Origin of the sequence: Burkholderia sp. Bp9142 (assembly GCF_003853415.1) — a bacterium.
GTDB lineage: Bacteria > Pseudomonadota > Gammaproteobacteria > Burkholderiales > Burkholderiaceae > Burkholderia.
In genome coordinates this window covers 456087-570248 of the sequence record NZ_QTPP01000001.1, presented here as the reverse complement: position 1 = coordinate 570248, position 114162 = coordinate 456087, and the positions used below count along the sequence as shown (strand labels likewise).

The 114162-nt window shown below is 66.4% G+C and carries 106 protein-coding genes and 5 pseudogenes (2 of these 111 running past the window's edge); 72 read left to right on the top strand and 39 right to left on the bottom strand.

Going from position 1 to position 114162, the window contains the following annotated elements:
• From DIE22_RS02650 to DIE22_RS02635, 4 genes are all read right to left on the bottom strand, one after another.
• Positions 1-406, bottom strand: the 5' portion of a protein-coding gene (locus tag DIE22_RS02650) for an efflux RND transporter permease subunit (protein ID WP_124604415.1). The gene continues 2801 nt to the left of window position 1, outside the view; 406 of the gene's 3207 nt are visible here — the first part of the coding sequence; its start codon is at positions 404-406; the stop codon falls past the left edge of the window.
• Complete coding sequence (locus tag DIE22_RS02645; RefSeq protein WP_124604413.1) at positions 403-1926, bottom strand: efflux RND transporter periplasmic adaptor subunit; 1524 nt, start codon at positions 1924-1926, stop codon at positions 403-405. Before DIE22_RS02645 ends, DIE22_RS02650 begins: the two co-directional genes overlap by 4 nt.
• Before the next feature lie 11 nt (positions 1927-1937).
• Positions 1938-3230, bottom strand: a complete 1293-nt coding sequence (locus DIE22_RS02640) for a TolC family protein (RefSeq protein WP_124604411.1) — start codon at positions 3228-3230, stop codon at positions 1938-1940.
• A 91-nt stretch (positions 3231-3321) separates the two neighbouring features.
• Positions 3322-3690, bottom strand: a complete 369-nt coding sequence (locus DIE22_RS02635) for a hypothetical protein (protein ID WP_124604409.1) — start codon at positions 3688-3690, stop codon at positions 3322-3324.
• Between the two features lie 396 nt (positions 3691-4086).
• Here DIE22_RS02635 and DIE22_RS38615 point away from each other — a divergent pair.
• Positions 4087-4215, top strand: a pseudogene (locus DIE22_RS38615) (ATP-binding protein); the annotation flags it as partial.
• 83 nt (positions 4216-4298) lie between these two features.
• Here the strand turns inward: DIE22_RS38615 and DIE22_RS02625 are convergent.
• The 4 genes from DIE22_RS02625 to DIE22_RS02610 all read right to left on the bottom strand — a co-directional run bounded on the left by DIE22_RS02625 (position 4299) and on the right by DIE22_RS02610 (position 6037).
• Entirely contained in the window at positions 4299-4565 is a 267-nt protein-coding gene (locus tag DIE22_RS02625) for a DUF5676 family membrane protein (protein WP_124604407.1), read from the bottom strand.
• Between the two features lie 127 nt (positions 4566-4692).
• Positions 4693-5349, bottom strand: coding sequence for an isoprenylcysteine carboxylmethyltransferase family protein (locus DIE22_RS02620; RefSeq protein ID WP_124604405.1), 657 nt, complete (start codon positions 5347-5349; stop codon positions 4693-4695).
• Entirely contained in the window at positions 5333-5587 is a 255-nt protein-coding gene (locus DIE22_RS02615) for a DUF2933 domain-containing protein (RefSeq protein WP_124604403.1), read from the bottom strand. Before DIE22_RS02615 ends, DIE22_RS02620 begins: the two co-directional genes overlap by 17 nt.
• A gap of 24 nt (positions 5588-5611) precedes the next feature.
• Positions 5612-6037: a hypothetical protein gene (locus tag DIE22_RS02610; protein WP_124604401.1), complete on the bottom strand. Its 426-nt coding sequence runs from the start codon at positions 6035-6037 to the stop codon at positions 5612-5614.
• Between the two features lie 284 nt (positions 6038-6321).
• Here DIE22_RS02610 and DIE22_RS02605 point away from each other — a divergent pair, with 284 nt between their 5' ends.
• The 4 genes from DIE22_RS02605 to DIE22_RS02590 all read left to right on the top strand — a co-directional run bounded on the left by DIE22_RS02605 (position 6322) and on the right by DIE22_RS02590 (position 8651).
• Positions 6322-6984, top strand: a complete 663-nt coding sequence (locus DIE22_RS02605) for a LemA family protein (RefSeq protein ID WP_124604399.1) — start codon at positions 6322-6324, stop codon at positions 6982-6984.
• Between the two features lie 17 nt (positions 6985-7001).
• A complete protein-coding gene (locus DIE22_RS02600) occupies positions 7002-7835 on the top strand; it encodes a YgcG family protein (RefSeq protein ID WP_124604397.1) in 834 nt (277 codons plus the stop codon).
• 2 nt (positions 7836-7837) lie between these two features.
• Positions 7838-8335, top strand: coding sequence for a TPM domain-containing protein (locus DIE22_RS02595; protein ID WP_124604395.1), 498 nt, complete (start codon positions 7838-7840; stop codon positions 8333-8335).
• Between the two features lie 118 nt (positions 8336-8453).
• Positions 8454-8651, top strand: coding sequence for a hypothetical protein (locus tag DIE22_RS02590; RefSeq protein ID WP_124604393.1), 198 nt, complete (start codon positions 8454-8456; stop codon positions 8649-8651).
• A 245-nt stretch (positions 8652-8896) separates the two neighbouring features.
• Here DIE22_RS02590 and glmS read toward each other — a convergent pair whose 3' ends face one another.
• Positions 8897-10726, bottom strand: coding sequence for a glutamine--fructose-6-phosphate transaminase (isomerizing) (glmS, locus tag DIE22_RS02585; RefSeq protein ID WP_124604390.1), 1830 nt, complete (start codon positions 10724-10726; stop codon positions 8897-8899).
• A gap of 156 nt (positions 10727-10882) precedes the next feature.
• Between glmS and DIE22_RS02580 the strand changes: the two genes are divergently transcribed.
• Positions 10883-11380 carry an Lrp/AsnC family transcriptional regulator gene (locus DIE22_RS02580; RefSeq protein WP_124604388.1) on the top strand — a complete coding sequence of 166 codons (498 nt, stop codon included), beginning with the start codon at positions 10883-10885 and terminating at the stop codon, positions 11378-11380.
• A 37-nt stretch (positions 11381-11417) separates the two neighbouring features.
• Here DIE22_RS02580 and DIE22_RS02575 read toward each other — a convergent pair whose 3' ends face one another.
• Both DIE22_RS02575 and DIE22_RS02570 read right to left on the bottom strand, forming a co-directional pair.
• Positions 11418-11957 (bottom strand): methylated-DNA--[protein]-cysteine S-methyltransferase, encoded by a 540-nt coding sequence (locus DIE22_RS02575; protein WP_124604386.1) that lies wholly within the window; start codon positions 11955-11957, stop codon positions 11418-11420.
• Positions 11954-13408, bottom strand: coding sequence for a DNA-3-methyladenine glycosylase 2 family protein (locus tag DIE22_RS02570; RefSeq protein ID WP_260426587.1), 1455 nt, complete (start codon positions 13406-13408; stop codon positions 11954-11956). The genes DIE22_RS02575 and DIE22_RS02570 overlap by 4 nt, the downstream gene beginning before the upstream one ends.
• A gap of 359 nt (positions 13409-13767) precedes the next feature.
• On the opposite strand from DIE22_RS02570, the gene DIE22_RS02565 reads away from it, so the two are divergent.
• Positions 13768-15060, top strand: coding sequence for an MFS transporter (locus DIE22_RS02565; protein ID WP_124499469.1), 1293 nt, complete (start codon positions 13768-13770; stop codon positions 15058-15060).
• Between the two features lie 91 nt (positions 15061-15151).
• Here the strand turns inward: DIE22_RS02565 and DIE22_RS02560 are convergent.
• A pseudogene (locus tag DIE22_RS02560) lies at positions 15152-16255 on the bottom strand (LacI family DNA-binding transcriptional regulator).
• A 113-nt stretch (positions 16256-16368) separates the two neighbouring features.
• Here DIE22_RS02560 and DIE22_RS02555 point away from each other — a divergent pair.
• A complete protein-coding gene (locus tag DIE22_RS02555) occupies positions 16369-17205 on the top strand; it encodes an NAD(P)-dependent oxidoreductase (RefSeq protein ID WP_124499468.1) in 837 nt (278 codons plus the stop codon).
• A gap of 28 nt (positions 17206-17233) precedes the next feature.
• On the opposite strand, the gene DIE22_RS02550 is transcribed toward DIE22_RS02555, so the two are convergent.
• Positions 17234-17554, bottom strand: a complete 321-nt coding sequence (locus DIE22_RS02550) for a DUF1330 domain-containing protein (protein WP_124499467.1) — start codon at positions 17552-17554, stop codon at positions 17234-17236.
• A 145-nt stretch (positions 17555-17699) separates the two neighbouring features.
• Positions 17700-18167 carry a MerR family transcriptional regulator gene (locus tag DIE22_RS02545; RefSeq protein WP_124499466.1) on the bottom strand — a complete coding sequence of 156 codons (468 nt, stop codon included), beginning with the start codon at positions 18165-18167 and terminating at the stop codon, positions 17700-17702.
• Between the two features lie 75 nt (positions 18168-18242).
• Here DIE22_RS02545 and DIE22_RS02540 point away from each other — a divergent pair, with 75 nt between their 5' ends.
• On the top strand, positions 18243-19484 hold the full coding sequence (locus DIE22_RS02540) for an NADH:flavin oxidoreductase/NADH oxidase family protein (RefSeq protein WP_124499465.1): 1242 nt from the start codon (positions 18243-18245) through the stop codon (positions 19482-19484).
• A gap of 114 nt (positions 19485-19598) precedes the next feature.
• Here the strand turns inward: DIE22_RS02540 and DIE22_RS02535 are convergent, their stop codons facing one another.
• Positions 19599-19922: a hypothetical protein gene (locus DIE22_RS02535; RefSeq protein ID WP_057925940.1), complete on the bottom strand. Its 324-nt coding sequence runs from the start codon at positions 19920-19922 to the stop codon at positions 19599-19601.
• A 93-nt stretch (positions 19923-20015) separates the two neighbouring features.
• On the bottom strand, positions 20016-20558 hold the full coding sequence (locus tag DIE22_RS02530) for a hypothetical protein (RefSeq protein ID WP_124604384.1): 543 nt from the start codon (positions 20556-20558) through the stop codon (positions 20016-20018).
• Between DIE22_RS02530 and DIE22_RS02525 the strand changes: the two genes are divergently transcribed.
• Positions 20547-21179, top strand: a complete 633-nt coding sequence (locus tag DIE22_RS02525) for a LysE family translocator (protein WP_124499463.1) — start codon at positions 20547-20549, stop codon at positions 21177-21179. The two genes, DIE22_RS02530 and DIE22_RS02525, sit on opposite strands and share 12 nt — an antisense overlap.
• A gap of 194 nt (positions 21180-21373) precedes the next feature.
• Here DIE22_RS02525 and DIE22_RS02520 read toward each other — a convergent pair whose 3' ends face one another.
• Both DIE22_RS02520 and DIE22_RS02515 read right to left on the bottom strand, forming a co-directional pair.
• Positions 21374-23002, bottom strand: a complete 1629-nt coding sequence (locus DIE22_RS02520) for an NADP-dependent glyceraldehyde-3-phosphate dehydrogenase (protein WP_124604382.1) — start codon at positions 23000-23002, stop codon at positions 21374-21376.
• A 461-nt stretch (positions 23003-23463) separates the two neighbouring features.
• The gene (locus tag DIE22_RS02515; RefSeq protein WP_124604380.1) at positions 23464-24417 is read right to left on the bottom strand and encodes a LysR family transcriptional regulator; all 954 of its coding nucleotides are present in this window, start codon (positions 24415-24417) and stop codon (positions 23464-23466) included.
• 226 nt (positions 24418-24643) lie between these two features.
• Between DIE22_RS02515 and DIE22_RS02510 the strand changes: the two genes are divergently transcribed.
• Positions 24644-25672, top strand: coding sequence for a DUF1338 domain-containing protein (locus DIE22_RS02510; RefSeq protein WP_124499460.1), 1029 nt, complete (start codon positions 24644-24646; stop codon positions 25670-25672).
• A gap of 232 nt (positions 25673-25904) precedes the next feature.
• Here DIE22_RS02510 and DIE22_RS02505 read toward each other — a convergent pair whose 3' ends face one another.
• Positions 25905-26102, bottom strand: coding sequence for a CsbD family protein (locus tag DIE22_RS02505; protein ID WP_124499459.1), 198 nt, complete (start codon positions 26100-26102; stop codon positions 25905-25907).
• A 54-nt stretch (positions 26103-26156) separates the two neighbouring features.
• Positions 26157-26546 carry a BON domain-containing protein gene (locus DIE22_RS02500; RefSeq protein ID WP_409410181.1) on the bottom strand — a complete coding sequence of 130 codons (390 nt, stop codon included), beginning with the start codon at positions 26544-26546 and terminating at the stop codon, positions 26157-26159.
• Here DIE22_RS02500 and DIE22_RS38610 point away from each other — a divergent pair.
• From DIE22_RS38610 to DIE22_RS02485, 3 genes are all read left to right on the top strand, one after another.
• Positions 26524-26724: a hypothetical protein gene (locus DIE22_RS38610; protein ID WP_185640529.1), complete on the top strand. Its 201-nt coding sequence runs from the start codon at positions 26524-26526 to the stop codon at positions 26722-26724. The two genes, DIE22_RS02500 and DIE22_RS38610, sit on opposite strands and share 23 nt — an antisense overlap.
• 422 nt (positions 26725-27146) lie before the next feature.
• On the top strand, positions 27147-28298 hold the full coding sequence (locus DIE22_RS02490; RefSeq protein ID WP_124604378.1) for a branched-chain amino acid ABC transporter substrate-binding protein: 1152 nt from the start codon (positions 27147-27149) through the stop codon (positions 28296-28298).
• Positions 28299-28492: 194 nt separating this feature from the next.
• Positions 28493-29665: an NAD(P)/FAD-dependent oxidoreductase gene (locus tag DIE22_RS02485; RefSeq protein WP_124604376.1), complete on the top strand. Its 1173-nt coding sequence runs from the start codon at positions 28493-28495 to the stop codon at positions 29663-29665.
• 191 nt (positions 29666-29856) lie between these two features.
• On the opposite strand, the gene DIE22_RS02480 is transcribed toward DIE22_RS02485, so the two are convergent.
• Entirely contained in the window at positions 29857-31377 is a 1521-nt protein-coding gene (locus DIE22_RS02480; RefSeq protein WP_124604374.1) for a class I adenylate-forming enzyme family protein, read from the bottom strand.
• A 157-nt stretch (positions 31378-31534) separates the two neighbouring features.
• Here DIE22_RS02480 and DIE22_RS02475 point away from each other — a divergent pair, with 157 nt between their 5' ends.
• Both DIE22_RS02475 and DIE22_RS02470 read left to right on the top strand, forming a co-directional pair.
• On the top strand, positions 31535-32218 hold the full coding sequence (locus tag DIE22_RS02475) for a Crp/Fnr family transcriptional regulator (RefSeq protein WP_124499454.1): 684 nt from the start codon (positions 31535-31537) through the stop codon (positions 32216-32218).
• Between the two features lie 585 nt (positions 32219-32803).
• Entirely contained in the window at positions 32804-33220 is a 417-nt protein-coding gene (locus DIE22_RS02470; RefSeq protein ID WP_124499453.1) for a cupredoxin domain-containing protein, read from the top strand.
• Between the two features lie 262 nt (positions 33221-33482).
• Here the strand turns inward: DIE22_RS02470 and DIE22_RS02465 are convergent, their stop codons facing one another.
• The 4 genes from DIE22_RS02465 to DIE22_RS02450 form a co-directional block, all read right to left on the bottom strand.
• Positions 33483-34055, bottom strand: a complete 573-nt coding sequence (locus tag DIE22_RS02465; RefSeq protein ID WP_124604372.1) for a PAS and helix-turn-helix domain-containing protein — start codon at positions 34053-34055, stop codon at positions 33483-33485.
• 92 nt (positions 34056-34147) lie between these two features.
• Entirely contained in the window at positions 34148-34672 is a 525-nt protein-coding gene (locus DIE22_RS02460; RefSeq protein ID WP_124604369.1) for a DUF5943 domain-containing protein, read from the bottom strand.
• Between the two features lie 28 nt (positions 34673-34700).
• Positions 34701-35672: a dipeptidase gene (locus DIE22_RS02455; RefSeq protein WP_124604367.1), complete on the bottom strand. Its 972-nt coding sequence runs from the start codon at positions 35670-35672 to the stop codon at positions 34701-34703.
• A 40-nt stretch (positions 35673-35712) separates the two neighbouring features.
• Positions 35713-37059, bottom strand: coding sequence for an MFS transporter (locus tag DIE22_RS02450; protein WP_124604365.1), 1347 nt, complete (start codon positions 37057-37059; stop codon positions 35713-35715).
• 192 nt (positions 37060-37251) lie between these two features.
• Here DIE22_RS02450 and DIE22_RS38605 point away from each other — a divergent pair.
• Positions 37252-37392, top strand: a pseudogene (locus DIE22_RS38605) (ATP-dependent helicase); the annotation flags it as partial.
• A 144-nt stretch (positions 37393-37536) separates the two neighbouring features.
• Here DIE22_RS38605 and DIE22_RS02440 read toward each other — a convergent pair.
• Complete coding sequence (locus DIE22_RS02440) at positions 37537-38250, bottom strand: LuxR family transcriptional regulator (RefSeq protein ID WP_124604363.1); 714 nt, start codon at positions 38248-38250, stop codon at positions 37537-37539.
• 429 nt (positions 38251-38679) lie between these two features.
• On the opposite strand from DIE22_RS02440, the gene DIE22_RS02435 reads away from it, so the two are divergent.
• From DIE22_RS02435 to DIE22_RS02335, 21 genes are all read left to right on the top strand, one after another.
• The gene (locus DIE22_RS02435; RefSeq protein ID WP_124604361.1) at positions 38680-39063 is read left to right on the top strand and encodes a DUF4902 domain-containing protein; all 384 of its coding nucleotides are present in this window, start codon (positions 38680-38682) and stop codon (positions 39061-39063) included.
• Between the two features lie 402 nt (positions 39064-39465).
• Complete coding sequence (locus DIE22_RS02430) at positions 39466-40119, top strand: acyl-homoserine-lactone synthase (protein WP_124499446.1); 654 nt, start codon at positions 39466-39468, stop codon at positions 40117-40119.
• Positions 40120-40273: 154 nt separating this feature from the next.
• A complete protein-coding gene (gene fabF / locus DIE22_RS02425) occupies positions 40274-41566 on the top strand; it encodes a beta-ketoacyl-ACP synthase II (protein WP_124499445.1) in 1293 nt (430 codons plus the stop codon).
• A 163-nt stretch (positions 41567-41729) separates the two neighbouring features.
• Complete coding sequence (locus DIE22_RS02420) at positions 41730-43115, top strand: NAD(P)/FAD-dependent oxidoreductase (protein ID WP_124499444.1); 1386 nt, start codon at positions 41730-41732, stop codon at positions 43113-43115.
• Between the two features lie 108 nt (positions 43116-43223).
• Positions 43224-44306, top strand: coding sequence for a fatty acid desaturase family protein (locus DIE22_RS02415; RefSeq protein WP_124499443.1), 1083 nt, complete (start codon positions 43224-43226; stop codon positions 44304-44306).
• An 80-nt stretch (positions 44307-44386) separates the two neighbouring features.
• Positions 44387-45391, top strand: coding sequence for an aromatic ring-hydroxylating dioxygenase subunit alpha (locus DIE22_RS02410; RefSeq protein WP_124499442.1), 1005 nt, complete (start codon positions 44387-44389; stop codon positions 45389-45391).
• Positions 45392-45459: 68 nt separating this feature from the next.
• The gene (locus tag DIE22_RS02405) at positions 45460-46287 is read left to right on the top strand and encodes a hypothetical protein (protein WP_260426586.1); all 828 of its coding nucleotides are present in this window, start codon (positions 45460-45462) and stop codon (positions 46285-46287) included.
• A 4-nt stretch (positions 46288-46291) separates the two neighbouring features.
• Positions 46292-47710, top strand: coding sequence for a DHA2 family efflux MFS transporter permease subunit (locus DIE22_RS02400; protein WP_124499440.1), 1419 nt, complete (start codon positions 46292-46294; stop codon positions 47708-47710).
• 24 nt (positions 47711-47734) lie between these two features.
• Positions 47735-49606 (top strand): fatty acyl-AMP ligase, encoded by a 1872-nt coding sequence (locus DIE22_RS02395; RefSeq protein ID WP_260426585.1) that lies wholly within the window; start codon positions 47735-47737, stop codon positions 49604-49606.
• A 60-nt stretch (positions 49607-49666) separates the two neighbouring features.
• Positions 49667-50626 carry an acyl-CoA desaturase gene (locus DIE22_RS02390; protein ID WP_124499439.1) on the top strand — a complete coding sequence of 320 codons (960 nt, stop codon included), beginning with the start codon at positions 49667-49669 and terminating at the stop codon, positions 50624-50626.
• Positions 50627-50652: 26 nt separating this feature from the next.
• On the top strand, positions 50653-51636 hold the full coding sequence (locus DIE22_RS02385) for an acyl-CoA desaturase (RefSeq protein WP_124499438.1): 984 nt from the start codon (positions 50653-50655) through the stop codon (positions 51634-51636).
• A gap of 55 nt (positions 51637-51691) precedes the next feature.
• The gene (locus DIE22_RS02380) at positions 51692-52012 is read left to right on the top strand and encodes an acyl carrier protein (RefSeq protein ID WP_124499437.1); all 321 of its coding nucleotides are present in this window, start codon (positions 51692-51694) and stop codon (positions 52010-52012) included.
• A gap of 13 nt (positions 52013-52025) precedes the next feature.
• The gene (locus DIE22_RS02375) at positions 52026-53123 is read left to right on the top strand and encodes a fatty acid desaturase (RefSeq protein WP_124604359.1); all 1098 of its coding nucleotides are present in this window, start codon (positions 52026-52028) and stop codon (positions 53121-53123) included.
• The gene (locus tag DIE22_RS02370; protein WP_124604357.1) at positions 53123-54046 is read left to right on the top strand and encodes an alpha/beta hydrolase; all 924 of its coding nucleotides are present in this window, start codon (positions 53123-53125) and stop codon (positions 54044-54046) included. The genes DIE22_RS02375 and DIE22_RS02370 overlap by 1 nt, the downstream gene beginning before the upstream one ends.
• On the top strand, positions 54043-54228 hold the full coding sequence (locus tag DIE22_RS02365; protein WP_124499434.1) for a rubredoxin: 186 nt from the start codon (positions 54043-54045) through the stop codon (positions 54226-54228). Before DIE22_RS02370 ends, DIE22_RS02365 begins: the two co-directional genes overlap by 4 nt.
• Before the next feature lie 168 nt (positions 54229-54396).
• Entirely contained in the window at positions 54397-55581 is a 1185-nt protein-coding gene (locus DIE22_RS02360; protein WP_124604442.1) for a thiolase family protein, read from the top strand.
• A gap of 61 nt (positions 55582-55642) precedes the next feature.
• Complete coding sequence (locus tag DIE22_RS02355; RefSeq protein WP_124499433.1) at positions 55643-55831, top strand: hypothetical protein; 189 nt, start codon at positions 55643-55645, stop codon at positions 55829-55831.
• Positions 55832-56201: 370 nt separating this feature from the next.
• Positions 56202-57401, top strand: coding sequence for a PLP-dependent aminotransferase family protein (locus DIE22_RS02350; protein WP_124604356.1), 1200 nt, complete (start codon positions 56202-56204; stop codon positions 57399-57401).
• Between the two features lie 10 nt (positions 57402-57411).
• Entirely contained in the window at positions 57412-57600 is a 189-nt protein-coding gene (locus tag DIE22_RS02345) for a hypothetical protein (protein ID WP_124499431.1), read from the top strand.
• 102 nt (positions 57601-57702) lie between these two features.
• On the top strand, positions 57703-58299 hold the full coding sequence (locus tag DIE22_RS02340; RefSeq protein ID WP_124604354.1) for a pyridoxamine 5'-phosphate oxidase family protein: 597 nt from the start codon (positions 57703-57705) through the stop codon (positions 58297-58299).
• A 170-nt stretch (positions 58300-58469) separates the two neighbouring features.
• Positions 58470-59747: an epoxide hydrolase family protein gene (locus DIE22_RS02335; RefSeq protein ID WP_124604353.1), complete on the top strand. Its 1278-nt coding sequence runs from the start codon at positions 58470-58472 to the stop codon at positions 59745-59747.
• A 53-nt stretch (positions 59748-59800) separates the two neighbouring features.
• On the opposite strand, the gene DIE22_RS02330 is transcribed toward DIE22_RS02335, so the two are convergent.
• On the bottom strand, positions 59801-61186 hold the full coding sequence (locus tag DIE22_RS02330) for a PLP-dependent aminotransferase family protein (RefSeq protein WP_124604351.1): 1386 nt from the start codon (positions 61184-61186) through the stop codon (positions 59801-59803).
• Between the two features lie 161 nt (positions 61187-61347).
• Between DIE22_RS02330 and DIE22_RS02325 the strand changes: the two genes are divergently transcribed.
• The 13 genes from DIE22_RS02325 to DIE22_RS02260 all read left to right on the top strand — a co-directional run bounded on the left by DIE22_RS02325 (position 61348) and on the right by DIE22_RS02260 (position 74596).
• Positions 61348-62634 carry a hydroxymethylglutaryl-CoA reductase, degradative gene (locus tag DIE22_RS02325; RefSeq protein WP_124499427.1) on the top strand — a complete coding sequence of 429 codons (1287 nt, stop codon included), beginning with the start codon at positions 61348-61350 and terminating at the stop codon, positions 62632-62634.
• 76 nt (positions 62635-62710) lie between these two features.
• Entirely contained in the window at positions 62711-63205 is a 495-nt protein-coding gene (locus tag DIE22_RS02320) for a hypothetical protein (protein WP_124604350.1), read from the top strand.
• Positions 63205-64584 (top strand): tripartite tricarboxylate transporter permease, encoded by a 1380-nt coding sequence (locus DIE22_RS02315; protein WP_124499425.1) that lies wholly within the window; start codon positions 63205-63207, stop codon positions 64582-64584. Before DIE22_RS02320 ends, DIE22_RS02315 begins: the two co-directional genes overlap by 1 nt.
• 256 nt (positions 64585-64840) lie before the next feature.
• Positions 64841-65884, top strand: a complete 1044-nt coding sequence (locus tag DIE22_RS02305; RefSeq protein WP_124604348.1) for an alpha/beta fold hydrolase — start codon at positions 64841-64843, stop codon at positions 65882-65884.
• Positions 65884-66420, top strand: a complete 537-nt coding sequence (locus DIE22_RS02300) for a cytochrome P460 family protein (RefSeq protein WP_124604346.1) — start codon at positions 65884-65886, stop codon at positions 66418-66420. Before DIE22_RS02305 ends, DIE22_RS02300 begins: the two co-directional genes overlap by 1 nt.
• Before the next feature lie 278 nt (positions 66421-66698).
• Positions 66699-67073, top strand: a complete 375-nt coding sequence (locus DIE22_RS02295) for a DUF4148 domain-containing protein (protein ID WP_124499421.1) — start codon at positions 66699-66701, stop codon at positions 67071-67073.
• An 82-nt stretch (positions 67074-67155) separates the two neighbouring features.
• Positions 67156-67947, top strand: a complete 792-nt coding sequence (locus tag DIE22_RS02290) for an alpha/beta fold hydrolase (RefSeq protein ID WP_124499490.1) — start codon at positions 67156-67158, stop codon at positions 67945-67947.
• 73 nt (positions 67948-68020) lie between these two features.
• Positions 68021-69424 carry an amidase family protein gene (locus tag DIE22_RS02285; RefSeq protein WP_124499420.1) on the top strand — a complete coding sequence of 468 codons (1404 nt, stop codon included), beginning with the start codon at positions 68021-68023 and terminating at the stop codon, positions 69422-69424.
• Between the two features lie 440 nt (positions 69425-69864).
• Complete coding sequence (locus tag DIE22_RS02280; RefSeq protein WP_124604344.1) at positions 69865-70335, top strand: rhodanese-like domain-containing protein; 471 nt, start codon at positions 69865-69867, stop codon at positions 70333-70335.
• Positions 70336-70363: 28 nt separating this feature from the next.
• Positions 70364-71323 (top strand): serine O-acetyltransferase EpsC, encoded by a 960-nt coding sequence (epsC, locus tag DIE22_RS02275; RefSeq protein ID WP_124499418.1) that lies wholly within the window; start codon positions 70364-70366, stop codon positions 71321-71323.
• On the top strand, positions 71320-71541 hold the full coding sequence (locus DIE22_RS02270) for a helix-turn-helix domain-containing protein (protein WP_044849007.1): 222 nt from the start codon (positions 71320-71322) through the stop codon (positions 71539-71541). The genes epsC and DIE22_RS02270 overlap by 4 nt, the downstream gene beginning before the upstream one ends.
• A gap of 135 nt (positions 71542-71676) precedes the next feature.
• Positions 71677-72609, top strand: coding sequence for a family 2A encapsulin nanocompartment shell protein (locus tag DIE22_RS02265; protein WP_124499417.1), 933 nt, complete (start codon positions 71677-71679; stop codon positions 72607-72609).
• Positions 72584-74596: a family 2A encapsulin nanocompartment cargo protein cysteine desulfurase gene (locus tag DIE22_RS02260; protein WP_124604342.1), complete on the top strand. Its 2013-nt coding sequence runs from the start codon at positions 72584-72586 to the stop codon at positions 74594-74596. Before DIE22_RS02265 ends, DIE22_RS02260 begins: the two co-directional genes overlap by 26 nt.
• Before the next feature lie 94 nt (positions 74597-74690).
• On the opposite strand, the gene DIE22_RS02255 is transcribed toward DIE22_RS02260, so the two are convergent.
• Complete coding sequence (locus DIE22_RS02255) at positions 74691-75305, bottom strand: LysE family translocator (protein ID WP_124499415.1); 615 nt, start codon at positions 75303-75305, stop codon at positions 74691-74693.
• A gap of 230 nt (positions 75306-75535) precedes the next feature.
• Here DIE22_RS02255 and DIE22_RS02250 point away from each other — a divergent pair, with 230 nt between their 5' ends.
• The gene (locus DIE22_RS02250; protein WP_124499414.1) at positions 75536-76684 is read left to right on the top strand and encodes a porin; all 1149 of its coding nucleotides are present in this window, start codon (positions 75536-75538) and stop codon (positions 76682-76684) included.
• 109 nt (positions 76685-76793) lie between these two features.
• On the opposite strand, the gene groL is transcribed toward DIE22_RS02250, so the two are convergent.
• Positions 76794-78434, bottom strand: coding sequence for a chaperonin GroEL (gene groL, locus DIE22_RS02245; RefSeq protein WP_124499413.1), 1641 nt, complete (start codon positions 78432-78434; stop codon positions 76794-76796).
• Between the two features lie 12 nt (positions 78435-78446).
• Complete coding sequence (locus DIE22_RS02240) at positions 78447-78737, bottom strand: co-chaperone GroES (protein WP_034188396.1); 291 nt, start codon at positions 78735-78737, stop codon at positions 78447-78449.
• Between the two features lie 137 nt (positions 78738-78874).
• On the opposite strand from DIE22_RS02240, the gene DIE22_RS38030 reads away from it, so the two are divergent.
• The 6 genes from DIE22_RS38030 (at position 78875) to DIE22_RS02215 (ending at position 84379) form a co-directional block, all read left to right on the top strand.
• Positions 78875-79045, top strand: a complete 171-nt coding sequence (locus DIE22_RS38030) for a hypothetical protein (RefSeq protein ID WP_185640524.1) — start codon at positions 78875-78877, stop codon at positions 79043-79045.
• Positions 79046-79182: 137 nt separating this feature from the next.
• The gene (locus DIE22_RS02235) at positions 79183-81132 is read left to right on the top strand and encodes an arylsulfatase (protein WP_124499412.1); all 1950 of its coding nucleotides are present in this window, start codon (positions 79183-79185) and stop codon (positions 81130-81132) included.
• A gap of 10 nt (positions 81133-81142) precedes the next feature.
• Positions 81143-82192 (top strand): SUMF1/EgtB/PvdO family nonheme iron enzyme, encoded by a 1050-nt coding sequence (locus DIE22_RS02230; RefSeq protein WP_124499411.1) that lies wholly within the window; start codon positions 81143-81145, stop codon positions 82190-82192.
• 5 nt (positions 82193-82197) lie between these two features.
• Positions 82198-82998, top strand: coding sequence for a MetQ/NlpA family lipoprotein (locus DIE22_RS02225; RefSeq protein WP_260426593.1), 801 nt, complete (start codon positions 82198-82200; stop codon positions 82996-82998).
• The gene (locus DIE22_RS02220; RefSeq protein WP_124499409.1) at positions 82992-83987 is read left to right on the top strand and encodes a YkgJ family cysteine cluster protein; all 996 of its coding nucleotides are present in this window, start codon (positions 82992-82994) and stop codon (positions 83985-83987) included. The genes DIE22_RS02225 and DIE22_RS02220 overlap by 7 nt, the downstream gene beginning before the upstream one ends.
• Positions 83988-84052: 65 nt before the next feature.
• On the top strand, positions 84053-84379 hold the full coding sequence (locus tag DIE22_RS02215; protein WP_124499408.1) for an antibiotic biosynthesis monooxygenase: 327 nt from the start codon (positions 84053-84055) through the stop codon (positions 84377-84379).
• 61 nt (positions 84380-84440) lie between these two features.
• Here the strand turns inward: DIE22_RS02215 and DIE22_RS02210 are convergent, their stop codons facing one another.
• Positions 84441-85373, bottom strand: a complete 933-nt coding sequence (locus DIE22_RS02210; protein ID WP_124499407.1) for a LysR family transcriptional regulator — start codon at positions 85371-85373, stop codon at positions 84441-84443.
• Between the two features lie 205 nt (positions 85374-85578).
• On the opposite strand from DIE22_RS02210, the gene DIE22_RS02200 reads away from it, so the two are divergent.
• The 4 genes from DIE22_RS02200 (at position 85579) to pdeR (ending at position 94282) form a co-directional block, all read left to right on the top strand.
• Complete coding sequence (locus tag DIE22_RS02200) at positions 85579-86352, top strand: putative hydro-lyase (protein WP_124499405.1); 774 nt, start codon at positions 85579-85581, stop codon at positions 86350-86352.
• A gap of 190 nt (positions 86353-86542) precedes the next feature.
• Positions 86543-87847 (top strand): MFS transporter, encoded by a 1305-nt coding sequence (locus tag DIE22_RS02195; protein ID WP_124499404.1) that lies wholly within the window; start codon positions 86543-86545, stop codon positions 87845-87847.
• A gap of 119 nt (positions 87848-87966) precedes the next feature.
• Positions 87967-91605: a hydantoinase B/oxoprolinase family protein gene (locus DIE22_RS02190; RefSeq protein WP_124604340.1), complete on the top strand. Its 3639-nt coding sequence runs from the start codon at positions 87967-87969 to the stop codon at positions 91603-91605.
• A gap of 673 nt (positions 91606-92278) precedes the next feature.
• On the top strand, positions 92279-94282 hold the full coding sequence (pdeR, locus tag DIE22_RS02180) for a cyclic di-GMP phosphodiesterase (protein ID WP_124604337.1): 2004 nt from the start codon (positions 92279-92281) through the stop codon (positions 94280-94282).
• Positions 94283-94334: 52 nt separating this feature from the next.
• On the opposite strand, the gene DIE22_RS02175 is transcribed toward pdeR, so the two are convergent.
• Complete coding sequence (locus tag DIE22_RS02175; RefSeq protein WP_124499401.1) at positions 94335-95198, bottom strand: crotonase/enoyl-CoA hydratase family protein; 864 nt, start codon at positions 95196-95198, stop codon at positions 94335-94337.
• 507 nt (positions 95199-95705) lie between these two features.
• Between DIE22_RS02175 and DIE22_RS02170 the strand changes: the two genes are divergently transcribed.
• Both DIE22_RS02170 and DIE22_RS02165 read left to right on the top strand, forming a co-directional pair.
• Entirely contained in the window at positions 95706-96185 is a 480-nt protein-coding gene (locus DIE22_RS02170) for a hypothetical protein (RefSeq protein WP_260426584.1), read from the top strand.
• A gap of 92 nt (positions 96186-96277) precedes the next feature.
• Positions 96278-96595 (top strand): annotated as a pseudogene (locus DIE22_RS02165) (DUF1840 domain-containing protein); the annotation flags it as partial.
• A 107-nt stretch (positions 96596-96702) separates the two neighbouring features.
• On the opposite strand, the gene DIE22_RS38025 reads toward DIE22_RS02165, so the two are convergent.
• Positions 96703-96861, bottom strand: coding sequence for a hypothetical protein (locus DIE22_RS38025; protein ID WP_185640523.1), 159 nt, complete (start codon positions 96859-96861; stop codon positions 96703-96705).
• A gap of 370 nt (positions 96862-97231) precedes the next feature.
• Complete coding sequence (locus DIE22_RS02155) at positions 97232-97423, bottom strand: hypothetical protein (protein ID WP_124604335.1); 192 nt, start codon at positions 97421-97423, stop codon at positions 97232-97234.
• A 229-nt stretch (positions 97424-97652) separates the two neighbouring features.
• Here DIE22_RS02155 and DIE22_RS02150 point away from each other — a divergent pair, with 229 nt between their 5' ends.
• The gene (locus DIE22_RS02150; protein ID WP_124604333.1) at positions 97653-99557 is read left to right on the top strand and encodes a DUF3857 domain-containing transglutaminase family protein; all 1905 of its coding nucleotides are present in this window, start codon (positions 97653-97655) and stop codon (positions 99555-99557) included.
• Positions 99558-99613: 56 nt separating this feature from the next.
• Positions 99614-99781, top strand: a complete 168-nt coding sequence (locus tag DIE22_RS38020; RefSeq protein WP_185640522.1) for a hypothetical protein — start codon at positions 99614-99616, stop codon at positions 99779-99781.
• A gap of 89 nt (positions 99782-99870) precedes the next feature.
• Here DIE22_RS38020 and DIE22_RS02145 read toward each other — a convergent pair whose 3' ends face one another.
• Positions 99871-100905: an AraC family transcriptional regulator gene (locus DIE22_RS02145; protein ID WP_124499398.1), complete on the bottom strand. Its 1035-nt coding sequence runs from the start codon at positions 100903-100905 to the stop codon at positions 99871-99873.
• 70 nt (positions 100906-100975) lie between these two features.
• On the opposite strand from DIE22_RS02145, the gene DIE22_RS02140 reads away from it, so the two are divergent.
• On the top strand, positions 100976-102187 hold the full coding sequence (locus DIE22_RS02140) for an MFS transporter (protein ID WP_124604331.1): 1212 nt from the start codon (positions 100976-100978) through the stop codon (positions 102185-102187).
• 72 nt (positions 102188-102259) lie between these two features.
• Here the strand turns inward: DIE22_RS02140 and DIE22_RS38600 are convergent.
• The 3 genes and pseudogenes from DIE22_RS38600 to DIE22_RS02125 form a co-directional block, all read right to left on the bottom strand.
• Positions 102260-102445 (bottom strand): annotated as a pseudogene (locus DIE22_RS38600) (transcriptional regulator); the annotation flags it as partial.
• 45 nt (positions 102446-102490) lie between these two features.
• The gene (locus DIE22_RS02130) at positions 102491-103258 is read right to left on the bottom strand and encodes an isocitrate lyase/phosphoenolpyruvate mutase family protein (protein ID WP_124604329.1); all 768 of its coding nucleotides are present in this window, start codon (positions 103256-103258) and stop codon (positions 102491-102493) included.
• Entirely contained in the window at positions 103245-104300 is a 1056-nt protein-coding gene (locus DIE22_RS02125; protein WP_124499395.1) for a trans-acting enoyl reductase family protein, read from the bottom strand. Before DIE22_RS02125 ends, DIE22_RS02130 begins: the two co-directional genes overlap by 14 nt.
• Before the next feature lie 120 nt (positions 104301-104420).
• Here DIE22_RS02125 and DIE22_RS02120 point away from each other — a divergent pair, with 120 nt between their 5' ends.
• A complete protein-coding gene (locus DIE22_RS02120; protein WP_124604327.1) occupies positions 104421-105014 on the top strand; it encodes a TetR/AcrR family transcriptional regulator in 594 nt (197 codons plus the stop codon).
• A gap of 18 nt (positions 105015-105032) precedes the next feature.
• Here DIE22_RS02120 and DIE22_RS02115 read toward each other — a convergent pair whose 3' ends face one another.
• Positions 105033-105500 carry a MarR family winged helix-turn-helix transcriptional regulator gene (locus DIE22_RS02115; RefSeq protein ID WP_124604325.1) on the bottom strand — a complete coding sequence of 156 codons (468 nt, stop codon included), beginning with the start codon at positions 105498-105500 and terminating at the stop codon, positions 105033-105035.
• An 81-nt stretch (positions 105501-105581) separates the two neighbouring features.
• Between DIE22_RS02115 and DIE22_RS02110 the strand changes: the two genes are divergently transcribed.
• The 4 genes from DIE22_RS02110 to DIE22_RS02095 all read left to right on the top strand — a co-directional run.
• The gene (locus tag DIE22_RS02110) at positions 105582-105950 is read left to right on the top strand and encodes a hypothetical protein (RefSeq protein WP_124499392.1); all 369 of its coding nucleotides are present in this window, start codon (positions 105582-105584) and stop codon (positions 105948-105950) included.
• 95 nt (positions 105951-106045) lie between these two features.
• Positions 106046-106663, top strand: coding sequence for a glutathione S-transferase family protein (locus tag DIE22_RS02105; RefSeq protein WP_124499391.1), 618 nt, complete (start codon positions 106046-106048; stop codon positions 106661-106663).
• 136 nt (positions 106664-106799) lie between these two features.
• On the top strand, positions 106800-109598 hold the full coding sequence (locus DIE22_RS02100; RefSeq protein ID WP_124604324.1) for a type VI secretion system Vgr family protein: 2799 nt from the start codon (positions 106800-106802) through the stop codon (positions 109596-109598).
• A gap of 45 nt (positions 109599-109643) precedes the next feature.
• Positions 109644-114162, top strand: the 5' portion of a protein-coding gene (locus tag DIE22_RS02095) for an RHS repeat-associated core domain-containing protein (RefSeq protein WP_124604322.1). 344 nt of this gene lie beyond the right edge of the window; the window shows 4519 of its 4863 coding nt (coding positions 1-4519); it begins with the start codon at positions 109644-109646; the stop codon falls past the right edge of the window.

The following is a 114162-nucleotide window of genomic DNA, read 5'->3' as shown; positions in this document are numbered from 1 at the left end:
CGCCCGTCGCATCGGGGCCAAGCGAGACGGTCGCGCCCTGTGGCAGACGGCTCTGTACCTGATTCAGGTACTCCAGCACACGCGAGCGCGCCCAATACTGGTCCGTCTTGTCGTCGAACAGCACGTAGACGAATGCGTCCCCGAACGACGAGTAGGCGCGGATGGTTTTGGCGCCGGGAACGCCAAGCAGCGTTGTCGTCAGCGGGTACGTGACCTGGTCCTCAATGATTTGGGGTGCCTTGCCGGGATACGATGCCTTGATGATGACCTGCGTATCAGACAGGTCCGGCAGTGCATCGAGCGGTGTTTCCTTCAGCGAGTAAACGCCCCATGCGGCGACCAGCACGGTCGCGAGCAGCACGAGGAAGCGGTTGTGAATCGACCATCGTATGAGGTGCGCAATCATTTGACACCTCCCGCGGGTTCAACCGTCGTCAGTTGGTAGCCGTCATCAGACTGCTTGAAGACGAAGTGCACGGTCTGCCCAGCCTTGACATCCGGGAAGGCATTTGGAGCGGGCTTGTTGAACGCCATGGTCATCGCGCCCCAGCCGAGCGCGGGCACGGGCTGGTGCGAAAACGTGATGTCCGCGGCAGTGACCTTTTCGACCTTGCCGGTTGTTTCATACGTCTGTGCGGCTACAGCGGAGGCGGGAACGGTAGCGCTCGTGGCAGTGCTGCTCTCCAATCGAGGGAGAATAGATTTCAGGCTGGCCTCGGAATCGATGAGGAACTGCCCCGACGCGACGACGGTATCGCCTTCGTTCAATCCGCTGAGTACCTCGGTATCGTTACCCACGTCGTTGCCGATGGTCACCGACGCGGGTTGAAGGCGACCGTCACCGTTTTTCACGATGACGACCGAGCGCTTGCCAGTCGTGATGACCGCCTCGGACGGAACAAGCAAACGGGTTACGGCTTTCTGGCCACCGACGCGCACGCGCATCAGCATGCCCGGTGTCAGCTTGGCCGCACGGTTGTCGATTTCCAGGCGCGCTTGCAGTGTGCGGCTACTGGTACTGACGCCGGGGAGGATTTCTCGGATGTGTCCGGAGAAGTGCTGGGCCGGGTCGCCGGTAAATGTAGCGTCGACCGTCATGCCGGGCTGTACGCTCATCGCGAGCGCCTCCGGAATTTCGACGATGAGCCAGAGCTTCGACAAGCCGGAAATTTTCGCGAGCGTCTGTCCCGGCGCCACCATCGCACCGTCCCGAACGTTCAGTTCGCTCACGACGCCCGTTTCGGGAGACGTCAGCACGACGTGTGTTTGTGCCTTGCCGGTCCGGTCGAGATTGGTGATGACGCCGTCGGGAATCGATAGCGCGCGCATCCGTGCACGTGACGCATCGAGAAGGCTACCGTCCATGCCGCCGTGCTTGAGCGCGAGGTATTCCTCTTGCGGCGCCAGCCAGTCCGGCACGAACACCGACGCAATCGGTGCCCCCTTGGCGACTCGCTGCATGGGGGCGCTTGTGTATAGACGGTCGATGTAGCCTGTGACGCGCGACTGAACGACGTCCGAACGTGACTCATCGAACTGCGTTGTGCCAACAGCATCGAAACCGCCTGTCGTGTCCTGCCGACGAACGGTCGCATAGCGGATGCCGAGGTTCTGCTGAAGGCCCGGGTCAATCTTGATGCCGGATGAACCGCCGCCTTCATCTGCGTAGACGGGCTCGAGTTGCATGTCCATGAATGGCGATTTACCCGGCTTGTCGAAGTGCTGGTTCGGTACCATCGGGTCATGCCAGTACAGCACCTTCCTCCCCGTTTTCGGGTCAATCTTGTCGCCGGACGAGACCGTGGCGGCAGGCGCCGCCGCAGCGTCGTTCGAGGTGTGGCGTGTGCCCATGAAATAGCCGGTGCCAAGCAAGGCTGCGCCGGCGAACACGGTCAGCACGGCGCGCATCAGTGGTTTGTTGGTCATGTGATTCTCCATCACCGAGCAGCGGCCATCGTGGACGGCACGACCTGATATTCGAGTTGAGCCCAGGTCTGCGAGACGTCGCGCTTGAGGTCAAGCACCTGAAGCTGGGCATCCAGCTGCGCACGACGTGCGGCGAATGTGTCCGCCAGGGGCCCGGTGCCGGTGCGATAGGCGGCATTCGCGAGCTGGACGCGTTGGTCCGCCGCTGGCAACAGGGATTGGCTCAGATTGGCGATGCGCTCACGGCCGCTGGCCAGGATAGTGGATTGGCTGCGAATGTCGGCCTGTACCTGCCGCAGCGAGTCTTCGTACATCAGCCGGGCTTTCGTCGCGAGTTCGGTTTTCTCAGCGACGTCGCGGTTCTGACGGTTCTTTCGATTCAGCGGCAGCGGGATGGTGACGCCCACCGACACCATGTTTGAATACGCACCGCCGCGCTGCTGGTACGCGATTTCCCACGTCCAGTTCGGACTGCGCTCGCTGTTGGCCACAGCTGTATCGGCTTCGGCAACCGCAATATCGTCGGCGGCGGCCACGAGTGCGGGCTGCGAAAGGCGCAATTCGTCGGGCGGCAATGACGACACGAAGGATTCGGGTGCCGGCGGCTCACCGCTCACGTCGGAAACCGGCACGGCCGTCCAGCGTGACAGAACGATGAGTGCGGTTTGATAGGTCTGTTGTGCCTTGAGAACCTGGTCCTGCGTTTGAGCCAGCATGGCCTGCGCCTGAATCACATCGGAAGCGCTTCCTTTCGCGCCGCGATAAGACGCTTTAGTCGCCGCCAACTCGTGGTTCATGTGTTCCAGCAATGCCTGCTGCAGGACAAGCGCCTTTTTTGCGTAAACGGCATTCAGCCAGGCCGTCGCGGTCTGCTGACGGACATTCGCGAGTTGCATCAAATAGCCGGCCCGTTCACGACCAACCATCTCGCTGGCCAGCGCCGAACGCAGGCGTCGCTTCTCGCCGGACACCCATTCCTGTTCGATACCGATGCGCCGCATCGTCATGAAGTCCTGACCGACGGTGAACCGTTGCGGCCCGTTCACCGGCAGATTGTCGATGCCGACTTTGAGCATCGGGTCTGGCAACTGCCCGGCTTTGACGGCTGCCTCGGTGCTGGCGCGTACCGAGGCTTGTGCCGCCTGCATCGACGCAGAGCGGTCGCTAGCCGATTGCAGCGCTGCGTCGAGTGTGAAAGGCGCTTGCTGCGCGTTGACGGCGCTCGCGACAAACAGCGCGGCAAAGAGCGTATGCGCGCGCCAAGGAACACGCCGACCCTGCGGCGTGCCGAAATTGAATGGCATGTTCTAACCCCAACGGCGGAATCCAATAGGGATTCCACGTCCTGTATAGGACGAACCTCACCGCGTTCGCGATGAACCTATCGGCGTGGGATTAGATGGAGCGTGGGGGGCGCCACAACCCGCTCGGGTCGCGGACCTGGAGGGAGTCGGCGTAGTGGAAGACGACCGGACGGGCAAACGCCGCAGGCCGGCTGATGCTGGCACGGGCCGTTGGATGGTAGAGGCTGCCGAACTGACATTGGGCGGTTACCTTGCAGAACACGCCCTTGGCCTTGGCTTTGTCGACGGACCGAGACTTCATCATGTCGCAACCGGACATATCCGTTGACATACTGTTGCCCATATCCATGGACATCGTCTGTTGCATCGGACACTCGCCAACCAAGCCGCTGGCTGCCAGCCCACTGATGGGCAGCACTGCACACAGCAACAAGAGGATGAGTGTTCGAAGGAATTTCATAGCGACAATTGTAGGACGCTATTTTAGCCGACTCCCCGCGATTTCAGGTATGGCATTCCCTATCTTGTTGGTGGTAATGCCCCCCATCGCAGCTTTGCGAGCCAAATAATGGGGAGCGAGCGGATTGCCGGTCGCGTGAAATATCTCACCAGGGGGATTGCCCGAATGTGGAAACGAGCGGCTTCGCGCGCCCTTGTGCTCAAAGCCGATACCGGTATCCATCTAACGTGCCGGACAGTTGGGCAATCGCATATGAAGGTTCTGGCAGGGATACGATTTCGGCAATCTGACCGTGCTCGTTGCCATTCGTTGGCCTTCTGGTGTATCAGCCGATTGCGTTGCAAGATTTGCGCAGCCACCGAGTCCGAGCAATGCAATCAGCGATATGGCTCTTCGAAGAATGTAGGGTTGGGTCTGGCTATCGTCAAATCCATCATGGAACGCCATCGAGCAAGCGTCGATGTGTTGAGCAATGACGCTGGGACGACGTTTGCCCTGCACTTTCCCGTTCAACCTGTGGCCTAAATCCCTTCTCCCTTCTCGCTTTCAGGAAACCGACGCTGGGCAACATGCCAACTGGCAGAGGCGGATGGGAACACGGGACTAGGTCAGTGTTCTCCTCGAAGGCGGTTATGTAACCAGGCGAAGAAGGCGCCGGCCGCAAAGAACCAGACCGCAAACACAAAGGCCGGATATATAACGGACCACCATGACAATGGTTCACCCGTCTGAAGGCGCCGGAAATCGAGTCCGTGAAAGAGAGCCTTCATGAAGCTCATGAAGGATTCAGGAAGTGCCATCCACGCAAGTGTGCATAAAGCGTAGAAGAGCACGACCGTAGCAGAAAGCGTTACGCCGGTCTTGAAGGGTTTCATGGTGGCCTCCCCGTCCGAGGAAGTTTGCGATTGAATTCAATGACATTGAATTCGAGAAGCAGGCCACGGTTGATTCGCTTGCAATTTGAATCCGAAGGCCGCTGCAGCGCTGGATGTGCAATCTGGCTCAATGTACCTGGGCCGGACGCTTCCCAAACAAATTGGGCACAAAGCGCGGCGTGTGAGCCGCGTATTCACGCCATGCCTCGCCGAACTCCACTTCCGAATCACGCTCCTCATGTATCGCGAGCCGAACATACATGAAGACCAGTATGGGAAACATCACCAGTGTCACGAGCGTGGGCCATTGGAATAGAAAGCCCAGCATGATGACGACGAACCCGACGTACTGTGGGTGTCGGATTTTCGCATAAGGCCCGGTGGTTGCCAGTTCCTTGCTTCGCTGAGCCTCATACAGTACGTGCCACGCGGTGGACAACAAGTAGAAGCCGCCCAATATCAGGAAGAAGCTGAGAAGATGCGGAAGTCCGCCATGCGGGTCGCCGTGTCTGCCGGTCAAGGTCCACCAGAGGTGTCCTGCGTCGTGCGACAGCAAATTTGCTTGTGGAAAGCGCGTCTGCAACCAACCCGATAGCAAATAGATGGTGAGCGGAAACCCGTACATTTCCGCGAATAGCGCGACGATGAAGGCGGAGAATCCGCCGAACGTTCGCCAGTCCCGCTTTGTTGCCGGCTTGAAGAAGCTGAACGCGAAGATGATGAAGACGAGAGAATTGATAGCGACGAGGCTCCAAAGCCCGTAACCGTCACCGACGCTGGTCATGACTGTCTCCTGAATCAGGACGCCCCTCGGTCGATTTCGTCCCATGGTGCCCGTGCCCATGGTGCATAAACAGATGCATCAGCGGGCACGAGAGCAACAGCAGATATGGCAACACCCCAAGGAAGTGGGCGCGGTGTTCGGAAAGCAGGAGGAATAGTGCTATTGCAGCGAACGCTACGAGTGCAACGGCTGACCGTGATTTCCAGAACGGCCGAGCGCCATGTGAGCTGTCATCCATGCCTGCCTCCCATCTCGAACGGTCTTACTTCTCGGCCGGATGCTCCTGCGCAGCCTGGCGGTCCATCATTGCCTGCATCATCATTTCCATCATGTCCATGCGCTTTTCCATGCTTTCGTGTCGCGACGACATCGGCATGCCCGATGAATTGGCACCCATCATTCCCATCATGCTCATGCCGTTCTGCATGACTTTCATCTGCTCGTCCATCAGGGCGGCGCGTTCCTGAGGCGTCTTCGCGTTCATCATCTTTTCGTGCATGGCACGCATGCTCTGCATTTGGTCGTCCGCTTCGCGGTTCGCCTTGCTTGGCGCTTTTGCGGCTGCTTTACTGGGATGATGGGCATCGTGAGCCGCATTGTCGGCGGCTGACGGCGTACCGGCGATTGCAACGGCACTGACCATGCCGAGCGTCGCAATTGCGATTGCGAGTTTTTGGGGAAATGCCATCTTGTTCTCCATGAGCGTAGTTCTTGAGAGCCGGTCGAACCCTGAAACCACTCTATGCTCGCGCCCCTTCGATGGCTTGACGTGGCTCAACAAAGTAACGAACCGACTTCGTCATACGAATCGTAGCCGTGGAGCGAGCGTGTGACCGGATGGGTGTATCACCCCGGGCATCCTCGACAACGCAGCATTGACGTGCATCAACGCCGCGACCGGCCAGCTACTTACGATAGGTAGTGCACCCGTGAGCGGCGGAATGCCGCGGAATATCGAGCAGAGGCGCGTCCATGTTGGAAAATTCGGCAGCAATCTCCGTGCGGCGCGGTCTGGCCCGCGCATTTCTGACGGCCGCACTGGCGGTGTGCCTGCTTCCTCTCGCTGGATGCGGCTATAACGCCATCCAGAGTGAAGACGAGCAGGTGAAGGCCAGTTGGTCAGAAGTTCTAAATCAATATCAACGGCGTGCCGACCTTGTCCCCAATCTCGTCAACACGGTGAAGGGGTACGCGAACCAGGAAAAGGAAGTGCTCGTACGCGTGACGGAGGCGCGGGCGCAAGTGGGCTCGATTCGCGCCACGCCCGAACTCATCGCCGACCCGCAGGCGTTCGCAAAGTTTGAGGCGGCGCAGGGGCAGCTCACGTCGTCTCTGTCACGTCTGCTCGTGGTATCGGAGAACTATCCGCAATTGAAGTCGGATGCGAACTTCCGGGACCTGCAGGCGCAGCTCGAGGGTACGGAAAATCGCATTGCCGTCGCCCGCAATCGATACATTCGCTCCGTCCAGACGTACAACACGACGGTACGTTCGTTCCCGAATAATTTGACTGCAAAGGCCTTTGGCTATCTGGAACGCCCCAACTTCTCGGTGAGCAACGAAGCCGAGATTTCCAAACCGCCACGAGTCGACTTCGGCTCGACGCCGGCATCTGCAGGCAGGGCATCCAATTGAACTTGTTCCGACTGGCGATGGCCGTCGTCTTGGCCTCATTTTTCATGGGAGGAGCCAGTGCTCACGCTGACGTCTCGGTCCCGCCGTTGACGTTGAGAGTAACCGATGAAACTGGAATCCTGACCAGCGACCAGAAGGCTGGCCTTGAGCAGACGTTGAAAGAGTTCGAGGCGAAAAAAGGAACGCAGATTTCGGTTCTCGTTGTTCCAACCACGGAGCCGGAAACCATCGAACAGTATTCGATGCGAGTCGTAGAGCAATGGAAGCTTGGGCGCAAGAACGTCGACGATGGCGCGCTCCTGATTATCGCCAAGAACGACCGAACGCTTCGAATCGAGGTCGGATACGGCCTCGAGGGCGTGCTCACCGACGCGACAAGCAATCGCATCATCAACGAGGCGATAGTTCCGCGATTCAGAAACGGAGATTTCTACGGTGGTATCACCGCCGGCCTCGAGAGCATGATGCGCGTCACTAGCGGCGAACAGTTGCCTCCGCCGCGGCGACAACACGGGGCAAGTGATGGCGCCGGACGGTTACTTCCCGTCCTCTTCCTCCTGACTGTTATGGCCGGTGGCGTACTGCGCGCCATGCTCGGGCGATTGCCTGGTGCCGTCGTTACTGGCGGCGTCGTTGGCGTACTCGCATGGTTTTTTTCGGAGGCGCTTTTTGTCGCCATCGCAGCAGGGATGATGGCGCTGCTCTTCACGTTGCTGGGGGGAGGAGTGAGAGCAGCCGGCGGGCGCTTCATTGGCGGCAGCGGTGGTAGTTCTGGCCGCGATTCAAATCGCGACATCTTTCGCGGAGGCGGCGGTGGCTTCGGCGGTGGTGGCGCATCGGGACGGTGGTGAGCATGAATCTGAAACGCCTTTTCCGACATCTTTTCATGACCCACTGGCAGGTCAACAAGGCATTCTCACGGAGAACGGTTGTCGCTATCGAAGAGGCTGTACGTGCTAGTCATCGCGCGCACGTGGGCCAAGTCAGGTTTGCTGTAGAGGGGGCACTGCACATCGGTGCCTTGATGAAGGGAACATCTGCGAGGGACCGTGCCATCGAGGTTTTCTCGGACCTCCGGGTTTGGGACACGGAGCACAACAACGGCATTCTTATCTATCTGCTTCTTGCGGACCGCGACGTCGAAATCGTTGTGGACCGAGGCATACACGCCAAGGTGGATAGCCGCGAATGGGAGGCGATTTGCCAGGCCATGGAGGCCCATTTCCGGCAAGGCGAGTACCTGTCCGGTGTTCTGCGAGGTATCGAGCAAGTTACTGAGCTGTTGAGAAAACACTTTCCAGCTCACGGTCCTCGGCGCGACGACCTTTCCAGTTCACCCGTTGTGATGTGAGTCCTTGACCTCATATCGCTCCTCCGGAGCGGAAATCTGTCAGTTTTGTGAGCAACCATTGGCTCCGAGCCATTTGTGCCAACTCAAGGTTCATTTCAATGATGAGCTCCATCGTTTCATGGAAGCACTGAAGGCTCGTGAACGGTTGCTCGAGAACGAACTCGGTAAAGCAATTTCAGACTGGGTCGGGTATCAGGTCGTCAACGACAACATTTCCTACAGAGTCCCCCTCAGCGACTGGACACGCATCCTTCGCGAATTCGGTCACGGCGACGTCATCGTGCTCAGCGTGCATCTTCCGGCCGAGCCGGAATAGTGCTCTAGCGAAGAGCAGATTCATATAAGTGCCGGACCTATACGGCAGATGGCCGCGCGACCGGACATTGATTTTCCGCGACATTCTTCACCTCGGCAACGCACAATTGCTGTTGGAATAGTTTCGCTTAAGCCCCGCCCGGTGGCCGATTGCGGGAATTTCGTGGGGCGTTAAGTGAAACTTTGCGAACCGCTTTAAGTGAAACTATTCGAAGTTGCTACAGAAAGCAGCGTATCGCTCTATCATCACTCCACCGTCACCGACTTCGCCAGATTCCTCGGCTTATCGATATCCGTCCCCCGCGCCAACGCTGCGTGATAAGCCAGCAGTTGCATCGGCACCGTATGCAGAATCGGCGAAAGCGGTCCGTAGTACTCATTGAGCCGAATCACCTCGATCCCTTCGCTCGGCGCCAACCCGCAATCCACATCCGCGAACACGAAAAGCCTGCCATTGCGCGCACTGACCTCATGCATGTTCGACCGGAGCTTTTCCAGCAGCGCATCATTCGGCGCCACCGCAATCACCGGCATTTCATTGCTGACCAACGCCAGCGGCCCGTGCTTCAACTCCCCTGCGGGATAAGCCTCCGCATGGATATAAGAAATCTCCTTCATCTTCAGCGCCCCTTCGAGCGCGATCGGATAATGCATCCCTCGCCCGAGAAACAGCATGTTGTCGCGTCGCGCGAGCAGTTCCGACCAACCCATGATCTGCGGCTCCAGCGCGAGCACCTTCGACATCGCATCGGGCAGATGCCGCAGCGCGCGCAGATGTTCCTTTTCTTCGTCGTCGCTCAACCGTCCACGCTCCTGCGCCAATGACAAAGTCAGCAAGAACAACGCCACGAGCTGCGTCGTAAAAGCCTTCGTCGAAGCCACCCCGATCTCGATCCCCGCGCGCGTGACGAACTGCAGCGCGCATTCGCGCATCAGCGCGCTCGTCGCGACATTGCAGATCGCGAGCGTATGCATCATCCCGCGCTGTTTCGCGACATGCACGGCGCCGAGCACGTCGGCCGTCTCGCCGCTCTGCGACACCGCGACGACGAGCGTGCGCGGATTCGGCACGCTGTCGCGATAACGAAACTCGCTCGCGATCTCCACGCTCGCCGGCAGCTTCGCGATGCTCTCGATCCAGTACTTCGCGGTCAGCGCCGCGTGATAACTGCCGCCGCACGCGAGCAGCAGCACCGAATCGACGTCGTTGAACACGCGCCACGCGCCGTCGCCGAACAGCTCGGGCATGATCGACGCGACATCGAGCAGCGTATCGGCCACCGCTTGCGGCTGCTCGAAGATTTCCTTCTGCATGTAGTAGCGATACGACCCGAGATCGGCCGCGCCGCTGTGAGCGGCCACCCGCTGCACCGCGCGCTCGACACGCTGGCCGGCCGCATCGACGATCCAGTAGCGATGCAACTGGATATCGGCGACATCACCGTTCTCGAGGTAAGCGATGCGATCGGTGATGCCCGCCAACGCGATCGCATCCGACGCCAGGAAATTCTCGCCATCGCCGACACCGACGACGAGCGGCATCCCGTCGCGCGCGCCGACGATCCGGTGCGGCTCGTCGCGGCACATCACCGCGATCGCATAGCTGCCGCGCAGTCGTGCAACCGCGCGGCGCACCGCGTCAAACAGGTCGCCGTCGTACAGATGGTCGATCAAGTGCGCGATCGCCTCGCTGTCGGTCTGGCTCGCGAACACGTAGCCGTGCGCCTGCAGTTCGGCGCGCAACTGATCGCAGTTCTCGATGATCCCGTTGTGCGACAGCGCGATGCGCGCGTTGTCGTCGCTCGGCGAGAAGTGCGGATGTGCGTTGAGCGTGACGGGCGCGCCGTGCGTCGCCCAGCGCGTATGCGCGATGCCGGTATAACCCGACAGCGCGTGCGCGGCGATCTCGCGCTGCAGGTTGGCGACGCGGTCGACGCTGCGCGCGCGTGCCAGCGCACGGTCGCGATAGACCACGACGCCGCACGAGTCGTAGCCGCGGTATTCGAGCCGCTTCAGCCCGTCGACGAGGTTCGGCAGGATGTCCCGCTGGGCAACCGCCCCGACAATTCCACACATATCGCGCTCCGTAAATGTCCTGTCTGGATCCGTGACAGCGATGGTAGAGGCGGTGAAATGGAATTAAATTTCAAAATTAACGAACAAATGAAGCAAACTAGCAATCGACTATCATGGTGGAATTAAATTTCACACTCTGATCAAAAGGAACCGACGATGGCCGGCATCACGCTCGACGATCTCGACCTGCGGATTCTCGCGATCCTGCAGGACGACGCATCGGTGTCGAACCTGCAACTGGCCGAGCGTGCGCTGTCGTCGCCGCCGACCTGCATGCGGCGCGTGCGTCGGCTGACGGAAGCGGGCGTGATCCGCCGCCAGGTCGCGGTGCTCGATCCGGTTGCGATCGGCACGGCCGTCACGGCGCTGATCGAGATCAGCCTCGACCGGCAGACGGCCGAAGATTACGACGCGTTCGAAGCCTACGTGTGTGCGGAGCCGGCGGTCACGCAGTGCTATCGCGTGTCGCCGGGGCCGGATTTCGTGGTGGTGGCCGATCTGGCCGACGTCGCCGAATACGACGCGTTCGCGCGACGGCTGTTCACCGGCGCATCGAACGTGCGCAACGTGCGGACGTTCTTCTCGACGCATCGTGCGAAGTTCGAGGCGAACGCGCGGGTTGCACATGCGATGCGCAAGCGCGGCGGCAGCTAGGCCGTACGATGCACGCGGAACAGGCAAACGTGCGACGTCAGAACGCGAGCGACTGCTGCACCGGATTGCGCTCGCCGCGCGCGAACCCGACGCCTTCGAGCGACAGCAACGCGCGTTTCCGTTCGATCCCGCCCGCATAACCGGTCAGGCTGCCCGACGCGCCGATCACGCGATGGCACGGCACCATGATCGACACGGGGTTGCGGCCGACCGCACCGCCGACGGCGCGCGCGGCACTCATCGGCAACCCGACGCGTTCGGTGATGTCGCCGTACGACACGCGCTCGCCGAACGGAATCGCAAGCAGTTCCTTCCATACGCTGCGTTGAAACGCGGTGCCGCGCAGGTGAATCGGCACCGAAAAGGTTTCGCGCGTGCCGGCGAAATATTCGGCGACTTCTTCTGCGACCCTACGCACGAGCGGCGTCGCGACGCGTGCGTCCGTGCCCGTGTCCGCAACAATCGCCAGCGACGGATAGTATTTCTGGCCGACGAAGAACAGGCCGGTCAGCGCGTCATTCTCGATACGGATGGCGATGTCGCCCAGCGGGCTCGGAATCAGGTGAGCGGGAGTCATCGCGAGGCTTCTCCTTGAAGGCGCCACACATGCAGTGCGGCATACGCGCGCCACGGCGCCCAGCGCGCCGCATGCGACGCGGATGATGCGACGAATGGGCGATCGGCGGCGACGCGCGGCGCGAGCCACGCGTCGTCGGCGGGGAGCGCATTCGGCCAGGCCATCGCACGCATCGCGACGTACTGCACCGCGCGCTCGTCGAAGCCGGGCAGCGTGCGCAACGCGGCGAGCGTCGCATCGAGCGGCGCCATCGGTTCGAGCGCGAGCGTGCCGTCGGCGACTGCGCGTGCCAGCGACACGATCGCCCGTGCGGCATCGCGCGTGACGCCGATTGCCTCGAGCGCCGCCGGCGGCGCGACCGCCAGCGTGGCAGCCGAAGGCAACGCATGCGTGAGCCCGGGCGGCGCGTGGTCCACCGGCAGAGGCGTGCCGAAGCGTTCGGCCACGCGCGCGAGCACCGTACTCGCCTGCGTTGCCGCCAGGTGTTCACCCGCGATCGCGCGGATCGCGATCTCGAGCCCGTCGAACGCACCGGGCACGCGCAGGCCGGGCGAGCCGTCCGCGAGTTCGCCCAGATGCGCGTCGATCACGTCGGGGCGGCTGTCGAGATCGAACAGCCGCCGCACGCGCGCGAGCACGGCCGGCACGATGGGCGTCAGCGCGGGCGACACGGTGACGGCGAGCGCGAACCGCTGCGGCACGTGCGCGACGGACAGCCAGCCCGTCACATGACCATTGCCGTTGGGCAGTGCGACGGCGCGCGCATAGCCTTGTGCGTCGATCCGCTCGACGCCGTCGATCCGCCGCTGCGCGAGAAAGCGCATCAATTCGGACCACGCAAACGGCGGCCGGTACGGCAGCGGGAACGTCATGTCGCCGCCGGCGGAGGCGCCGGCGCCCTTGCGCAAGCGCAGCGGATTGAGGCCATAGCGTTGCCGGAACAAATCGTTGAAGCGCCGCACGCTGCCGAACCCGGCGGTCGACGCGACGACGGCCACCGGCAGCGCGGTATCGGTCAGGAGGCGCTTGGCCATCAGCAGCCGGTGCGTCTGCGCGAACTCGACCGGCGACACGCCGAACCGCGCGGCGAAGATCCGGCGCAGATGGCGCTCGGTCACGCCGACCCGCTGCGCGAGCGCATCGACGGAGCGCTCGTTCAGGAAACCGTCCTCGATCAGCGCGGCGGCCGCGTCGGCGAGATTGCCGGACAGGTCGAGCAGCCCGTGGCCGGGCGCGAGTTCGGGCCGGCAGCGCATGCATGGCCGAAAGCCGGCTTTCTCCGCGGCGACGGCGCTCGCGTAATAACTGCAGTTCCGCGCCTTCGGCGGTTTCACCGGGCAGACGGGGCGGCAATACACGCCCGTCGTCGACACGCCGACGAAGAACCAGCCGTCGAAGCGGCGGTTCCGCGAAAGCAGGGCGTCGTAGCAGGTGTCGGGATCGAGGCGCATGCGACGACTGTAAACGATCCTCGCCGCCGGTTCTGGCTGGAATCGGACCTGTGTATCGACGCGCCGGTCCGCGTCGTGGCCCCGTTTCGCACGCAGGACAATCCTCGAAAAACGGTTAATGCGAACCCGCGAAACAGTCATCTCTTTTGCGCGGCCAAATTTGAGATGACTCATCGAAATCCCCGACTGACACGGCACCGGGCCAAGCCCTATCCTTTGGAAAAACGTTTTCCCGAACTCGACGGGCAATCGGCCGCGCCATGCAAGGGCGAGCCGCTGCCCGCCCCGGCGCCCGTCGCCGGTCACGGACAGGCATCGACATGCGGCGCGACGGGCGCGACCGCGCATCGGAGACACTCATGCAATCTGCCGTCGTCGGCGCGGTGCGCGCCGCGGCCAGCCGCTACCGCTGGACCGTCTGTGCGCTGCTGTTTTTCGCGACCGTCATCAACTACATGGATCGCCAGATCCTCGGCCTGCTCGCGCCGATGCTCCAGCACGACATCGGCTGGAGCCAGGTGCAGTACGGCCGCATCGTGATGGCGTTTTCCGCGTTCTACGCGATCGGCCTGCTCGGCTTCGGGCGCATCGTCGACTGGCTCGGCACGCGGATCTCGTATGCGGTCGCGATGCTGGTGTGGAGCATCGCGGCGATGCTGCACGCGATGGTCGGCTCCGTGATGGGCTTCGCGGCCGTGCGCGCGCTGCTCGGGATCGGCGAGGGCGGCAACTTCCCGGCCGCGATCAAGACCACGGCCGAATGGTTTCCGCGCCGCGAACGCGCGCTCGCAACCGGCATCTTCAACTCGGGCGCGAACATCGGCGCGGTGTTCGCGCCGGCGATCATCCCGGCGATCGCGGTGGCCTACGGGTGGCGCGCGGCATTCGTGATCGTCGGCGCGATCGGCATCGTGTGGCTCGCGGTGTGGCTGGTGCTCTATCGCCCGGCCGACACGCGCGCGCTCGCCGCGGAATACGACGAGCCGCGCGACGAAGCCGAAGCGCTCGACGCGGCGAACGCGGACGCCGGCGCGCCGCGCTGGGGCGAACTGATCCGCAAGCGCGAGACATGGGCGTTCGTGGTCGGCAAGTTCCTGACCGACCCGGTGTGGTGGTTCTACCTGTTCTGGCTGCCGAAGTGGCTCAACGAGTCGCGCGGGATGGACATGCAGCATATCGGCCTGCCGCTCGTGTGCATCTATGCGCTGACGACGGTCGGCAGCATCGGCGGCGGCTGGCTGTCGTCGGCGCTGCTGCGCGCGGGCTGGAGCGTGAACGGCGCGCGCAAGACGGCGATGCTGATCTGCGCGTGCTGCGTGCTGCCGATCGCGTTCGTGTCGCAGGTGCAGAGCCTGTGGATCGCGGTGCTGATCGTCGGCCTCGCCGCCGCCGCGCACCAGGGCTGGTCGGCGAACCTGTTCACGACGGCGTCCGACCTGTTCCCGCGCCGTGCGGTCGCGTCGGTGGTCGGCATCGGCGGGATGGCCGGCTCGATCGGCGGCGTGCTGTTCTCGGAAGTGATCGGCCAGGTGCTGCAGCGCACGGGCCACTACTGGGTGCTGTTCGCGATCGGCGCGCTGGCCTACCTGCTCGCGCTGGCGGTCATGCACGTGCTCACGCCGAAGATGAAGCCCGCGAAGCTCGACGCGTGATCGCGTGCCGGCAAACGAACGCGCCGCCCGGAGGCGGCGCGTTCCTGTTTGCGATGCGCGGCAGCGATGGGTGCCGGAGCGGGCGCGCGCTTCAACCGGCGGCGGCCGTCGACGCGCGCATGATCAGCCGCGGCTCGAACGTCGAATAGCTCGCGTCGGTGCGTCCGGCGAGCGCGTCGATCAGCTTCTGCATCGCGAGCTCGCCCATGTTCTCGCTCTGGATGTCGATGGTGGTCAGCGCGGGCGCCGCATATTCGCCGTACGGCACGTTGTCGATGCCGGTGACGGACACGTCCTGCGGCAGCCGGAAGCCGAGCGACGCGGCTTCCTTCATGAAGCCGAGCGCGATCAGGTCGTTGTAGCAGATCACCGCCTGCGGACGCTGCGGCCCGAGCATCACGCGCGAGCACGCGCGCTCGCCGGCCTCGGCGGTCGGCGCATGCGCGTCGTGCACGTCGAGCGTGAGCCCCGCTTCGGCGAGGCAGTCGCGCGCGCCCAGGATCCGTTCGTCGTTCACGCGCGCGGTCCCGAAGCCGAGATACGCGATGCGCGTATGACCGAGATTGAGCAGATGCCGCGCGAGCATGTAGGTGGCGAGCCGGTTGTCGATGCCGACGCTCGGAATCGGCAGGCCGGGGCTGCGCCGCAGCAGCACGAGCGGCTTGTGCAGGTCGAGCATCCAGCCGGCTTCCTCGTCGGGCATCCGCGTGCTGACGATCAGCCCGTCGACGCGCTGCGCGAGCGCCTCGATCAGCGAGCGTTCGCGCGCCTGGCTCTCCTCGGTATCGACGAGCAGCAGCGTGTAGTCATGCTCGAGCGCGACGCGGTTCGCGCCTTTGACGACGTTCGTGAAGTACGGGTTGCTGATGTCGAGGATCACGAGGCCGATGGTGCGCGTGCGCCCGGTGATCATCGAGCGCGCGAGCGGGTTCGAACGGTAGCCGAGCCGCTCGATCGCTTCCTTGAGCCGCGCCTCGACGGCCGGCGAAAAGCGCTGCGTGCCGTTCACGTACTTGGACACCGTCGCGACCGACACGCCGGCTTCCGCCGCCACGTCGCGGATCGTCGGGGAAACTTTTTTCATTGGAAGGGTAACGTTTTCGTCAGCTTACGCCGGATTGTGGCAGAAAAAGCCCGCGTCCGGCCGCTGGCCGATATCGGGAAAGTGCGGACGACTGCGAACGGGTTTGGACATTGACGTTCGGCTTTTGTCACGCGTATAGTTGGAAAACGTTTTCCGACTTCGACCGATTCCACCGATTTCGGGCAACTTCCAGGACACCCTCAGGACAGATTCAAGGAGACTCGATGAACGCCTCATCCACCGGCGCACGCAAGCCGTTCGGGCGCCTGCTGCTGACCGGCGCGGCCGGCAACCTCGGCCGTCAGGTGCGCGGCGCGCTGGCGAACTGGGCCGACGTCGTGCGCGTGAGCGACATCGCCGCGCTGGACGACGCCGCCCCGCACGAAGAAACCCGTGTCGTCGACCTGGCCGACCGGCCGGCGGTGATGGAACTCGTCGACGGCGTCGACGCGATCGTCCACCTCGGCGGCATTTCGGTCGACGCGCCGTTCGACGATCTCGTCGATGCGAACATCACCGGCACGTACAACCTGTACGAAGCCGCGCGCAAGCACGGCGTGAAGCGGATCGTGTTCGCGAGCTCGAACCATGCGATTGGTTTTCATCCGGTCACGGAGGTGCTCGACGCCGATTCGCCGCTGCGCCCGGACAGTCTCTATGGCGTGACGAAATGCTTCGGCGAGTCGCTGTCGCGCTACTACTTCGACCGCTTCGGGATCGAGACGGTGTGCCTGCGGATCGGCTCGTCGTTCGAGGCGCCGAAGAATCCGCGCATGCTCGTGACGTTTCTCAGCTATCGCGACTTCATCGAGCTCGTGCGCTGCTCGCTGCTGACGAACCGCGTCGGGCACGCGATTGTCTACGGCGTGTCGGACAACCCGGTGAAGTGGTGGGACAACATGAAGGCCGGCTTCCTCGGCTTCCGGCCGCAGGACAGCTCCGAGCAGTTCGCGGGGCTGTTCCCGCCGACGGCGCCGACGGCCGAGTACGACGATCCGGCGCAGCGCTACCAGGGCGGCGGTTTCGTCGTCGGCGAGCCGATGGAGCGCAACGCGAAGTAGGCGTCGCACGCGTCGCCGGCATCGCGGCTCAGCGCAGGATGTCGGTCGCCTTGTGTGACGCGTCCACGCCGTCGATCAGGATCAACGGGCCGCTTGCGTGCCGGGCGCGCAGCGGCTGGATCCACCGGTACGCATCCGATTCGTACCATGCGCGCGCCGCGGCGAGATCGGGAAACGCAATCGCGATCAGGTCGCCGCGCCACACGCCTTCGCACACGTCGGGCCGCGCGCCGTGAATGACGAAATGGCCGTCGAACGGCGCGAGCGTGCCGTCGATGCGTTCGAGGTATTCGACGATGTCGTCGCACATTTCGACATCGTGCAGGTGGGCGATGGCGTAGGCGGTCATGGCGGGCTCCGGGGTGTCGATACGATGCGTCGATCGGTGCGGCCATGATCGGCGCGCGGGCGACGCGCGTCGATTACCTGCGACGTAAGCCAATCCACGTGGCCGTGCGCCGCGCACAGCCGGCGCCTACATGCGGCACGCGCGCTCACGCACGCTTGCGTACCGGCCGCGGGTGCGGCACCGGCGCAGGCGCCGATACCGCCTCGGCCTCTTCCTTGCACAGCTTGTCGAGCATGCGTTGCGCGGCGCCCGCGCAATCCTCGCCGGCGGGCTTGTTCGCGATCTCGTCGATCAGCGCCTGCAGGTTGCGCCGGTTCTGCGCGAGCCGCTGTTCGAGCAGCACGATTTCGTCGACCTTGTGCCGCAGCGCATGCAGCAGCTCGTCGCGCGGCCACGCGCCGAGATTGGGCGGCAGCACGGCGCGGATTTCGTCTAGCGCGAAACCCGCGCACTGCGCGCGGTCGATGATCGCGAGCCGCGTCAGCGCTTCCGGCCCGTATTCCCGATAGCCGTTCGCCTGCCGGCGTGCCGGTTCGAGCAGGCCGCTCGCTTCGTAGAACCGGATGCGCGACGCCGCGATGCCGCTGGCGCGCGCCAGCTCGCCGATTTTCATGGTGTGCTCCTGGGGCTTGACCTTGAAGTTGACTTTAAAGTTATGGTTGGGCATCGTCAATCGAGGATGCCCACCATGAACCTGTTTGCCCCCCTCACCCTGCCCAATGGCGCCGTCATTCCGAACCGGCTCGCCAAGGCCGCGATGGAAGAGAACATGGCCGATGCGGATCACGCGCCGTCCGACGCGTTGCTGCGCCTGTACCAGGCGTGGGCCGACGGCCGGGCCGGCCTGATCCTGACCGGCAACGTGATGGTGGACGGCCGCGCGATGACGGGGCCGAACGGCGTCGTGCTCGACAGCGACGCGCATCTCGACCGCTTCCGCCGGTGGGCGCAGGTCGCGCGCTCCGGCGGCGCGCACGTGTGGATGCAGATCAACCATCCGGGGCGCCAGATGCAGGCGGCGCTCGGCCAGACGACGCTCGCGCCGTCGGCCGTGCCGCTCGCGCTCGGCGCGCTGTCGAAGCAGTTTCCGGTGCCGAAGGAGATGACGGAAGCCGACATCGACGACGTGCGGCAGCGCTTCGTGCGCGCCGCGCAGCTCGCCGAGCAAGGCGGCTTCACCGGCGTGCAGATCCACGCGGCGCACGGCTACCTGCTGAGCCAGTTCCTGTCGCCGCTGACGAACCGCCGGCAGGACGCGTGGGGCGGCAGCATCGAGCACCGCGCGCGGCTGCTGCTCGACATCGTCCGCGCCGTGCGGGCGACGGTGTCGCCGGCGTTCGTCGTGTCGGTCAAGCTGAATTCGGCCGACTTCCAGCGCGGCGGCTTCAGCGCGGACGATGCGAAGCGCGTCGTCGAACTGCTGAATCCGCTCGGCGTCGATCTCGTCGAACTGTCGGGCGGCAGCTACGAAGTGCCGGCGATGCAGGGCGAGGCGCGCGACGGACGCACGCTGGCCCGCGAAGCGTATTTCCTCGAATTCGCGCGGGACATCGCGGCGGCCGCACGCATGCCGCTGATGGTCACGGGCGGGATCCGGCGCCGCGCGGTGGCCGAGCAGGTGGTCGCCAGCGGCGTGGCGATGGTCGGCATCGCGACCGCGCTGTCGATCGAGCCGAACCTGCCGCGCGACTGGCAGGCCGGCAAGGACAGCGCGCCGGCGCTGCAGCCGATCCGGTGGAAGAACAAGGCGCTGGGCGCGCTGGCGAACATGGCCGTCGTGAAGTTCCAGCTCGCCCGGTTGAGCGCCGGGCGGCGCACGCATCCGGGCGTGTCGCCGCTGCGCGCGCTGGTGTCGCAGCAGGTGGCCGCGCAGTGCCAGACGCGGCGTTACCGCAAGTGGATGGCGGGGCGGGCGGCGCGCCAGTCGTGAGGGCGGTGTGTGGTGCGGCCCGACACCGGCTCAGACCGGTGAGGTCGGTGTGCGGTGCGGCCCGACACCGGCTCAGACCGGTGAGGTCGGTGTGTGGTGCGGCCCGACACCGGCTCAGACCGGATACGCATCGTCGACCTTCAGATTCGCGAGCCGGAACAGCGTGCGCAGCGTCTGCGGATGAATGTCGCGGCGCGCGGCGAGCGACGTCAGCATGAAGTCGAGGACCTTCGCGTAGCGCAGCAGCACGAGGCAGCGCGCGAGATCCGCGTTGCCGCCGCGCATGCCTTCCGCGAAGTGGACCATCTGGGTCGACAGCGCGCGCGCCATCTCGAGTTCCATCTGCTGTTTCTCGGTCCATTCGGGCTGAGGCTGTTCGAGCAGTTTCGCGAGAAAGAGCTGGAACGACGTATCCGACGAGTTGGGCAGCGCATCCATGAGGAGCCTCGTTGCGTGCGTGGATCGTTCGGGCGTATCCGGGGGACGAATCGCGATCCGGGTTCATCTCCGCGCCGATCGGCGGCGCGGCTGTCACTGCAATGCGAATGCAGGTTCCGTACCAGCATCGCGATCCGGTTGTTGGTCATGGTTGACGCGGGGCGCGGCAGCGGCCATCCCGTCCCGCCGATACTGGCTCGCGCGGAAAATCGAAGAGGGCGCCCATACGCTGCGCGCGGTTGCGATCGGCTGCGCGACACGGGCCGGACGGATGAAATGCTTCAGCGATGTAACGTAACGCCGCGCCAAAACCGGCTCATGTTGCCTCGACGAACAGGTGGCATGTCGCGGCTCGCGTGCGTCGACGGCGTCCGGTCGGTGTCCGTGCGCGTCGGGCGGGTTGCGCGCGGCGAACCGCGACGACACCCGCCGCACGAAAAAATGCCGCGACGCATGCGCCGGATGTTTCATAACCGAGACGTTTTTGCGCGCGGCGATCCGGATGCGCATGCAACCGACGTCGCCCACGCCATCCAACTGGCCCAGCGAATAACCGGACAACTGTCCATGGGCAGCCGAGCCGCGATTGCGAACAATCTCCGCATCATCCCTGCGAGGTTCGACATGAGCGTTCACACCTTCTTCTCGGCCAACCTGCTGCTGGCCTACGCGGCCTATTTCGTCGGCTCGGCCAGCCCCGGCCCGAGCAATCTCGCGATCATGTCGGTTGCCGCGAACCATGGCCGCAAGGCGGCGCTCGCGTTCGCGCTCGGCGTCATCTCGGGCGCGATGTTCTGGGCGACGGTGGCCGCGCTCGGCGTATCGGCGGCGCTGCTCGCGTGGTCGAAGCTGCTGGTCGCGATCAAGCTGTTCGGCGGCGTGTATCTGCTGTGGCTCGCGTTCAAGTCGGGCCGCACCGCATGGTCGGCCAGGGCGGCCACGACGCTGAAGGCTGCGCCCGAGCGGAAGCTGTCGCGCTTCTATGCACGCGGCGCGATGCTGCACCTGACGAATCCGAAAGCCATCCTGGTGTGGGTGTCGATCGTCGCGCTGTCGTCGAACGGCGCGGGCGCGGCGCGAGGCGCCGTCGTGCCGGGCTGCATCGTAATCGGATGCCTGGTGTTCGGCAGCTATGCGCTGGTGTTCTCGACGGACGGCGCGCGCCGGCTGTACGTGCGCGGCCGGCGCGCGATGGAGGCGTGTCTCGCGGTGGTGTTCGGCGTGGCGGGGATCCGGTTGCTGGCGTCGAACGTGTAATCGCGATGTCCGGCATCCGCGCATATTCCGTGCTCGCGCACATCGACGCGACGCGTGTCGTACTCGCGATCCACGAAAAGGATCCGGACGACCGGAAGGAAGTGCCGGCCGCGCTCGCGCGGTAGTCCGCCGACTCGCGACGGACAACGCGGGCGCGACACGCCGGGCGGGCGCGGCGACGCCCGCGCCCCGCTTCAGAAAATGAAGCCCGTGTTGATGAACTTCGAGTGGTGATCCGACACGATCGAATCGAGCAGCTGCTTGCTGCCGTCGGTCTGCTTCGCCGCGACCATCGAGCGGATCGAGAACGCGCGCAGCGCATCGGTCACCGACAGCGTGCCTTCCGCCGAGTCCTTGCGTCCCGCGAACGGGAACACGTCGGGCCCGCGCTGGCACTGGCAGTTGATGTTCACTCGGCACACCTGGTTGACGAGCGGATCGACGAGCGCGCCGATCTGTGCCGGATCGGAACCGAAGATGCTGACCTGCTGGCCGTGCTCCGACGTGGTCACGTAGTCGAGCGCGGTGTCCACGTCGTCGAACGGCGCGACCGGGATGATCGGCCCGAACTGCTCCTCGCGGTACAGCTTCATTCCTTCGGTCACCGGATACACGACGGCCGGATAGAACAGCGTCTTGCTGAACTCGCCGCCCGAGTGGTTGACGACCTGCGCGCCCCTGGCCTTCGCGTCGTCGATCGCGTCGGTCATGTATGCGGTGCGATGCATGCCCGGCAGCGGCGTGATGCTGACGCCTTTTTCCCACGGCATGCCGATCTTCAGCTGTTCGAGCGCGGCGGTGAAGCGCTTCAGGAATTCGTCGACGATCGACCGATGCACGAGCAGCATCTTCAGCGCGGTACAGCGCTGGCCGTTGAACGACAGCGCGCCGAGCAGGCACTCCTTCACGGTGAGGTCGAGATCGGCGTCCGGCAGCACGATCGCCGCGTTCTTCGCGTCGAGGCCGAGGATCGCGCGCAGCCGGTGCGACTTCGGATGCTGCTTCTTCAGGTGATCGGCGACCTTGCTCGACCCGATCAGCGCGAGCACGTTGATCTTGCCCGACGCGAGCATGTGCGGCACGACCACCGCGCCCGGCGCGTAGATCGTGTTGATCACGCCTTTCGGGAACGCGTCGCGGAACGCCTCGAGCAGCGGCTCGAACAGCAGCGTGCCGTACTGCGGCGGCTTGAACACCACGGTGTTGCCCATCAGCAGCGCGGGGATCAGCGTCGCGAAGGTTTCGTTCAGCGGATAGTTGTACGGCCCCATGCACAGCACGACGCCGAGCGGCGTGCGGCGGATCTGGCCGATCGTGCCTTCCGCGATCACGAAGCGCGAGTTCGCGTTGTCGAGCTCCTTCAGCGCGTCGATCGTCTGCGTCATGTACGTGACGGTGCGGTCGAACTCCTTCTGCGAATCGGCGAGGCTCTTGCCGATCTCCCACATGATCAGGTTCACGACCCGCTCGCGCTGCGTGACCATCCGCTTGATGAAGTCCTGCATGCACGCGATGCGCTGCTCGACCTTCATCGTGGGCCACTCGCCGCGGCCCGAGTCGTACGCGCGCACCGCGGCGTCGAGCGCCGCGTCGCTTTCCGTCTCGCCCATCACCGGGTAGCTGCCGATCTCCATCTGCGCGACGCTGCCGTCCTGCTGGCGCACGCATACGGGCGACAGCACGGTCTTGGTCGTGCCGTCCCACGCGCGCAACTCGCCGTCGACGAGCGACACGCGCTGGTGGATCGGCGCGGTGAGCCGGAACTCGGCGGGGATGTCCTGATAGGCGGGAAACAGCTGCTGCAGGGAAGCGGAATCGGGCATGACGGTCTCGTTTGACAGGTGTCCGGGAAGGACGGGCAATGCGGAATCCTGAGCTGAATGATCCTCGATCCTGAATCGGCATCATGACGCGCGGACGTCGAAGCGTCACGCGGCGGCGTGGCCGAAGCGCGGAATGGAACCAGTTCCATTAGAAAGGAACGCCGGGTCGATTGCAAGATTTGCCGAATGCGATCGCGCAATCCGTAAGCGTATTGAAGGACTGTTTCCGAATGCCGGGAATAAGTCGCTCGGCGCATGCGCAAACGTTTCACTGCGACCGGTTTGGGCGGATAATGGCTTGGCGCGGTGAAGTAAAAAATGCCCCGGAACCTGAGAGAAAACAGACGCAGTGAAGAAATGAGAGAAGGTCCGCCGCGCTGCCGAAGCGAGGTCGGCTGCCCGGAGCGCCGGGTCGGGGTTGCCCGCCCGGCGCGCACCGGACCTCCCGCGGTACGCCGCGATCACTCGACGTCTTCGTCGTCCACCGCATCGAGATCGTCTCCATCCTCGTCCCTTCCCGGCGCCGCATACGCGCTTGCCTGTTCCAGCAGCCACGCGCGAAACGACTCCAGCGGCTTGCTGTGGCTGAACTCCGTCGGATACACGAGGTAGTACGCCGAATCGCCGACCGTCGTCGCGTCGCACGGCACGACGAGGCCGAGCTGCTGCAGCTGTTCCTCGACGAAGAACTTCGGCACCAGCGCGATCCCGAGCCCGGCCGCGGCCGCGCTGATCAGCATCGTATGCAGTTCGTAGCGCACGCCCTGCATCGTGCGGATGTCCTCGACGCCGTGCGTCTCGAACCATTGCGCCCATGCGCCGGGACGCGTGGTCGAGTGCAGCAGCGGATACGCGAGCAGATCCTCCACGCGTTCGACCGGCCCGTCGAGCAGCGCGGGCGAGCAGATCGGCACGACTTCCTCGCCGAACAGATAGTCGGACGACGTGCCGGGCCAGGTTGGCTTGCCGTAGTGGATCGCGGCCTCGAAGTGCGTGTCCTCGAACGAGAACAGGTCGGTGCGGCTGCCCATGTTCACGCGCACGTCCGGCGTGCGGTCGTAGAAGCTCTTGATGCGCGGGATCAGCCAGTGCGACGCGAAGGTCGGCAGCACGGCGAGCTCCAGGTAGCCGCCGCCGCTGCCGTGCGCGATGATCGACAGCGTGTCGCGATCGAGCGCCTCCAGTGCGCGCCGCACCTGCGTGCCGTACAGCTTGCCGGCGCGCGTCAGCACGACGCGCTGCTTCACGCGCGCGAACAGCCGCACGCCGAGGCTCGCCTCGAGCGTCGCGATCTGCCGCGATACCGCGCTTTCGGTCAGGAACAGCTCCTTCGCCGCGTGCGTGAAGCTCTCGTGGCGCGCTGCGGCTTCGAAAGCCACGAGCGCACCCATGTTGGGGATCTTGAATTTGCGCATGATGCTCGTTTCATCTGACGAACGGACCGGCCCGCGGCGGGCCGGCGGGCCGGTGCGGGGACCGCGAATAATTCCAAAAACTCATCACATATCAATTTAATCTCGCTTTACGCCCCGCTGCAACCCTTTGAATAATGCATCCCACGCAAGGCATGGCGCCCGCTGGGCGGCCGGCCACCCGAATTGCCGGCACGTGTGCCGGCGGTCCTCCGACACGAGAATCCTGATGCGCAATCCGAATATCGAGAGCTTGCTGACGAAGCTGCTGGGACAGGCGAAGACCGACGCCCTGTTCGCGACCCTGAACATGCCGGCCATCCTCGACGAATGGGAAACCGACGTCGTCACGCGCGCGGAAATCGCCCAGGCGATGAACATGGCGCTGTTCGAAGGGCTGCTCGAACGTTCGGCGAACGGCCGCGCGTACACGGCCGATGCCATCGAGAACGGCGGCTCGGTCTACTTCGACCACGGCGCGCTGCGCACGGTGCGCTGGCCGCACACGGGCGCGCTGCCGCCGGGCGAAGCCGCGTTCACGCGCATCCTGCGTCCGCTCGGCTTCCGCCTGAACGGCCGTTATCCGCTCGACAAGCTCGGCATGACCGGCCGCGCCTACGCCCATGAAGACGCGCCGGACGAGATCGCGCAATTCTTCGTCAGCGAACTGCATCCGGAACGTTTCTCGAAGGAATTCCAGCAGGCCGTGACGAACGTCGTGAGCTCGTCGCGCGATCCGCTGTCGCCCGCGGCCGTCGCGCTGCTGTGGGAGATCGAGCGCGAAGGCGGGTTGCCGCTCGACGCCGCGCATGCGCTGCTGCCCGAGATCGTCGGCGCGTTCGCTCGCCAGCACGACCTGCCGAACGAACTCGATTACGAAACGCTGCTGCTTGAATCGGCCGAGATGGCATGGATCGCGACGGAAGGCAACGCATTCAACCATGCGACCGATCGCGTGACCGACGTGTTCAAGCTGTCCGACGACGAGAAGGCGAAGGGCCGGCCGATGAAGCCGGAAGTCGAGCGCTCGCGTTCGGGCCGCGTGTTCCAGACCGCGTATCGCGCGGACATCGTCGAGCGCGAGTTCCGCACGCGCGACGGCGACACGGTGAAGCGCAACGTGCCGGGCTCGTTCTACGAATTCATCACGCGCCGTCGCACGTTCGACCAGGCGGCGCGCCGCTGGGTGACGGACCTGCGTTTCGATGCGGGCAACGCGCAGGGCATCTTCAAGATGACGGCGAACGCGGCGAAGTAAATGAAGTAAACGACGCACGATAATGGACGGGCCGGCGGCTGATGACAGCCGCCGGCCCGTTTGCGTTGCATGGGCGCCGTGATCGTCAGAACAGGTGCGTGACCAGATGGAACGACACCAGCACGCCGACCGGCACGCCGAGCAGCCATGCGATCAGATACTTGCCCATGTCGTTGTCCTTCGCGTGGCCGCGTCGCGGGATGCGGCGCGGCGGGGTGAGACGACTGGTGCGTTACAGCGCGCGATCGAAATCCTTCAACTGCTGCTCGGCTTCGTCGCGCGCGATCCCGTAACGCTCCTGGATCCTGCCGACCAGATAGTCGCGGTTGCCTTCGGCGACGGCGAGATCGTCGTCGGTCAGCTTGCCCCACTTGGCTTTCAGCTTGCCGGTCAACTGCTTCCATTGACCCTTGATCTTGTCTTCGTTCATCGTTCGCTCCTGGAGTAAGGGGGAGAAAAGCGCGGCGCGCGGCCGCGCGACAGTTCAGGCCTTCGCTTTCAAGCCGGATGCGTCGACGTGCTTCAAGCCCTTGATCGCGCGCGTCACGGCGACGGCCTTCTTCACCGCGATCCTCGACGGCAGCACGCCCGTCAGCGTGACGACGCCGTCGATCGTCTTCACGCTGACGTGCGTGCTCTTCAGGCCTTCGGCGGTCGCGAGTTCGCTCTTCACCTTGGTCGTGATCCACGTATCGGTGACGGGCTGGTTCGATTCGGTCGCCATGCCGTTGTCGGCCGGCGACGACGACTGTGCCTGCGCCGCATGCGTGAGCGGTGCGGCGGCGAGCAGACAGGCGGTGCTGACGGCGAGCAGCGTCGAAAGGTGCGAGATCCCGCAGATGGAGGCCGTGTTGAAGTGCGCGGACGGCGGCACGAAGGCGGTCGTCGTCGCCGGTCAGCCGATCGACATGAACGGCGAAGCGGGCATGCTGTTCACGTTCATGGATCTCGAGCCGCGCAAGCAGGCCGGCAAGCTCCAGGAGAAGGCCGGCGAGGCGGCCGATGCGGTGCGCAAGCATACGGGCACCGACACCCATATCGACCGGCACTGAGCGCCATTGACCGAATCGCGCGATGTGCACGCGTCGCGGCTGCCTGACACAGCGATGATGCATCATCGGCATTACCGGGCGCGGCCCCGAGGCAACGGCACTGGCGCGCAATCCGCCTGATGTTTCTCCGTCCCGGCCCGCCGTCGCGCGGGCCGCGTGCCGCCGGTCATGACGGCACTTGATGACAATTCCTCACAACGTAGTTCCGATATTTCGTTTGCTGCACGCGTATTGGCTACCCACAATCGGTTCACCTCTTTCGCGCCGACAGGTTCCCCGGAGACAGAACCGCGGTGATCGACCGGCAGGCGACGCGCCATTGGCGACGCCCCGCCGGCAGGAACATTCGCCGGGCACGCGGGAGGTCGCCGGCGCGCGATGGTCGCGCGTCGCATCCCGACCCACACAAGAAGGATTGGCCGATGACGTTCCGCATTCGTTCGCTTTCCGGCATCGCACTGACCGCCGCGATCTTCGCGTTCCAGACGGGCGCGGCCCACGCGCAGGAGACGGTCGTCAAGGTCGGCGTGGCCGTGCCGCTGACCGGCGGCGGCGCCGCCTACGGCAAGGACATCGAGAACGGCGTGCGCATGGCCGTCGACGAGGCGAACGCGGCGCATACGACGATCGGCGGCAAGCCGGTGAAGTTCGTCGTCGCGTCGCAGGACGACCAGAGCGATCCGCGCATCGGCGTGCAGGCCGCGCAGCAACTGACCGACGCGCAGGTGGCCGTCGTGATCGGCCACTTCAATTCGGGCACGACGCTGCCCGCGTCGAAGCTCTACGCGAAGGCCGGCATTCCGATGATCACGCCGTCGGCGACCAATCCCGACATCACGCGCGCCGGGCTCGGCACCGTGTACCGCGTGATCGCCACCGACGTGCAGAACGCCGGCAATGCCGGTGCGTATGCGGCGAGCGTGACCAAGGCGAAGCGCATCGCGATCATCGACGACCGCACGGCGTTCGGCCAGGGCGAAGCCGACGAATTCGAGAAGGCCGCGAAGGCGAACGGCGGCACGATCGTCGCGCGCGAATTCACGAATGACAAGGCCGTCGACTTCAGCGCGCAGCTCACCAAGATCAAGAGCACGAATGCCGACCTGGTGTTCTTCGGCGGCCTCGACGCGCAGTCCGCGATGCTGGTCAAGCGCATGCGCCAGCTCGGCATCCGCGCGCAGTTCCTGGCGGGCGGCGGCGTGATGAACGCGAACTTCATCAGGCTCGCGGGCAATGCGGCCGAGGGCGCCGCCGTGTGGGAATACGGGCAGCCGCTGTCGCGTCTCGCGAAGGGCAAGCAGTTCGAAACCCGATTCAAGCAGAAGTACGGCGTCGACATGCTCGCGTATGCGCCGTTCGCGTACGACGCGACGTGGATCGCGATCAACGCGATGCAGAAGGCGAATTCGACCAAGCCGGCCGATTTCAACGGCGCGCTGAAGACCACGCGCTACGACGGCATCACCGGCACGATCGCGTTCACGAACACGGGCGACCTGAAGAACCCGAGCTCGACGCTGTATGAAGTGAAGAACGCCGCGTGGCAGCCCGTCACCACGCAGACGGCGGACTGAATCGCCGAACGCGCGCGGACTTTCGCGGCGACGCCGGACGTGCTGAAATACCCAGGGCGATCGGATGCGATCGCAGCGCATGTCGGGGCGATTCGCCGGGCGGTCCGCCCGCACGGCGCCGCGCGCGACGCGGCACGAACAACCTTCGGGTGCGGCCGGCTGGCCGCGCCTTTCACGTGCAACTGGAGTCAGTCGTGAGTTCTCAAGTCGTCATCGTCGGCGGTGGTGTGATCGGCAGCTCGATCGCCTATTTCCTGCGTGCTACCGATCCGACGGTGTCCGTGACCGTCATCGAACGCGATCCCACCTATGCGAAGTCGTCGTCGGCGCTGTCGGCCGCGTCGATTCGCCAGCAGTTCTCGACGCCGCTGTCGATCGAGATGTCGCTGTTCGGGATCGACTTCCTGCGCACGATCGGCGAACGGCTCGAGGTCGACGGCAACCGGCCGTCGATCGATCTGCATGAAGGTGGTTACCTGTTCCTCGCGACGCCGGCAGGCGACGCGACGCTGCGCGAGAACCACGCGCTGCAGACGAGGCTCGGGGCCGATATCCGCTTGATGGATCGCGATGCGCTGCGTGCGAAGTTTCCCTGGCTGAATGTCGACGATCTCGTGTCGGGCGCGTATGGCGTGAGCGGCGAAGGGTGGTTCGACGGCTACGGGCTCGTGCAGGCGCTGCGCAAGAAGGCGCAGGCGCTGGGCGCGCGCTACGTGCCGGCCGATGTGACCGGCGTCGTTCGCGACGGTCGCAAGGTGACGCACGTGGTGACGAGCGACGGCGAGCGTTACGCGTGCGACACGCTCGTCAACGCGGCCGGTGCATGGGCGCGCACGCTGTCGTCGATGATGGGCATCGACCTTCCCGTGCATGCGCGGCGTCGCAGCATCTTCAACGTGTCGTCGCCGGCGAAGCTCGCCGATTGTCCGCTGCTGATCGATCCGACGGGCGTGTATTTCCGGCCGGAAGGGCGCACGTATATCTGCGGCACGTCGCCGAGCCCCGATCGCGATCCCGACGACCTGCCGCTCGACGAGGTCGATCACGACCTGTTCGACGAAGTGATCTGGCCGACGCTCGCGAATCGCGTGCCGGAGTTCGAGGCGCTGCGCGTGGAGAACTGCTGGTCCGGGTACTACGAGTACAACGTGTTCGATCACAACGCGATCATCGGGCATCACCCCGGGCTCGACAACGTCGTGTTCGCGAACGGGTACAGCGGGCACGGGCTGCAGCAAGGGCCCGCGACGGGGCGTGGCGTCAGTGAACTGATTCTGGGTGGGCGATATGAAACGCTCGACCTGTCGTCGCTCGGCTGGGCGCGTGTGCTCGAAAACCGGCCGATCGTCGAAAAGAACGTCGTGTAGCGCGGCGTGACCGCCCGGTGTGGCGTGGGCGGGATTCTCCTTGTGTCTCAATCTGATTGGCCCGGCTTTGCCGGGCATTTTTTTATCCAAGTTATCGTCCGGACCTCCGAAGGGTCGAGGAAAAATTCCCCACCCTGTTCGGACGGTGATCAGCCGGCGATGCGATCGGATGTTTTCCGGGCCGCGCGGCGTCATGCGACGTGGTCGCGCAGTGCTCGCCGCAGGATCTTTCCCGAGCCGGTCTTCGGCAGGTCGGCGACGAACGAAACGAGCCGCGGAATCTTGTACGCGGCAAGGCGCGTCCGGCAAAAATCCAGCAGTTCCTGCTCGGTCACCGTCTTGCCGTGCGCGACGACGACGAAGGCTTTCGCCAGTTCTCCCTTCAGCGGATCCGCGACGCCGACCACGGCCGCCATTGCCACGGCGGGATGCTCGCACAGCGCGCTTTCCAGCTCGGCGGGGTAGATATTGAAACCGCCGGTGATGATCATGTCCTTAAGGCGATCGACCACGTAGAGATAGCCGTCGGCGTCCATGTAGCCGAGGTCGCCGGTGAGCAGGAACCCGTCGGCGTCGATGGCTTCCGCGGTCGCGTCCGCGCGGTTCAGGTAGCCTTTCATCGTCAACGGCCCCCGCAGCGCCAATTGTCCGGTTTCGCCGTGCGGCAGCGCTTTTGTCGGGTCGTCCGGCGCGACGATGCGGGCCTGCATCGGCGGCAGCGGGACGCCGATGGAACCAAGGCGCCGCTCCCCGAGCAGCGCGTGCGTGGTCCCCAGCCCGCCCAGCTCGGTCATCCCCCAAAGCTCCAGCAGCGGGGCGCCGAAGCGCGCCTCCACCTCGCGCATCTTCGCGACCGGCATGGTCTGGCCGCCGACGGTGCAGCGCGTCAGGCTGGAGAGATCGTACGTGTCGAACTCGGGACAATCGAGCAGGTACAGATACATGGTCGGCACGCCCTCGAAAAGGGTTGCGCGATACGTCTCGATGCTGCGCAGGATGGCTTCCGACTCGAATGTCGTGTGGAGTATCAGGGTCATCCCGTAGGCGATGGCGCATTGCATCACGACGTTGCCGTAGACGTGCGACAGCGGCAGCGCGCTTACGACGGTGTCGGCATCGGTGCGCCGATGCAGCGTTGCCGTCATCGCCACGTTCAGCAGGATAGCGCGATGGGTCAGCATCGCGCCTTTCGGCTTGCCGGTCGTGCCGGACGTGTAGGCGATCGTGCCGACCTCGTCGAGCCGGTCCGGATCGACGCCGGAAATCGGCTCGGCCGGCGTTGCGGTCCAGTCCGCGAACGTCTCGACCGCTTCGCCGTCGCCTTCGAACGACACCAGGACGGGTCCGGTTTCCTCCCCAAGCGCTGCCCGAAGGGCCAGCAGCTTGTCGCGCAGCCCGAATACCACCGCCGCTGCGCAATCCCGCACGATGAACGCGGCCTCCGGCCCCGTCAGCATCGGGTTGAGCGGATTGACCGTGCAACCCGCCTTGAGGATTCCATAGTAGGCCACGATCCATTCCGCGGAGTTCGGCGCAAGGAGGGAGATGGTGGTGCCCGGGCCGTAGCCGCGGCGCTGCAGGCGCGTCGCGACACCGGAGGACAAGCGATCGAGATCGACGAAAGTGAAGTGCCGGTCATCCGTCACCAGCGCCGTTTTTTCGCCAAAGCGCGCGGCGGCGCCGGCGATCAGCGCACCGATTGAAGTCTCCATTCCCGTTCTCCGATAGGTTTCGCGACGGCGCCCGCGCCGTGCGGTTCCGGCTGCTCGTATGGACGGCGGCCGGAAGTCACTTTAATCGGCAAGCTGGCGGGAAGTCTGTCTCGTATGGAACAATCTCGCGAACGAGCCCGCATTCATCCGCACGACCATGAAGACGTCCGACGAACTGCTCCTGACCACGCCGTGGTTCCCGGCACTGCCGCAACGGCTGCAGGACGGGATTCGCAACGACGTACGCCTGATGATCGTGGAGGCCGGCGGTTACGTCTGTCGGCGCGGCGACGCGAGCCGCTGCTGGTTCGGCGTGGTGGATGGCCTGATCAAGGTGTGCAACACGTCGAGCGACGGGCGGCTGATGACGTTTGCCGGCCTGCCGCCGGGCGCGTGGTTCGGGGAGGGGACGGTCCTGAAGTCTGAACCCTGGCACTACGACGCCATTGCGCTGCGTCCGTCCCGGATTGCCTGCCTGCCATCCGCGTCGTTCTTCCGGTTGCTCGACGAAGACATCGCGTTCACGCGCTTCCTGCTCGAACACGTCAACGAGCGGCTCGGACAGTTCATGGCGACGCTGCAGAGCGATCGGCTCACCGAACCGGCATTGCGGGTCGCCAACTGCCTGCTCGTGATGTTCAATGCGCGCCTGTATCCGCTGGGCAACGTCGAGATCCAGCTCACGCAGGAAGAAATCGGCTATCTCTGCGGCGTCACGCGCCAGAAGGTCAATCTCGCCGTTCGCCGGATGGAAACGCTCGGCCTGCTGAGCGTCAGCTATGGCCGCGTCACGGTCACCGACCTGGCCGGATTGCGCCGTTTCGCGACGCGCACGCCCTGAGCGCAGGCTTGCGCCGCAGATTGTGCCGCGTTTCCGCTCTAGAAGATCCAAAGTGGACCGTTCGCCAAAAACAGACGGATGCCATTGTCCGCTCTGGTGCCCGAGCCCCCGTGCCAGCCTCGCTCGCGAACGACTGCTTTCGTCCATGAGGCAGTCACATACTCCACGAACAGTCGAACGGCCGCTTCGGGTGGCAACGGGCGGTTGTGTCCGCCGGCAACCGGCCATCAGCGGAAGTTCAAGCACGTTCGCCGAATGTTCGCTTACGGCCCATGAAGGGGCATTCGCCGGCACCATTCTTCGGAAGCTCAGGCGGCGGTTCCGTGCAGCAAGCGGCCATTCGATTCGCGACAACGAATGCTGCTTTATTGGCCGTTCGATATCCGGCCATGTGCGCCGCGAAAAGTGGTCCCCGGCGGCCACGACGATGACGAGGGTTCCTACCCATGCATATTGGCGAACGTGCCTACTGACGCGCGACGGTCATCGAGAGAACAGTTGATCCACGAGCCTGCGGGGCCGGCGAATCCGGCACCGTGGTTCGCCGCGTCTTGCGGCAACACGGCACTTTCGAGGAGAAACATCATGATCAACAGAAGCCGTACTGCGTTCGTGCTGGCGGCGGTTGCGCTCGGCGTCGCGCCGCTGAGCAGTCATGCGGACGAGATGATCCATGTCAAGCTCACGGACAACGCGATTCAACTCGATGCCGGCACAGTGAAGGCCGGGCGGGTCACGTTCGAGGTGAACAACGCAGCGAACGGCAGTACCGAACATGAGCTTGTGGTGCTGAGGACAGACATGGACGACGCGCATCTGCCCGTCCAAAAAGGCCAGGTCACGGAAAGCCGGTTCAAGAAAATGGGCGAGGTGGAGGACCTGGAGCAGGGTTCGACCAAGCGCCTGTCATTGAAGCTTGCGCCAGGACGCTACGTGCTGATTTGCAACCGGCCGGGGCACTATGAGATGGGCATGCACACATCGTTCGTCGTTGCGCGCTGAGCCGAGGCACGCCTGTCCCGCCTTTGCAGCGGATCGATAGCGACAGTAGCGCTACTTTTGCGAACGCCTGTGGGAAAGGCCCCGGTCGAGCGATTTCATCAATCTGTTGCATCGACGGGTTGAATCCGCAACGATGATCGGTCATTCGGCGGGAGAATATCCACCGGCTGCAATGGGCCGGCAAGCGACGCCCATGGAAATCCACGAAGAACCTTGTTTGTCGGCGCGTGGATGCAGGCGGTGCTTTTGATGCGCGCGCGACTCACGCCAGCAGGCGCGCAATGAGATCGTGGGTCGTGCGGACTTCGTACTTCCGCAGCAAGCTCGCGCGATGGATATCGACGGTGCGTGGACTGATGCTCAGCTCCTTGCCGATTTCCTTGCTGGTCAGGCCGTGAACCAGGAATGCGGCGACGTCGCGCTCGCGATCGGTCAACGTGCTGGCGACGTCGGGATGCTTGGCGTCGCCCGACAGGTCGGTGAAGGTCCAGATGGCCAGCTCGAACGGCCGCTTCGGGTTGTATCCGAAGCCGCACACGGTGACCCAGAAATGGCTGCCGTCGACACGGCGCATGATGCGGTCGTCGCTGAACCCGGCATGTTTCGCGAGCAGCGGCGCAAGGCGGCGGCCGGTCGTCGCGAAGTCCTTCTGCTGCGGATACAGCTTCGCGAACGACTGGTCGACGATGTCGTCGCGGGTCGCCCTGAACAGTTGCAGCGCCTTCTCGTTGCAGTCGACCATGATGCGCTCCCTGGCCACGATCGCCGCGACGGGCAGATGCCTGAAGAGATCTTCGTAGTCGAGGCTGGGCATCGAGTCGGTCATGTTCGGCATCTTGTCGACGGGGCCGAACCGGGTTCGGACCCGGGCTATCTATCGGGCAGGGTTGCGCCTGCCTGATTGTAGCGGTAGCGCTTGCAAGAAACTCATCGGACGTGAAAGACGCAGCAATCGTGCCCTTCGCCCGCACACCGGACTTCCGCCGAATGCGCGCGCGGGCCTTTGCTCGCCGTATCGGCCGCGGTGTCGTTGACCCAGTCCATCGCACCGGCGAACCAGCCCGCGAACATGTAGCACAGCTTGCCGTGCTTGTCGGGCTGCGCCAGAACGAAGGACGAATGGTGCAGATGGATGCGCGCATGCGATGTCGCCGGGTCGGCTTCGGCGAGGGTGAACACGCCCCAGCCGCGCTGCGACAGCCGCTTCAGATAATGCTCGAATACGGCTATGCCGCCGATGCCGTGCTGCTTCGCCTCCTCGTCGCACCAGTGATAGGCCGACTTGTAGCCGGCCTTGTAGAGAATCGACGCATAGGCTTCGCGGCCGAGCGCCTCTTCGACGGCGACATGATTGTTCGTGAAGAAGTGGCGCGGCACGTACAGCATCGGCAGCGCGTCGGTGGTCCAGACACCGGTATCCGGATCGACGTCGATGGGCAATTGTGGCTGCATGGCGGGTGCGCAGGTGTCGTGCGGTGGTTCAACCGTTCCAGACTTCGCCGAATACCCGCAGCCAGTTTTCGCCCATCACCTTCTTGATGCGCGAATCGCTCCAGCCGGCGCGCTGCATCGCGGCCGTGAGGTTCGGGAATTCGCCGATCGTGCGGATGCCTTCCGGATTGACGACCTTGCCGAAGTCCGTCAGGCGACGATAGCGGCCCTTGTCGTGCGTGATCCAGTCGAAGAACTCGGTGCTGTAGCCCTGCGTGAAGTCCGTGCCGATGCCGACCTTGTCCTCGCCGATCACGTCGATCACGTATTCGATCGCTTCGAGATAATCGTCGATGGTTGCGTCGGCGCCGCGTCGCAGGAACGGCATGAACATCGTGACGCCCACGAAGCCGTTTGCTTCGGCGATCTCGCGCAGTTGATCGTCCGTCTTGTTGCGCGGATGTTCTTTCAAGCCGGACGGGCAGCAGTGCGAGTAGGTGACCGGCTTCTTCGAACAGGCGATCGCGTCGGACGATGTCTTCGCGCCGACGTGCGAGAGATCCACCATGATGCCGACGCGGTTCATCTCCTGAATCACTTCGCGGCCGTATCCGGACAAGCCGCCGTCCGGTTCGTAGGAACCCGTGCCGACGAGGTTCTGCGTGTTGTAGCAGAGCTGCACCACATTCACGCCGAGTTCCTTGAACACTTCGATGTAGCCGAGGTTGTCCTCGAACGCATACGAATTCTGGAAGCCGAGGATGATGCCGGTCTTGTTCTCCTGCTTCGCGCGCAGGATGTCGTCCGTCGTGCGCACCAGCGTGAGGATCTCACTGTATTCGCGGATCTGCTGCTTCATTTCCGCGATGTTGTCGATCGTCTTCTGGAAGTCTTCCCACACGGAGACCGTGCAGTTGACGGCGGTGACGCCGCCCTTGCGCATGTCTTCGAACACCGAGCGCTCGAATCTGGAAATGTTCAGGCCGTCGATGATGATGCTGGCGTCGTGAAGGCTGGTCATGGTGTCCCTCTATGCGTTGATCTTCTTGCGTGACAGGCGCTCAGACGGCGCGTTCGACGCCGCGCTTGGCGGACTGGGTGGTTCTCGCGGTTGCCGGACCGGCTTCCTCGAGTGCCGTCTTCGACGTTTCCGGCAGTGCCAGGCCGCCGATCATCGCGAAGATCGACACGGCGATCAGGTAGTACGCGGGCGACAGGTTCGTTCCGGTCGCGGAGATCAGCCACGTGGCGACGAGCGGGGCGGTGCCGCCGAAGATCGTATAGGCGAGGTTGTAGGTGATCGCGGACGCCGTATAGCGGGTTTTCGTCGCGAACACTTCCGACATCAGCGGTGCCGTCACCACGCCCGAGAACACCGCGCCGATGGCGAGCAGCGCGACGCCGATCAGCGATTGCGACAACACGCCCGAGCCGCCCAGCGAGAACGCCGGATAAACCGACACGATGATGAAGACGCCGGTCGTCGCGATCGTCGCGCGGCGGCCGACGAGGTCGGAGAACAGGCCGGCGAGCGGGCACAACGCCGCTGCGAAGAGCAGCGCGAGCACCGTCACGAGAAGCGACGTGCCGCGGGACAGGTGCCCGGCCACTTGCAGGTAAGTCGAAAAATACGTCGTGAACGTGTAGAACGACAGCGCCGTCACGGACACGAACGCGCCGAGCTTCAGGATATTCCACGACTGCGAATGCAGCGTTTCCATCAGCGGGGCATGTGCAACGTCGTGCTTGCCTTCGAGCGCCTGGAACGCGGGCGTTTCATTCAGGTTGACACGCAGGTAGACGCCGATGAGGCCGACCGGTGCCGCGATCAGGAACGGCACGCGCCAGCCCCAGTCGATCATCGCCTGCGACGACAGCGACGACTCGAGCAGATAGGCCACCACCGCCGCGCAAGCGAACGACGAGAAGGTCGACACCGGCACGAAGCTGCCGAAGAATGCGCGGCGGCGGCGCGGGGCATGTTCCATCACGTAGGCGCATGCGCCGGCGTATTCGCCGCCCGCGGAAAAGCCCTGGACGCAGCGGATGATCGTGAGCAGAAACGGTGCCAGGTAGCCGATGCTCGCGTAGGTCGGGAGAAGACCGATCAACGTCGTCGAGCCGGCCATCATCAGGATCGTCAGCGCCAGCGTGCGCTTGCGGCCGATCCGGTCGCCGATGACGCCGAAGATGAGGCCGCCGAGCGGGCGGAATGCGAAGGCCACCGCGAAGACGGCGAACGTCTTCAGGAGTCCGATCGTCGGGTCGCCGCTCGGGAAGAATTCGCGCGTCAGGATGGTGGCGAGAAAGCCGTATGCGGCGAAATCGAACCATTCGACGAAATTGCCGATCGACGCTGCGGCGATCACGCGCCGAAGGGTTCCGGTGTCGACGTCCTGGGTGGTCATGGTCGTGTCCTCTTGGTGTGGGGGCGCTTTGGGTCGCGTCGAAACCCATGGTAGGGACGCCAATTACCTAGGTCCATACGTGTCAATTACCTAGGTAATCGGGGGCGGGGAGGCGGGCGGGACGGCCGATCGGAGCGACTGTCGGATTGGCATCCGGAATCGTGGAAGCCGGACTGCACGTTCGTCATGCAACCCGTGATATCCGGCAACCGGGCGCGCGTCCGGGTGCCGGTGCCCACGCGCTAACTGGCTGAACCGGTGTGGCAATGCCTTGTCGAGTACGGCAAAGGCCTCGATTTGCGATCTCTGGCCGCCTGCGGCGGATTGAGCATGCCGAGCGGCGTGTGAAGGCGCCAGGCAAAAAGCCGCGCCCGCGGAGCGGTTGGCCTGACGCCATGTGCCGTTGCGCCTCTGGGGGCGATGAGCGAGCCTAAGGACGGCAGAAAAGTTCGGATACGGTCGATGAAGAGAATGGCGTCAGAACAAGAGCCCCAGCATCGCTGCCTTGACCGCGGCTTCGGTCTTGTTGGTCGCGTTCAACTTGCGCATTGCATTGACGAGGTGAAATTTGACGGTGCGTTCGTCGATATGCATGATCTTGCCGATCTCGGAGTAGGTTTTCCCCGCGGCAGACCATTGCAGCGACTCGCGCTCGCGTGCAGTCAGCTCGACGGTATATTCGGGCACAAACTGCGCGAGCAGATGCATGCTCATCGCGTAGTTGGCCGTGTTCGCGAGCCATGACATTTGATAACCCTTTTCCGCGAGTTCGCGCTCTTCGATCGGCTCGCCTGATCGCACCATGGTCACGAGTCCGATCGTCCCGGTGCGGCTGATGGACGGCATGCACCAGCCGTGGCGCAAGCCATGGTGCTCCGCTTCCTCCCAGAACTCGACGCTCTGGGTCTGGCTATCGGCACGCCAGATCAAGGGGTTCATCTGACTGAGCCCATGCCGAACCGTTGGGTCGACGGCAAAATAGTTCTGGCTCACATAGCGGTCGACCCACGTCTGCGGATAGTTGGACTGCAGCATGAACTGCGGCTTGCTCACCGGCAACGGAACGCGCAGACCGAACGAACAGTACTCGAATCCAAGGGCTCGCGCGTCAGCCGCGAACTCCAGAAACACGTCGGCCTCGGATTTTGCCGCAGCGTATCCATTCAGATACTTCTCTCTCCAGGTATGCATATCATTACCTTGCGGTCAATCTTGCCCACGAAGGGAGCTATGTCGCGTGGTTGGTGCGTTGACCGGTTTTTTAAAAAGGTTGTTCAAGAGGGAAGCTCAATGTTTCAAGTATCGAGTGGCAGGCATGGTGTCGCATACAAATTTTTTGCGTGGTGGCGGATTCAGGGGGGTATCCGCGCTCGATATTGATCGTTCGAGGTGTGGAGTTTGCATGCGGGTACGGCCATTTGTGCGTCCTGATAATGCGGTGGCATTATCGGGGCGGTCCGTAATAATCGCAAATAACATGCGCATGATCGCACCGGCAATCACGAATCACGACGCGGGCGCGCTGTGCGCATTGCAATGACCTTCGCCTAGCCGATTGCCGCGAATCTTGCCAAACTATGCGGCTTGGATTTTAACAGGTGCCACGTCGAGAGAACGAACATGCCAAAAAAACCGAACGATGGATATGTACGATTGACTTTGCCGGCGTTCTACGCGCTGCGCTTCCGTCGACATATGTGTCAGCAAGCCCCGAACCTGTTGCATGACTTGTGGGGCGAGGGCATCAGCGCCGTCAATGCCGGCTACTACGAGCTGGTCTGCACCGAAACGCGACCGACCGTGAGCGTCGGCTGCGTATGGTATGTGGCAGTGGGCCAGTCTGACGTGAAGGTCGGGAAGGACGACGTCAGCAGCAATGTGATGCTCCTCAACATGAACGGTGACGATTATGGGGCGCGATACAGCCAGGAGTTGATCCAGGGTTGGCTGTGCTCGGGAGTCCGTCAGCGCGAACTTGAATCGGCCATTTTCGCAGGTCACTGATGTTATGTTCAATGCATAAGGTTATCTTGCAGGAAACCCTATGCTTCGCGGCACACCTTTTGTGCCGCGCTGTCCCCGATTTCCGCCGATCCTCCTGATCGGCGCGGCAATGGCGCGATGACCGCGACGGTCATCCATGCCGTGACGCGGCGGCTCGTAGTGTTTTCCTGGAGCCGCCGATAATCCAGTGCGTTCCGGACGGTCTTTCCGACCGGCTCGCGTAGCGCTCCAGTTGAATCCCGAATCCCGAATCCCGTTTGCCCCGCGCAATATCCCGGCGCACTCGCCGCGACGCGTCTCGTCCGAACGCCAGACCCTGCCCATTCGGGCAGCTTTTTTGTCCCGGCGATTTCGGGTCCAATTCGCGCTAACAATTCTAAGGTGAGAGAGAGGGCATTTACGATGCTGACTTTATTGTCGGGAAGAAGCGCTGATTTGAGTCGCGAGACGATGAATCGACTTGCGGAGTTTCGGCATAAGGTCTTCATACGGGAACTCGGATGGTCATTACCCACCGACGACGGCATCGAATTTGACAACTTCGATCACGCGGACACCCTCTATGTCGTCGCTTGCGACCGCAGCGGTGAAATCGTCGGCTGCGGTCGGCTGCTGCCGACCGATGAGCCTTATCTGCTCGGTGAGGTTTTTCCGGATCTGATGGGCGGCGCGTCCCTTCCCTGTACACGCAATGTGTGGGAACTGTCCCGCTTCGCGATGAGCATGCCGCGCGGCGAGTCGTTGACCGCGGAAGAGTCGTGGCAAAACACGCGCTCCCTGATGTCCGAAATCGTCCGTGTCGCGCACGCACATGGCGCCAACCGTCTCATTGCATTCTCGGTGCTCGGCAACGAACGGCTTCTGAAGCGTATGGGTGTCAATGTGCATCGCGCTGCTCCGCCACAAATGATCGAAGGCAAGCCGACCTTGCCGTTCTGGATCGAGCTCGATGAGCAAACGCGCGCGGCGCTGAACATCGACGCGCTGGAACACGGCGTGCCGCTCAACCTGTCGCGCGCGCTGCATGTGTCGCACGCGCTCGGACAAGCGGTGTGAGCGCTCGATGCGCACCGGGAAGAACGACGATCCGCCGCCGCCGGCTCGCCGCTGAAGCGGCCCGGTGCAATGAAGTATCTCAACAGGTGTGCCTGAAGATGAACAGCTTTAACGACGTGGCTCGGCTAGTCCTGGCCCGGGAGGGGAAGGTGAAATGACGCTTCGAGTGGTAGTAACCGGTATTGGCATTGTGTCCCCACTGGGTTGCGGCAAGGAATTGGTGTGGCAGCGCTTGATCGGAGGATGCTCCGGGCTGCGCGTGCTCGGCGACGACATCGTCGGTGAACTGCCCGCCAAGGTCGGCGGGACGGTACAGGGGAAGACCGACGATCCCGACGGGGGATTCGATCCGGAGCTTTCGGTGCCGAACAAGGAACTGCGGAAGATGGACCGCTTCATCCAGATGGCGATGGTCGCCGCGGACGAGGCGCTCGCTGAAGCCGGATGGGCGCCGCAAACCGAGCAAGAGCGCGAGCGGACGGCGACGGTCGTGGCATCGGGTATCGGTGGATTTCCCGGTCTGGCGGAGGCGGTCCGGATCGGCGAGACGCGTGGCGTGCGGCGGTTGTCGCCGTTCACCATTCCGTTCTTTCTGTCGAATCTGGCGGCTGGCCAGATTTCGATCAAGCATCGGTTTCGCGGGCCTCTCGGCTGTCCGGTGACGGCCTGTGCGGCGAGCGTGCAGGCAATCGGAGACGCGATGCGCCTGATCCAGAACGGCGAGGCCGATGTCGTGCTGGCCGGCGGCGCCGAAGCGGCCTTCGACAAGGTCAGCCTGGGCGGATTCGCGGCGGCGCGGGCGCTGTCGACCGGTTTCGGCGATCAGCCGACTCGGGCCTCGCGCCCGTTCGACCGCGACCGTGACGGATTCGTCATGGGTGAGGGGGCCGCGATGCTGGTGGTCGAGTCTCTGAACCATGCCGTCGCACGCGGCGCCCGCCCGATCGCGGAAATCATCGGGTACGGCACCACGGCGGACGCCTATCACATGACCGCCGGGCCCGACGACGGATCCGGCGCCATGCGGGCGATGAAGCTGGCACTGGCAATGGGCGACATCGCGCCGGAACAGGTGGGCTACGTCAACGCGCATGCGACATCGACGCCAGTCGGAGACGCCGGAGAAATCGAGGCGCTGAAAACCGTCTTCGGCGTGGGTGCCGGTCCGGCGATTTCGTCGACCAAGTCGGCAACCGGGCATTTGCTTGGGGCGGCGGGCGCCATCGAAGCGGCGTTTTCCATTCTCGCCCTCCGGGATGGCGTGATGCCCGGCACGCTGAATCTCGAGCACCCCGACGAAGCTGCCGCCGGCCTTGACCTGATCGGGCCTGCCGCACGGCACGTTCCCATCGAGATCGCACTGTCGAACGGGTTCGGCTTTGGCGGCGTCAATGCATCGGTGCTGTTCAAGCGGTACCCGCCGGATAGATCAGCCTCCGCGCATTGAACGCCTGCGCTCGCGGTCGGCAGGCCATTCGCCATTTGGCAAGTATCGCGAATCGTCGGCATGCGGCGCTGCGTCGTGGTCCGCATGCGCCCGAGCCATTCGATGGCGAGGCCGCGTCATGTGCAACCCGGGTTCCAGTCGTTATCCAAAGGGAAAACTTTCCGTGTTAGACACCCTCATCGTTGGCGCCCGCTGCGCGGGCGCCACACTCGCGATTCATCTGGCGCGCGCCGGCAAGCGCGTTCTGGCGATCGACGCGGGCAATCTTCCGAGCGACCAGCCGTTGTCCACCCACTGGATTTCGCCGTACGGCATGGCGCTGCTGGACGAACTGTCTCTTGGCGACAAGGTGCGCAGCTTCGCGCCACCGGTGCCCAGCATGATGTATGGCGTCGACGAGATCACCGGCCGCGTCGAGTATCCGGTCGGCGGACGTTGCTCCTGCCCGCGCCGCATGGATCTCGATGCGCTCTTGCTGGAGGACGCGCGAGCATCGGGGGCCGAGGTCCGTACGCGGACAAGGCTGGTCGGCCTGCTGCGCGACGGCGAGCGGGTGACGGGCGCCGTGGTCGAACATGGCGGCGCCCGTGAAGAGATTCGGGCGCGGGTCGTGGTGGGCGCGGACGGTCCGCACTCTACCGTGGCGGAACGGGTGGGCGCCGAGGCGTATCACGACTACGACTGCCCCCGTGCGATGTACTGGGCCTACTGGCCGCGGCCGGACTGGTTCGACGACGATCCGCGCTATCAGGGCGGGGCGATGAACTGCATCTTCGGCGACGATATCGTCTTCGTGTTTCCGACCAACCGCGATCTGTTGCTGATCGGGGTGGCGTTCGTGAAAACGCAGTTGCCGGAGTGGAAAGGGCGCGTGCTCGAAAAGCTCATGGAGACGCTGAGAGCCAACCGTCACACGGCTCCGCTGATTACCGGGGAGCCGGCGAGCAAGGTGCTCGGCGCGTTGAAGCTGCGCTTTTTCTTCCGTCAGGCGGCAGGGCCAGGCTGGGCCCTGGTCGGCGACGCGGGCCTCTTCATGGATCCGTCCCCCGGGTTCGGGATTACCGATGCGCTGCGCGACGCGCGCGCGCTCGGCCAAGCGATTGTCGAGGGCGGCGACCACGCGCTGGTGCGCTACTGGCGTCAGCGCGACGCGACCTCGATCGACCTGTTCGAATACTCGCGCAGTCGCGGCGACCCCGGTCACAACAACCCGCTCAGCCGGATCCTGTACGGCAAGCTGGTGGCCGACCCGGTGCTGCAGGCACGCCTGCTTGCCTCGCAGAATCGCCGGTGCTCGCCGTTTGCGGTATTCGATCCGAGCGATATCAAGCAATGGGCGGACGAGGCCGTGGCACGCGGCGAGACGGGCGTGATCCAGCCCTTGATCGAAATGTCGCGGCGAGGCGAGGCGATCCGCGCCGAGATGGCGTTGCGCCAGCGTCTGGCCGAGGAGGCTCAATCCGGTCGGCCTCGAGCGCCCGAGCCTGACGAGATCGAATCGTGCGCGCTTGGCAGCGATCACGACGTGCGCGTCAGGGCGTCGATATGAGCGCGCGGAACATCGGTGCGTGGCCGTTGCAGCCACGCGATTTCAAGCCACGGCGGGGCACGTTCGCCCATCGCCGGCCCTGCGTCGCGTAAATCGAGGAGAGACGCTATGACCATCGAAGCCACGCTGGACGGTGATGTCGCATTCTCGCGGCTCAAGCTGCCGCGACACTTCCACCGGATCAGTTCCGTCGCCACGATCCTCTATCTGGCGCACGCGCTCGCATTCTTCCTGATTCCGGCCGCGGTGGCGTTCGCCGTCGTCGATATCCCGGCGTCAACGCCGGCACGTGTTGCCATGGCGATCGTCCTGGGCGTGATCGGCGGGCATGGCATGCACCTGCTGACCTTCGTCGGGCACGAGGGGATGCACACGAACCTGCATCGCAACAAGTACGTGAGCGCCGCGCTCGCGCTCATCTGCTCGTCGCTGGTGCCCGGCTTCCTGATCGTCGGCTTCAGCATGACGCACTGGAAGCACCATCGCTTCACCGGCCAGGACATCGACCCGGATGTCCAGATCTATTCGCAGCACCGCACGTTCTGGTCGCGCATCTTTCTCGCGCGCTCCAAGGGCGTGCGGATCTACACGAAGAACGCGTTGCGCATGGCGGCGGGGCTGCCCTGGCCGGAGAACACGCGGCTGCCGTTCAGCCAGCGCGAAATGCGCTGGATCTCCCGGCTCAACATCGCGTTGAACCTGGGCGCGGTGACCGCCTACGGGTTCATCTGGCATCGCTCGCTGTGGCTGGGTTTCACGGTCATGCTGATCCCGTATATCGGGGTGTACGTGTTCAGCACGATCCGCGCATACATCGAGCACACGGATACCGTGCCGGGTCGATATCGCGACAGCCGCAGCTACACGTCGCCGATCTATACCGCGCTGTTTTGCGGCAGCAATTTCCACCTCGAACACCACCAGTATCCGGCCGTCCCGTGTTACCGGCTGCCGGCGCTCCACACGTACCTGGCGTCGCACGGGCTGTTCGAGGCGGCAGGCGCGCCGGTCGAGCCGTCCTTCCTTGGGGCGCTGCGTTATACGACGGGTCGCTTCCAGTATCCCTGCGTCAACCTGCAGTCCGCGACCGACGACTTCCTCGAGCGGATGGCAGACGGTCGTCTCGATCGCGAAGCGGCCACGGCCGAAGCGCGGGACGGCGACGCGCGGGTCGCCGTCGCGCGCAAGTAGAAACGATCCGGAACGCACACGCCAGCTCGAACTCGCGTCCGGTGTGCCACAACGCCGCCCATGTAGCAAAGAGAGGAATCATGTTTATCCAGAATGCGTGGTACGCAGCAGCACTTTCCGAGGAAGTCCAGCGGGAGCCCTTTGCGCGGACGATCCTGAATCAGAAGATCGTCATGTACCGTACGTCGGCGAACCAGATCGTCGTCCTTGAGGACCGATGCCCGCACCGGCAGGTTCCGTTATCCCGCGGGCGCGTTGTCGGTGACGACCTCCAGTGCTGGTACCACGGGCTCCGGTACGACTGCTCCGGCGCGTGCGTCAGCATTCCGAGCCAGAGCACGATCCCGAAGGGCGCGCGCGTGCGGACCTTCCCCGCCGTCGAGAAATACGGCTTCATCTGGCTGTGGGCCGGCGAGCCGGACAAAGCCGACGAGGCGACGATCCCGGACCATTGGGTCTGTTCGGCGCCCGAACTCGCCGGGAAGATGAGCTATTGCACCATCGCCTGCAGCTACCTGTTCGGCATCGACAACATCCTCGACATCTCGCACGCCGCGTTCGTGCATGCGAAGACGCTGGGTTCGCTCGACATCGTCCAGACTCCGCCCGAAATCGTGATCAACGACGACGAAGTCCGCGTGCGCCGCTACCTGCGCCGCGAGAAGACGCCGCCGCTCTACACCCATATCCTGAAGCTCGACTACATCGACCGCTTCCAGGAGGTCGTCTACTGGCCCATCGGCAACACGCGGGTCGAAACGAGGGCTCACGCCTGCGACGATTCCAGCGGCCAGGTCTACCACGTCTACACGACGACGATCTTCACGCCCGCCACGGACACCACAACGCATGTCTTCGTGGGGATGCACCGCGATTTCGACATCGGGAACGAACGGTTTACCGAGTTCACCGCGAAGGAAGTGTTCTCCACCGTCATGGAGGACAAGGACGTCGCGGAGAGCCTTCAGGCGAACTGGAACCCCACGGCGCCGATGATCGACATCCAGCTCGATCGACCGGCGTTTGCCGCGCGGCGGATATTGGAGCGAATGGGGGCGAACGCGTCCATTCGGGCCGCCGTATGACGCACCGCGAGACGGCACGCCTGTCGCGCGCAGAGGAAGAATCGACGATCACCGGGAAGGAAACGATGATGAATCACCAAGGATGCGCCGGTCTCTATGTCGGCGAGTTGCTGCGCGAGCTCGACACGTCGGCGCAGGACGAGGTCAGCTTGCGGCATCCCATGACGTTCGGAGAAATCGTCGGTCGCGGCCGGGTCGAGCGCCTCGCGGCTGCCGCCGAGGGCATCTTCTCCGAGGTCGAGTCGACCCACGCGTGGAGCGGCGCCGATATCGGCGGGCGCGAATGGCACGGCCGCTTCCAGGAGCGTCAGATTCGCGGCGTGACGGTGGCGCGCCGGTCCGGCACGCGCATCCAGGTCGACATCTTCCTCGGCTCGTTTCCCGCGCCGGTCCGCCGGGCGCTGTATGACGCGAGCCGGGATCTCGTCGACGTCGACGCGTGGACGCTGCCTCCGGGGATGGATGCCGCGTTGCCGCCGGCGCCCGACGATGAAGTGCTGGACGCCAGGTTGCCGTTCGGTATCACCGACGAGATGTTTCTGACGAGTCCGGTGGCGTGCAAGCCGATCCGCGGCAGCGCCGATGTCGAACGCGTGTGCGGCCACTCGATCGCGGTATACGGGGGGCGTGCGAGCGGCCCGCGTCTTTCGGCCGGCGCCACGACGCTGAGCCTCTGGACAGGGGAGGTCGGCGGGCTGCCGCTGGAAGTGGCGAACGTCATTCACTGGGAAGATGCCCGGAATGCGAAGGGCATGGCCATGGCGATGCGCCCGTGGCCGGTCGTCGCGCTGTTTCAGGCGCGGATGCGGGCGCGAACGCTCCCGTTTCTCGACGCGTCGTATTTCGAATCCGAATCGGGCGACGGCGTGACGCCGTTTCAGCCGCGCGAGGTATAAACCCATGAACGGACCCAGCGTGCCCGCTCCGCAGGCGCAGTCGAGCTCGATGTCGCCGTGGCCGGTTTTCTGGATCGCAAGTGTGGCGGTGTTCCTCGTTTCGATCGACGTCACCGTGCTCTACGCGGCATTTCCCGCGTTGCGACGGGCGTTTCCCGATGCGGACCCGGCCAGCATGTCGTGGGTGCTGAACGCGTACACGCTGGTGTTCGCCGCGTTGCTCGTGCCGGCCGGCCGCCTCGCCGATCTGCGCGGGCGCAAGCGCACGTTCCTGCTCGGTCTCGGGATGTTCCTGGCAGGATCCCTGGGCTGTGGCATCGCCACGCATGTCGAGATGCTCTGGGCGATGCGCGCCGTGCAGGGAGCCGGCGCGGCGCTGTTGTTGCCTGCATCGCTGTCGATCCTGCTGGCGGCGTTCCCCGTCAGCAAACGGGCGATTGCCGTGAGCCTGTGGGGCGCAGTCAGCGGGGTGGCAGGTGCGTTGGGGCCGAGCCTCGGCGCGTTCCTGGTCGATCACTTCGGCTGGCCGTGGGCCTTCTTTCTCAACCTGCCGCTCGGGGCCATCGCGCTGTGGCATGGGTGGCGCATTCTCGACGAGTCGCGTGATCCCGAGCGGGGCGCGCCGCTCGATCTCGTTGGCGTCGTCTTGCTGATCCTCGGCGTCGGCTCGATTGCCTTCGGCCTCGTGCAGTCGGAGGCGCTCGGCTGGACTTCCCCGGCGGTGGCTCTGGCGATCGCCGGTGGGCTGGTCATGCTGGCAGCGTTCGTTGCATGGGCGCGCACGGCACGCGCGCCGGCAATCGATCTCTCGCTGTTCCAGGATCGGACTTACCGCTACATCAATCTCGCTTCGCTGTGCTTCGCGATCGGCTTCGCGATGATGTTTTTCCAGACATTCCTGTTTACCACGGGGGTCTGGTCGTATTCGCTGACACAGGCGGGATTGGCTGGCAGCCCCGGGCCGCTGCTCGTCGTCCCCACGGCGATCGTGTGCGGACGGTTCGCGGCGCGCGCGGGGCACCGGCTTCTGCTGGTGACCGGGAGCCTGGTCTCCACGGCGGCAAGCATTTGGTTCGCGCTGGTGCCCGGCGTCACTCCCGACTATGTGCACGCGTGGCTTCCGGGGGCGCTGCTGACCGGACTGGGTGTGGGCATGGTGATGCCCGCGCTGTCGGCCGCCGCCGTTGCGCATCTGCCGCCGGCCCGATTCGGCGTGGGCTCGGCCGTGAACCAGGCGATACGCCAGATGGGATCGGTGTTCGGCGTGGCGCTGACGGCCGCCATGACCGGCAACGCGATCGTGCACCTCGCCGAATTCCGCACCCTGTGTTACCTGCAGATCGCGCTCGGGCTGGCCACCGCAATCCTGTGCGCGCCGGTGGATACGCGACCGCGCGCGCTTGCGCCCGCGACGGCGCATTGATGGCCGCGTGCCGGTCAGCGCCGGTTGGCGCATCAAGCTTTCATCAAAACAAAACAACACCGATTATCCGAGGGTCTCATGATGGCCGGTAGCATTCCCCCCTCCACCCTGACGGCGGAGCGCATGACCTCGTCTCTGCTCGATATCCTTCGAGAGCGTGCCGAGCAAACGCCTGAGCGGATCGCATTCCATTTTCTTCGCGACGGCGAGGATGATGTCGTGAGCTGGTCGTACGGCCGGTTCGCCGCCGCTGCCGTCCAGGTGCGCAACATGGTGCTGCAGCACTCGCTGCACGAACGGCGCGTATTGCTGCTGCTCGAACCCGGCCTGAGCTACGTCGCGGCGCTGTTCGGTATCCTGCTCGCGGGCGCCACCGCGGTGCCTTCGTTTCCGCCTGCCGGTTCTCGCGCAGTGGCACGGTTCGCATCGATTTGTCGCGACGCCCATCCTGACGTGGTCATTGCCGGCAAGCTTCACCGCTCGCTGCAGCCGCAGCTCGACGCGCTCTACGGCGACCAGCGCGCCGCGCCGGCCTTGCTGACGATCGACGAAGATGCCTTCGACGATGGCGAAGCATCGGCATATGACGTCCGGAACCTGCTGGCGCAGCGCGTCGACCTGGATCGGCCGGCGCTGCTCCAGTACACGTCGGGATCGACGGGAGAGCCCAAGGGCGTGGTCGTCACGCACGAGAATCTCGTCAGCAACTGCGCGGTGATAGCCGACCGGCTCGGCCCCGATCCGGACCGCGTCGGCTGCACGTGGTTGCCGCCGTATCACGACATGGGGCTGATGGGCGCGCTGCTGCTCGCCGTGTTTAGCGGCTTTCCGCTCGTGATCCTGTCGCCGCAGCATTTCGTCCAGCGTCCGTATCGCTGGCTCAGGGCGATCACCGACTACCGCGTGACCACGAGCGTCGCACCGAATTTCGCGTTCGACCTGTGCGTCGACAACATCAGTGAAGAAGAGGCATCCACGCTCGATCTGCGCTCCTTGCAGCACGTATTCTGCGGCGCGGAGCCCGTGAACCACGCGACACTCGACCGTTTTTTCGCGCGCTTCGGCCGGCAAGGCTTCGAGCGCGGCGCCGTGGTTCCCTGCTACGGAATGGCGGAGGCGACGCTCTATGTATCCGGCAAGGTGGGCCGTTCACCGGTCTCGCTGATCGATGTCGACAAGGATGCGCTCGTGCGGGGCCGGTGCAAGCCGCACGACCCGGAACGTGGCGAGCACGGACGTACCACGCTGGTCGGGTGCGGGTCCGTGGCGGCCGGCCATCGACTGCTGATTGTCGATCCGGCGACGAAGCGCGTGCTGCCGGAGCGGACCGTCGGCGAAATCTGGTTTAGTGGTCCGAACGTTGCGGCCGGCTATCTGAACCGTGCGGACAGCGACGACATCTTCGCCGCGACGATCGCCGACGGAGACGACGGAGACGACGGAGACGACGGCCGTGATCCGGCGCGCTACCTGCGCACGGGCGACCTCGGCTTTCTGAACCGCGGCGAGCTGTTCGTGACGGGCCGGATCAAGGACGTCGTGATTGTCGCCGGGCGCAATCTCTATCCGACCGACATCGAGGGATCGGTGCAAGCGGCGCACGAGGCGATTCGCACGAACGGCGTGGTGGCTTTTTCGATCGACGGCGGGCACGGGGAATCGCTCGTCATCGTCGCGGAAGTCAAACGCTCGCGCCGTCTGAGGCCCGAGCAAATGAGCGAGGTGCGGGCAGCGATCACGCTGGCGGTGACGCGCGATCACGGCGTCGCGCCGGCAGTGGTGCACCTGGGCCCGACTGGCGCGATTCCGCTCACGACAAGCGGCAAGGTGCGCCGGCAAGCGTGCAAGCAGGCGTTCCAGCAAGGCAGCTTGAGTGCACTCGAGACGCGCGCATAAGCGGTTCGCACGAACTGCCTTCCCGATCTTCATTGACGCTGTCTTTCTTCGGAGCCAGTCATGGCTGAAGCGGATTCTTTGTCTTCGCGAACACCGGCCGCCGCCCGCGAGGCGCAAGCCGATACCGACGTGCGCGCACGCCGGCTCGCTTACCTGACCGTGGGCATTCCCGCGCTCGGTTTCGTACTGGCGATTGCCTACACGTGGATATACGGGTGGCGCGCAACCGACTTCGTGCTGTTGGCGGTGATGTATTTCTCGACCGCGATCGGTGTCGAAACCGGCATGCACCGGTATTTCTCGCACCGCTCGTTCAAGGGGCGGCCGGTGGTCACCGTGATGCTCGGCGTGCTCGGCAGCATGGCCGCCCAGGGGCCGATCCTGTTCTGGGCCGCCACGCACCGGATGCATCATGCGTTCACCGATCAGGACGGCGATCCTCATTCGCCGCGCCCGCGCGCGAACCGGCACGGCAAGCCGAGCCGGTTCGCGGGCCTCTGGCACGGCCACGTGGGCTGGCTATTCACCGTGCGCCGCGAGAACTGGAGCGCGTATGCCGCGGACCTGCTGCGCGACCGCCTGATCGTCAATCTCAATCTGCGCTACGGGTGGTGGGTGCTGCTCGGCCTCGCGATTCCCGCGCTCGCGGGCGCGTTGCTCGCGCCCGCCGGGCAGTCCTTGCTCGGGGCCGTCGGCGGCTTCCTGTGGGGCGGACTCGCGCGGATCTTCCTGCTCGATCAGTCGACCTGGGCCGTCAATTCGCTGTGCCACACCATCGGCACCCGTCCGCACGCGACGCGCGACCATAGCCGCAACCTGGGCCTGCTCGCGATCGTTTCGGTGGGCGGCGCATGGCACAACAACCATCATGCGCAGCCGGCGTTCGCCAACAACGATCACGCGTTCTGGCAGATCGATCCCTCCGCCTGGCTCATCCGCCTGCTCGACGCGCTGGGACTTGTCACGGAGGTGCGCTATGCGCCGAAGCGCCGCGCGGCGTCCTCCTCAACTTCGCCGTAATCCTCTATCCGCGTTTGGAGAATCCTATGAATTCGTCGATTCAGGTTGCCCCCGGCGTGACTGCCGCCGGCGGGCTGTCGGCCGCCGACGGCCAGATCCCCGGCGTTTCGCCGCTAAAAGGCAGCGGTGCGCGCGTCAAACGCTATACCGCCCTGGCCGTCATGCTGGTGCCGCTTGCCGGGTTCGCGCTGGCGGTGCGTCAACTCGTGCTGGGCGACTTCGCCGTCACCGACCTGGTGCTGTTCGCGGTGTTCTATTTTCTGCACATGGGCGGGATCACGATGGGCTTCCATCGGTATCTTGCGCACAAGACGTTCCGGACCTCGAAGTGGTTCGAAGGGCTGCTGCTGATCTGCGGTTCGATGGCCGCGCAGGGGCCGATCATGTTCTGGGTGACGACACATCGCCGTCATCACCTGTACAGCGACCAGACAGGCGATCCGCATTCGCCGAACCTGGCCGGCGCGGGCCTGGTCGCGAAGCTGCGCGGCCTCTGGTACGCGCACATGCCGTGGATGCTGGCCCCGGACGTGTCGGGGTGGACGTTCTTCGCCCCCGATGTCTTGCGCGATCGCCGCCTGTTCTTCTATCACCGCACCTATGCGTGGTGGGTCGTGCTCGGCCTCGTGCTGCCCGCCGCAATCGGGGGCGCGATCAGCGGGTCCTGGCACGGCGCGTGGAACGGGCTGCTGTTTGGTGGCTTCGCACGGGTCTTCCTGGCCAATCAGGCTGCCTGGTGCGTCGGTTCGGTTTGCCACATGTTCGGCGGACGGCCTTTCAAGACCGACGACAACAGCGCGAACAACTGGACCGTCGCCGTACTCACGTTCGGCGAAGGTCTGCAGAACAACCATCACGCGTTCCCCGCGTCGTATCGCCATTCGGTGAAGTGGTACGAGCCGGATCTCAGCGCGTGGGTGCTCTGGACGCTCGGCAAGGCGGGTGTCGTCTGGGACCTGCGCTTGCCGGGGGCGGCCGCGATCCGCAAGTTGGCCAAGCAACCGTATTGAAGCAGGTTGCGTTCGTGAATCTGTTCATCTCCCTCGTATAGAAGGATTATTCATCATGTCTCAAGCTGGAATCCTGGGTGGCCTGTTCGGCCGCAAGAAAGCGGTGGCCGCCGACGTCGGCCCCCTGACGGAAGCGTCGATCCGAAGCTGGCTGGTCGACCGGCTCGCGAAGCAGCTGAAGGTGGACCGGGCTGCCATCGATCCCGCCAAACGCTTTGACGAGTATGGGCTCGATTCGATCGTTGCCGTGCAGGTGTCGGGCGATCTCGAGAAAGTCGTCGAGCAGCGACTGTCCCCGGCGCTGCTGTTCGAACACAACAGCATCGACGAGCTGGCGCGCCACCTCTCGACCGAGCTCGGTCTGCAGGCTGCGTAAGCGGGAGATCGACATGGCGAACACTTACACCGTTCCGAGCGCGCCGCCGGCGCGTTTCGACGAATTCCTGCAGAAATCGAAGGCACTCGAGGGCATACGGCTGACCGACGCGATTCCAAAGTCGCTATACGAGCCGCGCGCGTGGCGTGGCGTTCTCGGCTTCGTGGTGAGCTATGCGGCGTACATCGGCGCGATCGTCGGCATCGCGTTTGCGCCGCACTGGCTGTTCTACGTTCCGCTGTGGCTGCTCGCGGGCCTGGGCGGCTGGGGGCTGCATTGCATCGCGCACGATTGCGGGCACAACTCGTTCTCCCGCTCCCGGCGCTTCAACCTGATGATCGGGCATCTATCGCTTCTGCCGCTGCTGTATCCGTTCCATGCGTGGCGCCACACGCATAACCTGCACCACGCGAACACCAACAACCTCGAGCTCGACACCGACTGGCGGCCGATTCCCGCGCCGCTTTACGATCGCATGCCGCTCCTCAAGCGGCTCGAGTACGCCGGTACCCGCAAGTGGCTGTTCTGGGCCGGTACGGTGAGCTACTGGAAGGAATCGGGCTTCCGTCCCGGCTTCTATCCGAAGCGCGAGATGCGGCGCGACGTGAAGCGCTCGATCGGCTTCGTGCTGATCGTCGCGATGCTCTATTTCCCCGCGCTGATCTACTTGACCGGCATCACGGGCCTGTTCCTGTACTTCGTCGTGCCGTGGCTCATGATTCATGCGTGGTTCAGCGCCACGACACTGATGCACCACACGTCGGACGACATCCCGTTTCTGCCGTCGCAGCACTGGACGCCGAACGCAAGTCGCCTGCTTGTGACGACAGACTACCGGTATCCGAAGTGGCTGCACTTCATGACTCACAACATTTCGGTGCATACGGCGCACCACGTCGCGCCGATCGTGCCGTTCTACAACCTGCCGAAGGCACAGGCGGCGCTCAAGGAAGCGTTTCCGGGAATGATTCGCGAAAAGGATTTCACCTTCGGCGATCTGTGGCACGTGATCCGTCACTGCCACTTCTACGACACCGAGTCCGGCTATTACCGGAACCTGTCGCGGGAGGCAGTGCCCGTCGGTGCGCGCGCGGCGACGGAGGGCCGGTGATGGTGGCTGCGAATCACACGGAAGTCTCGCCGATCACACGGCGGACGGCGAAGGCGCCATCGTTGCGCGTGCGGCTCGGCCGTCGCGCGTTCCGGATGCTGAACACGTTCGCGCCGCGCATGGCGGGACGGCGTGCGGCCGATGCGTTCGGCTTTACGCGTGGCTACGGGCTGCCCGTCAGCGATCGTGTGCCGCTCGGCGCGAAGGTGACGTCCATCGAGGGCAACGCGGACATCGACCGCGCGTATTGCTGGGAGGGCGGCGCGGCGCGGGTGCTGCTCGTGCACGGCTGGGGCACCGACAGCAGCAGCATGCTGAGCTTCGTCAAGCCGATGCAGGCGCTGGGCTGTTCGGTGGCGGCATTCGACGCGCCCGCGCACGGCCGTTCGCCGGGCAAGCATACGACGATGACGCAGTTCACGCGGGCGACGGGCGCGGCGCTGGATGCGATCGAAGGCGCGCACGTGGTGATTGCGCATTCGCTCGGCTCGATCGCGACGATCTCGGCGCTGGCGGAGCGATCGCGCCGCGCGTCGTTGCGCTGCATCGTGTTGATCGCGCCGACGATCGCGCTGACCGAGGTGCTGGAGCGCTGGGCGAGCCGTGACATGGCGTTGCCGCGTCCGGTGATCGAGCGCATCTATGCGGAGCTGCAACGCCGCAATGGCGTGCCGGTCAGCCACTGGGACATTCTGGCGCGGGGCGCGTCGCTCGATGTACCGGTGCTGGTCGTGCACGACCCGGCCGATCCCGTGGTGCCGTACTGCGAGGCGCAGCGGGTCGTGGCGGGCCTGCCGGAGGCGACGTTGTGGCCGGCGCCGGGCACGGGTCACGGGCGGATCCTGTCGGATGCGAGGGTACGCGAGCAGGTGCGCGAATTCGTGAAGCGACAAATGTCGAATTTTGGAGAGCTGGCGAGATGAGCACGACGGCGGTGGAGATGCGCACGTTGATGTGCCTGGTGTGCGGCTGGATTTACTCGGAAGAACAGGGTGCGCCGGAAGACGGCATTGCACCGGGCACGCGCTGGGAAGACATTCCGGCCAAATGGAAGTGTCCGGAGTGCGGCGTCGGCAAGGAGGATTTCGAAATGGTATCGATCTGACGCAACGGAAGGGGGCCGCGCGGCGCCCCCGATCTTGCGCCCGCAAGCACGAGAGACGGGTTCACGAGCGTGCCGGGCACGCGAGGCCGCATCCCCTCCCTACAGGCGGCTCGCGACGATGCGGTGGCATCGCATCAGGAAAAACTGAACGTTGAATGGAGTGTTGAAATGGTGGCTCGACAGGTAGTGATCTGCAGTCCGGTAAGAACGCCCATCGGGGCGTTTGGCGGCACGTTGAAGGACGTTGCCGCGGCGACGCTCGGCGCCATCGCGGTGCGCGAAGCGGTACGCCGCAGCAAGGTTGATCCGGCGGAGTTGGCTTCGGTCGTGATGGGCAACGTCATTCAGGCAGGCAACAAGATGAATCCCGCGCGTCAGGCAGCCGTCGGCGGAGGCATTCCGGTGGCCGTGCCCGCGCTGACAGTGAATCGCGTCTGTGGCTCGGGCGCCCAGGCCATCGTGAATGCGGCCCAGGAAATCTGGCTCGGATTCGGCGAGGTCGCGGTGGCGGGCGGTATGGAAAACATGGACCGTGCGCCGTATCTGCTGGATAGCGGTCGATGGGGCCATCGCATGGGCAATACCGAGATCGTCGACAGCATGCTCGGGGACGGTCTCGTCGACGCGTTTTCCAGTCGGCATTCCGGATGGCATACGGAAGACCTCGTTGCGAGGGCGGGAATGACGCGCGAGCAGCAGGACCGTTGGGCGGAACGTTCGCAACGGCGCTTCGTGGAGGCTCAAGGACGCGGGGCGTTCGACGCCGAGCTTGTCGCGGTCGATATCGAGGGGCGGAAGCAACGCGTCAGGTTCGAGCGCGACGAGCAGCCGCGGCCGGACACGACGCTCGAGTCGCTGGCCGGCTTGAAACCCGCGTTTCGGTCCGACGGCACCATCACCGCAGGCAATGCACCGGGATTGAACAGCGGTGCGGCGGCAATGGTCGTGGCGGAGCGGCGGTATGCCGAGGCGCGTGGAATCGAGCCGATCGCGACGCTCGTTTCCTACGGCGTGGGTGCGGTCGAGCCAGGCATGTTCGGACTGGGGCCGGTGCCGGCAGTACAGATGGCGCTCGCGCGTGCCGGATGGTCGTTGAACGACGTGGAGCGTTTCGAGATCAACGAGGCCTTTGCTGCCGTGCCGATCGCGGTCATTCGGGAACTCGGCATCGACGAAGAGCGGGTGAACGTCGAAGGCGGCGCGATCGCGCACGGTCACGCCATCGGCGCGACCGGCGCGGTCCTGACGACTCGTCTTGCGCATTCCATGCGCCGTGATGGCGTGAAACGCGGCATGGTGACCTTGTGCATTGGCGGCGGTCAGGGTATCGCCCTCGCCCTGGAGGCCGTCTGACGGCGTCTTGATCGCGACAGGAACCGGCAGCGTCCCGACCATCAGCAATCACGGAGAAAACATGGACCAGCGTTCAGCACTGGAAGACCTGCATGCCCTTGCCGCGACCGGGCACACGACAACGCAGACGGAGCTCGCGGGCAAGTGGTTGACCCATTTCGGTGCCGAGCGCGTGCAGGACCTCGACGTCGGCATGCTGGAAGCGATTGCCTGCTACGTCAGGAAGGGCGTATCGCCTCCGCACGCGTAGCGCGATTCGTGTGCGTCCGTTGCGTGTCCGGTGCGCGTGACGGGCCGGGTCAGGGGCGCAGGCGCGGCGGAGCGTGTCCTTGGTCTGGCCCGGTCCGATCGCACGCGGACGTGCCGCCCGGCGTCATCGCGTTGATGGCGTCGCGCGGCCGTGACGGCGTGAATGCCGGGGCCGCGATGCGCGTCGCGCATTCGCGGCGCTTCATCAATTGATGACCAAACCGCAAGACCTAGTGCACAGATATCGTTTGCCGCCGCGTTAATGACTGTCGACAATCGTGGCTCGAATTCCCGCCGGTGCGCCAGAAGCGCGGTGGCGGGCGGCACCTGTCGGCTATCCCGGCCGTCCGTGCGATCCAGCTCACGACGACATGTACGCGTTTACGCCCTCATTCCAGAATCCTGCCGGTTCGCCGATCCGCGAGCTGTTCAAGTACCTCTCCGAGCCGGGGATGATTTCCTTCGCGGGCGGCTATCCGGCCAGCGACCTGTTCGACGTCGATGGCCTGGACACGGCCGCCGAACGCGCGTACGCGCAGCCGGTCCGGTGCCTGCAATACGGCCCGACCGACGGCCTCGCCGAACTGAAGCAGCAACTGATCGCGTTGATGGCGCGCCGCGGCGTGGCATGCACGCCGGCCGAACTGCTCGTCACGACCGGCTCGCAGCAGGGCCTCGACCTGCTGCTGCGCGTGATGGTCGCGCCGGGCGACGTCGTGCTGACCGAGCAACCGGCTTATCCGGCGACGCTGGCGGCGCTGCGCCTGCAACAGGCGCGCATCGTCACGATCCCCGTCGACGGGGAAGGCCTCGACGTCGAGCGCCTCGCGTCGCAACTCGCATCCGGCGCGATCGCGCAGCCGAAGCTGCTCTACACGGTCCCGACCTTCGCGAACCCGACCGGCGCGACGCTCACGCGCGAACGCCGGCTGAAGCTGCTGCGTCTCGCGGTGCAATACCGTTTCCTGATCGTCGAGGACGATCCCTACGGCGACCTGCGTTTCGCGGGCGAACCGGTGCCGTCGATGCTCGCACTCGCGCACGAAGTCGAGGGCGCGCGCGACTGGATCGTGCACTTCGCGAGCCTGTCGAAGATCGTCGCGCCGGGGCTGCGCGTGGGCTGGACGATCGCGCCGGCCGAGATCGCGCGGCGCTGCGTGATCGCGAAGCAGACGGTCGACCTGTGCAGCACGCCGTGGACGCAGGCCACCGCCGCCGAGTATCTCGCCGACGGCGCACTCGAACGCCATCTGCCGCGCATCACGGCGGCCTACAAGCGCAAGTGCGACGCGATGTGCGACGCGCTGCGCGACGGTTTCGGCGATGCGATCGCGTTCCATCGTCCCGAAGGGGGGATGTTCGTGTGGGCGCGGATCGGCGCGGTGTCGTCGGGCGTGCTGCTGCAGCAGGCGATCGCGAACAAGGTCGTGTTCGTGCCGGGCAAGGCATTCTTCGCGGACAACGTCGACGCCGCATCGCTGCGCCTGTCGTTCGCCGCGCCCGACGTCGACGCGATCCGGGAAGGCGTGGCGCGCCTGGTGCGCGCGTATGGTGCGGCGCTGGCCGCGTGAGGAGACCCACATGAACATCGTCATCAACGACACCGCATGGATGGACGAAGCGCCGGGCATGGCCGATATCCGTCCGGTCGAGCACAAGTCGTCGCAGATCGGCGCGGGGCCGCAGTACGTCGCGGACGTGCTCGGCCGCTTTGGCGCGGATCCGACCGACACGCGCGACGCCGCACCGGCCGTCCTCGGCTACAACTGAACCACGCGGCGGATTGGCAACGGAAGCCACGAGGCGCCACGCGCCCCGCCGCCGAAACGGTTAAGCTGGCGCGACCGAATTCCGCAAGCGCGCCGCGCCATCATGTCCGATCCCGCTTCCGAATCGCTCACGCAAACCTGCGATCGTCTCTGGTCCTGCCTCGAGTCCGGCGTCGGCACGCAGCGCTCGCCGTTCACGATGGTGCAGGCCGCGACGCTGGGCGTCGACGGTGCGCCGAAGGTGCGCACGATCGTATTGCGGCAAGTGAGCCGCGCCGATCGTCTGCTGGCGTTTCATACGGACGCGCGTTCGGAGAAGGTTGCGGAGTTGCGCCGCGATCCGCGCATCGCCATCGTCGCGAGCGATCTCGACGCGCTCGTGCAGATTCGCGCGGAAGGCGTTGCATCGATCTGCGACGACGAAGCGCAACGTCGCGCGATCTGGCAGTCGAGCCGTCCGCATACGCTGCTGTTGTATCGCGCACCGTTGCGGCCGGGCACGCCGATCGAGTCGCCTGAAGAAGCGCATGTCACGGCAGGCCCGAGCACGGCATCCGACGACGACGGCTACCGGAACTTCTGTCTGCTCCATGTCACGGTGACGCGCATCGACTGGCTCGAACTTGCCCGCACCGGCCATCGCCGCGCGGTATTCGACCTGAACGACGACGGCTGCGAAGGCCGCTGGATCGCCCCCTGACGGCGACATCCGCACGCCTGCTACAAACGCGTACAAATCAGACAAATCCCGGATACATCAGACCTTTCAAATAGGCGACGCCGCATGACCAGCGCGCGCCCGAACGAAAACCGGCGCGATAGGGCGCGCGGCATGTTCACTTTCCACTTCACGAAAGGAGATGCCGAACGATGTCTTCCACACCGTTTTCCCCGATGCGTCGCCACCTGCTGGCCACTTCCGTGGCCGCCGGTGTATCCGCGATGCTGCCTACCGCGCTGCACGCGGCAACCGGCGGCGACGGCATACGCCCGTTCACCGCTCATATCCCCGATGAAGCCCTGGCCGACCTGCGCCGCCGCATCGCCGCGACGCGCTGGCCGGGCCGCGAGACCGTCGCCGACGAATCGCAGGGCGTGCGGCTCGCACGCATGCAGGCGCTGCTGCGCTACTGGGGCACCGACTACGACTGGCGCAAGGGCGAGGCGCGTCTGAACGGTTTCCCGATGTTCATCACCGAAATCGACGGGCTCGACATTCACTTCATCCACGTGCGGTCGCGGCACGCGAACGCGATGCCGATGATCATGACGCACGGCTGGCCCGGTTCGATCTTCGAGCTGCTGAAGGCGATCGGTCCGCTGACCGACCCGACCGCGCATGGTGCGAGCGCCGACGATGCGTTCCACGTCGTCGTGCCGTCGCTGCCGGGCTTCGGCTTCTCGGGCCATCCGATGAAGCCGGGCTGGGGCTCCGACCACATCGCGCGCGCATGGGGCGAGCTGATGGCGCGCCTCGGCTATACGCGCTTCGTGTCGCAGGGCGGCGACTGCGGCTCGGTGATCTCGCACCGGATGGCGATGCAGCGCGTGCAGGGCCTGGCCGGAATTCACGTGAACATGCCGGCGACGGTACCGCCGGACATCGCGACGCTGCTCCAGACCGACGCGCCGGCGCCGGCGTCGCTGTCGCCGAAGGAGAAGGCCGCGTACGAGAAGCTCGCGACGTTCTATCGCGACAACTGCGGCTACTCGGCGATGATGGTCACGCGTCCGCAGACGGTCGGCTACGCGCTCGCCGATTCGCCGTCGGGGCAGGCCGCGTGGATGTACGACAAGATCTCGCAGTGGACCTACAGCGGCGGCGTGCCCGAACGCTCGATCCCGCGCGACGAGATTCTCGACGACATTTCGTTGTACTGGCTGACCAATTCGGCGACGTCCTCCGCGCAGATCTACTGGGAGGACCACTCGAACAACTTCAACGCGGTGGACATCTCGCTGCCGGCGGCGATCACGGTGTTCCCAGGCGAGATCTACCAGGCGCCGCGCAGCTGGGCCGAGCGCAGCTATCACAACCTGATCTACTTCAACGAAGTCGACAAGGGCGGCCATTTCGCGGCATGGGAAGAGCCGGAACTGTTTGCCCGCGAAGTGCGTGCCGGGTTCCGGCCGTTGCGTCGCGCGTAAGCGTGGTCTGAGGGAGAACCCGGGCCGGCTGCCATGCCGGCCCGCGTTCGTGGCTACCTCACCGCATGCAACGCCTGCGCGAACCGCTTGTCGGCCAGATACGCGACATTGAACCGGCAATAGGCGGACGGTTGATCGGCCTGCGGCGAGAACACCGCGCCCGGCGCGAGGATCACGCCGCGCGCCAGCATCGCTTGCGCCAGTGCCATCGAATCGGACCACCCGGGCAACGCGGCCCACAGATACAGGCTCTGCTCGCACGGCCGATAGACCTGCGCGCCGAGCCGATCGAGCGCATCGAGCGCAGTGGCGGTCGCGCGCCGCAGCTTCTCCTGAAGATGATTCGTGTGCCGCAGGAAATGCCCGTCGCTGACGATCGCGTCGAGCGTGCGCTCGCAATACTCGGAGCTGCTGACGTGGGTCAGCATCTTCACGTCGGCGAGATCGCTGGCGAGTGCCGCGTTGCACGCGAGGAAACCCACGCGCAGCGCCGCCGACACCGACTTCGAGAAACTGCCGATATAGATCGTCCTGCGCAGCTGATCGAGCGTCGAGATGCGCGTGAGCGAGCGCGGCCGCAGGTCGGCCAGTGCATCGTCCTCGACGATGATCAGGTCGTGCGCGTCGGCGAGCTGCAGGATCCGGTGTGCCTTGGCCGCGCTCGTATCGGTCGCGGTCGGGTTGTGCCCGACCGATTGCGTGAAGAACAGCTTCGGCCGATACGCGGCGATATGCTCGGCCAGCTTCGCGACATCCGGGCCGTCGATCTCGCGCGGCACGCCGACGATGTTCGCGCCGCTCAGCTTGAGCTTGCCGAACAGCGGGTAGTAGCCGGGGTCGTCGACGAGCACGGTGTCGCCGGGGCGCACGAAGTAGCGCAGCACGAGGTCCATCGCCTGGTTCGCGCCGTGCGTGAGCACGATCTGCGCGGGCGGTGCCTCGATCTCGTAGCCGGCGAGCTTCTGCTGCAGCGACTGGCGCAGCGGCAGGTAGCCGAACCGGCTGCCGTAGCGGAACAGCGACGCGGACCCGGTGCGCACGATGCGCTGCTGGTACTGGTTCAGCCGCGTTTCCTCGAGCCATTCGATCGGCGGGAAGCCTTCGCCGAGATTGAGCACGTCGGGCTTCTCGTGAAGCTGCTCGCGCATCAGCCACACGATGTCCATCGCACGGTCGAGCGAGCTCGGCTCGTCGATGTCGGGCGCGGCCGCCGCGCGCCGCGTGACGAAGAAGCCGGCGCCGCGGCGCGGCTCGATCAGGCCGTCGGCGGCGAGCATCTCGAACGCGCTGATCACGGTGTTCTTCGAACACCCGGACGCCTCGGCGTATTCCCTGATGGAAGGCAGCTTCGCGCCGGCCGGCAACACGCCTTCCTCGATCTGTCTGGCGAGATTGTCCGCCATGGCGCCAGACAGGCTGGCTCTTGCACGCTGTTTCATCGTGAGGGTCCGTCAGGCAGGTTCACTGTCATGGGTACGGATAGTCGACTGTCTGGTCCGTCTGTACCTTTTCAATGGGTACAGCGTGACTATTATTCGGCTATCCGCTGCCCGCCGCAACCGCGGCAGGCAACACCGCCACCCCGAAACAGAACGACATCATGCCCATCGATTCCGCGTTGCCGAACTTCCGTGCGCTCACGCCCGCACAACGCCTGTCCCACCTTGCCCGTACCGTCGGGCTCGACGATGCCGAGCACGCGCTGCTCGCCGAACCCGGCGCATTGCCGCTCGACACCGCGAACGGAATGATCGAGAACGTGATCGGCACGTTCGAGCTGCCGATGGCGGTCGCCGGCTACTTCCGGATCAACGACCGTGACGTGATCGTGCCGATGGCCGTCGAGGAGCCGTCGATCGTGGCGGCCGCATCGTACATGGCGAAGCTGTCCCGCGCGGCCGGTGGTTTCCGCACGTCGAGCAGCGGGCCGCTGATGCGCGCGCAGGTGCAGGTGATCGGCGTCGGCGACCCGTACGGCGCGCGGCTCGCGATCCTGCGGCACGCGGCCGAACTGATCGCGCTCGCGAACAGCCGCGACAACGTGCTGGTCGGCCTCGGCGGCGGCTGCCGCGACATCGAGGTGCATGTGTTCCCGGATACGCCGCGCGGCGCGATGGTGGTCGCGCACCTGATCGTCGACGTGCGCGACGCGATGGGCGCGAACACGGTCAACACGATGGCCGAAGCCGTCGCGACCCGCATCGAAGCGATCACCGGCGGGCAGGTACGGTTGCGGATACTGTCCAACCTCGCGGATCTTCGGCTGGCGCGTGCGGAGGTACGGTACTCGGCGCGGACACTCGCGACCGACGACTATCCGGGCGAGGCGGTCATCGATCGCGTGATCGATGCGTACGTGTTCGCGGCCACCGACCCGTATCGCGCCGCGACACACAACAAGGGGATCATGAACGGCATCGATCCGGTGGTGGTCGCGACCGGCAACGACTGGCGCGCGGTCGAGGCCGGCGCGCATGCGTATGCGAGCCGCAGCGGCCGCTACACGTCGCTGACGACCTGGGAGAAGGCCGACAACGGCGACCTCGTCGGCACGATCGAGATGCCGATGCCGGTCGGGCTCGTCGGCGGCGCGACGAAGACGCATCCGCTCGCGCGTCTCGCGCTGAAGATCATGAACGTGACGTCCGCGCAGGAACTCGGCGAGATTGCGGTCGCGGTCGGCCTTGCGCAGAATCTCGGCGCGCTGCGCGCGCTCGCGACCGAAGGGATCCAGCGCGGCCACATGGCGCTGCATGCGCGCAACATCGCCGTCGCGGCCGGTGCAACGGGCGCGGACATCGACCGGATCGCGCAACGGATGGTCGCGGCCAAGGACGTGCGGGCGGATTTCGCGGTCGCGCTGCTGGCGGAACGCAGCGACGGCTGACGCGCGGTGTTCGGCATGCCGTGTGCCGCACGCCGTGCCGGCGCTGCCGGCGACATATCAATCGAGGAGGAGACACATGGAACAGACCGGTTCAAGCGCGGTATCGGCGTCGCATCGCGTGCAGTCGTTCGCGCAGGCCGATGCGTCCGCAGACACGCTCGTCGAGGTGTGGGGCGACACGGTCGCCACGAAGCACCTGGCGTGGTCGGTCCTGCTCGGCATCGCGATCAGCCTCGGCGCCTTCGAGGCCGGCCGGCTCGCGCTCGCGTCGTTCGTGCGCGACGCGGCCATCGCGCGGGCGTACGCGATGCTGATCGGCCTCGGCGGCTGCCTGCTGGCCGGCGCGCTGTGCGCGTGGCTGTTCAAGCCGAAGCGCACGGTGATCGAGCACGCGGCCGGCGGCCCCGAGCGCGACGAAGCGCTCCGGCAGCTCGCCGACGCATCGGGCGGGCTCGGCTCGGTGAGCGACCTGTCGCCGAGCGCACGCGCCGAGATGGAAGAGCTCGGTCTGCTCGACCTGTTCGCTTCGTACGAAGCGTCGAGCGCGCGGGCGCGCACCGGAGGCCGCTGATGGATGCACTCCTGCATGCGTTGCCGGCCGCGCTGGCGATGGGGCTGCTCGGCGCGATCGTGTTCTCGGGCATCGGCCTGATCTCCGGCACCGACGAAACGACGACGATCGCGCCGCTCACGTTGCTCGTCGCGCTGCTCGGCGTGCCGCCGGCCGGCGTGTTTACTTTCTTCCTCGCGGGCGCGGTGGCCAAGCACATCACGCATGCGATCCCGACCGCGCTGCTCGGCATTCCCGGCGACACGATGGCCGCGCCGCTATTGCAGCAGGCGACGCTGCTGCGCGCGCTCGGCGTGCCGCACATCGCGCTGCGCAAGATGATCTCCGGCGCGATCGTCGCCGCGTTCGTCGCGCTGCCGCTCGCGGTGCTGTTCGCGTCGCTGCTCGCACCGTTCGGCACGGTGATCGCCAAAGCCGCGCCATGGGTGTTTCTCGCGGCCGCCGTCGGTATCGCGTACTGCTCGGCAGGACGCTGGGCGTCGGTGCTGCTGCTCGTGCCGTTCGTGATGCTGGTGGTCGGGCTGCAGGCGCTGACCGGCCGTTACGGCGTGAAGCTGAGCGTCAGCTATTTCCTCGGGATCGCGATCGGGCCGCTGGTTGCCGACCTGTTCTCGATCCTGTCGCCGGCCGAGCGGCGGCGCATGCGTCGCGACGGGCCGTCGACGTTCGTGCTCGCGCCGGACGTGAAGGGCTGGCGCGGCTACTTCCCGAATCCGCTGAAGGTGCTCGACCGCGAGCAGGTGGGCTGGACGGTCGGGACGGCCGCCGTGTCGAGCGCGACCTTCGTGTTCAGCCCGGTCGCGATGACGGTGCTGATGGGCGAGATCGTCGGCGCGCGGGTGCGTCACGCGTATCAGCGCCTGACGACCGTGATCGCCGCGCGCAACGGCGTGACCGAGGCGACCTACATCGCCGAGGCGATGATTCCGCTGATCGCGTTCGGGCTGCCGCTGAGCCCGGTCGCGGCCGGCCCGGCCGCGCCGCTGTTCAATGCGCCGCCGCGCTTCACGGTCGACGCGGCAAGCGGGCAGATCCACAACCTGCATACGCTGATGAGCTGGCCCGAGTTCCTCGGCTACGGGCTGCTGTCGATCCTGCTGGCCGCGCTGGTCGCGTATCCGCTCGCGATGCATCACGCGCATCGTGCGGCGTCGTTCGTCGCGCGCAAGCTGAGCCACGAGGCGATCATCGCGACCTTCGCGGGGCTGATCGTCGTGATCGGCGTGTGGGAAGGGCAACTGCCGGGGCTCGCGGTGATCGTCACGGTCGGCCTGTTCGGCGGGATGCTGTCACGCCTGTTCGCGTTCAACACAGGCGTCCAGTTCATGGGGTACTACGTCGCCGTGCTCAGCGTGCCGGCGATCGTCAAGCTGCTCTGACGCTTCGGCGCACGGGGCCGCGTGTGCCGCGCGGCCGCCGAAACACGCCGTTTCGCGTGCGATTTTGAATCGCAGTGTGTCGTCCCCGAACACAGATACGTTGGGATACAAAGCATCCGGAGGGTTCGGATATAAAGCCGGTGAAGCGATTCACACGGCGGCGCGGTGCCATGCGCCGCCGGCGTGAACGGCGATACCGGAGCGCCCGCACGTGCCGCGGGCCCCTTCCTTAGCGATCGACAATGGAGAACGAGTCATGCCTGATACCGTGAACACCCGCCGCCGCCTGATCCTGGGTACGACGCTCGCCAGCCTGAGCCTCGCCGACCTCGGGTTCGGCTCGCTGGCGCAAGCGCAGCCGGCGCCCGATGCGTCGACGGCGAAGGGCGCGGCCGGCGCGGCGTCGCTGGGCAGGATCCACCAGATCGACGCGGGCGTGCTCAACGTCGGGTATGCGGACCTCGGGCCGAAGAACGGCCCCGTCGTGTTCCTGCTGCACGGCTGGCCGTACGACATCTACAGCTACGCGGAAGTCGCGCCGCTGCTGACGGCGGCCGGCTATCGCGTGATCGTGCCGTACCTGCGCGGTTACGGATCGACGACGTTCCGCTCGGCCGACACGGTGCGTAACGGCCAGCAGGCGGTGACAGCCGTCGACATCGTCGCGCTGATGGACGCGCTGAAGATCGACAGTGCGGTGTTCGGCGGCTACGACTGGGGTGCGCGCACGGCCGACGTCATCGCGGCGCTGTGGCCGCAGCGCGTGAAGGCGCTGGTGTCGGTAAGCGGCTACCTGATCGGCAGCCAGCAGGCGAACAGCAAGCCGCTGCCGCCGAAGGCCGAGCTTCAGTGGTGGTATCAGTTCTACTTCTCGACCGAGCGCGGCGCGCTCGGCTACGCGGAAAATCGCGATGCGTTCAACAAGCTGATCTGGCAGCTCGCGTCGCCGAAGTGGCAGTTCTCCGACGAGACCTTTGCGCGCAGCGCCGCATCGTTCCAGAACCCCGACCACGTGGCCGTCGTGATCCACAACTATCGCTGGCGTCTCGGTCTCGCGCAGGGCGAAGCGAAATACGACGACATCGAGCGGCGGCTTGCGGCGGGCCCGGCCATCACCGTGCCGACGATCACGATGGAAGGCGATGCGAACGGCGCGCCGCACCCGCAACCGGCCGCGTATGCGAAGAAGTTCACCGGCAAGTACCAGCACCGCACGATCACCGGCGGCATCGGCCACAACCTGCCGCAGGAAGCGCCGCAGGCGTTCGCCGATGCGATCCTGCAAGTGGAGCATCTGTGATGCGGGCGAATACTGTCGTTGTACGGCGCGGCGCGCGCCATGTGCTCGTCGCGGCCGTGCTGCTGGCCGGCGCGTTGTCGGCGAGCGGTCCGGCCGCGTTCGCGGAGCAGCCGAAACCGGCCGCGTCGCCGATCTACGGCGTGACGATCCCGCCCGGCTACCGGAAGTGGGAAATGGTCGCGCCGGCCGAGGAGGCGGCGCCGCTGGACGAATTGCGCGTGGTGCTCGGCAACCCCGTCGCGATCCGCGCGCTGGAAAAGTCGACGCTGCCGTTTCCGGACGGCACGATCCTCGTGAAGCTCGCGTACAAGCGCAAGCAGTCGGACGAGTTCGCGCCGGCGACGGTGCCGGGACAGGCGACGACCGTGCAGGTGATGGTCAAGGATTCGCGTCGCTACGCGTCGACGGGCGGCTGGGGCTTCGGGCGTTTCATCAACGGCGTGCCGGCCGATATCGGTCAGCACCAGACTTGCTTTGCGTGTCACCAGGCGCGCGTGAAGAATCACGACTTCGTGTTCACGCGGCTGGCGCCTTGACTTGACTTGACGGGATCGGCCTGACGGAAAGGCGTGCCGCGCGAGGCACGCCTTTTTTCGTAGTGCGCGGGTGACGGGCAACGGAGCGGCGCGCGGGGTTGTATCGCACTGTATCTGCGGCCGCTCCTGAAAAACTGGCACGCAGAAAGCCCCGGTTTCGGAAACATGCCGGATACGTGAGCGGGTTCTACTGTCGACATGCAGGAAACGTTCGATGCCAGACATCTGGATCGGATACCGAACGATCGAAAGACCCACTTCCTTCAAGGAGAACACACATGAAAGCCGCTCGAATCCTCGCCGTTGCCGTCCTCGCCGCCATCCCCGCATTGTCGTTCGCCGACACCGGCCACGGCCTCACGCGCGCCGAAGTGCGCGCCGACCTCGTCCGGCTCGAGAAGGCCGGCTACCGCCCGGCGAGCAGCGAAGCCAATTACCCGGACGATATCGCTGCCGCGGAGAACGCCGTCGCCGCTGCGCAGCAGGTCGCGCGTTCCGACCAGAACGGCCCGTCGAAGTCGCAGGGCGACAACGTCGCCGCCGCGTCGACGCCGGCCGCCCGCTACGCCGTGGCCGACACGCACGCTGCACGGAACGCAGGAAACACACGAAAGGCACGCACGGACGCCGACGATCTGTACGCGCATTCGTGATCCGTTGCCGCGCCTGCCGCGCGCAGGCGCGGCCGTATCAGAAACACCTCACATGAACAACACGATGGAAAGGAGCATGACGATGGTCGGTTTGACGAAACGGGTTCTGGTGTCCGCGGCGGTGCTCGGCGGGCTGTTCGGTGCGGTCGCGGCGCAGGCGGCGCCGAAGGAGGACCTGAAGGGGACGAACGTCGTGCTGGTGCACGGTGCGTTCGCCGACGGGTCGAGCTGGAATCGCGTGATTCCGCTACTCGAGGCGCGCGGCCTGCATGTCGTGTCGGTGCAGAACCCGCTGAGCTCGCTCGCGGACGACGCAGCCGCGACCAAGCGCGCGATCGACGAGCAGAAGGGGCCCGTCGTGCTGGTAGGCCATTCGTGGGCCGGTGTCGTGATCAGCGATGCGGGCAACGACGACAAGGTGAAGTCGCTCGTCTACGTCGCCGCCTTCGCGCCGGACAACGGCCAGTCGATCGCCGACGTCACGCAGGGGCTGCCGGCGCCGGCGTGGGCCGGCGAGCTGCGCAAGGACGCGGGCGGCTTCGCGACGCTGTCGGACAAGGCGATCGCGCAGGATTTCGCGCCGGACCTGCCGCCCGCGCAGCAGCGCGTCGTCGCGGCGACGCAAGGGCCGTGGTACGGTGGCTGCATTTCGGAGAAGGTCACGCAGGCGGCGTGGCATGCGAAGCCGTCGTCGTTCGTCGTCGCGACGCAGGACCGGATGATCGATCCGAAGCTGCAGGAGGCGATGGCGAAGCGGATCGGCGCGACGGTCACGCACGTGAACGGCAGCCACGTCGCGATGCTGAGCCAGCCGAAGGCCGTGGCCGACGCGATCATCGCGGCCGCGGAACGGGCGAAGCAGGATGCGCAGTGAGTGATGCGGCGCCGCGATGCGGGTGACGCGCGGCGCCGTCGGTGATTGTGATGTCCTTTCACGAGGAGATGTCATGACGCAGCAACTCTGGCAACTGTCGGCGACCGAAATCGCGAAGCGGGTGCGGCAACGTGAAGTGTCCGCGCGGGAAGTGGCGGACGCGGCCCTGGCCCGCCTCGAAGCGGTGAACCCGGCGATCAACGCGGTGGTCGAGCATCGCCCCGACGACGTGCGGCGGCAGGCCGACGAAATCGATCGCACGATCGCGCGCGGCGACGATCCGGGCCCGCTCGCCGGCGTGCCCGTGACCGTGAAGATCAACGTCGACGTCGCGGAATTCGCGACGACCAACGGCACGCGGCTGCAGGAACACCTGATCGCGCGCGCCGACAGCCCGTCGGTCTCGAACCTGAGAAAGGCCGGCGCGGTGCTGCTCGGCCGCAGCAATTCGCCGACGTTCGCCTTGCGCTGGTTCACGTCGAATCGCGTGCACGGCCATACGGTCAATCCGCGCCATCGGTCGCTGACGCCGGGCGGCTCGAGCGGCGGCGCGGCGGCTGCCGTGGCCGCCGGGATCGGCCCGATCGCGGTCGGCACCGACATCGGCGGCTCGGTGCGTTACCCGGCCTATGCGTGCGGTGTGCACGGGATCCGCCCGTCGCTCGGACGCGTGCCGGCGTTCAACGCGTCGTCGCCCGAGCGTGCGATCGGCGCGCAACTGATGTCGACGACGGGGCCGATCGCACGCACGATCGACGATCTCGCGCTGGCGCTGCGTGCGCTCGCCGCGCCGGACCCGCGCGATCCGTGGCACGTGCCGGTGCCGATCGAAGGCCGGGCGGTGCCGAAGCGTGCGGCGCTGTGCGTGCGTCCGGGCGGCCTGCAGGTCGTGCCCGAAGTCGAGGCCGCGTTGCGCGATGCCGCGCGCCGGCTCGTCGACGCGGGCTGGACCGTCGATGAAATCGACGATACGCCGCCGATGCGCGAGGCTGCACTGTTGCAGGAGCAGCTCTGGCTTGGCGACGGATTCGACGCATTGGCGAACGCGGTCGCGAGCGACGGCGATCCGGGCGCGGCCGCGGTGATCGCCGCCGTGCGCGGCAAGGTGCGCGATCTGCCGGCCGACGTGATCAGCCGCGCGCTCGTGCGGCGCACGACGCTGACGCGGCAGTGGCGGCTCTTTCTCGATGAATACGCGGTGTTGCTGCTGCCCGTGTCGTCGGAACTGCCGTTTCCTGATGATCTCGATCGGCAGGGACCGGGAGGGTTCGAGCGGGTATGGGAAGCGCAGCTCACGCTGCGTGCGCTGCCGGCGATGGGGTTGCCGGGGCTCGCGGTGACGACGGGGCTCGTCGATAACGTGCCGGTAGGCGTGCAGGTGGTCGCCGCGCATCATCGCGAGGATCTGTGTTTGCTGGCCGGGCGCGATATCGAGGCGCGTGGCGTGCCGATCGCGGCGGTCGATCCTGTCGTTTGATGCGGTGACGGGCGTGGTGTGTCGGCGATGCACCGCGCCCGTCGGTTGTTGTTCATCGAATCGCCGAATCGCCGAATCATCGCTTCATCAAAGCGCGCGTCATCCCGCCCGGCGCACGATTCCGCTTCGGATTCCATCACGACGTGCAGCGCGTCGCGTCCCGCACCGTTGCTGACTTCGCAGCCGCCAATCCTTTCAACAACCTTCGATGCATGACATCGAACGGCCGTCGTTCCACATCCCCCGCACGAACCCGCACCAATAGCGCGCCTCTGCTATTGCAATTCACGCGCCGCTGATTTGGAAATGAATTTTTATTGGTTCTGCTTCCTCGACCGCGCTCGCATAGTGGGGCTGACGGCTATAGACAGCACGCAAGCTGCACCGGCCGCATTCCCGGCGTTGTTGATCATACGAATCTGCGAGAACAAGGAAGCGTGATGACGTTTGCATTGGAAGAACGAACCGACGCCCGGCAGGCGCTCGAGGACGCCCGCGCGGCGGCCGTATCGGCGGGGACGCCCTACGCGGGCGGCGTGGCACCGGAAGCCGCATGGGCATTGGTTTCGGCGGGCGACGCATTGCTGGTCGACGTGCGCACCGCGGAAGAACGGAAATTCGTCGGGCACGTGCCGGCGTCGCTGCACGTGGCGTGGGCGACCGGCACGAGCCTGACGCGCAACCCGCGCTTCGTGCGCGAACTCGAAGCGAAGACCGGCAAGGACGCGGTCGTGCTGCTGCTCTGCCGCAGCGGCAACCGTTCCGCGCAGGCGGCTGAAGCCGCGACCAAGGGTGGCTTCACGCAGGTATTCAACGTACTCGAAGGGTTCGAGGGCGAACTCGACGAACAGCAGCATCGCGGCGGCCGGAACGGCTGGCGCCATCGCGGCCTGCCGTGGGCGCAGGACTGAGTCACGGCCGTTACGGGGAGAAGTCAGCATGGCCGCATTCGATATCGACGACATCGTTCAGTCGCTCCAGACCGTGCGCCGCGCATGGCGCGAGAAACAGCGGCGCTCGCTCGAACCGGGCGGGCGCGACCTGCCGGCGCGCGAGGCGCTCGCACAGATCATCGGCGCGCTGAAAGGCGTGCTGTTCCCGATGCGGCTCGGGCCGCCCGACCTGCGGCAGGAGAGCGAGAACTTCCATGTGGCCCACGCGCTCGACGCGGCGCTGAACGCGCTGCTCGCGCAGGTGACGCTCGAGCTGCGCTACGCGGCGCGGCAACGCAACGCCGACGCGCGGATCGACGAAGCCGCGTCGACCGCCGTGCAGGCGTTCGCCGCACGCCTGCCCGACATTCGCCGGCTGCTCGACAGCGACGTGCTGGCCGCGTTCCATGGTGATCCGGCAGCCGGCAGCGTCGACGAAGTGCTGCTGTGCTATCCCGGCATCCTCGCGATGATCCACCACCGGCTCGCGCACGAGCTGTACCGGCTCGGGTTGCCGCTGCTCGCGCGGATCGTCGCGGAGCAGGCGCACGCGGAAACCGGGATCGACATTCATCCGGGCGCGCGCATCGGCGGCGGCTTCTTCATCGACCATGGCACGGGTGTCGTGATCGGCGAGACCGCGATCATCGGCGAGCGCGTGCGCGTGTACCAGGCCGTCACGCTCGGCGCGAAGCGCTTCCCGCGCGATGCGGCCGGCCATCTGGAGAAGGGGCTCGCACGCCATCCGATCGTCGAGGACGACGTCGTGATCTATGCAGGCGCAACGATCCTCGGCCGCGTGACGATCGGCCGCGGCGCGGTGATCGGCGGCAACGTATGGCTCACGCAGGACGTGCCGGCCGGCGCGAACGTCACGCAGGCCGTGTTGCGCAGCGAAGCGAATGCCGCGCCGAGCACGCGGGTCGAGCCGGCCGAGCCGGTGCCCGACGCACAGGTGGCGACGTGAGCGACCTGATCCAGCACTTCGGCGCCAACGTGCGCAAGCTGCGCGAAGCGCGTACGTGGTCGCAGGAGCAGCTCGCGGAACACGCGGGGTTGAACCGCTCGTACGTCGGCGAGATCGAGCGCGGCGAGGCGATCGCGTCGATCGTCACCGCCGACAAGATCGCGCGCGCGTTCGACGTGTCGATCTCGACGCTGTTGCCCGGCGTGTCCGTCGCCTGACGTATCCCGCTTCTTTTCCCGTTCGGTTGTGCCGCGTGACGGCTATAGCATGTTGAGCCGGCAGGTGCGTGCTTCCGATAATCACCCCGCGTCATAAGCAATCCCGTTTTTCATCTTAAGAATCCGGAGCCACACATGTCGACCGTTGCAAGCGGCACGGCCGCGCTGAGCGATCACGCCGCCCGCCAACTAGCGAATGCTACCAAGACCGTCCCGCAGCTTTCCACGATTACGCCGCGCTGGCTGACCCATCTGCTGCAGTGGGTGCCGGTCGAGGCCGGCATCTATCGCCTGAACCAGGTGAAGAACCCGGAAGCCGTGCGTGCCGCCTGCACGCAGCTCGAGGACGAAAGCGTGCTGCCGCGGACCTTCGTGCCGTACGAGGAACAGCCGCGCGAGTATTTCCTGAACGCGGTGAGCACGGTGCTCGACGTGCATACGCGGATCTCCGATCTCTACAGCAGTCCTCATGACCAGATCAAGGAACAGCTGCGCCTGACGATCGAGACGATCAAGGAGCTGCAGGAAAGCCAGCTGATCAACAACCCGGACTACGGGCTGCTCGCGAACGTGGCCGACGAACAGCGGATCTTTCCGCTGACCGGTGCGCCGACGCCCGACGATCTCGACGAGCTGCTGACCAAGGTGTGGAAGGAGCCGGCGTTCTTCCTCGCGCACCCGCTCGCGATCGCCGCGTTCGGCCGCGAATGCACGCGGCGCGGCGTGCCGCCGCCGACGGTCAGCCTGTTCGGCTCGCAGTTCCTCACGTGGCGCGGCATTCCGCTGATCCCGTCGGACAAGGTGCCCGTCGCGGACGGCAAGACCAAGATCCTGCTGCTGCGCGTCGGCGACAAGCGCCAGGGTGTCGTCGGGCTCTATCAGCCGGGCGTCGCGGGCGAGCAGGGGCCGGGTCTGTCGGTGCGCTTCATGGGGATCAACGACCAGGCGATCGCGTCGTACCTGATCTCGCTGTACTGCTCGCTCGCGGTCCACTCGCCGGATGCGCTGGCTGTCCTCGATGATGTCGAAATCGCCAAGTACCATGACTATCCCGACACCTACCGTTAATCCCGCCTCGACCGGCAGCGACGCGCTCGCGTTGCCGCACGCACCGCTGCCGGCCGGCCTGCCCGATCCGGCGGCGCTTGCGCGGCTCGCGTCCGAGTTCTTCGCGACGCCGCCCGGGCAGGCCACCGCGCCCGGGCTGTCGGCGGGTAGCGGGGCGGTCGGCGGCGTGCCGTCGGCGTTGCCGGCGGCGGCACCGATCCTCGCGTCGGTGAGCAATCCGGCGCCGGCCGGCTCGCCGCTCGCGGGGCCGGGCGGCACGGGCACCGGCGTGCCGGGGCTTGCATTGCCGCAAGGCAAGGCGCCCGGCGCGAACCTCGCGCCGTCCGCGCCGACGCACGTGCTGTCGCTGGGCAACCGCGTGCCGGCGCTTGCGCCGCATGCGGCCGCGCAGAACTGGCTGCCCGACAATGCGGTGTCGATCGCGCCCGCGTTCGAGCCGCGCGTCGGCGGTGCGGCGCTCGGCGTGCCGCAGGCGAATGCGGCGGTGTCGGAGAGCGCGGTGAAGGCCGCGCCGGCCGCGTCGCCGTATTACTTCACCGACGGCTCGCTGCAGGGCTGGCAGGCGACGCCGCAGGACATCGTCGTGCCGTCGAACGGCCTCGCATCGCCGGAAGCGTTCGGGCTGCCGGGCGACGACGCGCTCCGCGAGTTGCTCGCCGTGCATCGCGACGTGCCGGTGTCGCGTGCATCGGGCGCGGACGTGCCGCGTTACTTCATCGACGATGCGAAGGCAGCCGAGCCGCAGGGCACCCTGCATCGCGGCGCGCACCCGCCGTTCGACGTGAATGCGATCCGCCGCGACTTCCCGATCCTGCAGGAGCGCGTGAACGGCAAGCAGCTCGTCTGGTTCGACAACGCGGCGACCACGCACAAGCCGCAGGCCGTGATCGACCGTCTCGCCTATTTCTATGCGCACGAGAACTCCAACATCCACCGCGCCGCGCATGCGCTGGCGGGCCGCGCGACGGATGCGTACGAGCATGCGCGCGACACCGTGCGGCGCTTCATCGGCGCGTCTTCGCCGGAGGAGATCGTGTTCGTGCGCGGCACCACCGAGGCGATCAACCTGATCGCGAAGACGTGGGGCGTGCAGAACGTCGGCGAAGGCGACGAGATCGTCGTGTCGCATCTCGAGCATCACGCGAACATCGTGCCGTGGCAGCAGCTTGCCGCGCTCAAGGGCGCGACGCTGCGCGTGATTCCGGTCGACGATTCGGGGCAGGTGCTGCTCGACGAATACCGGAAGCTGCTCAACGATCGCACGAAGATCGTGTCCGTCACGCAGGTGTCGAATGCGCTCGGCACGGTCGTGCCGGTGAAGGAGATCGTCGAGTTGGCGCATCGCGCGGGCGCGAAGGCGCTCGTCGACGGCGCGCAGTCGATCTCGCACCTGCGCGTCGACGTGCAGGCGCTCGATGCGGATTTCTTCGTGTTCTCCGGGCACAAGATCTACGGGCCGACCGGGATCGGCGTCGTGTACGGCAAGCGCGCGATCCTCGACGACATGCCGCCCTGGCAGGGCGGCGGCAACATGATCGCGGACGTGACGTTCGAGCGCACGGTGTTCCAGCCGCCGCCGAACCGCTTCGAGGCCGGCACCGGCAACATCGCGGATGCGGTGGGGCTGGGCGCGGCGCTCGATTACGTGAGCCGGGTCGGCATCGAGAACATCGCGCGCTACGAACACGATCTGCTCGCGTATGCGACGAGCGTGCTCGCGCCGGTGCCGGGCGTGCGGCTCGTCGGCACCGCGCGCGACAAGGCGAGCGTGCTGTCGTTCGTGCTGAAGGGCTATGAGACGGAGGAAGTCGGGCAGGCGCTGAACGAGGAGGGCATCGCGGTGCGCTCCGGGCATCACTGCGCGCAGCCGATCCTGCGGCGCTTCGGGCTCGAAGCGACGGTGCGGCCGTCGCTGGCGTTCTACAACACGTGCGATGAAGTCGACGCGCTGGTGAGTGTCGTGAGAAGGCTGGCGGCGCGGCGCTGATGCTCGCAGCCTGACGCAAGGCCGCTTGCGGCCCCCGGAAACGGGGTGTCGCAAGCGGCCTTTTTTGTCGATGCCGGAGCGGACGTGATGTGAATCAACGCCCGGCCAGCATCCTTCCGCCGAGCCCCATCAGCAGCAATCCGGCCGTCGTATCGAGCACGGCCTTGCGTCGAATCAGCAACCGGCGCACCGACGGGTGCGACGCGAGCAGCGCCATCGCGCAGTACCACGCGCCCGAAATCCCGATCGACAGCGCGACGACCGTGAGATCGAACCAGGCCGGTGCGTGGGCCGGCACCATCAGCGCGAAGATACTGCCGTAGAACGCGACGGCTTTCGGGTTCGTCATGCTGACCACATAACCTTTCTTCGCGGCGTGCCAGCCGGACGACGCGGCCGGTGCGGCAACGTGCAGCGGCTTGCGCGCGGTCAGCACCATTTTCAGGCCGAGCCAGATCAGGTAGGTGGCGCCCGCCAGCCGCAGCGCGGTGTGCACCCAGGCGACATGGGTCACGAGCAGGCCGAGTCCGGCAATCGCGATCGCGGCCCAGGTGCCCGATGCAGCGGCGAGGCCGAGCCCGGTCATCACGCCGGCGCGGCGCTGCGCGACCGCGGTCGACGTGACGATCACGAAGTTCGGGCCGGGGCTGGCCACGCTGAGCAGCAGGACGCCGGCGAGCGGCAGCAGGGCGGTGAGGGTGGTCGACATGGCGGTGGGCGGCGAAGCGGGAGGGGCTTTCATCTTACCCGAGCGCGACGCGCCGGACGCGGCACGGCCGCGACCGCGACCGCGATTGTTGACGATGCTGGAAAGGTCCAATCCGGAAGCGGCAATAGGTGCCGCGCATATGGCCGATTATTCTCCCGGTCGCAGTACCGGCATCCGCCGGCGAATGCTGTCGGACTGCTTACAAAATCAATCGCTCAGGGAGGCCTTTCATGACACGCATCGCCGTCGCCGGTGGTATCGGCGCCGTTCTCGCCATGGCAGCATCGTCCGCGTGCGCGCAGAGCGCCGTCACGTTGTATGGCCTCGTCGATACGGCGCTCCGTTATCAGACGAACGCCGGTCCCGACGGCAAGGACCTGGTCGGGATGACGGTCGGCCCGGAAACGCACAGCCGCTGGGGCTTGCGCGGCAGCGAGGCGCTCGGCGGCGGGCTGTCGGCGGTCTTCCGTCTCGAGAACGGTTTCGAGCTCGGCGACGGCAAGCTGCACGTCGCGAACACGCTGTTCAGCCGGCAGGCATACGTCGGCCTGTCGAGCGACCGGTACGGCACGCTGACGTTCGGCAATCAGTACGCGCCGCTGTACGACACGATGGGCGACGTATTCGACCCGATGACCGTCGGCGACTACTGGCAGGACAGCTGGGCGTACAACGGCATCGGTAACTACCTGACCGTGCCGAACTCCGTGAAATACAAGTTCTCGTACAACGGATTCAGCGTCGATGCGATCTACGGGTTCGGCAATCATGCCGGCGCGATGGGCCTCGACAGCACGTACGGCGTGGAGCTGACCTACGCGCGAGGGCCCGCATCGATCGACGCCGGCTTCCAGCAGACCTCGGTATCGTCCGTGAACGGCAGTGCGCGCAACGGCGCGAAGGTGAACTTCCTGCACGTGAGCGGTGCGTATCAGGTCACGCCGTCCGTGCGCCTGCTGGCCGGCTGGTTGCACGGGCAGGACAAGACGGGCACGACGGACTTCAACATGCAGCAGGCCGGCGCGCCGGTGCTGGGCGGCGGCAGCCCGAACCGGATCGACGATACGTTCTACGTCGGCGCGAACTGGCAGGCCACCGCGCCGTTGCTGATCACGGTGGCCGGCTATTACGGCCACGCGCGCAACGCGCAGCGGCTCGACGGCACGCTCGGCTCCGGGATCAACTATTCGGCGACCGTACTGGCCGAATACGCGCTGTCGAAGCACACCGAGGTATACGGCACGGTCGATTTCGCACGCGGCAACGGGGCGTTCGCGGCCGACTATCCGGGTGTGACCAACCCGCTCACGGGCAAGGTCGACCAGATCGGCAGGACCAACAACGTCGGGGCCGCGATCGGCCTGCGCCAGATGTTCTGACGGCGGCTCGCGCGCCGACCGCGAACAACAGACGCGTGGCGGCCGCTGCCGCCACGCGTCGTGGGTAAGGCATGCAGCCGCCCGGCTCGGGCGGCCACCTCGACCGGCGTCAGAAATCGAACCCCGGCCCGCCCGCGCCCGGGCCGCCCGGCACCGCGGCCGGCGCCGCATCCTTCGGCGCCTCGAACACGGTCGCATCGGTCGTCAGCAGCAGCCCCGCGACCGACGCCGCGTTCTGCAGCGCGGTGCGCGTAACCTTGGTCGGATCGAGCACGCCCGATTCGACGAGGTCGCCGTATTCGCCCGTTTGCGCGTTGTAGCCGAAGTTGCCCGCACCTTCCGCGACCTTCGCGACGACCACGCTCGCTTCCTCGCCCGCATTCGTGACGATCTGGCGCAGCGGTTCCTCGAGCGCGCGCAGCACGATCTTGATGCCCGCGTGCTGGTCGGCATTCGCGCCCTCGAGTTCGCGAATTGCCTGCCGCACGCGGATCAGCGCGACGCCGCCGCCCGGCACGATGCCTTCCTCGACGGCCGCGCGCGTCGCGTGCAGCGCGTCGTCGACGCGGTCCTTCTTCTCCTTCACCTCGATCTCGGTCGCGCCGCCGACCTTGATCACCGCGACGCCGCCCGCAAGCTTGGCCACGCGCTCCTGCAGCTTCTCACGATCGTAGTCGGAGGTGGCCTCTTCGATCTGCACGCGGATCTGCTTCACGCGCGCCTCGATGTTCTTCGCGTCGCCCGCGCCGTCGATCACGGTCGTGTTTTCCTTGCCGACCTCGATGCGCTTCGCCTGGCCCAGTTCTGCCAGCGTCGCCTTCTCGAGCGTGAGGCCCGTTTCCTCGGCGACGACTTGCCCGCCGGTCAGGATCGCGATGTCTTCCAGCAGTGCCTTGCGGCGATCGCCGAAGCCCGGCGCCTTCACCGCGACCGTCTTCAGGATGCCGCGAATGTTGTTCACGACCAGTGTCGCGAGCGCTTCGCCCTCGACGTCCTCCGCGATGATCAGGAGCGGCCGGCCCGATTTCGCGACCTGTTCGAGCACCGGCAGCAGGTCGCGGATGTTCGAGATCTTCTTGTCGTGCAGCAGGATGTACGGGTTCTCGATCTCGGCGATCTGCTTGTCGGGGTTGTTGATGAAGTACGGCGACAGGTAGCCGCGATCGAACTGCAGCCCTTCGACGACGTCGAGCTCGTCGGCGAGCGACTTGCCGTCCTCGACGGTGATCACGCCTTCCTTGCCGACACGGTCGATCGCCTCGGCGATGCGCTGGCCGATCGACTCCTCGCCGTTCGCGGAGATCGTCGCGACCTGCGCGATTTCCTTGCTGGTGGTGGTCGGCTTGCTGATCTTCTTCAGCTCGTCCACGGCCGCTGCCACGGCCTTGTCGATCCCGCGCTTCAGGTCGAGCGGATTGAGCCCGGCCGCGACGTATTTCTGGCCTTCGCGCACGATCGCCTGAGCGAGCACGGTGGCCGTCGTCGTGCCGTCGCCGGCGGCATCGCTGGTGCGCGATGCGACTTCCTTCACGAGCTGCGCGCCGATGTTCTGCAGCTTGTCCGCGAGTTCGATTTCCTTCGCGACCGACACGCCGTCCTTGGTGACGACGGGCGCGCCGAAGCTGCGTTCGAGCACGACGTTGCGGCCCTTCGGCCCGAGCGTGACCTTTACCGCGTTCGCGAGAATGTTGACGCCTTCGGTCAGCTTCGCACGCGCGACGTCGCTGAAAATGATTTCCTTCGATGCCATGATTGCACTCCGTTATTGATTGACGACCGCGACGATGTCTTCCTCGCGCAGCACGAGGAATTCGTTGCCGTCCACCTTGACGGCCTGGCCTGCGTACTTGCCGAACAGCACGCGTTCGCCGATCTGCAGGTCGGGCACGATGCGCTGGCCGTCCGCGTCCTTGCGGCCGGGGCCGACGGCGATCACTTCGCCCTGGTCGGGCTTTTCGGCGGCGCTGTCGGGGATCACGATGCCCGAGGCGGTGGTGGTTTCCTGGTCGAGTCGCTTCACGATGACCCGGTCGTGCAAGGGGCGTAGGCTCATCTGTCCGTCCTGTTCTGTTGCGTCGAAATTGGTTGGCACTCGTCATTAGAGCGTGCTGACGAGTATAAAAACGGGCGGCTGCGCGATCCAATAACGGATTCGGAAAAGCATTCGCGTGGATGCGCTATGGATGGGCGGTGCAGGCGAGCGTCGTCGCAAAGCCGGAGCGCATGATTTCGACATCGCACGCTCCGCTCGTCGCGATCTCGTTGCTGCTCGCGATGGTGCGATACGGCGGGGTGTTGCGCGTGCCGCCGCTGTTTTTCGCGATTTGGCCGGCTGATCCGTATCGGGTGATGCGCTGTTGAATGATCGCCGCGCGGCGTGCCGGTTGACCGCGCGCGCCGCATATTCCCCCTCCCCGTTAGCATGTGACGAATCCGACTTTGGGCGCCGCGCGGGCGACGCTAAGATCGCCGCTCCCGTAGATCGAGCGTTCACAACAATGAAAAAGTCCGCCGCGCCGTTGCATGCTTTCCGTTTTCGTGTGGTCTGCGCCGCGATCGCCGGCGCGCTGTCGCTTGCGTCGTGCGGCGGCGTCGACAGCGATCCGCCGCCGCAGGCCAATGCGACGCCCGCGGCCAAGCGCCCGAACATCCTGTACATCATGGCCGACGATCTCGGCTATTCCGACATCCATGCATTCGGCGGCGAGATCAACACGCCGAACCTCGACGCGCTCGTCGCGTCGGGCCGCATCCTGTCGAACCACCACACCGGCACCGTATGCGCGATCACGCGCGCGATGCTGATCTCGGGCACCGATCACCATCTGATAGGCGAAGGCACGATGGGCGTGCCGACCGACGAGCGGCGCGGCCTGCCCGGCTACGAGGGCTACCTGAACGATCGCGCGCTGTCGTTCGCGCAACTGCTGAAGGACGCCGGCTATCACACGTACATCGCGGGCAAGTGGCACATCGGCTCGGGGATCGCCGGCAGCACGACGGGCAGCGGACAGACGCCGGACCAGTGGGGCTTCGAGCGCAGCTACGTGCTGCTCGGCGGCGCGGCGACGAACCACTTCGCACACGAGCCGGCCGGCTCGTCGAACTACACGGAAGACGGCAGCTACGTGCAGCCGGGCCAGCCCGGCCAACCGGGCGGCGCGGGCGGCAGTCCGGCCGTGTTCTATTCGACGGACTTCTATACGCAGAAGCTGATCTCGTACATCGATTCGAACAAGCAGGACGGCAAGCCGTTCTTCGCGTACGCGGCGTACACGTCGCCGCACTGGCCGCTGCAGGTGCCGGACCCGTGGCTGCACAAGTACGCGGGCGTGTACGACGCCGGCTACGACGCGATCCGCAACGCGCGGATCGCACGGCAGAAGGCGCTCGGCCTGATTCCCGCCGATTTCAGGCCGTTCGACGGCCTGCCCGAAACGACGTCGGCGTCGCCCGCGACGGCGAACAACGGCACCGCGAACGCGAAGTACATCAGCGCCGTGCATTCGGCGGCCGACGGCTACAGCGACTATGGCACCGGCAAGGTCGACAAGCTGTGGGCGAGCCTGAGCCCGGCCGAGCGCAAGGCACAGGCGCGCTACATGGAGATCTACGCGGGGATGGTCGAGAACCTCGACTACAACATCGGCCTGCTGATCCAGCACCTGAAGGACATCGGCGAATACGACAACACGTTCATCATGTTCCAGTCGGACAACGGCGCGGAAGGCTGGCCGATCGACTCGGGCGCGGACCCGACGGCGACCGACACCGCGAACGGACAGGAGCCGATCTACGCGACGCTCGGCACCGACAACGGCAAGCAGAACGCGCAGCGGCTGCAATACGGGCTGCGCTGGGCCGAAGTGAGCGCGACGCCGTTCCGCCTGACCAAGGGCTATGCAGCCGAAGGCGGCGTGTCGACGCCGACGATCGTGCGCCTGGCCGGCCAGACGCGACAGTTGCCGACGCTGCGCGCGTTCACGCACGTGACCGACAACACGGCGACGTTCCTCGCGGTCGCGGGCGTCACGCCGCCGTCGCAGCCGGCACCGCCGCTCGTGAACACGCTGACGGGCGTCGACCAGAACAAGGGCAAGGTCGTCTACAACAACCGCTACGTGTATCCGGTGACGGGCCAGTCGCTGCTGCCGGTGCTGACCGGTTCGGCGACGGGCGAGGTGCATACGGCGCCGTTCGGCGACGAAGCGTATGGCCGCGCGTACCTGCGCAGCGCCGACGGTCGCTGGAAGGCGTTGTGGACCGAGCCGCCGCTCGGGCCGCTCGACGGTCACTGGCAGCTGTACGACCTCGCGGCGGACCGCGGCGAGACGACCGACGTGTCCGCCCGGAACCCGTCGGTGATCAGCACGCTGGTCGACCAGTGGAAGGCCTACATGAGCAACGTCGGCGGCGTCGAGCCGCTGCGTCCGCGCGGCTACTACTGAGGACGGCACGATGCGGTTCCGCTTCTGGACGCTCGGCGCCGCGCTCGCGGCCACGCTGTTCGCGGCCGCGTTCGCGGCCGGCTATGCGAGCCCGTCGACGTCGCCGGCCGGTGCCTTCGACGACGCGAATCGCGGCCGCCCGCTCGCGCCGCTCGGCTCGGAGCGGCAGTGCGAGCGCTATTCGGGGCTGCCCGCGAAGTGGCGTGACGATCCGAAGGCCGGGATGGTGCACCTGAGCGGCGGCGCGTTCGTGTTCGGCAGCACGCGCGGCTACGCGGACGAGCGGCCGGCCGGCGGCGGCAGGGCGCGCGTCGGCGGGTTCTGGATCGATCAGACCGACGTGACGATCGCGCAGTTCGCCGCATTCGTGCAGGCGACCGGCTATGTGACCGAGGCGGAGCAGCAGGGCGGCGCGGCCGTGTTTCATGTGCCGACGCGCGACGAGTTGAATGCGCGCGACCTCGCGTGGTGGAGCTGGGTGAAGGGCGCATCGTGGCGGCAGCCGCGCGGCCCCGGCAGTAGCGTCGACGGGCTCGGCAACCTGCCGGTCACGCTCGTCACGCAGCGCGACGCGCTCGCGTATGCGCGCTGGCTCGGCCGCGATCTGCCGACCGAAGCCGAATGGGAATACGCGGGCAAGGCCGGCCGCGACGACGCGTCGCTCGACGCGGCGCCGCGCGACGCACGGGGCAAGCCGGCCGCGAACTACTGGCAGGGCGCGTTCCCGGTGCTCGATACGGCCGAGGACGGTCATGCGGGCCTGGCGCCGGTCGGCTGCTACGCGGCGAACGGCTTCCGCCTGTACGACATGATCGGCAACGCATGGGAATGGACGAAGGACGCGTACACGGGCCCGCATCAGTCGCACACGAACGGCGACACGGCGGCCGTCGCACCGCCGACGCGCCGGCACGATACGCCGATGGTGATCAAGGGCGGCTCGTTCCTGTGCTCGCGCGATTACTGCGTGCGTTACCGCGCATCGTCGCGCGAACAGCAGGAAGCCGACCTCGGCGCGTCGCATATCGGGTTCCGCACGATCCTGAGGGACGCGTCTTGAAGCCGTTGCTACCTTGCATTGCCGCGGCGCTGATCGTTGCGTGCGGCCTCGCGCATCCGGCTCGGGCCGTTGCCGCCGACGCCGCCGCGCCGGCGATACGCGTCGGCGTGACGCGCGGCGTGCATGCGGACATCCTCGACGAGGTGAAACGTGTCGCCGCCGCGCGCGGGCTGGGTGTCGACGTCGTCGAATTCGACGATGCGTCGCGCATCGATACCGCGCTCGTGGACGGCAGGATCGACGCGGCGAGCTTCGAGGACGCGCAGCGACTTGCCGCGACGCGCGCGGCGAAAGGTTATGCACTGGCCGCCGTCGCGCCGACCGTCACGCTGCCGATGGCGCTCTATTCGCGCAAGCTCGGGAGCCTGAACGCACTGCAGCCCGGCGCGACGGTCGCGATCCCGGCCGATCCGCGCGGGATGGCACGCGCGCTCGTGCTGCTGCAGAACGACACGCTGGTGACGCTGCGCGAAAAGGCCGGCCTGCATGCGACGCTGCGCGACGTGACGGGCAACCGGCTCGGGCTGAAATTCGTCGCGCTGCGCCGCGATCGGTTGCATGCGGCGCTCGACTCGGCGGCGTTCGTCGCGATCGACAGCGAGGACGCCGCGCGCGCGGGGCTTCAGCCGGCGCGCGACAGCATCAATCTCGAGGACGCGCGCTCGCCGTATGCGAACGTGTTGACCGTGCGCGACGCCGATCGCGCGAAGCCGTGGGTCGCGCGCCTCGTCGCCGCGTATCACTCGGACGACGTCGCGCATTTCATCCTGACGCGCTACCAGGACTCGGTGCGGCGGCCGTGGTAGACGACTACCGCCTCGCGTGCAATGCGTGCGGACGCTGCTGCAACAGCGCGCCGACGCTGTCGTTGCGCGAACTGTTCCGGCATCGACATACCTTCGTCGGCGCGCTGACGATCCATCGCGTGCCGAAGCGGCGGATCGGCGAACGATCGCGCACGGGCGGACGCGAGCATGTGTTCGACGCCGCCGACGTCGCCGCCTCCGATGCGCTCGCGAACACGCTGTTCCATCGCGCGAGCGGCACTGGCGACGAATGGATCGCACTGACGCTGCACGGCTACGACTATCCGTCGCTCGGCCGTTGCCCCGCGCTGGCCGGCGACGGACGCTGCAGCGTGCATGCGGACAAGCCGTCGATCTGCGGCGCGGTGCCGCTCGATCCGATGCTGCCGGACCGGTTGCAGTCCCGTGTGCTGGCCGGGCGGCGCGACGAGACAGCGTGGCTGGGTGCGAACTGCATCGTCGATGCGGGAGACGAAACGGTCTCGGTCGATGCATCGTTGACGATCCCGCTGATGAAGGCCGGACAGGTCGCGGACCGCGCGGCGCTCGACGCGTTTCGCGATGCGCTCGCGTTCGAGCGCGCGGTGTGGCGCGACGCCGTGTTCGCGTCGCTGATCGACGGTGGACCGCAAGTGCGCGAGGTGTTGTCGCGGCTTGCACCCGGCGGCTACCTGACGATGTCGATCGTGCCGGTGCTGCTGGCCGTCGCATCGGTCTCCGCGCATTGCCGCGCACGGTGCATCGACTTCATCGACGCGCAGCGCGCGTTGATCGATGCGCGCGTCGAAGCGGCGCTCGCGCGCCGGCGTCTCGACGACCGGCCGGCGACGCGCGAATTGCGCGGCTTCGCAGAGGCACTCGAACGTGCGCGGCACGTACTCGCCGCGATGCCGACCGCAACGGCAGCTGCGGCGGGCACCCGCTCCGATGCACCGCGCATCGACGCATGGCTCGGCGATCGGCACGATGCCATCAATCTCACCGCATGACGCCGGCGGCCCGCCACGCGTGCCTTACACTTGGCGCTCTTTCAACCGTCTCCGATGGAGCGCGCATGTACGCATCGACCTTCATTTTCCGCGCCGGGCAATACGACGACGCGTTTCACCGGCTCGACCGCCAGATCGCGGGCATGGCGCGCGCGACGCCCGGCTACCTCGGTGAGGAGACGTGGGAGAACGCCGAGGCGGGGCTGATCCAGAACGTCTACTACTGGGAATCGGAGGCGGCGCTGCAACAGCTGATGCAGCATCCCGCGCATCTGGAAGCGAAGGAGAAGCAGGCGCGCTGGCTCGACGGTTATCGCGTGGTGATCTCGCAGGTGCTGCGCGAGTATGGCGACGGCAAGCTCGCGCAGCCGCATGCGGGGCAGCCGGCGTAAGCCGATTGCCGAAAGGGCGCTTCAGGCGCCGTGCGTGAGCCGCTCAGCATCCCGCACCGCATCAAAGCGCCTCGACCAGCAACCGGTTGCTCTTCTCGCAGTACTCATGACACGCGGCACGCGCCGCAATCGACGCGCCGTGCACGAACTTCGGCGCGTCCGCCCGCCGCGACATCGACACGACGATCGACGGCGGCGACGGCTGCAGCGGCAGCTCGACGACCTCGCCGCTCGCGATCAGCGCATCGACGAACAGCACCGGAATCGCGGCGACGCCGAAGCCGTCGCGCACGAGCTGCACGATCACCGAGATCGACGGCGAGCCGGTGATGCGCGTCTCGGACAGCGGCACGCCGTGTGCATGCGCGAGCGTGCGCACGATGTCCTCGAGCGCGCGGTGCGGCGCGGTGCCTCGCCCGTAGGTCAGGATCGGCTGGCGCAGCACCTGCCGCGCGAGGCCCGTGCGCGTGGTCGGCAGCAGCCCCGCACGCGCGATCCAGCGCACCGGATAGTTCGCGAGCGCATCACAGACGACCGACGCCTCGTCGCTGCCTTCCACCCGAATGATCAGGTCGAGCTCGCCGGCCATCAGCCGGCGCTGCAGCACGACGCTGACGTCGACGGTCAGGTCGATCTCCAGTTGCGGATAGTCGGCGGCGAGGCGGCGCAGGTAATGCGGCAGCCAGCTGTGCACGACCGTCTCGATCACGCCGAGCCGCAGCTTGCCGCGCAGCGCGCTTTCGCCGGCCGCGGCGGCCTGCAGCTCGTGCGTCGCCTCGACGACGGCCTTCGCATAGCCGAGCAGGTACTCGCCGTTCGGCGTGAGCCGGAACTCGCGGCTGTCGCGATCGACGAGCACGGTCTGCAATTCGTCCTCGAGCGCCTTCAGGCGCTGCGAGATCGCGGCCGGTGTCGCGTGCAGCGCGGCGGCCGTCGTGCGGAAGTTGCGCAGCTTCGCGAGCGTGACGAAGGTTTCGAGAAAACGCGTGTTCATGGGCGGCGGGCGGACGGTGGACGCGCAGCATGCCGGTGAAGAAAATTGAACGGGACCGGGGAAAACCCGAAGATCCGTTAAGAAATTCTATACGCCGGACGCAAAAAAACTCGTTGGCGACAACATTTTTTCTTTTCTATTCTTCGCCGTATCCGCTGACGCAATCGCGTCATCCCGACGACATACCGATCTGCCAACGACCACCATGACGCCTTCCGAATTCCGCCAGTCCGTACGCAACGGCGCGTTCCGCAGCCCGACCGCCGGCCAGTGCGGCCCGTTCGCGCAAGCGAATCTCGCGATCCTGCCGAGCGCGTTCGCGCACGATTTCCTGCGCTTCTGCCAGGCGAACCCGAAGGCGTGCCCGCTGCTGGGCGTCGGCGAACCGGGCGCGTTCCGGCTCGACGTGCTCGGCGAGGATCTCGACATCCGCACCGACGTGCCGAGCTACAACGTGTATCGCGACGGGCGCCTGACCGAGCGGGTCGAATCGCTCGAGGCGCTGTGGCGCGACGATTTCGTCGTGTTCGCGATCGGCTGCTCGTTCTCGTTCGAGGACATGCTGGCGCGTGAAGGGATCGGGCTGCGCCACATCGAGGAGGGTCGCAACGTGCCGATGTACCGCACGTCGATCCCGAATCGCCGCGCGGGGATCTTCGGCGGCCAGCTGGTCGTGTCGATGCGGCCGCTGCGCGGCGCCGACGCGATCCGCGCGGTGCAGATCACGAGCCGGTTCCCGGGCGTGCACGGCGCGCCGGTCCATATCGGCCATCCGCGGGAGCTGGGCATCGCCGATCTCGGCGCGCCCGATTTCGGCGACGCGGTGACCGTGCGCGACGGCGAGCTGCCGGTGTTCTGGGCGTGCGGCGTGACGCCGCAAACCGCGCTGATGGAAGCGAAGCTGCCGCTCGCGATCGCGCATACGCCCGGCTACATGCTGATGACCGACATCACGAACGCGTCGCTGGCCGTGTTCTGACCCGCTCGACGCCGGCGGCCCGCGCGGCCGCCGGTCCGGCTCCGTCGCGGCGGCGTGCCGCGACCGCAGACGATCCGCCCGGCCGGAGGGCGGCGTGCAGCCACGGCCTGGCGATCGCGACGCACGCACGATACGCACCGCACGTACGACGAACACGGTTTTGACCGCACCTTTCGACAGGAGCTTCATCATGGAAAGCAAGACCCTCGCGGCGCCCGCCGCCGATCCCGCGGGCCCCGCACGCAACGGCCTGTTCGGATGGTATGCGGACGCGCAGCCGCGCGAACGCCGCGCGTTCTGGAGCTGCAAGGTCGGCTACATGCTCGACGGGATGGACACGCAGATGCTGTCTTTCGTGATCCCGACGCTCGTCGCGACCTGGGGCATCTCGCTCGCGGACGCCGGCTTCATCGGCACGATGACGCTGCTCGCGTCGGCGCTCGGCGGCTGGATCGCGGGCATCCTGTCCGACCGGATCGGCCGCGTGCGCACGCTGCAGCTGACCGTGCTGTGGTTCGCCGTCTTCACCGCATTGTGCGGGCTCGCGCAGAACTACCACCAGCTGCTCGCGGCGCGCGCGCTGATGGGCTTCGGCTTCGGCGGCGAATGGACGGCCGGCGCGGTGCTGATCGGCGAGGTGATCCGCGCGCGCGACCGCGGCAAGGCGGTCGGCCTCGTGCAGTCGGGCTGGGCGATCGGCTGGGGGCTGTCGGCGCTGCTGTATGCGCTGCTGTTCTCCGTGCTGCCGGCCGAACAGGCGTGGCGCGCGCTGTTCCTCGTCGGCCTCGCGCCGGCGCTGCTGGTGGTCGTGATCCGCCGCTACGTGAAGGAACCGGACGTCTACGAGAAGGAGAAGGCCACGCAGGCCAAGGTGGCCGACGCGCCGCGCCTCACCGAAATCTTCGCGCCGAAGCTGCTGTCGACGACGCTGCGCGCGGCGCTGCTGACCACCGGCGCACAGGGCGGCTACTACGCGATCACGACCTGGCTGCCGACGTTCCTGAAGACCGAGCGGCACCTGACCGTGATGGGCACCGGCGGCTATCTCGCGACCATCATCATCGGCTCGTGGGTCGGCTACCTGACGAGCGCATACCTGACCGACCGCCTCGGCCGCAAGCCGAACTTCATCCTGTTCGCACTCGGCTCGATGGTGATCGCGTTCGCCTATACGTCGCCGGCGCTGCACCTCACCAACGCATCGATGCTGTGGCTCGGCTTCCCGCTCGGCTTCTTCGCGTCGGGCATCTTCTCCGGGATGGGCGCGTTCCTCACCGAGCTGTTCCCGACGCGGGTGCGCGGCTCGGGGCAGGGCTTCTGCTACAACGTGGGCCGTGCGGTCGGCGCCCTGTTCCCGTTCCTGATCGGCGCGCTGTCCAAGCAATACGGGCTCGGCGCGAGCATCGGAATCTTCGCGGTCGCCGCCTACGGCGTGATGATCGTCGCCGCGCTGACGTTGCCTGAAACCCGCGGCCGCGAACTCGACGCCGCGTAAGCGGGCGCCTGCCCGCCACCTTTTTCTCTCCCTGTTCACCGAAGCCCTCACGCGGCGCGCGATGCGCGCCGTGCGGCGGCGCTCGTCTTCAGATTCAACGACGCATCGAGTTCATCGCCATGACTGACCGACACACTCTCCCCGTTTCCTCCGACGCCGCGCGCTGGCAATTCTGGATCGACCGCGGCGGCACCTTCACCGACATCGTCGCGCGCCGGCCCGACGGCTCGCTCGTCACGCACAAGCTGTTGTCGGAGAATCCCGAGCAGTATCGCGACGCGGCCGTGGCCGGGATCCGTCACCTGCTCGGCCTGGCCGACGGCGAGCCGATCACGCCCGAACGCGTCGACATGGTGAAGATGGGCACGACGGTCGCGACCAACGCGCTGCTCGAACGCAAGGGCGAACGCACCGCGCTCGCGACCACTCGCGGGTTTCGCGACGTGCTGCGCATCGCGTACCAGAATCGTCCGCGCCTGTTCGATCTCGACATCGTGCTGCCCGATGCGCTGTACGAGACCGTCGTCGAGGTCGACGAGCGGATCGGCGCGCACGGCGACGTCGTCGTGCCGCTCGACCTGCAACGCGCGGAAGCGGCGCTGCGCCGCGTGTTCGACTCGGGCGTGCAGGCGTTGGCCGTCGTGCTGATCCACGGCTATCGCTACACCGCGCACGAGCGTGCGCTGGCGGACCTCGCGCGCCGCATCGGCTTCACGCAGGTGTCGGTGTCGCACGAGGTGTCGCCGCTGATGAAGATGGTGTCGCGCGGCGACACGACCGTGGTCGACGCCTACCTGTCGCCGATCCTGCGCCGCTACGTCGAGCAGGTCGCGCACGAGATGCCGGGCGTGAACCTGCAGTTCATGCAGAGCAGCGGCGGCCTGACGCGCGCCGATGCGTTCCAGGGCAAGGACGCGATCCTGTCCGGCCCGGCCGGCGGCATCGTCGGGATGGTGCGCGCCGCGCGGGCGGCCGGCTTCGAGCGCGTGATCGGCTTCGACATGGGCGGCACGTCGACCGACGTGTCGCACTACCACGGCGAATTCGAGCGCGTGTTCGAGACGCAGGTGGCCGGCGTGCGGATGCGCGCGCCGATGATGAGCATCCACACGGTCGCGGCCGGCGGCGGCTCGGTGCTCGGCTTCGACGGCGCGCGGCTGCGCGTCGGGCCCGAGTCGGCCGGCGCGAACCCGGGGCCGGCCGCGTACCGGCGCGGCGGCCCGCTGACGGTGACCGACTGCAACGTGATGCTCGGCAAGATCCAGCCCGACCATTTTCCGCGCGTGTTCGGCCCGCACGCGGACGAACCGCTCGACCGCGACGGCGTGGCCGCGAAATTCGCGGCGCTCGCCGACGAGATCCACGCGGCGACCGGGCGGCGCGACACGCCCGAGGCGCTGGCCGAAGGGTTCCTGGAGATCGCGATCGGCAGCATGGCGAACGCGATCAAGAAGATCTCGGTGCAGCGCGGCCACGACGTGTCGCGCTACGTGCTGACGACCTTCGGCGGCGCGGGCGGCCAGCACGCGTGCGGCGTGGCCGACGCGCTCGGGATGACGCAGGTGTTCGCGCATCCGCTCGCCGGCGTGCTGTCCGCCTACGGGATGGGCCTGGCCGACCAGACTGCGATGCGCGAGCGCGCGGTGGAAGCCGTGCTGTCCGACGCGTCGCTGCCCGCGCTGAACGCGGCGCTCGACCGGCTGACCGACGACGCGGTCGGCGCACTGCTCGAACAGGGCGTGCCGCCGGAACGCATCGCGACCGAGCGGCGGGTGCACCTGCGCTACCAGGGCACCGATTCCGCGCTCGACGTGCCGGCCGGCAGCGTCGCCGCGATGCAGCAGGCGTTCGAGGCCGCATACCGGCAGCGTTACGCGTTCCTGATGCCCGGCACGCCGCTGGTCGCCGAACTGGCGTCGGTCGAGGCGATCGGCCGGTCCGATGCGCCGGTCGAGGTCGCACCGCTCGCGCCGCGCGACGATGATGCGGCGCCGCAAGCGCACAGCGCCGTGCGTTTCCATTCCGGCGGCCAGTGGCACGACGCCGCGCTGTACGTGCGCGACACGCTGCTCGCCGGCGACACGATCGACGGCCCGGCGATCGTCGCGGAGAAGAACGGCACGACCGTCGTCGAACCCGGCTGGCGCGCGCGGATGACCGCGCAGGGCAACCTCGTGCTGACGCGCACGACGCCGCTGCCGACCCGCCGCTCGCTCGGCACCGACGCCGATCCGGTGCGGCTCGAGATCTTCAACAACCTGTTCATGTCGATCGCCGAGCAGATGGGGCTGCGGCTGCAGAACACCGCGTACTCGGTGAACATCAAGGAGCGGCTCGACTTCTCGTGCGCGATCTTCGACGGCGACGGCAACCTGATCGCGAACGCGCCGCACATGCCCGTGCACCTCGGCTCGATGGGCGAGAGCATCCGCACGGTGATCGAGCGCAACCGCGGGCGCATGCGCGACGGCGACGTGTTCATGCTGAACGACCCGTATCACGGCGGCACGCATTTGCCGGATGTCACCGTCATCACGCCGGTGTTCGCGGACGGCTCGGACACGCCGCTGTTCTACGTCGGCTCGCGCGGCCACCATGCGGACATCGGCGGCACGACGCCGGGCTCGATGCCGCCCGATTCGACGCACATCGACGAGGAGGGCGTGCTGATCGACAACTGGCAGCTCGTGTCGGCCGGCGTGCTGCGCGATGCGGACACGCGCGCGCTGCTCGCGTCGGGCCGCTATCCGGCGCGCAACGTCGAGCAGAACATGGCCGACCTGCGCGCGCAGATCGCCGCGAACCAGAAGGGCGTCGACGAGCTGCGGCGCATGGTCGGGCAGTTCGGCCGCGACGTCGTGCTCGCGTTCATGGGGCACGTGCAGGACAACGCGGAAGAGGCGGTGCGGCGCGTGATCGGCGCGCTGCAGGACGGCGCGTACCGCTATCCGCTCGACAACGGCGCCGAGATTCGCGTCGCGATTCGCGTGGATCGCGCGGCGCGCCGTGCGGAGATCGACTTCACCGGCACGTCGGCGCAGCTCGACAACAACTTCAATGCGCCGAAGGCCGTCTGCATGGCCGCGGTGTTGTACGTGTTCCGTACGCTGGTCGGCGCCGACATCCCGCTGAACGCCGGCTGCCTCAAGCCGCTCACGGTGATCGTGCCCGCGCGCTCGATGCTGAACCCCGAGTATCCGGCGGCGGTCGTGTCGGGCAACGTCGAGACGTCGTCGGCGATCACCAATGCGCTGTACGGTGCGCTCGGCTGCGTCGCGTCGAGCCAGGGAACGATGAATAACTTCACATTCGGCAACGAGAGGGTCCAGTACTACGAGACCATCGCCGGCGGCAGCGGCGCGGGCGACGGTTTCGCGGGCGTCGGCGCAGTGCAGACGCACATGACGAACTCGCGGCTGACCGACCCGGAGGTGCTCGAATGGCGCTACCCGGTGCGGCTCGACTCGCACCGGCTGCGCGCGGGTTCCGGCGGTGGCGGGCGCTGGCGCGGCGGCGACGGCGCGGTGCGGCGGATCCGCTTCCTCGAGCCGATGACCGCGTCGATCCTGTCGAACAACCGGATCCATGCGCCGTTCGGCGCGGCGGGCGGCGAAGCCGGCGCGCTCGGCCGCAACACCATCGAGCGCGCGGACGGCACGGTCGAGACGCTCGACCATATCGGCCGCGCGCAGATGGCGCCGGGCGACGTGTTCGTCGTCGAGACGCCGGGCGGCGGCGGTTACGGCGCGGCCGGCTGAGCGGCGCCGCGCAACGCGCGAGCAACCGGTGCGGCGGCGTGCATGCCGGACGGTTTTCGCGCGTCGCGGCGGGGCGATCGCACCGGTTCCATTCATGGCACCGCCATGCCGGTGCAATCCCGCGATATATCCGCCCGCATCGATCGACGCGATATTGCAACGCATACGGGAATAAAGACGCGCATTCCCGCAGGAACGGAAATGGAAATTCCCATTCCGCGTGTCGTCCACTGTGATCGGACCCCGGCAAAATGGCACGGGGGCGGATCGATTCCGGGATCGGGCAATTCGCCGCAAACGCCCGCCCGGCGGGGCGCTCCGCCGATCGGTGCGACCCGCTCCGGCACCCGTGCGCACATCGGCGCGCACGCCGCCATCACAAAAACGCCCCCGTGCCAATCGAGTTGCGATTCCTTGACACCCCGTTCCAAATGTGAGTGCCAATCTTCATCGTCATTTGATAAGATGGGTTCCATCATTCGTTTGGAAAATCTGCGCGCGAGAGGCGCGAACGCCGGGTCGCATTAGTTGTTGGAAACAAATACGGAACGAGGGTCGTTGTCACGGCCATCACGGCTGCCTTGCCGGGTACGCGCGCTGCGCGCCCGGGGATCGGGGGCGGCCAACTCGCCTCCGTCTACACTGTGCGTTTTTTCTGGATCGGGGCGTATCCATGGATGACGAAAACGAAAGCGCGGTGCTCGAAGCGCATCTCGGTACGCGCAGCCCATGCTGGCGCCTCGGCAGCGACAGCAACGCACTCGAACTGGCCGCCGTTCGCGGCCTGACCAATGTCGCGGTTGCGCTGACCGGCGAGCAGGCCGCGCGGATTCGCGCGCTCACCGGCGTCACGTCGCACCTCGTGCTCGACCTCGCGCTGTTCGGCGATCCGGTCAGCCTGCACCTGGTCGGCAGGAAGGTCGACACCGCCAACTGGGCCGGCACGGCCTCCGCTTATTCCGATACCGCGTCCGTCGCCGGCGATCTCGCGCACGGGCTCGCGTTCGCCGAGCAGGTCGTGTCCGAAGTGAATTCGCTCGTCGTGATCCTCGACCGCAACGGCATGGTGCAGCGCTTCAACCGCCTGTGCGAGGAAGTGACGGGCAAGCGCGAGGTCGACGTGATCGGCCGCAGCGCGTTCGAGCTGTTCATGAGCGCCGAGCAGGGCGCGCAGTCGCGCAGCAACATCACCGGCTTCTTCGCGAGCAACCGCTCGTTCGCGGTCGAGCGCTACATCAACACGGTCAACGGCCCGCGCCTGTTCCAGTTCCGCAACAAGTTCGTGCAGAGCGGCAGCGGCGCCGACGAGCAGTTCCTGATCTGCTCGGGCGTCGACGTCACCGAGGAGCGCAACGCGCAGCAGCGGCTCACCGAACTCGCGAATTCCGACGTGCTGACCGGCCTGCCGAACCGTCATGCGATCAGCGAGCGCATCCGCGTCGCGCTGGCCGCGGACCGTACCGACGTGCGCGGCCAGGTTGGCATCCTGTTCCTCGATCTCGACAACTTCAAGCGCGTCAACGACCACTACGGACACATCACCGGCGACCGCCTGCTGCAGGACGTGTCCACGGTCATCGGCGGCTGCCTGCCGTCCGGCGCGACGCTCGCGCGGCTCGGCGGCGACGAATTCCTGGTGCTGTTCGAGCACGGCACGCGGCCGCTGCTCGAGGCGACCGCGCAGATCATCCTCGAGCAGTTGCGTACGCCGATCCACCTCGGGCTGGTGGAGGTCTACACGAGTTGCTCGATCGGCATCGCGATGTATCCGCAGCACGGCGATTCGCTCGAAACGCTGATCCGCAGCGCCGACACCGCGATGTACGTCGCGAAGGAAGAGGGCAAGCATACGTACCGCGTGTTCTCGATGGAGATGAACCAGAAGGTCGCGAAGTTCATGTGGCTCGACACGAACCTGCGCAAGGCGCTCGAGGAAGAACAGTTCGTGCTGCATTACCAGCCCGTCGTCGACATCGCGACCGGCGACGTGCACGGCGTCGAGGCGCTGATTCGCTGGCAGTCGCCCGATCGCGGGCTCGTCGCGCCGATCGAGTTCATCCGCTTCGCCGAGGAGTCGGGGCTGATCGCGCCGCTCGGCCGCTGGGTGATGCGCACCGCGGCCGCGCAGGCCGCCGCGTGGAGGGCGAAGGGGCTCGACGTGCGGATCGCTGTGAACGTGTCCGCGCGGCAGTTGCAGGACATGAACATCGTCGATCAGTTCGCGTCGATTCTCGACGGCGCGGGGCTGAAGCCGAGCCTGGTCGACATCGAGCTCACCGAAAGCAGCTTCATCGAGGACGAGGAAGCGGCGCACGAGCTGATGAAGCAGTTCCGCCAGCTCGGCGCGGAGATTCACCTCGACGATTTCGGCACCGGCTATTCGTCGCTGTCGCAACTGTCGCGCCTGCCGCTCGATTCGATCAAGCTCGATCGCAGCTTCATCACCGGCATCGACCGCAACCCGCGCTCGCAGGCGCTGGTGCGCTCGGTCGTGTCGCTTGCGAAGGCGCTGAGTTTCTCGGTGGTCGCCGAAGGCGTCGAGACGCACGCGGAAGCCGAATTCCTGAAGCAGATCAACGTCGACCACGCGCAGGGCTTCAACTTTGCGCGGCCGATGCCGGCCCAGGCCTTCGAGGCGTGGCTCGTGGAAACGAGAAAGCTCAGGCTGATCGCCTGAGCCTCCCCGCATGACGGAGCGCGCCGCCTGCCGGCGGCGCGCTCCGCTCACGTCACACCGTGCGCAGCTTCGACACGCGCCGGTTCTGCAGCATCACCAGGCGTTCCATGTACGCGAGGTCCTTCGGCTCGATCGTGAACGCCGCGCGAACCCATTCCTCGGTGATGTCCATCAGCTCGGAACGGGTGAGGTGGAACACGCGTTCGCGTGCGCGCAGCATCGCGCGGATGCCGTTCAGCTTCGGCTTGATCACGTCGATGAAGGTGCGCGTCGCGAGATACGCGTCGCCCGCGTCGAACGTCTGGTCGATCAGCCCGCGATCCTCGTACCACTCGGCCGCATGCGGCTCGCCGGTCGAGATCAGCGATTCCGCGAGCCCGCGGTCCGCCTTGCGCGCGACCAGCGAATAGCCGCCCATGCCCGGGAACAGGTTGAACGCGATCTCGGGAAAGCCGAGCTTCACGCCTTTCTGCGCGAGCATGTAGTGGTGCGCGAGGGCGGCCTCGAAGCCGCCGCCCAGCGCGCTGCCCTCGATCATCGCGATCGAGATCGCACCGGTGCCGAAGCCCGTGTAGATCTCGTACACGCCGTCGATGCACGAGCGCGCGTAGGCCACCAGCTGGTCGCGGCGGCCGCTGCGGATCGCGTCGACGAAGAAGCTCAGGTCGCCGCCGACGTTGAACAGCTCGGGGACGAGCGAGCCCGTCACCCAGAAGTCGAACGGCAGGCCGGAGTCGCGAGCGACGCGCGCGAGATGGATGATGTCGGTGACGAGTTGCTGGTTAAAGCACGGCCGCGGCTCCGATCGCAGCATCATCCACATGACGTTGCGGCCTTCTTCGTAGAACGCGGTCAGTTGCGTGAGTTCGCCCGCTTCGTAAAACGGACGGCACGCCGGATGGGATTGGAGTTGCATGGTATGTCCTCGAGATGTGGTTTTTGAAAGCCCGCGCGACCGGCGCTACGCGGGGAAACCGGCTCCCCTCATGACGCCGGTCGCGAGGCATCGCCATTGTTGCGCGCACACAAAAGCGGAATTGCGGGGAACAACGCACGATCTAGGATCGCGGCGCGGGTATGAATCGCGTTGCTTGCGAACCATGCAAACCGGTCATCCCGTGCAAGCCGTGCGAACGGTGGGCATGACGAGATCGCGTGACGGGCGAAGAGACACGGGCGGCATCGCGCAAGCGGCGATGGGGGAATGCGCGCCGATGCGTGGAGGGCGGCGCGCGATTCGCTCATGCGCTGAAAGTGACGCCGCGCCATCGGCCGTCACGCATGGAACAGGCGGGCTGGTGCGGTAGCCGGCAGTCGGTTGGCTTGGGAGGATGACGCCCCGCGCCCGGCGTTCGGGGAGGGGACCATGACCGCATTCCGGAAGACGTGGCAGCGGCTCGCCGGATAGCCGCTGGATGCGAGCATGTACGCGCTGCCGTGGGTCGACCGGTTGTATCCCGGACACTTCCGCGACGTGATCTTCCTCGCGCCGGACGAAGGCGACGCGAAGGCATGCGCCGGGCACGAGCATCGCGAGCGGCTGCGTCACACGATCATCGAGTCGCTCGACTGCTACGTCGTGCACGGCCGCCGCAGCGGCATCGCGGCCGACTGCCGGATCGCGTCCGGCACGAACCCGGTCGTCGAATTCATGAACCTCGCGCCGTCGACGCTCGATGCCTGTCCGAACGCCATGTGTTTCGCGCGCAAGCCGATCTTCCGGCGCGTGAATTTCCTGATCGCGTGGCGACACGACCCGACGCCGGTCGAACTGCAGGCGCGGCTGCATGTCGAGGGGCGGCGGATGGTGCTGTTGTCGATGAACGTCGGATCGCGGGCGGGTGAAACGGAGATCACCGGCCGACGCAAACGATTCAACCTGACGCGTCGCGTCATATCGTAAGCAATGGAAAATAAGTTGAAGCGTGGCCCGGAGCGCGGTCGGCGGCGCTGAGCGCCGCACGGTCGCGCGGAGACGACAAGGGGGACATGACGGTGATGGTTACGTTTCGGTCATCCGCCGCACCGGACATCGTGATGTTGCGCGATCTGGCGCAGTACCTGCCGGGGCTCATCGGCAAGGGGCTCGACGAGCACGGGGTGATTTCCACTGACGAATTGCCGGGCGCGATCGCGCGGCTCGAGCAGGCGGTCAGGGACGACATGGCGCGGGAACGCGCGCACGAGCGCTCGACGCAGGCGCGGCGCACCGAACTGTCGCCGCATGCGGGCGGGCTTGCGCAACGCGCGTGGCCGCTGCTGGACATGATGCGTGCGGCCCACGAACAGGGCCGGCACGTGATGTGGGGTGTGCAGGCGCGCGACGCGCCGGCTGCCCGAAGACGAACCTCCGCTGCAAGGCCGACGGCCTGGCGTCGCGCGACGCCGTGCCGCCGGCCGATTTTTTGTGTGTGGCGCGATTACGGGTGATGGTGCGTATGCGAGCGTGACGAACGCCGCGAGGAGCGGTGCAGCAGCCTGTCGCGCGTGCGGTCGCGGCCGCGTTGGGCCGCGAAGAACAGCACCGCGAACACGAGAACCGCGAGCAGTACGAGGGTCTGGACGATACCGTTTTCCATGTCGCCTCCGGCAGGATGGGGGACGCGGTGCGCGGTGGCCGGGCGTCGGCTTGCCGGTGCCGGCCACCTTCGTATCGATGAAGCGCTTGGCCAGGGCGGTCGAGATCTTGATCGCGTCCGCGTCGTTGCGGAACACGTGATGCTTCGGGTCGAGCAGGTGCGCCTCATGGCGGCCGCCGGCATCGCGCCAGTACACGACGGCGAGCGGCTGGTACAACGCGCCGGGTTCGAGACCCTCGCCGGCCACCGGGTCGACCAGCGCGCCCGCGCGGATCTCATATTGACGATAGGTCACGCAGCGCGATGGTTCCATGATGATTTCCTTCCCGGTGCCGTTCGTTCCGACCCCGCGCCGCACGTCGCGCTGCGATCACGTCGGCATCGGCATCGGCATCGCTTCGATCAGCGCGGTCCCGAGCCGCGCGCCGATCGCGGCGCCGCCCCGCTTCGGATGCCCCCGCTCGAGATGCAGCGCTGTCAGCAGCGCACCAATCGGGATCACGCCCGGCAGCGCGAACGCGATCACGAGACAAGCGATTTCGACATCGGTGTTGATCAACATGATGTCTCCTTCCCCCTGTCGGCGCGTCGAATTCACCGGATCGTCATCCGGACCGGCGACATCGTGCGCGCGCCGCAGGCCTGCGTGACGCGTGCGGCGCGGCCGGCCGCGTCGCGGCTTGACGCTCGCGGGCACGTCACCCACACTGGTCTGAACGACGGGGCGCGGCGCGCGCGGACGCGTGCCCGTCGCGTCCCGACATGAACACGAACGCGCGGAGAGCCTGGACGTGGTGCGTTTTCCGTTCCGATCGACCGGCAGCGTGCCGGGCCGCGCCACTGCGCTCGCGGCGGCCGTCGTCGTTGCCGCGCTCGCGCGTCCGGCGGTCGCCGAGACGGGCGACGAAGCGCCCGTCACGCTCGTCAGCGATGTCCACGTGTTCGTGCTCCAGCACGACGGCTCGCTCGACGAGCACGACGATTCGACACTGCGCGCGAACGATGCGAACGGGATCGATGCGATCGCACAGCGCTACGTGTGGTTCGACAAGAACCTGGAGAAGGTCGAGCTGGTCGCGGCCGAGACGATCGATCGCGACGGCGTCGCGCATCCGGTCGGCCCCGATGGCATCCGCGACGTCCAGGAGCCGCGTTCGGCCGGCGCGCCGACCTTCCAGGACGGGCTGCTGCGCACCGTCGTGTTTCCCGGCGTCGAGGCCGGGTCGAGCACGCGCATCGCGTTCCGCAAGTCGCGCACGAAGCCGGTCAACGCCGGTTACTTCGGCTACTACGTCGAACCGTCGCGCGAGCCGGTGGAGAACCAGCGGCTGATCTTCGACGTGCCGGCCGACATGCCGCTGCATGCGGACGCGCGCGGCTACGTCGCGCTGCCGCCGGTAACGGCGAACGGCCGCACGCGCTACACGTTCGATTACCGGCACGGCCCGTACGACCGGATCGAGAGCGGCTCGGTCGGCTATCCGACCTACGGCGACCGGCTCGTGGTGTCCACGCTGCCCGACTATGCGGCGTTCGCCGCGCGCTACCGCAACGCGGCCGTCGATGCGAGCGCGAACGATCCGGCCGTCGTGCAGCTGGCGCGCGCGCTCACCGCGGACGCCGCCGATCCGCACGACAGGGCGCGCATTCTGTACGACTGGGTGCAGGCGAACGTGCGTTACGTCGCGCTTTTTCTCGGCGAGACGGCTGCCGCGCCGCATCGCGTGACGGACATCCTGCGCAACCGCTACGGCGACTGCAAGGATCATGTCGCGCTGTTCGGCGCGCTGCTCGCGGCGGTCGGCATTCGCAGCGAACCGGTGCTGATCAATCTCGGCGCCGTGTACACGCTGCCGTCCGTGCCCGGTTACGGCGGCGGCGCGATCAATCACGCGATCACGTGGCTGCCCGAGCTCGGCCTCTACGCGGACACCACGACGACCGGCATCGCGTTCGGCTACCTGCCGCCGATCGTGATGGACCGGCCGGCGCTGCTCGTCGACACCGGCGTGCTGTCGCGCACGCCGGCCGCGCAGCCGAAGCGCCGTACCGCGCGCGTGGAGATCGATGCGGCGCAACCGGGCGCCGCGCGGTTTCACGCGCTCGTCGAGGACGACGGCTGGACGGCGGAGCTGGAGCGCAACCTGTTTCGCCGCGCGCCGCCCGAGCGCATCCGGCAGCTTGCGAACGAACGCGTGCGGCAAAGCGGGTTGCGTGGCCGCGCGCAGATCGTGACGAGCGATCGCCGCGCGACGGACGGACCGTTCGATGTGACGTATGCCGGCACGCTCGATCACGTCGTGTGGCCGGACGGCACGACCGCCGTGCCTGCGCTGTCGAGCGTCACGGGCGGCATCGCGACGCAGGTCGAGGGCTGGCTCGCCGAACCGGTGCGCATGCAGCCGTGGGTGTGTCTCGGCGGCACGTTCGAAGAGACCGGTCAGATCGCGCTGCCGGCCGGCGTCGCGGTGACCGACTTGCCGACCGATACGGCCGTGCACGACAGCTTCGTCGACTTCACGTCGCATTATGTATTCGACGCGGCCGCGCACGTCGTGCAGGTCACGCGCCGGATGAGGGCCGGGTTCGGCCGGCAGGTCTGCACGGCAGACGAGTTCACGGCATTGCGCGCATCGCTCGAACGCATCGAACGCGACGCGCAGGCACAGATCGTCGTGCGGGCGAAGGGGCGTTGAGCGGGGGAAGACAGTGAGCGCGTCACCGTCGTCGGCCGACGCGCAGGAGGGAAATCATGACGGAACGGGATCACGAGATCGCCGATCTCTCGAAGGAATTGCTGGGCCGGATCGTGCAGGGCATGATCGCGAACGGTGCGGCCGTGGATGCGGAGCAGTGCGCGGCGCTTGCCGTGCAGTGCGCGACGGCGCTGGTCGACAAGCTGGACGCGCACGACGGCTGAGCGGAATCGTGGCGGCCGGCGCCGGGTTGCACGATGCCGGGGCGACCCGGCAGGCGCGCATCACGTCGCGCTGCGTGGCACGAGATGCGTCATGCGCCGGCGTGCGTGTCGCCTTCCGCGCGCACCGCCCCCGGCGGCCGCCCGACCACGCGCTTGAATGCGCGGCTGAACGCGGCGAGCGACCCGTAGCCGAGCCGGTACGCGACCGCTTCGATCGTCTCGCGGTCGCGTGCGATCCACTGCGCGGCGAGCCGCATCCGCAGCTCGGTCAGGTAGCGCACCGGGGTCATCCCGGTGGCTGCGAGAAAGCGCTCCGCGAACACCGAGCGCGACACGCCCGCTTCGGCGGCCAGCTCCGCGACGCTCCAGTTGCGCCCCGGATCGCGATGCAGCGCGACGATCGCGCGGCCGAGCTTCGGTTCGCGCAGCGCCTGCACCCAGCCCGTCGCGTCGCCGCACCCGCACTCGACCCAGCCGCGCACGATGAACGCGGCGACCACGTCCGCGAGCCGCGCGAGGATGCCCGCGAAGCCCGCGCGTTCGGAGCACGATTCGCGCTCCATCGCGTCGAGCATCGGGCGGATTTCCGGGTAGCGCGCGAGCAGCGTGCCGACGTGCATGAATTCCGGCATCGTCCCGACGAGCGGCTGCATGCCGCCGAGATCGAGCTCCATGCACGCGCTGAAGATCAGCGCATCGCCGGCGGCCGGCTCCGTCGCGGCGCACGACGTCGCGCCCACCGACGCGACCGTGTCGCAGATCCTCGCGACCTCGAACCCGCCGATCTCGCGGCACGGCGCATCCGGATCGGACACCAGCGCGTGCGTGCGGCCGTGCGGCAGCAGGATCGCGTCGCCGGCCTCGAGCCGCACCGTCGTGCCGTCCGCGTCGCGCAGCAGCACGGGCCCGCGCCCGACGAAATGGAACTGCGCGCGGCCCGGCGCGTGGCCGAAGCTCAGCCCGAACGGCCGCGGCACCTGGATCCGGCGGTACTGCACGCCGCTCAGGCGCATGCCCAGCAGCAGCTCGCTGACGAGGTCGTGCACGTCGGGCACGGGAGGAAGCAGGGGCTCGGACATATCGAGATACGGACGATCGATCAACAAGAACGGATTATATGTCATAGACCGTCCTGTCGTCGTTCCTTACGATACGTCGTCATCGGTATTTTCCCTATACGACTCGGAACGACGCATGAATCCCGGAATCTCCTCTGCCGCCGCCACGGCGGCTCCCCGCGAACCGGCCTGGGGCGCCGTCTTCGCGATGACGCTCGGCGTGTTCGGCCTCGTCACCGCCGAATTCCTGCCCGCGAGCCTGCTCACGCCGATGGCCGACAGCCTCGGCGTGACCGAAGGCGTGGCCGGCCAGGCCGTCACGGCCACCGCGACGGTCGCGCTCGTCACGAGCCTGCTGATCTCGGCGCTGACGCGCACGATCGACCGCCGGCGCGTGCTGCTCGCGTTCTCCGTGCTGCTCGTCGCGTCGAATTTCGCGGTCGCGTTCGCGCCCAACCTGGCGACGCTGCTGATCGGCCGCGTCGTGCTCGGCGTCGCGCTCGGCGGCTTCTGGACGATGGCCACGGCCACCGCGATGCGGCTCGTGCCGACCGCGATGGTGCCGCGCGCGCTGTCGATCATCTTCAGCGGCGTGGCGGTCGCCACGATCGCGTCCGCGCCGATGGGCAGCTACTTCGGGCACCTGATCGGCTGGCGCAACGTATTCCTGATCGCGGCCGGACTCGGCGGCGTCGCGTTCGTGTCGCAGGTCGTGACGCTGCCGTCGATGCCGCCGAGCGGCACGACGCGGCTGCGCACGCTCGTCGACGTGCTGCGCCGGCCGACCGTCGGCCTCGGGATGTTCGCGACGATCCTCGTGTTCACCGGGCACTTCGCGTTCTTCACGTATCTGCGGCCGTTCCTCGAACAGGTCGCCGGCGTCGGCGTGAACGGGCTGTCGGCGATCCTGCTCGGCTACGGGATCGCGAACTTCGTCGGCACGTCGCTCGCGGGCCGCGTGCTCGAACACCGGCTGCGGCCGATGCTGATCGGGATGCCGGCGCTGATGGTCGTGCTCGGCATCGCGCTCGTCGCGCTCGGCCGCGCGCCGATGCTCGACGCGGTGCTCGTCGCGTTGTGGGGGATGGCGTTCGGCGGCGTGCCGGTCGCCTGGTCGACGTGGGTCACGCGCACCGTGCCCGATGAAGCCGAGAGCGCGGGCGGGCTGATCGTCGCGGCGATCCAGCTCGCGATCGCAACGGGCGCGGCGGCGGGCGGCGTCGTGTTCGACGCGAACGGCGCAGGCGGCGTGTTCCTCGGGGCGGCCGCGGTGCTGGCCGTCGCGGTCGCGACGATCGTGACCGGCGTGCCCAAGCGGGGCGGCGTCGCGACGGCGCTGGCCGAGTGACGGTTCGCACCGGGCCGGCGCGCGCGATCGTGCACCGGCTCGCTGCTCGGTGCGTCGGCGCATGCGCGTCGGCGCATGCGCGTCGAGCAACTGCCGGTGACGCGTTCCGGTGGCGTCGTCCGCGGGGAACATGCACTCCATGCGCAGTTCCTGCGCGGCGACGCTTTGCGGCGCACCGACCGTCGTGATCAGCGAGCAATAACGCAGCACGACGCCTTCGTGGACGAAGCTGACCGGAATGACGGGCATCGCTGGTGCGGCGGCCGGTACCTGCGGTGTTTTCCCGTCTCCTCCGAGCAGCGGCTAGCCGCCTTGCTTCACCACTGCCGCGAGCGCCTTCATCGCCTGCAGGTAAGGGTACGGCCCGTGACTGATGCGCGCCACGCCGTATTCCGCGAGTTCGGCGAGCGTCGGCGTGTCGGCGACGCGCATGATGTTCACGGGCAGCGGCGATGCGGCCGTCAGCGCGCGAATCAGCGCCGGCGCGCGCAGGCCCGGCACGAACAGGCCGTCGGCGCCCGCCGCCGCGTAAGCGCGTGCGCGGGTCAGCACGTCGTCCAGAAGCCGCGCGTCGTGCGTATCGGCCGCGGCCTTGAAGAACACGTCGGTGCGCGCGTTGATGAAGTAGCCGATATCCGCGCGATCGGCCGCCTGCCGAGCCGCCGCGAGTCGCGCGGCCGCATCGTCGACGGTGCGCAGCTCGCCCGTCGCCGGAAAGCTGTCCTCGAGATTGCAGCCGATCGCGCCGGCCTCGATGCTGCGCGCGATCGTGTCGGCGACCTCCTCCAGCCGCTCGCCGTATCCGCTTTCGAGATCGACGGTGACGGGCAGGTCGGTCGCCTGCGTGATCCGCGCGAGCACTTCCATCACGAGCGCTTTCGGCATCTGCTCGCCGTCGACGAAACCGTTGGCGACGGCGACCGACCAGCTGCCCGTCGCCAGCGCGATGCCGCCCGCGTCGGCCACCGTGCGCGCGCTGCCGGCGTCCCACACGTTGAACAGCGCGAGCGGCTGGCCCGCGCGATGCAGCGAACGGAAATACGCGGCTTTTTCCTTGCTATTGCGGCTCATACTCGTCCCTCCGGTTGAAATTCCGATCGGTGACCGTGTCGAATGATACGTCGACCATGTCGAGCGCCGCGAGGAAATCGCGCGCGTCGAACAGTTCACCGAGACTGCGCACGCCGCCCGACGCCAGCGTCCTGCCGCTCAGCAACCGGACCGTCGCCTCGACGATGATCGGTGCGCTGACCGCATAGATGTCGCGTCCGGACGCGGTTGCGCGATGCGTGGTGCCGTTCTGCACGACGACGGCGTCCATCGCGAATTGCTGCGCCGAGCGGCCCAGCGCGTCGACCGGTTGCGGCGGCGGCGTGCCGGCATCGCGCACGTCGCGCAGCGCGAGCGTCGCGAGCCAGGACTCGATCGTATCGATGCGCAGATGACGTGCGAGTGTCATCACTTCCGAGAACGGCAGCAGTGTCACGTCGACGTCGCCGAGCGGCGACGGGAACGGCCACCTGCGTTCGCGCGCCGTCGACGGCACCGCGGCGGGCTTGCCGTCCTTCTGAATCAGCCGGATCGCGCGATTGCGCGCGCCGGTCACGCGCGTGCCGCGCGTCGGATGCCAGCTGTCGAGGCCGGTCGCGATGTCGACGCGCTCGATCGGCCGGCGCGGGTCGACGACGGCCGTGACGAGCAGGTCGGCCAGGCCGCCGTAGAACGCGGCGGCCGGCACGAGCGTCACGCCGGCGGCGCGTGCGCGGGCGTCGCGCTGGTCGGCCAGCGCCTGGACCGACGGCTGCTCGGCCGTCAGGTCGAGGTACGGGATGCCGGCCCGCAACGCCGCATCGGCGAGCGGCAGCGCGGTATCGAGGTACGGGCCCGCGCAGTTGATCACCGCGTGCGCGCCGCGCAACGCGGCGTCGAGCGCGGCCGGATCGTCGACCGTTGCGACGCGCCACGGCGCCACGTCGTTGCCGCCTTGCGCGAGCCGCGCTGCGTCGCGCCCGATGCGGATCGCTCCAAGGCCGCGCCGTTCCAGTTCGGCGACGACAAACCGCCCGGTGTGACCCGTGGCGCCATACACTGCAACCGTCATTTGACCGTCCATGATCGACTCCGGTACAGAACGGTCTGTTTTATAGTACAGACCTGTAGCGTCGTCAACCCCGCGGTGCTATCATCGAACCGCACTTTTGCGGGACAGGCGGCCCTCGGCGGCCGGGCTTCGATGAAAAAGGGAACTGACACGAACGGGAGCGCGCCCGATACGCGCGAGCGCATTCTGCAAACGGCGAGCGCGCTGTTCTATCGGGAAGGGACGCGGGCGGTCGGCGTGGATCTGATCGTCGCGCAGGCGGGCGTCGCGAAGACGAGCCTGTATCGGCACTTCGCGACGAAGGACGACCTGATCGAGGCGTTCTTGCTGCGCGAGGATGCGGATTTCTGGGCGCACTGGGACGCCGTGGCCGCGCAGTACCGGCGCACGCCGCGCGAGGAACTGGATGCGCAGCTGCAATGGATCGGCGAGCGCATCGAGCGCCCCGGTTATCGCGGTTGTCCGCAGATCAACATCGCCGCCGAGTACGCGGACGGCAATCATCCGGCCCGCAAGGTCGCCGTCGCGCACAAGCAGGAATTGCGGCGCCGGCTGACGGAACTGGCCAGCGCGATGCGGATCGACGAACCGGAAACCTACGCGCTGCGGCTCGCGACCGTGATCGACGGCGCGCTCAGCAGCGGGCAGGCGCTGCACGCGCACGGGCCCGTGCGCTTCCTGCAGGCGTTCGCGCAATTGCTGATGCCGAAGAAGGGCAGGAAGTGAATCACATGGCGCACCGCGTCATCCGCGCGTAGCCGGATCCTCCGACAGCGCGCGCAACTGGCCGCGCAACACATCGACTGCTCCTGGTGCGAACGGCCGTTCGATGTCGGCGTGCGTTTGCTGCCACAGCGGGAACGCCGCGGCGAGCAGCTGATGACCGGCCGGCGTGAGTTCCAGCAGGCGGCTGCGCTTGTCGTCCGGATCCTGCGTGATGGTGAGCAACCCGCGCCGCTCGAGCGGCTTGAGCGCGGCGGTCAGCGTGGTGCGGTCCATCGCGAGCAGCGACGCGACCGATTTCATCGCGGCCGGCTTCGGCCGGTTCAGCGACATCAATAGCGAAAACTGGCCGTTGGTGAGATCCAGCGGACGCAGCACATCGTCGAAGATGCGCGCGAGATTGCGCGCCGCGCGCTGCATGTGCAGGCACAGGCAGCAATCGCGCACCATCAGCGTCGCTTCGAAGGGGAGCTTTTCTTTTCGTGCCATGTTGCAATTGTGTTGATATCAACCTATCTTGTCAAGGTCGAGGCGCGGCAGCCCGCGGCGCCCGTCATCGGAGGAGGAAGCATGAGTGCGCAACAGCAGTTGTATCTCGCCGTATTCCTCGGCAGCAAGGAGAGTCCGGCCATGAAGGCGTGGATGGCGCTACCGGAGGAGGAGCGGCGCACGCGCGAGCGGGACGGCATTGCCGCATGGCATGCATGGGTCGACCGCCATCGCGACGCGATCGTCGAGATGGGCGGCCCGCTCGGCAAGACCAAGACCATCGGCAAGGGCGGCATCACGGACACCGCCAATGCGATGAGCGGCTTTACCGTCGTGCGCGCCGCATCGCACGACGCGGCCGCCGCGCTGTTCGAAGGTCATCCGCATTTCACGCTGTTCCCGGGCGAGTCGATCGACGTGATGCCGGTGCTGGCGATTCCCGGCGCGTGAACGATGCGCGATGAACCCTGCCGGGCGCCGCGCGTCGTCGATGCGCCGCGGCCGGCATGGCGCGCATTTCCCGACATTCTGGATGGAGACTGGCGATGAAGCTTTACGGATTTGCCGGCACCCGCTCGCAACGCGCGTTGTGGGGGCTGAAGGAACTGGACGCGGATTTCGAGTTCGTGTCGGTCAACCTGCTGGCGGGCGAGCACAAGCGGCCCGAATTCCTGCGCCTCAACCCGGCCGGCAAGGTGCCCGTGCTGGTGGACGGCGACCTCGTGATTCCCGAGTCGGCCGCGATCGTGCTGTATCTCGCGGACAAGTATCCGGAGAAGGCGCTGCTGCCCACCGATCCGGCGCTGCGTGCGCAGGCTTATCGGTGGGTGATGTTCGCGGTGACGGAGCTCGAGCAGCCGCTGTGGCGCATTACGCGGCATACGTTCATCTATCCACCCGAGAAGCGTTCGCCGGCCGACATCGAACTCGCGCGCGAGGACTTCACGGCGATGGCCACGATCCTCGACCGGCATCTCGAAGGGCGTGAATTCATCGTCGGCGATACGCTGACGGTGGCCGATTGCGTGACCGCGTATCTGATCGACTGGGCGAGCGAGTGCAACCTGATCGAACCGTTCCCGCAATTGCGGGCGTATCTCGAACGCTTGTATGCGCGGCCGAAGGCGCCGCAGCGGATCGCGGACGCGCGCAAGGCGGCGTGAAAGGGTGGTCGGTCATGTCGATTGGCGTGATCGGCCACGAACATTGTTGCAGACCGTTGCCATTCGCTGGACGTGAATCCGGCCATCCTTTATCCCTTCAGCTTCCGAGAAAAAAGACGGTTGCCGAGAGAGAAGCATGGTCCGAGAACGAGATACGCAACGCGCAGTCGCACAGTGGAAAACCGGTCGTCAGTCGTATTTCCTCGAGGTGCCCGGCGCACCCGCGGCGCAGGATCTGTCGATCATGTCGTTCGTGCTCGACGAGCGACTCGGCGAGCCCTATCGGATCGAGGTGACGCTGACGAGCCCGGTTTCGCTCGCACGTGCCGATTACCTCAATCGTCCCGCGACCTTCACGATCGAGCCGCCGGGCACGAACGGCCCGACGGACGCGGTGCGTCGATTCGCCGGCTGCATCACCGCGTTCGGCCAGATCCGCAAGACGCGCGATTTCGTGTCGTACAGGATCGTCGTCGAGCCGTTCGTCGCCCGTTTGCGCCTCGTGGAGGCGACCCGCATTTATCAGCAACAGTCCGTGCCGGAGATCATCGAATCGATCCTCAGGCGGCACGAATTCCGCGCGCACCAGTTTTCGTTCAAGCTGCGGCACGCGTATCCGCGTCTTGCGTTTCGCATGCAGTACCGGATGTCCGATTGGGCTTACATCCGCCTGCTGATGGAACAAACCGGATTGTTCTGTTTTTTCCGGGCGGGACAGCATGGCGACGAACTGCATTTCGGCGATGATGTCGATGCCTATTCGTACCGTCCGCAAATCACCATTCCGTACCGCGAAGCAAGCGGTCTCGAAAGCGGTCACGAAGCCGTGCTTTCGCTCGAATCGTTGAGCGAAACGATTCCTCGCTCGATCAAGGTCGCCGATTACAACCCCGAGAAGGCTGACGACCGGTTCAACGCCGAAGCGAACATCGCGCGCGACGATCCGACGACATGGGGCGCGAGCTACGTCTACGGCACCCATCATCCGGATGGCGACGAAGCCCGGCGCGAAGCGCAATTGCGCCACGAGGCGGCGCTCGCATGGCAGGTCACGTATTCGGGCAAGAGTTCGGTCGTCGACTTCGCACCGGGGCTTGTCGCGAAGCTCGACGAGCAGCCGGCCGACGCGCCGCACGGGATCGTGATCGTGTCGGTGCGTCATGCCGGCGGCCGCGATGCGTCGTACATCAATACGTTCGATGCGATTCCGTGCGGCCGGCCATTTCGGCTGAAACTCGACGAGCGCCGCTGGCCGACGATTGCCGGCACGTTGTCGGCACGAGTCACGACGCCGGACGCTTCACCGTATGCGCACCTGACGAGCGAAGGGTGTTACACCGTACGCTTCGATTTCGACTTCGACACATGGCCGGCCGGCGGCGAGTGCGTGCCGCTGCGCCTCGCCAAGCCCTTCGCGGGCAGCCATCAGACGGGATTCCACTTTCCGCTGCTGGCCGATACCGAAGTCGCGGTTGCATTTGCCGGCGGCAACCCGAACCGGCCGTATATCGCGCACGCGCAGCATCACAGTCAGGCCGTCGACCTGGTCACGAGCCGGGATGGTTTCAACACGCGCAACGTGATTCGCACGCGAGCGAACAACAAGCTTCGCTTCGAGGACCGGAAGGGGCGCGAAGGCATCAAGCTGTCGACCGATTTCGGCGGCAAGACCCAGATCAATCTTGGTCACCTCGTCGATCGGCGCAAGGAGGCTCGCGGCGACGGGTTCGAAGTCAGAACCGACGAGCGTGGCGTACTGCGCGCCGGCAAGGGGCTGTTCCTGTCGGCCGATGCGCAGTCGAACGCGGGCGGGCACGCTTTCGACATGACGGTCGCGCGGCAGCAGCTCGACGCGGCGCGATCCCGCATGCGGAGTCTGACCGATGCGGTCGAGAAGGCGCGAGCGACGGTGGCGGCCTGCGAAGCGCAGCAGGCATTGCTCGACGCGCAGGTTCGGGATCTCGAGGCCGCCGTGTTGCTCGCATCGGCACCGCACGGGGTTGCCGTGACCAGCGGCGAACACATGCAACTGGCGGCTGGCGGGCATCTCTTCACGACGACGGGCGGCAATGCCGATGCGGCGATCGGCGGCAACTATACGGTTGCAGCGGGCAATGCAGTGTCGCTGTATGCGCATGCGCAGGGGATGAAGTTGTACGCGGGCGCGGGCAAGGTCGACGTTCAGGCGCAAGCGGACGCGCTTGAACTGACGGCGCTGAAGGGGGTGACGATCGCAAGCACGTCGGATGCCGTGACGCTGAATGCGCGGAAGGCGTTGGTGCTGATGTGCGGCGGCGCATATATCAAGCTCGAAGGCGGGCTGGTGGAGATCGGCAGTGCGGCCGAAATCCGGTTGAATGGGCCGCTGAATGCCGGGCCGTCCGCGACGCGACGGCAGGCACTGCCGCTGATGCCCGAACAGGAAAAGACCGGCATTCAGCTCTGGCATGCGTATCCGAACGGAGAACCCGTCAGGAACGCACCGTATCGAGTGACGTTCCCGGACGGTTCGTGGCGCGAGGGGCGACTGGATGCCAACGGAAGAGGCACGGTGGCGAATGTGCCGCGTGGCGGCGGTGCTGTCGAGTATCTCGAGGAAGCCCACGATCTTCAGGACAACGCACGCAAGTGGGGTGAACCGAAGGGCGCGCCGCACTTCGCGGCATCCGGTGACGCCGCCCGGACCGTGCCTAGCCTCGTCGGGGCAGCGATGGCCGCGGCGATTCCGGAGGCGGCCGCAGCGACGCGAGCGTTGGAGTCGGTCGCGGCGATCAAGGCGAAGGCGACGAGCGTCGCGCAAGGCGATGTCGCCGCTGTCGCTCGGTCCGCTCCAGACATGACAGGCCGGCCGCTCGTGCGTTCCGTGGCCAACGGCGCGGCGGCTGCGGGTCCCGGCGCTGCTCCGGACCTCGTCAAATCCACCGTGTCGCGCTGACTGGCGCCCCGCATTCCTTTTCCCGTTCAAAACCGATAACAACCCATGGCCGGAACCGCAGCTCCCTCCACCATTCAGCGCCCGATCCCGACGGCCCTCCGGCAAAACGCCGAAGCGCGGCGCGTGATCGTCAGCCCGTTTCCTGCGCCTGAAACCTCGCCGAGATTGATCGCGGCCGGCGTCGAATCCGTCGGGGACCCCCGCCTCGAGATCTTCGTTCAGTGCCTGTACATGGTGCCGTTCGTCGGCAATGCGATGTCGCTGTACGACGTCGGCGTCGACATCCACCGGATCTGCAGCGAGCCGGGCGGCACGACGAAGGTGTTCAACTGGGCGATTCTCGCGATCGATGCGATCGGTGTCGTGCCCGCCGCGGGCAATGCGACGCGGCCGGCGCGCGCGGTCGTCAAGGAGGTGCTGCTCGCCTTCGCGAAAGGGGCGGGCGCAGCGGTGCTGGTCGATCTGTTCTGGGCGACGGCCGGCGGCGACGTGCTCGCCTTCATGGCGGAACTCGATACGCATCTCCGGAAGTGGCAGGACGACATCGTCAAGGGCGTGAGCGAAGCGTCGCAGACCCTGCGGCGCTTCGTGTTGAACCCCGTGTCGGCGGCCGAGCAGATGGGGCGCATCCGGAAGAACCCGGGTTTCCTGTCGTGGGTGCCGTCAACGGAGGAGATCGCGCTCGTCGGCATCGACCAGCTTCTCAAGCTGTCCGGCCAGCGCGACGCGATCGTCGCATGGCTGGACGCGTTCGATCTGCATACCGAACTGATGCTGAACAGCGCGTTCGGTAGCGCGCAAGAGGCGGGCAGCCTGCTGTTCATGGCCGCTCAAATCACCGCCGAAATCAAGGCGAGAAAGGCGCGCGGGATTCCGTCGCATGTGGCGCAGGCCGTGCCGGGCACGATGCGCGAGCCGCACCGCAAGCCCGGCGCGCACCGCGATTCGACGCAGAAGGGCGCGCCGCCGAGCGCGCTGCCGGCGAAGGACGGTTGCGGCTGCCCGCGGACCGCGAGTGCGAAACCGGTCAACTATGCGATGGGCGACGAGAACCTCGAACAGACCGACTTCGTGGTCGACGCGATCGTGCCGATCGTGTGGAAGCGCCGCTACCGGTCGAGCCTTGCCGCCTACGATGCGAGCCCGCTCGGGGCACGCTGGAGCAGCCCGTATCACCTGTCGCTGGAGGAGCGCGACGGCGCGCTGACGTTCTTCGACCCGGATGGCCGGGCGGTGCCGCTGCCGCGGGTGGCGGTCGGCGAAACGATCGAGGTGCCGACCGAGCAATTCAGCGTGACGCGTCCCGATGCACGGCATGTCCTGCTCGCGTATCCCGACGGCTCGCACGAACGCTATGAGCGACACGGTACGGCCACGCTCGTTCGCTATCGCCTCGCGTCCCGCAAGCACCGCGATGGCCTCGGCCTGGGTTTCACCTATAACGCCGCGGACGAACTCGTCGCGATCGGTGACGATGCGGGCAACGCGATCCGCATCGATTATGTCGGCGGCCGCGTCTCGGCGATCTACCGCGCCGGCGTACCGGGCCTCGCCAACGAGGCGCTCGCGCGCTACGCGTATAGCGCCGAAGGCGACCTCGTCGGCCACGTCGACATGCTCGGGTGCCGGCGGACCTATGCGTACGCGCACCATCTGCTCACGCGCCATACGGATTTCAACGGCCACGCCGCGAACCTGACCTGGGACTGGCCGGGCCGCCGCGAAGGCGTGCCGGCCCCGGCCGACGCGAAGTGCGTGCGCACGTGGTTCGGCAATGAAGGGCAACCGCCGCAGGACGACACGTATTTCGCGTACCACCGCGAGCATTGGCACACGGTGGTCACCGATGCAGACGGCCACGCGACGATCCATCGCTACGATCACGACAACCGGATCGTGCTGGTCGAGCACCCTGACGGCTCGGCCGACTCGTATGAATGGGACGACCGGCACCGCCTGGTCGGTACAAAAAACGCGCTGGGTCACACGCAACGCTTTGCCTACGACGAGCAGGGGCGCCTGACGGCCGAGACCGATGCGCTCGGCAATACCACCCGCATCGACTACGACGACAGCGGTTTGCCGGTGACGGTCACCGCGCCGGAGGGTCGTGTCACGCAGACGGCCTACGACGGGCTCGGGCGGCCGGTCTCGGTGACGGACGCAGCGGGGCGCACGACGCGCTATGCGTGGGGCACCCAGGGCGAGTTGCTGTCGCTGACCGATCCGAAGGGCGGCGTGAGGCGATTCCGTTACGACCAGGCCGGCCGGCTGACCGAGGCGACCGATTGCTCCGGCCACGCGACGCGGTATGGCTACGACGAGCGTGGCCATCCTTCCATGATCACCGACGCCGAAGGCCACGTCACGCGCTACCGGTGCGATGCCCGGGGGCAGATCGTCAGCGTCACGCATCCGGATGGCGTCGAAGAACGCTTTACGTGGGATGCCGAAGGCAACCTGCGCACCTACCGTGACGGCGCGGGACAGATTACCGAATACACCTTCAACGCGCGTCGGCAACCGACCTGGCGCAGGGACGCGGCGGGCCGGGAGCTCTTGTATGGATACGACCGGCAGTGGCGGCTGGACCGGCTGACCAACGAGAACGGCGAGCAGACGCGATTCGGCTACGACGCGTCGGGGCGGCTGATCGAGCAGACGGATTTCGACGGCAGCACGACGCACTACCGGTGGGACGAGGCAGGGCAACTCGCCGGCTCGCGGCAAGGCGACATCGAGACGACCTATGTGCGCGATCCGCTGGGGCGGTTGACGCAACGCGAGACGAAGGGCGCGGGCGGTAGCGGTCACGCAAACGAGCGTTTTTATTACGACGCCCGCGGCCGGCTGACCACCGCGCAGAATCACCGGGGGAGTGTCCGGCTGTATTACGACGAAGCCGATAACCTGGTCGCGGAGGAGCAGACGATTCGTCCGGACACCGACGGGATGTACACGTCGGTGACTCGCCACGAATACGACGCACTCGGCAACCGGATTCGCACGCAGCTGCCCAATACCCGCACGATCGATTGGCTGCGCTATGGATCGGGCCATTTGCATGGCGTGTTGCTGGACGGCCAGCCACTCGTGGACTTCGAGCGCGACAAGCTGCATCGCGAGATCGTGCGCCGGTATCGCAGCTTCGAGCAGGTTCGGGAATACGATCCGGCAGGACGATTGCAGCGCATGGCCGTGCGGCGTGACGGGAGCGCGCGGCTGGCGGACTGGATGGCCGGACGCCGGTACCAGTACGACGCGGCCGGTCACCTGATGCGCATCGAGGATCGCGCGCGCGGGGTGACCGACTACCTGTACGACCCGACGGGGCGTTTGCTGAAGGCAACGACGCTCGATCTGCAGGAGGTGTTTGCGTTCGACCCGGCAGGCAACCCGGTGGATCCGGAGAAGATCCCGCCCCGGCCGACCGACGAACCACTCGAGTCGGTGATGGCGCGGATGCAGCGACAGATGGCGCAGGACCGCGCATGGTGGGATGCGCATCCGGGGGAACGGTTGCCGGAGGCACAGCTCGCGCGGCGCATGCAGGTGGCGGGCGAGTGCGAGGCGCTGTGGGATTGGGAGAAGGCGCTGCCGAAGTGCGTGGGGAACGTGCTGAAGGAACTGAGCCGCACGCGCTACGAGCATGATGCATACGGCAATCTGGTGCGCCGGGTCGAACCGGGTGGCGTGACGTGGCTGTTCAAGTACGACGTGGCGCATCGGCTTCGAGAGGCGAGGCGCTTTGCGAAACCGCCGGCGGCGCACGAGATCGACCGGATCGAGCGGACGGAGGACGGCACGGCGACGTGGATTCCGGGCGCGGTGAAGCCGGAATTGCAGGTGAATTTCGCGTACGACGCGTTCGGTCGCAGGACGGTGAAGGAGGTGGGAAGCAAGGACGGCAGTATCGAGCGGACCCTGTTCACCTGGGACGGCGACGTGCTGCTGATGGAGGAGCGGTTCCATATCCCGCCGCTGCAGCAGGGCGAGCGCGAGCCGGTGACGTATCGGCCGACGCGGATGGTTCGGGAAGATCCGGACGATGCGGATTCGGTACCGGTGGCGCAGCGCATGCATACGTTCAGGGAGCGGCATCAGTGGCAGGGCGCGTCGCTGTATCTGCACGAACCGGGGACGTTCGAGCCGCTGGCGCGGCTGGACGAGACGCTGGTGGAGGCGGCATTCGTCGCGACGGACGCGGAGGGGCGGTTCGTGCAGGTGCCGGCGAAGACGCGGCACGCGACGCTGTTCTATCAGAACGATCATCTGGGGACCCCGCAGGAACTGCTGGATGAGTCGGGGAAAGTGGTGTGGGTCGGGCGGTATCGGGCGTGGGGTGGAGAGAAGACGGTGTGGGGGGAGACGCCGGAGCGGAATGAGACGGGTAACGCGATCCGGTTTCAGGGGCAGTATCGGGATGAGGAGACGGGGCTGCATTACAACCGGTATCGGTACTATGATCCGGGCAGTGGGCGGTTCATATCGAAGGACCCGATCGGGTTGGCGGGTGGGATCAACGTCTGGCAGTACGCGCCGAATCCGGTGCAGTGGGGCGATC

Bases quoted from the DNA above. Each gene is read 5' to 3' on its own strand.
- DIE22_RS02385 (WP_124499438.1), top strand. From the start codon at position 50,653: ATGAATTCGTCGATTCAGGTTGCCCCCGGCGTGACTGCCGCCGGCGGG.
- DIE22_RS02595 (WP_124604395.1), top strand. From the start codon at position 7,838: ATGAATCTGAAACGCCTTTTCCGACATCTTTTCATGACCCACTGGCAG.
- DIE22_RS02435 (WP_124604361.1), top strand. From the start codon at position 38,680: ATGCCAAAAAAACCGAACGATGGATATGTACGATTGACTTTGCCGGCG.
- DIE22_RS02440 (WP_124604363.1), bottom strand. From the start codon at position 38,250: ATGCATACCTGGAGAGAGAAGTATCTGAATGGATACGCTGCGGCAAAA.
- DIE22_RS38025 (WP_185640523.1), bottom strand. From the start codon at position 96,861: ATGGAAAACGGTATCGTCCAGACCCTCGTACTGCTCGCGGTTCTCGTG.
- DIE22_RS02535 (WP_057925940.1), bottom strand. From the start codon at position 19,922: ATGGATGCGCTGCCCAACTCGTCGGATACGTCGTTCCAGCTCTTTCTC.
- DIE22_RS02200 (WP_124499405.1), top strand. From the start codon at position 85,579: ATGACGCCTTCCGAATTCCGCCAGTCCGTACGCAACGGCGCGTTCCGC.
- DIE22_RS02460 (WP_124604369.1), bottom strand. From the start codon at position 34,672: ATGCAGCCACAATTGCCCATCGACGTCGATCCGGATACCGGTGTCTGG.
- glmS (WP_124604390.1), bottom strand. From the start codon at position 10,726: ATGTGTGGAATTGTCGGGGCGGTTGCCCAGCGGGACATCCTGCCGAAC.
- DIE22_RS02545 (WP_124499466.1), bottom strand. From the start codon at position 18,167: ATGAAAATCGGCGAGCTGGCGCGCGCCAGCGGCATCGCGGCGTCGCGC.
- DIE22_RS02320 (WP_124604350.1), top strand. From the start codon at position 62,711: ATGGAACAGACCGGTTCAAGCGCGGTATCGGCGTCGCATCGCGTGCAG.
- DIE22_RS02145 (WP_124499398.1), bottom strand. From the start codon at position 100,905: ATGACATATAATCCGTTCTTGTTGATCGATCGTCCGTATCTCGATATG.
- DIE22_RS02230 (WP_124499411.1), top strand. From the start codon at position 81,143: ATGCGGTTCCGCTTCTGGACGCTCGGCGCCGCGCTCGCGGCCACGCTG.
- DIE22_RS02525 (WP_124499463.1), top strand. From the start codon at position 20,547: ATGAGCGTTCACACCTTCTTCTCGGCCAACCTGCTGCTGGCCTACGCG.
- DIE22_RS02600 (WP_124604397.1), top strand. From the start codon at position 7,002: ATGGCCGTCGTCTTGGCCTCATTTTTCATGGGAGGAGCCAGTGCTCAC.
- DIE22_RS02550 (WP_124499467.1), bottom strand. From the start codon at position 17,554: ATGACCGCCTACGCCATCGCCCACCTGCACGATGTCGAAATGTGCGAC.
- DIE22_RS02375 (WP_124604359.1), top strand. From the start codon at position 52,026: ATGGCGAACACTTACACCGTTCCGAGCGCGCCGCCGGCGCGTTTCGAC.
- DIE22_RS02380 (WP_124499437.1), top strand. From the start codon at position 51,692: ATGTCTCAAGCTGGAATCCTGGGTGGCCTGTTCGGCCGCAAGAAAGCG.
- DIE22_RS02280 (WP_124604344.1), top strand. From the start codon at position 69,865: ATGACGTTTGCATTGGAAGAACGAACCGACGCCCGGCAGGCGCTCGAG.
- DIE22_RS02430 (WP_124499446.1), top strand. From the start codon at position 39,466: ATGCTGACTTTATTGTCGGGAAGAAGCGCTGATTTGAGTCGCGAGACG.
- DIE22_RS02360 (WP_124604442.1), top strand. From the start codon at position 54,397: ATGGTGGCTCGACAGGTAGTGATCTGCAGTCCGGTAAGAACGCCCATC.
- DIE22_RS02265 (WP_124499417.1), top strand. From the start codon at position 71,677: ATGTCGACCGTTGCAAGCGGCACGGCCGCGCTGAGCGATCACGCCGCC.
- DIE22_RS02575 (WP_124604386.1), bottom strand. From the start codon at position 11,957: ATGACTCCCGCTCACCTGATTCCGAGCCCGCTGGGCGACATCGCCATC.
- DIE22_RS02475 (WP_124499454.1), top strand. From the start codon at position 31,535: ATGAAGACGTCCGACGAACTGCTCCTGACCACGCCGTGGTTCCCGGCA.
- epsC (WP_124499418.1), top strand. From the start codon at position 70,364: ATGGCCGCATTCGATATCGACGACATCGTTCAGTCGCTCCAGACCGTG.
- DIE22_RS02210 (WP_124499407.1), bottom strand. From the start codon at position 85,373: ATGAACACGCGTTTTCTCGAAACCTTCGTCACGCTCGCGAAGCTGCGC.
- DIE22_RS02115 (WP_124604325.1), bottom strand. From the start codon at position 105,500: ATGGCACGAAAAGAAAAGCTCCCCTTCGAAGCGACGCTGATGGTGCGC.
- DIE22_RS02645 (WP_124604413.1), bottom strand. From the start codon at position 1,926: ATGACCAACAAACCACTGATGCGCGCCGTGCTGACCGTGTTCGCCGGC.
- groL (WP_124499413.1), bottom strand. From the start codon at position 78,434: ATGGCATCGAAGGAAATCATTTTCAGCGACGTCGCGCGTGCGAAGCTG.
- DIE22_RS02305 (WP_124604348.1), top strand. From the start codon at position 64,841: ATGCCTGATACCGTGAACACCCGCCGCCGCCTGATCCTGGGTACGACG.
- DIE22_RS02540 (WP_124499465.1), top strand. From the start codon at position 18,243: ATGAACCTGTTTGCCCCCCTCACCCTGCCCAATGGCGCCGTCATTCCG.
- DIE22_RS02125 (WP_124499395.1), bottom strand. From the start codon at position 104,300: ATGGACGGTCAAATGACGGTTGCAGTGTATGGCGCCACGGGTCACACC.
- DIE22_RS02130 (WP_124604329.1), bottom strand. From the start codon at position 103,258: ATGAGCCGCAATAGCAAGGAAAAAGCCGCGTATTTCCGTTCGCTGCAT.
- DIE22_RS02120 (WP_124604327.1), top strand. From the start codon at position 104,421: ATGAAAAAGGGAACTGACACGAACGGGAGCGCGCCCGATACGCGCGAG.
- DIE22_RS02215 (WP_124499408.1), top strand. From the start codon at position 84,053: ATGTACGCATCGACCTTCATTTTCCGCGCCGGGCAATACGACGACGCG.
- DIE22_RS02620 (WP_124604405.1), bottom strand. From the start codon at position 5,349: ATGACCAGCGTCGGTGACGGTTACGGGCTTTGGAGCCTCGTCGCTATC.
- DIE22_RS02350 (WP_124604356.1), top strand. From the start codon at position 56,202: ATGTACGCGTTTACGCCCTCATTCCAGAATCCTGCCGGTTCGCCGATC.
- DIE22_RS02190 (WP_124604340.1), top strand. From the start codon at position 87,967: ATGACTGACCGACACACTCTCCCCGTTTCCTCCGACGCCGCGCGCTGG.
- DIE22_RS02315 (WP_124499425.1), top strand. From the start codon at position 63,205: ATGGATGCACTCCTGCATGCGTTGCCGGCCGCGCTGGCGATGGGGCTG.
- DIE22_RS02390 (WP_124499439.1), top strand. From the start codon at position 49,667: ATGGCTGAAGCGGATTCTTTGTCTTCGCGAACACCGGCCGCCGCCCGC.
- DIE22_RS02590 (WP_124604393.1), top strand. From the start codon at position 8,454: ATGGAAGCACTGAAGGCTCGTGAACGGTTGCTCGAGAACGAACTCGGT.
- DIE22_RS02325 (WP_124499427.1), top strand. From the start codon at position 61,348: ATGCCCATCGATTCCGCGTTGCCGAACTTCCGTGCGCTCACGCCCGCA.
- DIE22_RS02410 (WP_124499442.1), top strand. From the start codon at position 44,387: ATGTTTATCCAGAATGCGTGGTACGCAGCAGCACTTTCCGAGGAAGTC.
- DIE22_RS02300 (WP_124604346.1), top strand. From the start codon at position 65,884: ATGCGGGCGAATACTGTCGTTGTACGGCGCGGCGCGCGCCATGTGCTC.
- DIE22_RS02235 (WP_124499412.1), top strand. From the start codon at position 79,183: ATGAAAAAGTCCGCCGCGCCGTTGCATGCTTTCCGTTTTCGTGTGGTC.
- DIE22_RS02330 (WP_124604351.1), bottom strand. From the start codon at position 61,186: ATGAAACAGCGTGCAAGAGCCAGCCTGTCTGGCGCCATGGCGGACAAT.
- DIE22_RS02625 (WP_124604407.1), bottom strand. From the start codon at position 4,565: ATGAAACCCTTCAAGACCGGCGTAACGCTTTCTGCTACGGTCGTGCTC.
- DIE22_RS02155 (WP_124604335.1), bottom strand. From the start codon at position 97,423: ATGTTGATCAACACCGATGTCGAAATCGCTTGTCTCGTGATCGCGTTC.
- DIE22_RS02515 (WP_124604380.1), bottom strand. From the start codon at position 24,417: ATGCGCAAATTCAAGATCCCCAACATGGGTGCGCTCGTGGCTTTCGAA.
- DIE22_RS02250 (WP_124499414.1), top strand. From the start codon at position 75,536: ATGACACGCATCGCCGTCGCCGGTGGTATCGGCGCCGTTCTCGCCATG.
- DIE22_RS02355 (WP_124499433.1), top strand. From the start codon at position 55,643: ATGGACCAGCGTTCAGCACTGGAAGACCTGCATGCCCTTGCCGCGACC.
- DIE22_RS02635 (WP_124604409.1), bottom strand. From the start codon at position 3,690: ATGAAATTCCTTCGAACACTCATCCTCTTGTTGCTGTGTGCAGTGCTG.
- DIE22_RS02490 (WP_124604378.1), top strand. From the start codon at position 27,147: ATGACGTTCCGCATTCGTTCGCTTTCCGGCATCGCACTGACCGCCGCG.
- DIE22_RS02255 (WP_124499415.1), bottom strand. From the start codon at position 75,305: ATGTCGACCACCCTCACCGCCCTGCTGCCGCTCGCCGGCGTCCTGCTG.
- DIE22_RS02100 (WP_124604324.1), top strand. From the start codon at position 106,800: ATGGTCCGAGAACGAGATACGCAACGCGCAGTCGCACAGTGGAAAACC.
- DIE22_RS02110 (WP_124499392.1), top strand. From the start codon at position 105,582: ATGAGTGCGCAACAGCAGTTGTATCTCGCCGTATTCCTCGGCAGCAAG.
- DIE22_RS02405 (WP_260426586.1), top strand. From the start codon at position 45,460: ATGAATCACCAAGGATGCGCCGGTCTCTATGTCGGCGAGTTGCTGCGC.
- DIE22_RS02365 (WP_124499434.1), top strand. From the start codon at position 54,043: ATGAGCACGACGGCGGTGGAGATGCGCACGTTGATGTGCCTGGTGTGC.
- DIE22_RS02465 (WP_124604372.1), bottom strand. From the start codon at position 34,055: ATGCCGAACATGACCGACTCGATGCCCAGCCTCGACTACGAAGATCTC.
- DIE22_RS02345 (WP_124499431.1), top strand. From the start codon at position 57,412: ATGAACATCGTCATCAACGACACCGCATGGATGGACGAAGCGCCGGGC.
- DIE22_RS02580 (WP_124604388.1), top strand. From the start codon at position 10,883: ATGGCCGGCATCACGCTCGACGATCTCGACCTGCGGATTCTCGCGATC.
- DIE22_RS02400 (WP_124499440.1), top strand. From the start codon at position 46,292: ATGAACGGACCCAGCGTGCCCGCTCCGCAGGCGCAGTCGAGCTCGATG.
- DIE22_RS02605 (WP_124604399.1), top strand. From the start codon at position 6,322: ATGTTGGAAAATTCGGCAGCAATCTCCGTGCGGCGCGGTCTGGCCCGC.
- DIE22_RS02140 (WP_124604331.1), top strand. From the start codon at position 100,976: ATGAATCCCGGAATCTCCTCTGCCGCCGCCACGGCGGCTCCCCGCGAA.
- DIE22_RS02290 (WP_124499490.1), top strand. From the start codon at position 67,156: ATGGTCGGTTTGACGAAACGGGTTCTGGTGTCCGCGGCGGTGCTCGGC.
- DIE22_RS02510 (WP_124499460.1), top strand. From the start codon at position 24,644: ATGCGCAATCCGAATATCGAGAGCTTGCTGACGAAGCTGCTGGGACAG.
- DIE22_RS02415 (WP_124499443.1), top strand. From the start codon at position 43,224: ATGACCATCGAAGCCACGCTGGACGGTGATGTCGCATTCTCGCGGCTC.
- pdeR (WP_124604337.1), top strand. From the start codon at position 92,279: ATGGATGACGAAAACGAAAGCGCGGTGCTCGAAGCGCATCTCGGTACG.
- DIE22_RS02285 (WP_124499420.1), top strand. From the start codon at position 68,021: ATGACGCAGCAACTCTGGCAACTGTCGGCGACCGAAATCGCGAAGCGG.
- DIE22_RS02340 (WP_124604354.1), top strand. From the start codon at position 57,703: ATGTCCGATCCCGCTTCCGAATCGCTCACGCAAACCTGCGATCGTCTC.
- DIE22_RS02240 (WP_034188396.1), bottom strand. From the start codon at position 78,737: ATGAGCCTACGCCCCTTGCACGACCGGGTCATCGTGAAGCGACTCGAC.
- DIE22_RS02370 (WP_124604357.1), top strand. From the start codon at position 53,123: ATGGTGGCTGCGAATCACACGGAAGTCTCGCCGATCACACGGCGGACG.
- DIE22_RS02640 (WP_124604411.1), bottom strand. From the start codon at position 3,230: ATGCCATTCAATTTCGGCACGCCGCAGGGTCGGCGTGTTCCTTGGCGC.
- DIE22_RS02470 (WP_124499453.1), top strand. From the start codon at position 32,804: ATGATCAACAGAAGCCGTACTGCGTTCGTGCTGGCGGCGGTTGCGCTC.
- DIE22_RS02505 (WP_124499459.1), bottom strand. From the start codon at position 26,102: ATGAACGAAGACAAGATCAAGGGTCAATGGAAGCAGTTGACCGGCAAG.
- DIE22_RS02335 (WP_124604353.1), top strand. From the start codon at position 58,470: ATGTCTTCCACACCGTTTTCCCCGATGCGTCGCCACCTGCTGGCCACT.
- fabF (WP_124499445.1), top strand. From the start codon at position 40,274: ATGACGCTTCGAGTGGTAGTAACCGGTATTGGCATTGTGTCCCCACTG.
- DIE22_RS02295 (WP_124499421.1), top strand. From the start codon at position 66,699: ATGAAAGCCGCTCGAATCCTCGCCGTTGCCGTCCTCGCCGCCATCCCC.
- DIE22_RS02175 (WP_124499401.1), bottom strand. From the start codon at position 95,198: ATGCAACTCCAATCCCATCCGGCGTGCCGTCCGTTTTACGAAGCGGGC.
- DIE22_RS02260 (WP_124604342.1), top strand. From the start codon at position 72,584: ATGACTATCCCGACACCTACCGTTAATCCCGCCTCGACCGGCAGCGAC.
- DIE22_RS02610 (WP_124604401.1), bottom strand. From the start codon at position 6,037: ATGGCATTTCCCCAAAAACTCGCAATCGCAATTGCGACGCTCGGCATG.
- DIE22_RS02520 (WP_124604382.1), bottom strand. From the start codon at position 23,002: ATGCCCGATTCCGCTTCCCTGCAGCAGCTGTTTCCCGCCTATCAGGAC.
- DIE22_RS02195 (WP_124499404.1), top strand. From the start codon at position 86,543: ATGGAAAGCAAGACCCTCGCGGCGCCCGCCGCCGATCCCGCGGGCCCC.
- DIE22_RS02615 (WP_124604403.1), bottom strand. From the start codon at position 5,587: ATGGATGACAGCTCACATGGCGCTCGGCCGTTCTGGAAATCACGGTCA.
- DIE22_RS02450 (WP_124604365.1), bottom strand. From the start codon at position 37,059: ATGACCACCCAGGACGTCGACACCGGAACCCTTCGGCGCGTGATCGCC.
- DIE22_RS02170 (WP_260426584.1), top strand. From the start codon at position 95,706: ATGTACGCGCTGCCGTGGGTCGACCGGTTGTATCCCGGACACTTCCGC.
- DIE22_RS02105 (WP_124499391.1), top strand. From the start codon at position 106,046: ATGAAGCTTTACGGATTTGCCGGCACCCGCTCGCAACGCGCGTTGTGG.
- DIE22_RS02480 (WP_124604374.1), bottom strand. From the start codon at position 31,377: ATGGAGACTTCAATCGGTGCGCTGATCGCCGGCGCCGCCGCGCGCTTT.
- DIE22_RS38020 (WP_185640522.1), top strand. From the start codon at position 99,614: ATGACGGAACGGGATCACGAGATCGCCGATCTCTCGAAGGAATTGCTG.
- DIE22_RS02570 (WP_260426587.1), bottom strand. From the start codon at position 13,408: ATGCGCCTCGATCCCGACACCTGCTACGACGCCCTGCTTTCGCGGAAC.
- DIE22_RS02455 (WP_124604367.1), bottom strand. From the start codon at position 35,672: ATGACCAGCCTTCACGACGCCAGCATCATCATCGACGGCCTGAACATT.
- DIE22_RS02555 (WP_124499468.1), top strand. From the start codon at position 16,369: ATGAACGCCTCATCCACCGGCGCACGCAAGCCGTTCGGGCGCCTGCTG.
- DIE22_RS02565 (WP_124499469.1), top strand. From the start codon at position 13,768: ATGCAATCTGCCGTCGTCGGCGCGGTGCGCGCCGCGGCCAGCCGCTAC.